Genomic DNA, 94,892 nt, shown 5'->3' with positions numbered 1-94,892 from the left:
ACAGTCTTTCTCCTAAACTCTTCATTGTACCGCTGCCGCTGTTCACCCATGTGAACACCTCCTTAGATATCTTCATTATCTTAATCTCTTAACGAGGTGTCCACTTTATATTCTAGGTCTATTCCCCCCTATATTACGTTGATTCACGTAAAAACAGCTACTTTTAGTGGATTTATAAGGAGGTTTTCCATATAAACTCACTTTTCGAGCAAAATCGGTCTATTTATAGGGAGATTTTCCCTATAACAGGCATACAATCATAGTTACTTTTGAAGTGCAGCTCTTTCTCACAATACACTCATCCCTAACCACTCCCCTCAACTCATGCTAATCAATCCCAGTAAAATAGGACATCCCGAGCTAACTCATAACCTACATTTCTAACGCCATTTTCCCTTTTTACGGCTTTCAGCCAGCCTTTCTCGCATAATCTCATAAGCATCAATCGTACCGTTTTAGGATCTAACGCGAAATAATCTGCTATATCTTTAAGTCGAACTACACCCGCTTTTCCAACTATATATCGGATAATTTCTTTCTCCGTGAGAATTGCTCCACCACTCGGTGCACTTACAATTTGGTAGCGGCTTAACGCCAATCTTAGCAGTGTAATACATAACTCAGGGCGCTGTTCCACATCGTCATAGGCAAATGAGATTACTTGGTAACCCATTCCGTACAGAAACGTCTCACGGTTTAGCTCATTACAATATTTCAGCCGATCCATGTCCCTCACATGCGCTGCATACCCTTTGATCTCGAACAAGAGTTTTATTGGCCCCGGCAAAAAGGCATAATCCGCGAAATAAGAACGTCCTCGCCAATCCAGCACCTCATACTCCGGATGTAGATCATTGAAATCCCCGCGAAGCGGCCACCATACATTCTGCAAAAACATTTCTTCAGCGTGGCGATGCCCTCTCTCCAATCGTCCCCGTCTCTCACCAGTCCTGCTTGCTAGATGCCTCTCAATAAATACTTCGTGGGCTTGTTCATAATTCATTCGATGTTCCCCCTGATTAATTTATTCCACGTAAAAAAACGCCCCGTTGCCACCACCGGATATACCAGAGTGTAACAGGGCGTTCTTCGCCACATATTATTAATGAGTCATAAATTCATAAAAGATCAGGTTACTTCGATTGCACCGGAGGTGCAAGGTTAGCGTGTGCGCGGCCTGGAATTTCACCAGTTTCCTCGTACGCTACAACAATCGCATCGATTTCCTTCTTCAGTTCGTTCACTAATTCCGCTTCAGGCACCTTACGAATCATCTGGCCGTAACGGAACAACAAACCTTCCCCACGGGCACCAGCAATACCAATATCCGCTTCACGCGCCTCACCAGGACCATTAACGGCGCAGCCGAGCACGGATACTTTAATAGGCACCTTAAGCTTCGAAATGTATTCTTCCACCTCGTTAGCAATAGAGAAAAGATCTATATCAAGTCGTCCGCAAGTCGGACAAGAAATAAGTGTGGCCGCGTTAGAGATCAGACCAAAGGTCTTCAGCAGCTCGCGTGCCACCTTAACTTCTTCTACCGGATCAGCGCTAAGCGAGATACGCAGGGTGCTGCCGATGCCCATAGAGAGTAGTGCACCGATACCCGCGGAGCTTTTTACTGTACCGGCAAACAAGGTGCCGGATTCTGTAATCCCGAGGTGCAGCGGATAAGGAATAACTTCCGCAGCCTGACGGTAAGCTTCGATGGCCATTGGCACATCGGATGCTTTTAAGGATACGATAATGTCGTGGAAATCCAACTCTTCCAAAATCCCAATATGGTACAGTGCACTTTCTACCATAGCTTCCGGAGTCGGATATCCGTATTTCTCCAAGAGATGATTCTCTAAAGATCCGGCGTTTACACCAATCCGAATCGGAATTCCTTTTTCTTTACACGCTTTAACTACTGCTTCTACCTTCTCCCGACGGCCGATGTTACCCGGATTAATCCGTACTTTATCGATGCCGTTCTCAATAGCCATCAGCGCGAGCTTATAGTTAAAATGAATATCCGCTACGAGTGGGATATGAATCTGCTTCTTGATCTCCTTAATCGCGGCGGCCGCCTCTTCATTGTTGACAGTAACGCGTACCAGTTGGCAGCCTGCTTCCTCAAGCCGTAAAATTTCGGCTACAGTAGCCTCCACATCAGCTGTTTTGGTTGTACACATGCTTTGAATCGCAACCTCGTTGTTTCCCCCAATAATGAGCCCGCCAACATTGACAGGACGGGTTTGGTGTCTCAAGAACATGATTTTTCTCCCCCATAACGCCAAAGCTCCACCCCTTCGCAACCGCTAGTGAAGCGGGATAAGCGGAAGAAAGGTGGAGACAGTGACATGTATTGTTAAGGTAAGCGACTTACGCGCTTTCCTCTTTCTTTTTGTCTTTCTTAAGGTTCAATTCAGGCAAAGCCTTCTCTTGAACGACCTGCTCCGTGATCACACAATCCTTAATATCATCGCGTGAAGGAACTTCATACATCACATCAAGCATGATGCTCTCAATAATCGCGCGCAGTCCACGGGCTCCCGTATTGCGTTTGATCGCTTCCTTGGCAATCGCTTCTAGTGCCAACGGTTCGAACTTCAGCGCTACGTTATCCATTTCCAGCAGCTTGATGTATTGTTTCGTGAGTGCGTTCTTAGGCTCGGAAAGGATACGCACCAGCGTATTCTCATCAAGCGGCTCCAAAGTCGAGATGACTGGCAGACGGCCTACAAATTCAGGGATTAGTCCGAATTTTAGCAAGTCTTCAGGCAATACCATCGACAAATATTCACCAGCCTTGAGATCCTTTTGTCCTTCAACCGCTGCGTTGAAGCCAATGACTTTTTTACCGATACGGCGTTTAATCATTTGCTCCAGACCGTCAAAGGCACCGCCTACGATGAACAAGATGTTCGTCGTATCAATTTGAATAAACTCTTGATGAGGATGCTTACGTCCACCTTGTGGAGGTACCGAAGCAACCGTTCCTTCGAGAATCTTCAGAAGTGCCTGCTGCACACCTTCACCGGATACGTCACGAGTAATGGACGGGTTCTCGGATTTACGTGCCACTTTATCAATCTCATCAATATAGATAATGCCGCGTTCGGCTTTCTCCACATCATAATCTGCCGCTTGAATCAGCTTAAGCAGAATGTTCTCAACATCCTCGCCGACATAACCAGCTTCCGTTAAGGAAGTAGCATCTGCGATAGCAAATGGAACGTTGATAATCTTCGCCATCGTCTGTGCGAGCAACGTTTTACCCGAACCTGTTGGACCGAGCAAAAGAATATTACTCTTCGTAAGTTCAACATCTTCGATTTTGCTTTGGCTGTTCACACGCTTATAGTGATTGTAAACCGCAACAGACAGCGATTTCTTCGCTTGCTCTTGACCGATTACATATTGATCCAAAATATCGCGGATTTCCTTTGGTTTCGGAATATCCTTCAGATCAAGCTCTTCCTCATGACCGAGTTCTTCTTCCACGATTTCCGTGCAAAGCTCGATACATTCGTCACATATATAAACGCCCGGTCCTGCTACAAGCTTACGAACCTGCTCTTGTGATTTGCCGCAAAAAGAACATTTCAATTGCCCTTTTTCATCATTAAATTTAAACATCTAACCACCCCTTTAAGATTTCATCGGTGAAGAAAGAACCTGGTCAATAAGCCCATATTCCTTGGCTTCTTCCGCGCTCATGAAGTTATCGCGGTCTGTGTCCCGTTCGATTTTTTCAAGGGGCTGACCTGTGCGATCTACATAAATTTGATTCAACTTCTGTTTCGTCTTGAGGATCCAGTCGGTATGAATCCAAATGTCGGATGCTTGACCTTGAACACCACCAAGCGGTTGATGAATCATAACTTCGCTGTTAGTCAGCGCATATCTTTTGCCCGGAGCCCCAGCTGTTAAAAGGAGCGATCCCATGCTTGCCGCCATCCCTACACAAATGGTTGAAACATCCGGTTTGATATATTGCATCGTATCGTATATACCCATGCCGGCTGTTACTGAACCACCGGGTGAGTTGAGGTACAAGTGAATGTCCTTCTCGGGATCATCTGCTGCAAGGAACAGCAGTTGAGCAATAACCAGATTGGCGACATCATCGTCAATCGCACTGCTTAAAAAAATAATGCGATCCTTGAGCAATCTGGAATAGATATCGTATGAACGTTCCCCACGACTTGTTGATTCCACAACCATTGGTACCAGACTCATGCCACCAACCTCTTTTCTCTATACAGATTAGTCTTATCGTTTCAAAAATATTTTAACACGTTCACGGCCCGATGTCATTTTTTCACTACAGTAGGCCTGTCCACTGCTTGTGATAGTGACGTCATCACGCCAATTTCCTTAATACCATACGCTCATACGGATACCTATGTAATTACATATATCTGTGCCCGAGGATAAAAATAAGGCACGTAACGAAACTTACGTGCCTTATCATATCTGTATGGAGGACGATTGCTCGGCCGTTCTAAGTAGTGTCAAGCTAAAACGCCTTTGGCGTCATTTTAAGGACGGTAAGCGTTTATGCGAGAATTATAAGAATAAAGTATAACGTGAAACTTATACCTTCTTATAATTTTAAAAATCTTACTCAGCTTTAGTGTCTTCAGCAGCTGGTACTTCTTCTACTGCTTCAACTTCTACACTATTGCTAACAAGGAAATCAATGGTTTTGCGCAAAGAAAGTTCTTCGCTCAAGCTGCCCAGTGAACCGTTAGCTGTCAAGATGCTGCGAATTTCTTCTGGAGTACGTTTGTAAGCTTCAGCCATAGTAGTCAACTCTTCGTTAACTTCTTCTTCGGAAACTTCAATGTTCTCTTGTTTAGCGATAACTTCCAGTACCAGGTTATTGCGAACGCGTTTTTCAGCATCGCCTTTCATTTGGTTCTGCAAGTCTTCACGAGTTTGACCCGAGAAGCTAAGGAACATATCCATGTTCATACCTTGTTGACGAAGACGAGTGTCGAAGTCACGAACCATGTTCTCAACTTCGCTGTTGATCATTGCTTCAGGGATTTCAACTTCAGCGTTTGCTGCTGCTTTATCAACAACTGCGTTCTCGCGAAGGCCTTTCAGTTCATCCTGTTTACGGGATTCGAGCTGAGCTTTCAGATCTGCTTTGTACTCTTCCAAAGTTTCGAATTCACTTACATCTTTAGCGAACTCATCATCGAGTGCAGGAAGTTGTTTGCGTTTGATTTCGTGCAGTTTCACTTTGAATACTGCTTTCTTACCCGCAAGGTTCTCTGCATGGTACTCTTCAGGGAAAGTAACTTCAACATCTTTGAAATCTCCAGTGGACATTCCCACTACTTGCTCTTCAAATCCAGGAATGAAGGAGTTGCTACCAAGTTCAAGAGAGTGACGCTCAGCTTTTCCGCCTTCGAACGGTACGTCATCAACATATCCGTCAAAATCGATCACAGCGATGTCGCCGTTAGCTGCTGCTTCTTCTTCAACGACTACGAGTTCAGCATGACGCTCTTGCAGACGAGCAAGCTCAGCGCTCAGCTCTTCTTCAGTCACTTCAGCTTTTTGTACTGGAACTTCCAGACCTTTGTAATCGCCGAGCTTCACTTCAGGTTTAACCGTGATCTTCGCTTTGAAGATAAAGGATTGGCCTTTAGCAAATTGCTCAATATCAACTTCAGGACGGTCTACAGGGAAGATATCAGTTTGTTCAACTGCTTCACCGTAAGCTTCAGGAAGAAGAATGTCGATTGCATCTTGGTACAAGCTTTCTACACCAAAACGGGATTCAAAGATCGGGCGCGGCACTTTACCTTTACGGAAGCCTGGTACGTTAGCTTTTTTAACGACTTTGTTAAAAGCTTTATCAAGTGCTGCTGTTACGCGTTCTGCGTCTACTTCTACTTCAAGAACTCCAAGGTTCTTCTCTATTTTTTCCCATGTTGCTTTCATATTATACTTTTCCCTCCAAAATATAGGTTCACAAGTTTACTTCAAAAAATGATTACAATCCACGCACAGAATAACCATTATATTATATACAACATTACTTTATTTATCAAGTAGAGAAGTCTTTACAAAACCCTTGAGCGAACGATAAGCCCCCTCAAATTGAAAGCGCATGCCGTCTGTAATGCCGTACATTCCACGAGTCTCTTCCTCCTGCCGTGTACCGTTTAGGCTCTCAGATACAAACTGGTGTAACGCCCCCGCCCAAATATCTAGTAGCGCGTCTTCCCCATCCAGTATTTTCCGATAATCTTCCGATCCATAAATCGACATGACGAACTGGCCCCAGAGCTCCTGTGCAAAATAATACAGCGTAGGCTCGTGTACCTCCGCCTGCTCGGCTACCCGCTCGAGCACCTGACTCACCTGCGGTGGAAAATCCTCTGTCTGCAGCGGCACACTTTCAATCTCTACAATTGCTGTTTCGTGACCACGAATCAGATGGACTGTTCCCTGCATCCCACGCCGCCGAAGGGTCTGCAGGGTCCGAAATTGCAGCAGCGGGTGAACATTATCCCTCTGCAGCCATGCCGTCAGCGCCTCATCGACTCCGCCGCCTTCCAGATAAGAAAGCTGCTCTAACGCTAGGATTGTCGCCTCTGACAGCGGCTCATTCATTATCCGCTGCAGCAGCTTTTGAGGATACCCCGCATCCTCAGTCATTTTTGATTTGGCCAAAAGACGGGCCATATCTTCTTCCCTTAAATCTTCGTCTTCGGGGTGAACGGCTCCTTCCGCATCTCCATTCTGAGAGGCATAGGGGAAAGCCGTTTCGAGCCATCCCAGCAGAGACCGCCATTCCTCGTAATTTCGCTCTTCCTGTCCTTGACACTGCAACAAAAAACGCAGCAGCTCCATCGCTTCCCCGTATCGTTCACTCTCCAGCATCACCGTAAGCTGGATTTGATAATAGTCCAGTGTCTTGGGAAACAGGACGATATTCTCTTTTGTGGCAGGGGAATCTGAATCTTTAATGAGGGCACCTCCTTATAGCTAATTATGTGAATTGAATTCTAAAACGTCATAAATGTTATTAAGACCTTAAGCTTCATCCGAAACTTAATAATTGTAGATTATAGCATACCCCGTACTCTTTTTAAAAAACAGCTTGAAAAACTTCAACAGGCATGATATGATAATTCCTGCTTGCTTTTCAGCCAGCAATCATGTCCCGGTAGCTCAGCTGGATAGAGCATGCGCCTTCTAAGCGCACGGTCAGGGGTTCGAATCCCTTCCGGGACGTCAGAGTAACAGCCTTCCTTCGGGGAGGCTGTTTTTGCGTTCAGGGGATGCGAAGCACAGAGGTTCGTCGGAGTATATGCATCGAAAACATACGCTTCGCAATCAGCCCTTTAGGGCTGTATTCCGCCTAGGACTCGTTAACAGCCTTCCTTCAGGGAGGCTGTTAATGCGTTCAGAAAGAAAAAACGCTCGGCATGAGCGCTTAAAATAGGTGCTGGCAGCTTCGCTCTTCAGGTCAGACTTCTAATAAACACCGAACAGTTAGCTTCGTTAAACAGCCTATGTTAGGCGGCCGGGGTGGTGCGGATACGGTTGACGTTTCTCGGAGTTACTTGCGGTGCGTATAGGATGGGTACGTTCAGGGCATTAGGTTTGTAGAGTAACTTTGGCAGTTGTTCTGGTGCGGATACGGTTGACGTTTCTCGGAGTTACTTGCGGTGCGTATAGGATGGGTACGTTCAGGGCATTAGGTTTGTAGAGTAACTTTGGCAGTTGTTCTGGTGCGGATACTGTTGACGTTTCTCGGAGTTACTTGAAGTGCATGTAGGCTTGGGTACGTTCAGGTACTTTCTAGTGTGGAACTCTCCTAGGACCAGATCGAAAAGGATTATATCTATCCTAGCTAGACTGTAACTATAGGAAATCCTCCCTATAAAATTGCCTATAATCGCTAAAAACCAAGCTTTATAGGGAATTTCTCCCTTTAATATTACTCAAAATCTCTATTCATGATCAAATTTGGGATATTATAGGGAGGATTTCCCTATATAAGCATTAGAGACCATAGAGCGTCGAATTATAGGGAGATATTCCCTGTATACGAATACTCAACAAACAATCCATAAGTAGTCCTCAAGGAATTCACGAATCCGTGAACACTCCACGCGTAACCTTTGATAACTCACCGATTCCCGAGCACTCTACGTATAATCCTCCATCCACCAATTCAGTTCTTAACAAATCTACTATTTCTCATTTGTTCACCAAATTCACCAAGTTGAGCGTAATCAATTCATCTCAGAATATCAGCCTATCGAAAATACCTAACTAGGCCGGTTGAACAATTCGTCTCTCCATTAATAAAGACTCCAATAAATCTCCAAAAAGCTGTTCTCAGCGAACGGTAATATCCTCTGAGCGCAGCTTTTCTTAAATGGAGGGTTACACCATACAAACCTACCTACGAATAAAGGCCCACAGGTTTCCCCCGTAGACCCCCATTCATTACTTCCGGCGATTTCCCAGCCATAACGGAAATCGAAATATAAAATTGATAAACAAAACAACAAATACAAGTACGGCTGCAGACTTATCAGCAATTTGACGCGCATCTTCTACAATCGCCTCGGATTGTACATACCAAAGGTGTACGGCCAATGTTTCACCCGGCGAGAACAGATTGAAATCCCACATTTCGCCCGAGGTACTGAGACCAGCGGTAAGGATAATAACCGCAGACTCCCCGAAGGCGCGTCCAGCAACGAGACAAATCCCAGTAACTATGGCAGACATTGCAACGGGTAGGACTACCGTACGGATCACATGGAATTTAGTCATCCCAAGCGCATAACCAGCCTCGCGGATCTCCCCGGGAACGGCACGTACCGCTTCCTCTGTCACTCGCGCAAGCATAGGTAGATTCAGCAGCGCCAGGCTGACGCCTCCGCCAAGAATCGTCAGACCGATATCGAAATATTCCGCGAAAATTGCAAGTCCGAGCATACCGAACACAATCGAAGGTACCGATGAAAGAGATTCTACACAAATACGTAGTGCCCCTGTAAATTTATTATCTGGCGCATACTCAGCCATATAGATTCCCGCACCCAAACCAATTGGAACGGAAATAAACAGCGAGATGAACAAAATGTAAAATGAGTTGAACAGTACCGGACCAATCCCACCACCTGGATCAATCTCTTCCGGCTGTTTAATCAAGAAATCGGGCCGAAGTGCCGGTAAACCTTTACTAAGAATCGTGAAGAGCAGCCAGAAGATCAGCAGCATGACTAAAGCCCCAAGCGTATAAAACCCTATGGTTGCAAGTTTATTGTTTCTTTGAGCACGCGCTGTATGCTTTGTACTTGCGAATCCGTTCACGCTGCATCCCTCCTTTTTCTACCCAGCACGCGGATGATCAGAATTAATACAAATGATATTACTAGCAGGAGAAATGCCATCATATGTAGCGCATAGTTCCAAGTAGAGTCAAACTCTACATTGGAGATTTGCATAACGATATTACTAGTCAGCACCGATGATGGCGTGAATAACGTCTTCGCCAATTGCGGTGTATTCCCGATAACCATAACTACAGCCATCGTCTCACCCACAGCACGAGTCATACCTAGAATAACCGCAGAGATAATTCCCCGGCTAGCCGCAGGCAGGACTACACGCATGATGACCTGTAAACGGGTAGATCCAAGAGCATATGCAGCATCCCGATATTTGCGCGGCACAGAGACAATGGCATCATCACTGATTCGGCAAATCGTTGGCAGCACCATTAATGCGAGCACAAGTGCAGCAGCTAACAAGCCATCACCTAAGCTCTCACCACTAATTCTGCGCAAAAAAGGAAGTAATACCGTTAAGCCTATATATCCGTAAACAATTGAAGGAATACCTACCAATAAATCTAGCACTGGACGGATAAAAGTCTTCATCCATTTTGGAGCAATTTCTGCACAAAGCACTGCCATCCCTACCGAGATAGGAACTGCGATCAGCAGCGTTAATGCAGTTAGTGAAAGTGTATTTACAATGAAGGCAGCCGCTCCAAAAGAATCCTCTTCCGGCGTCCAGTTAAAGGAAAAGAAAAAGTCCGCAGGCGAGAGATGGCCGAACAGAAGCATAGCCGTTTTGCCGATAAATAGAATTACAAGTGCAAGCACGAAGCAAAGCGCAAGAATGCTGAATAAAAAATAAAACTTAAACAATTTGTTGCTAAACAAATGTCTACCATGACGTTTGGGATTAGCGCTAACCTGCGTTACGCTCTCTTTTCCCCTAGTTGCCAAGCCGTGGACTGGTGCCCCCATACTTTCCCTCCTGTAAGCGGCCACCCCCGTATCAAGATCGGAGCTGGCCGCTGTTACCGTTCAATATGAATATGATCTTTAGATGTTATTAGCCCTTCATTGCTGCGATCGGAATAAATTTAAGCTTTTTCAGGGAACCTTGTTGGAACTTCTTGCTTTGTACGTATTCGATGAATTCTTTTGTTGCGCCAGTAGGTTGGCCTTTAGTCATGTAGTAACCATAAGCCCAGATCTTATAAGATCCATTGATTACGTTGTCTGTAGTAGCAGCTACACCGTTGTGTTTAACAGCTTTTACGTCGCCACTTACATATACAAGGTCGATATAACCGATAGAGTTAGGAGTTGTTCCTACGGCTGTTTTCATGTCACCGGAAGAACCAGTTTCTTTGTAGTTCTTAGCTTTTTTAACGATATCTCCGCCATCCAAAGCTTTAGCTTGATAGTTAACGCGTGTACCGGAACCGAAAGAACGAGTGATAACCACGATATCGGCATCTGCACCGCCTACTTCTTTCCAGTTCGTGATTTTACCTGCGTAAATTCCTTTAAGCTGTTCTGTTGTAAGGTTATCTACGCCAACATTTTTGTTCACAATTGTAGCAAAAGGAATAACAGCTACTTTGTTTGCTACTTGACCGTCAAAAGCTTTGAAGCCTGGTACGTCGATGCTAGCATCCCAGTCGCAAGCGCCGATATCAGCGATGCCTTTTTTAACAGCTTGAGGTCCAGTTACTGAACCTTTACCTGATGCTGCGATTTTCACTTTAGGGTGCAGCTTTTGGAATTCTTTTGCCGCTTGAAGCGTCAATGGAAGAAGTGCGGTTGAACCGTTAACTGTGATTTTACCTTTAAGTGAATCGGCTGCTGCTGCAACCCCTGCGAAAGATGCGGTTACCGCAATTACAGCCGTTAGAGCCGTTACTGTTAACTTTTTGAAAATCTTCATTTGTATTATTTCTCCTCTCGGCTCTACGCCGTTAAAATATGATTAGGGATATTTATTATTTCGAAAGTTGCAATGCTTTACCGCCTTGAACCACCCATACACCGCCATCGCTTACGATAGCAAGCTTGCTTCCGTCTTTCGAAACTGCAACTTCAGATACGTCTTCAGCGGAGCGGAACAGCTCACTCTTTGCTCCATTATTATCAATGGAATAGACCACTGTGCTTCCGTCTGCCGCCGAACCTGCTACAACCAAACCATTGTTAACGCCAGTAGACCAATTTACTTCAACATCCAGTGCAATGTTACTGCTTGTTCCATCTGCTTTTACAACCTTCAATGTGTTAGCAGCGTTACCCTCAGCATCTGCACTAAGGTATACGACGCTACCATCCGCTGAAATTTCAGGGTACAGCTTGTTATCCGGTGTAGTTGTCAGTGCAGCTGGTTTAGCATCTTTTATAGCCAGGTCAAGCTTGTAAAGCTGCTCTCCAGCAGAGCTGAAGTCTACAGTAAGGGAATCTTCTGTGCTGTCCGCATCGTTTTTAGCAACACCCGTCAAGTTAACGATATAAACAGCGCTCTTTTGGTCAGCGGAAATGCGCAGTTCGGATTTATTTTCTACCTTATCCGCCAATACGGATTTAACTTCACCAGTGTCTACAGAGATTTTCGCGATTTTCTCTTGCTTGTCACCTTGGATGAAATAAATACTTTTACCATCGTTCGACCAAACCAGATCCGTTTTTACACTATTGTCAGTACCCAGTGTTTTAGTAGCTCCGCTAGACAGGTTAATCAGATTCAACAAACCAGTCTCATCATTGAAAGCTCCCCACTGCCCATCTGGCGATACTGCAAAATCCACTGCACTGTCATTTGATGAAAATACTTCATAGTTACCTGGCTCAGTGCTGAACTTGATAAGTTGAGCAGATTCAGCATCACTTTTGTTCGCAATCAGACTTCCAGCTGCTGTCCAGTGCAAAGTATCAAACAATCCTTCAGGACGAGCAAAGCTTAGAATCGTGCTAGCATCAGGATCCAGCTCTCCACCTAATGCATAAACTAACTTAGAAAGCTCTACATAGGTTTTACCGTTATAAAATACTGGAGCAACTGTGAATGTCTCGGAATTACCATCTACTTGATAGCTCTTTGATCCTGTTTTGAGCTTTACATTATGTAATCCTTTGCTGTCATTAAGTTCAAACCCGCCAGCTCCAAGTACTAACTTAGCTCCAATTTCACCAGCTACCTGATTCAGCGAGTACAGCTTGTAACCACTGCTATTAATGGTGTTAAACACAATCGGCGTACCGTTTACGTTCCAAGTAGTTGTACCTTCTTTAACTGCTGTTTTAGCAGCGGTTTGATTGGTAGCTACAGATTTTACATTACTGCCGATGCTAGCTGCAGATACACTCCCAACGCCTACTGTTGCAAGAAGTGCTGAAGCGAGCGTTGCGCTAATCCATTTACTGTTTTTCAATTAGATTCACCCTTTTCGTATAGGTAACTGCTAATGTCATTTTCGTCTACAATTGTCAACTCTGTTGCAGAGGAATGTTATGGAAATATTAACTATAATTATTTTTTTGAAAAAGTAGGTATATTAGCGTACTAGACTGCTAAATTCAGATAAACCAAATGGACTAGACACGAAAAAGCCTCATGGGGGATAGCTCTGCGGTGTGCAGTAGCTTTTACTCCATGAGGCTTTTTGTAAATGTGATCTACACTAACTATTCATTTAAATGCTTTTCCAACGTTCTCCGTACAGCTCCTGGTCCTTTCAGCATCTCATAGAAGTAACTTTCAATTTTGCTGCCCAGACCGATTTCATATAACGGTACACCAAAAATCTTCTCATTATCTAGAATTCTATGCACATTAGAGGTCGAATCTCCCAAAGTCACTCCTTGCAGATGTGCTTGAAGTGACTCTATTAACGGATCAGGACTCCGCTCAAATGAATTCCCTTCATCATCCACTCCGATCAAATAGCGGCACCAAGCAGCAATTGCTAGTGGAATCGCCGTCAACTCAGCTGGATGAAGATCTTCGCGTTGTACATAGGATTTGATCGTTTCCCCATAACGAATGCCAACCTTCTGCGACGTATCTGTCGCAATTCGCTGCGGGGTGTCCGGAATAAATGGATTCGCAAATCGCTCTTGCAGCACTTCATCCAAGAACTGCTGTGGACGTAGAATGATTGGATCTACAACTACAGGCAATCCTTCCTTGTACCCAATCCACTCGGCTAATGTACGTAGGGTCTGATCCTGCATCTCATCCGAAATCTGCTTATAGCCTAGTAGACAGCCAGTAACCGCTAATGCAGTATGCAAGGGGTTTAGACAGGTGGTAACCTTCATCGTTTCTACCCTGTTCACGGTCTCACGATCTGTGAATATAATGCCGGCTTCTTCTAATAAAGGTCGCCCATTCGTAAACTTATCCTCAATGACCAGATATTCACTAACTTCTGCGTTAACAAAAGGTGCGGTATGAGCGTTTCTCGAGGTAATAAGTATATCCATGCCGCCAATCCCTTGCTCCTGTAAAGCATTACGTACTTCCTCGGATGGACGTGGTGTGATTTTATCGATCATCGACAAGGGGAATGTTATTCGACTCTCGTCTTCGAGGTACGCAACAAAACCTTCCTCCACAACCCCTTTCGCAGCCCATGCCTTGGCGATTGTAATCACGCTATTTTTCAACATATCCCCATTGTGCGAACAGTTATCCATACTAACAAATGTCATCGGATACTGGCCTTTTAGATATCGACGGTACGCTAGAGAAGCGATCACACTCATGCTGTGGGAAGGCTGCTCTGGCCCTTGCTCCATATCATTCTTCACGATATCAAGGTACATTCCATTAGAATCCGTCAAGGTATAACCTTTCTCTGTAATGGTGAAGCTGGCCATCTGCAGGCTCGGATTTTCAAAAATTTCTACCAAACGGCAGTAATCCTGCGCTCGATTCTTGTTTGCCATAATGGCCTCGGTAATGCTGCTAATGACCTTTTTCGTAAGCTCGCCACTCGCATTCATTAATACGAGAAGTGTTAAATGATCATGCGGCTTATAAATCTTGTCAATCAATTCGTAGTCAGAGGAGGTAGCGGCTATAATACCTGTATCTGCTTTTCCAAGCTCCAACAGCTTCTGGTGAGCATTCGCAATAAATCCCCGGAAAATATTCCCCGCTCCAAAATGAATCCATTCCGGCCTAACGCGCGTATTCTCCGCCACCTGCTCATAATCAAACTGAGGAAGCTCCACGTCAGCGTCCTTCCACGCCTCTGCACATGATTGAATACTCTCTCTTGTCAGGAGCAGCATTCACTTCACCCCCGTTGTATTGTCGAGGCTATCCCATACACCAAGTAAATACATGATCCCCATTGCTCTATCATATAGCCCGTATCCTGGGCGGCAATTCTTCTCTTCTCCCCACAAGTGACGACCATGATCTGGACGCACATACCCTGTAAATCCGTTCTCATGATACGCTTTGACAACCTCTGCCACATCCACACTGCCATCCCGTCCACGATGAGAGACCTCAATAAAATCTCCGTTCTCAAAAACCTTAACATTTCGAATATGAGCAAAATGAATACGATTACAGAATTCCCGAATCATAGCTGGCAGATCGTTCTTCGGATTCGTACCAAGCGACCCAGTGCAGAAGGTTAATCCATTATATGGACTATCTACTGCGTCAAGTAAACGACGGATCGTATCGCGGCTACGGACAATGCGGGGCAAGCCAAAGATCGGCCAAGCAGGATCATCGGGATGAATAGCCATTTTGATGTCGACTTCTTCACAGACAGGAATAATGCGCTTCAGAAAATAGACCAAGTTCCCGAACAGCTTTTCTTCCGTTACATCTGCATAAGCGGCGAATAGCTCATCGAGCTTCGCAAGACGCTCCGGCTCCCAGCCTGGCATCGTAAATTTGCCTGCTCCCTCTAAAATGCGATTAACCATGTCGCGTGGGTTCTCATTGATCGCTGCATTTTCGTAAAAAAGAGCATTCGAGCCATCCGGTAATTCCTTGTACAGCTCGGTCCTAGTCCAGTCAAAGATCGGCATAAAATTGTAACAGATCACTTTAACACCGACCTTAGCTAACTTCCGTATGGTGTCTATGTAGATATCGATATATTTATCACGCGTCGGGAGTCCAATCTTGATATCATCATGGACGTTCACACTCTCTACTACGGCAGTGCTAAACCCTTTGCTCGTAATTTGATCCGTAGTCTTTAGAATTTGATCCATGTCCCACACTTCGCCTGCTACCTTATGGTGTAGTGACCAGACAATGCCCATTACCCCCGGAATTTGCCGGATATGATCAAGCGTAATATTGTCATTGCCTTCCCCATACCATCTCCATGTCATGTTCATCTAAATAAAACCTCCTATAATTTCATATGTCGTGATCTTGTATACAAGATAATATACTCAAATATTAGGATGAATTATAGCCATTGTCAATGACATTAATATATTTATTGGAAACTTGTATACAAGATGTTGTGAATATATAATTGAAATAAACTTTCTTCTATCCACATCCCGCTTCATGTATACTAATTACAAATTCAATGGCAATGGAGACGTAACCGCATGTCCACCAAAAAAGATATTTTGAACCTATTAAAGCACGAAATTCTTAACCTAACGCTAAAGCCTGGAACCATTCTGAGTGAGACGGTGTTGTCCGAACGGTTTCAGATATCCAGAACACCTTTGCGCGATGTACTAAAGCAGCTGTCAATCGAGTCCTATATTGATGTGTATCCGAAGAAAGGGAATCTTGTTTCATACGTTGATTTGGAATCCGTCGAGCAAATCATCTATTTAAGAAGTGTTCTGGAAAAAGATATAATCAAAGGTTTATCGGGTAGCCTTACGCTTAAAGGTATTATGGAGCTTAAGAAGAATTTAGAAGAGCAAAAAAACGCCATATATCAGGAACATGCACTTGAGCACTTTCTTATGTTAGATGACACGTTTCATAGAACATTGTTTATACTTGCAGGCCATGAATTTTTGTGGAAGCTAATTAAGTTCTCCAATGTACATTATGAAAGGTATCGTCGCTTGCATATGCTAAAGCAAGAAAAGCTGGAGAAAATTCTGAACGAACATCATATGATCCTGGATTGTATGACAAACCATGAAACAGACAAAGTAGATGAATTAGTCCAGCATCATTTGCGTGAAGATATTAATTCCCTATACTTGCTGGAGAATTTTGCAGATTATATTAGAGCGTAATAACACGTATTTTACATAGTCTATTTAAAAATAAAAAGACCGCCTCAAGCAGTCATTTTCATGGCTTTTGGGACGGTCTCTTTTCATTTATCGTTGTAGCTAAAATGACAAACCATCATTCAAACCGAAACCAACCGAAATCGAACTGACTTCCAGGCAAGAAGATAAACGTTGTAAATTCGATCAGTTGAATGTTAGATTCTTCACCCTCTTCGAAGCGAAGATGAATGGTGTTCTTATCGATCGGAGATCTCCCACAAATGACAAGCTTGGAAGTACCTTCCGTCGTAAAATCCATCTGCATCGATACCATCCAATACTATTCTCATATAAGTCTAACATGTTATAAATCAACCAATCATGAGGAAGATCGACGGGGTGGAAATCCAAGGACTCAGCATCCGTCACTTCTAAAGTGCTCTTGGCAAATTCCCAGCCCTCATTAAATAATCTTTTTTGATTCAAAGTGTATCTTCTTTTCTTCTCATAGGATTATGAAACAAAGGGAGAGATAATTAGAAGGAGTGGCCCTAATGGACACACTCCTCTTAATGCTAATATTTAGTATATTGTGCGTTGATGCTCGTCTGGGATACCGCTTTTTCGATAGAAATACGTATTGATGATATCTCTCCACTCGCGGGCATGCAGTGCCTGTTCATTCAGACGGTCTGCCACCTGTCGGTGTCTGCTGTCGTCCATTTTCCCCTTAAGGGATTGCCACTTCTCTTTCAACCCTGCTGCCCGATCCACGCCATCAAAATGCGTATCATAAATATGCTGGATGACCGTTTTACCAGATTTAAGAATATGCGTATACGGTACATGATGAAAGAACAGTAATAGCTCATCTGGACAAGTAGCTACCGATTCATACAAATCTACATTCGCTCCTTGATACTGAGCAACATATCCCGTACCTGTCTTTATTGTCCGGTCTACGCCAATACCTTGTAGGTCCGCAAAATGGTACGTTCCCCATTTCGAATATTCATATCCATCCACATTTGGACCATAATGATGATCCGGATTAACCATCCAGCCTACGCCAAGCGGCGAAGTGTAAGATTCATAGATATGCCAAGAGGTTAACAAGATCTCACGAATCGTATTTATTAACTGCTCATCCTCTGCACCGAATGTGAGCATAATCCATTCCTTCGCGATTTGCTCAGCAATTAATTCCGGATTACAAGCGAGACGACCGTAACCATACAGATTGGCCTGCGCTAATAAATGCCCTGTCCAGTTATGATCATTGCCAATATTCGAAACAGCAGCGAAGCCGCTATATTTATTACCGTACATGGATCCATCGACAACCCGTTTTACCGATGAACCTGAATCCGCTGCATACGTATCAAAATCAAGAACTTCTTTCCACTGTGGAACGAGGTAGCAAACATGACGCTGTTGGCCTGTATATTCCTGTGTAATCTGAAATTCAATCATCATATTCGTATGCTTCATGGCACCGAACAATGGAGATACGCCTTCCCGTACTTGGAAATCCATAGGACCATTCTTCACCTGTAAAATAACATTCTCCATGAACTGGCCATCCAGCGGTTTAAAGTGATCATATGCCGCTCGTGCACGATCGGTGGAGCGATCCCGCCAATCCTGTTTGCAATTGTAAACGAAGCAGCGCCAGATGACGATTCCCCCGAAAGGCAATAAAGCTTCAGCTAACATATTCGAACCCTCTGCATGATCACGATCATAAGTAAACGGCCCTGGACGATTCTCTGAATCAGCTTTTACGAGAAGACCACCGAAATCTGGAATCACTTTATAGATTTCTATTACCTTAGCCTTCCACCATTGGCGTACATCAGAATCTAATGGATCCGCTGTATTCAATCCACCAATTTCGATCGGGCTAGCATAGTTAATACTTAGAAATAGCTTCACACCATAGTTACGGAAGATATCGGCAATCTTCGCGATGTCAGGAAGATAGCGCTCCGTAATAAACATCGTTTCAAACCGATGTACATTGACATTATTTATAGCAATTGCATTGATTCCTATCGAAGCGAGCATTCTCGCGTAATCTTGCAACCGATCGAAGTCCTCAGTAATTTCGTTGTCCGTATAGAATATGGATTTACCCGCGTAACCACGCTCGATACTTCCATCAATGTTATCCCATTGATTCATCATACGGAGAAGATTTACAGGATTGTCCACCACATCCAACGTTTCGATAGATTGACCCGTTCCAAGCAAACGTAGGAATGCAAATACGCCGTACAGTAATCCCACGGGTGTGGAAGCACCAATTGCAATACAGTCCTTCTCCGTGTTTGTTCGAATGGCATATCCTTCTGATCCAATTGCTGTCCTTGTAGCCTCGCTAAAGGTATGCGTAATCAACGGATGATTACTATCAAACGTACCGATTGCAATACAAGCTTGTTTATCTTTATCCTGAGATTCAGCAATGGTAGCTTCTATATCGAGCATTCCTTGTATGCCACGTGTTAGTTCTCGCACAGCACTTTTGATCACTGGATGATCTTGTTTGACTGTCAAGATGTTAGAGCACCAAGGAGAATAGCACTCTATTACTGCACTCGATTGAATATAAGGATATTCGAGCCAAGCTTTATACTCTGCGTTATGTAATTCTGTCTTTTGTTCTGCCATAATTCATTGTCCTCCATTAGTGAGTAAGACTTTTTAATCTAGATGTTGCTAGCTGTGCAATGGTTCTCTTATACTTTTGTAAACGATAGGTTATCCGCATCCCTATTAATAGGAGGAACACGAATGTGACGTACCATGAGCAGCAGGACTTACAACCGTTCCATCTCTATTTTGTATATAAAAGAACAAGTACAAATACAGACGACTATCAAGGTACATTCCATGCTCATCAGGGTGTTGAAATTCTTATTGTTCATGAAGGTAAAGGGACGCTGATTATTGATCAAAATAGCTATGAAATAAAGCCAGGGATGATTTGTATTTTCCAGCCGTATCAACTGCATCATATTCAAATTGAAATCAACGAAGATGTTCCTTTTGTGCGTTCAATTGTGCATTATGAACCCAGCATATTTAAAGCTTATTTTGACAAGTGGCCCATCCTACAAAGCTTTTTTAATCATATTCACGGCGGCAATTCTGCCTCACCCCGATGGTATGAACAGCAGGATCTGCAATCCCTGATAGCTCTTTTGAAGGATCTAGATGAAGCGCTTGCAACTTTGCTCAAAAATGATTTCATGGAAGAGGTCTCATTGTTTCTCATCATGTTCCTACGTGCTTTAAAGCCGCTTTGGGATATACAGCAGAAGCCGACCTCCATGGAACAATTGCTCCGTAAACCACATCAGGCAGAACGTATTATGGAATGGCTGCAGTTGCATTACAAGGAACCTTTGCGGCTCGATCAAATGAGCAAGGATCTACATCTTTCGCCCCATCATTTATCCCACTTGTTCAAGGAATGTACAGGCAGCAGTATTTCCGATTATTTAACGGTCAAAAGAATGCAGGAAGCCGTTCATCTTCTGACTTCAAGCAAATACACGGTTTCGCACATCGCCGAGGAAGTGGGGATTACAAATTGCTCTCATTTTTGCAAATTATTCAAAACCCATTTCGGCACAACACCTAATCAATTTCGGAAGCAATGGCATATGCATCATTGAGTTGTAGCACCTCCCATCCACCGCATTCCTTGATAACATCATATCAAGTTGGTTCGGAAGCAAGTATTCGCATCTTGTGCAAAAATGCCGCTACTTTGCGATTTACACCTAATTGTAAGTTGATTTCAAGTAGTGGAAATCTAGCACTTTACATTTACTGGATTCCGGAGCACAATAATGAGTGAGCGCTCACTCATTATTGTTATAGAGAGCACTCTGTAACACCATTTTGTATCCCAGACTATTCAGAATCGAGGAGATGAATATGGGTTCGGAAGTTCCAGTCATTTCAGTGAGCCATGTTAGTAAAGCCTTTGGAAACAAACAGGTGCTCGAGGATATTTCGCTTCAAGTGGTGGGCGCGGAAACCTTCGGCATACTAGGGCCCTCTGGCTCTGGAAAAACAACGCTAGTAAAGCTGCTTACAGGTATCGATGAAGTGACCTCAGGTGAGGTAAAGGTGCTTGGTGTCACCATGCCTAAGTTATCCATGTTGCAGCAAATTGGATACATGGCTCAATCCGATGCCCTATATACGGAACTCAGCGCAAAAGAAAATCTGGAGTTCTTCGCTGCGCTATATGGACTAAAAGGTGCGGAGCGCGGCAAACGCATCAAAGCTGTTATGGAACTAGTAGATCTTCAGGAGCATCTGCGCAAAAGAGTAGATCAATACTCTGGCGGAATGAAACGCCGCCTATCCTTGGCAATTGCGCTGCTCCATGAGCCTCCGCTACTTCTTCTTGATGAACCAACAGTTGGTATCGATCCTGTGCTCCGACTATCCATCTGGAAAGAACTAAAAGCGCTGAACGGGAAAGGTACCACGATTGTACTCACTACGCATGTCATGGATGAAGCTGAGAAATGTGATCGACTCGGAATGATCCGTGATGGCAAGCTGCTTGCCGCCGACACACCTGCCGGACTGCTTGAAGCCACTGGCTCAGCTTCTATTGAAGAAGCCTTTCTATATTATGGAGGTGTTCGTTCATGAGAATCCGGGCGATCACCTTACGAATTTTGCGACAATTTATTCATGATAAAAGAACGATGGCATTAATGTTCATTGCACCGCTCCTCGTTCTAAGTTTAATGAGCTTGGTATTCAACGGGGATGCCTATGAGCCAAAAATCGGAGTATCCGGTGTGCCACTAAATATCTCAGCTGCGATAAAAGAAGAAAATACCACAATTAAAGAGTATGCCAGCGAAGAGCTAGGGAAAAGTGCTCTAGTAGAAGGAAAGATTGACGCTTTGATCACTTTGGACGGAAACGTTGGGAATTCAGGAGTCATCCCTCAAGTGTTGTTAGAAGGTAGCAACCCTACAGCCAACAAGGCGGTAATTATGACGCTTCAAAAGCTTTCTCAGAAGCTTCTTCCAAGTACAAAGGAACAGCTGCAATTACAGCCCCAGATCAGCTACTTATACGGTTCTGAGAATATGAAGACGATTGACCGCTTCGGTCCGATTATGATTGGCGTATTTGTTTTCTTTTTCGTATTCCTGATTGCCGGTGTTTCTTTCCTGCGAGAGCGGACTACAGGCACCCTTGAACGTTTACTTTCTACTCCTTTAAAAAGATGGGAGATTGTACTCGGGTATGTATGTGGCTTCGGCATTTTTACCGTATTCCAAGCGCTGTTGATCTCGTGGTTTTCCATTCAGATTCTTGGCATTATGATGACAGGAAGCTTTGGTTACGTAATGTTGATCACCTTACTCCTGTCGATGACTGCACTGACGCTGGGCACGCTATTATCTGCTTTTGCAGCCAACGAGCTACAGATGATTCAGTTCATCCCGCTTATTATCGTGCCACAAGTTTTCCTCAGCGGACTGTTCCCACTCGACACCCTACCGCTGTGGCTACAGCGCATCGGCTACGCAACCCCAATTTATTATGGATCAGAAGCGCTTATGAACATCATGATCCGTGGAAAAGGATGGAATTCCATCGCTCTGGATGTCTACGTGCTGATCGGATTCTCACTATTATTCATGGTGCTGAATGTATTGGCACTGCGCAAACACCGGAGAATGTAGCCTCACTAAGAACTTTCATCGGTTGAACGGAATGAACCAAGTTTGGAGGATAATTGTAATGAAGGAACACGATTCTGCGGAACAAAATATAGAAGAGCAGTGGATTGAAGAGCTGCTGGCCATAAGTGAAGACGATAAACTGACACCTAAGCAGATCTCCATTTTGCATGCGGCGATTGAGGTGTTCTCCGAAAAAGGATACGCTGCTGCTGCGACTAGTGAAATTGCTCAAAAGGCAGGCGTAGCAGAGGGAACGATTTTCCGATATTACAAAACCAAAAAAGATTTACTGCTGTCCATCATTGGCCCCACCATGAGTCGTATGCTCGCTCCTTTTGTACTGCGGAATTTCAACGGGGTACTCGATGTTCCCTATGACAGTTTCGAAGAATTCCTACGGACGTTTATCGTCAATCGTCTAGAGTTCGCCCGTAGGAATTTTAAAATTCTAAAGATTCTGATACAGGAAATTCCTTTCCAACCGGTGCTCAGAGAACAGTTCGCAGAAAATATTCTAGGCAAGGTGCTGGAGCGCGTCATCGAAATTGTTGAGCACTTCAAGGCAAAAGGTGAAGTCATTGAATTACCCACACCCGCTATTCTACGCTTCACTATTTCATCCGTTGTAGGATATGTGCTTAATCGCCTGCTGCTGCAGCCGGAGAAGGACTGGAACGACGAGGAAGAGATTAACCTAACGATCCGTTTAATAATGCACGGGATTAGTGGAGTAGCAGCCCCTATTTGATGCGCACGCCCGTTCTGTTATCATAAGGACTATATAATGTCGGACTTTTGGAAGAACATGTTACGAGGAAGGAATTATGTTATGGGCTTTAGTGTGAAAGAACGGGTAATTAAGTTGCTGTGCGGCAAGTCTATTTTTGAAAAAGGATTGGCTTATTACCAGTCTGGAAGCGTCGATATCATTGATATTGACGAACGTAATGAATCCATCCCAGATCTGCCCCGATCTCGTTATGAAGCGCTCGTTCAAGGGGGCATTGGCTACGAAGTCACTGTAGTCATCGATATCGACGGTGATGTCACGGCAGAGTGTACTTGTCCCGCTTACTCGCATGGAGGGCCTTTCTGCAAACATATCGCAGCTGTACTGATCTGCATTGATGCCCTTGAAACTGCTGGTGAACGGCCAGATTATACTGGAACTTCTCACCTATCTGCTATTGAAGATACTGGAGTCTTAACCCCACGTAATGTTACGGATTCTACGCGAGACATGGGAGGAAGGTCCAGAGACCAGCATCTTGTGAGCAACCTGCTAGGCATGTTCAGTAACCATAAGTCGCGTCCGAGCGGTACTGGAGCTTTTGTGGATAATAGAACTCTGCTAAATGTAGAATTCATCTGCAAGCCATTCAATTACAGCTATAGCACTACCATGCTGGGTATAGAAATAAAAGTCGGCTTAAAACATATATATATCGTTCATAAAATAAGAGGTTTTCTGGAACGTGTACACCGTGGAGAAACCTTCGAATTCTCGAAGCATTTCGTCTATGACCCTGCCATTCACAGCTTTCGGAAGGAAGATAACATCGTTCTTCAGAAGCTAATTGAAATTGTCTTAAATGAAAAAATGTATCGCGATAACATCACTAACTACTCTCCATATGGTGGGAACCTGGGGGGAGATCGCTTGCTGGCTATCCCTCCTTTTTTCTGGGAGACGCTTCAGCCCGCACTTTCAGAGGTTTCGTCGGTATATCTGCAACAAGAAGAGGTATTGTACGAAGGCATTCATATGTCTAATGAAGCTCCCCCCCTTAGCTTTGCGTTCGAGCAAGCCGAAGGTGAAGGATACCATCTGGATATTCAAGGACTGGAGCAAATCTCAGTTCTGGAAGACTACGGACTCGTGCTGTCTGAAGGTAAGCTGTTGAAGCTAACTGCTCAGGAATGCATACGCCTATCTGAGATGAAAAAAATGCTGGAATCCTCTCGTCGAGATGGCATCGATATTGCCCCCGAACAAATGGAGCCTTTTATGGACAAGGTTATTCCTGGCCTGAAAAAACTGGGAAACGTGCATATCGCCGACTCTATCGCTGATCGAATTGTGCAACACAAGCTTATAGCGAGGCTCTATCTGGACCGTGTGCGAGATCGACTGCTCGCCGGGCTAGAGTTTCAGTATGGTAACATTATCATCAATCCTTTGGATGAAAAAGCCCATGTTCGCGGTACGGACTTGATTCTTATACGCGACGGTGAAGGAGAGGCCCGAATTCTGGAGCTGATGGAGCATGAATCCTTCGCCAAAACCGAAGGCGGGTATATTATGACGGATGAGGACGGTGAGTACGATTTTTTATACCACACGATTCCGTTGCTTGAGCCACTACTAACGGTCTATGCGACCACCGCTGTTAAAGAAAGACTGTTCACGGGAACCACGCCACCTAAGGTAAGCATTAGTTGGAATGAGAAAACCGACTGGCTTGATTTTAAATTCGACATGGGTGGTATTCCCGAAACTGAGATTGTGATGGTCTTAAAATCACTTCAGGATAAACGTAAATACTACCGCTTGCCCGAAGGGGCACTGCTACCGCTGGAGAGCGAGGAGCTCCAAGAAATCATCACCTTTATGAACGAGATGGGCATTCGAGAAGGTGAGATTAAAGGTGTGCAATTCTCTTTACCAGTCGTTCGTGGGTTACACTTAACCTCTGCTGATTCTCAAAGTGACTCAGTCAAGCTGAGCAGATCCTTTAAAAGGTTACTTGCGAATATGCACAATCCTGAGAACCTTGATTTCCCTATACCAGAGAGTCTGGCTCCCGTGCTCCGGGATTATCAGCAGTATGGATTTCAGTGGCTGAAGACGCTTGCCCATTACCGTTTCGGGGGGATTTTAGCGGATGATATGGGTCTTGGCAAAACGCTGCAGAGTATCGCTTTTCTGCTCTCCGAGCTTCCGGATATTCGACAGAGTGGTCTGCCCGCTCTTATTGTCGCTCCTGCCTCTCTCACCTACAACTGGCATAATGAGCTTAAAAAGTTCACGCCTGAGATTAAGGCTGTTATTGCAGATGGAAACATAACGGAACGCGGTCGAATTTTAAAAAATGCAGCGAAGGCGGATGTAATCATCACCTCTTACCCACTGCTTCGCAGAGATGTTCAGTTGTATGCTAAGAAATCTTTTCATACCCTGATTCTCGATGAAGCGCAAACCATAAAGAACCATACTACTCAAACCGCCCAAGCTGTAATGGCTCTTCAGGCAAGGCATCGTTTTGCACTTACTGGAACTCCTGTTGAGAATGCGCTAGAAGATCTTTGGTCCATCTTCGGCACTGTGTTTCCTGGGCTGTTTCCAGGTAAGAAGGCTTTTCACGATTTGCCCAGGGAAACTATCGCTAAACGGGCACGTCCCTTCTTGCTGCGGCGCTTAAAGAGTGATGTATTAAAAGAATTGCCTGAGAAAATCGAATCACTCCAAGCCTGTGAGCTATTCCCTGAGCAGAAGAAGTTATATGTCGCTTATCTCGCCCGTTTGAAAAAGGAGGCGCTTAAGCATTTGACCCAGGATAGTTTCGGTAATAATAATCGGATTAAAATCCTTGCTGGTCTCACTCGTCTGCGCCAGCTATGTTGTCACCCGGCTCTATTTGTGGATGGGTATGAAGGAAGCTCTGCCAAGTTCGAGCAGCTGTTTGAAATCATAGAGGAATGCCGCAGTTCGGGCAAACGTATGCTAGTATTCTCCCAGTTCACAGAAATGCTCGGTTTGATTGGACGTGAACTCGGATATCAAGGTATTCCATATTTTTACCTAGACGGTCAAACGCCTGTGTCTCAGCGGGTAGATTTATGTAATCAATTTAATGAAGGAGAGCGGGATATTTTCCTGATCTCCTTAAAAGCTGGCGGAACCGGACTCAACTTAACAGGGGCAGATACTGTAATTCTATACGATCTATGGTGGAACCCTGCCGTCGAACAGCAAGCAGCGGATCGGGCTCACCGAATCGGACAGAAAAAAGTAGTTCAAGTCATTCGGCTCGTCACCCAAGGTACGGTGGAAGACAAAATGTATGAGCTGCAACAGAAGAAAAGGAACTTGATCGATGAGGTAATTCAGCCAGGTCAGGAAGGGTTGTCTACCCTTACCGAACAAGACATCCGAGAAATTCTGATGATTTAAATAAAGGGATATCCTCTAGCCATACGGCTTTTGGGATATCCCTATTTCTGTATTCATCATTATACGATGGTAACTCCTGCACTACCGTACCCGGCAATCGTTGTCGCAACGTCGACTCCATCTATGACTGATGCACTAAAGACTAATAATAAGCGTTCTCCAAGAGTCACAGGGATACTCAAACCTGTGGTTGTTCCCGAGCTAATCGTACCAAGAGCAAGTATTCCTTGTAGGGAAGGACTTAATGTTACTACAGCCCCAGGTACTGCTGTAAAGATATTATTAGGTGTAGAAGAACTAAATAAACTAGCTGTTATTGATAATGTAGAACCCAATAAACTAAGTGCAGTTGTAGTGCTGAAATAGGCCGCTAAAGAGGTAATCGTTCCGGTGCGTGGAACGGAGAATGCAAAGTTCAACAAGGTTCCAGCCGCACCTGTAAGATCTATCGTACCGCCAGTAACACTTATATTGGTTGCACTGCTTCCGAATCCTATGATACTCGAAGTATTCAATAAGCCTCCCAATACAGTTGTCATGGCTACAGGAAGGCCCGAAGCATAAGGAATGATTGCACCTGAACCAGCAGGCCCGGTCGCTCCGGTTACGCCTGCACTTCCCGTCGCTCCAGTTGCTCCGGTGGCTCCTGAATAACCTATATTTTCACCATACAATTCAGAGTAGACTAGCCGATGAGCAGTCACTAATTGGCCTGTGCTGCTTTTCCCCCAAACTGAGACTTGAATTGGATCGTCTAATACAATAGGTGTTGTGAATACAAATTCGAATGAATCAAAATTCGCATAATAATCTTTCGTTAATACTTCATTAGGTCCCACAGTATAAAGCTCACTAATATAGAGTGTTCTTGTACCGTTCATATAATATCCTTCGACTTGAATCAACGACACAGTGACATCACTCTGATTAACAAGTTTAATAGTAACAAGCTGAGTGGGTCTTTCACCGCTTACCAGATTGTTTTCTATAGGTCCAGTAGATAAATAACTCAAGTTCTCAACTCCTATTATTTTAAAATAGATTGCCTACAACAAGATTGTCATGCAAAAAAATTCTGAAGCCTATTATATTTTTAAAAGTAAAATTTACGGCTCTTAATAGTAATATTCTTATCCCGTATTAATGTGTGGACATCCAACAAAAGCTACTGCTACACATATTGAATATTTTAAAAGGATCTGGAAATATATTAATATTCATAGATGTAAATCTCAGGAGCAGTACTCCGTTCTGCCCACAACTTGTCCCGTTAACAAAAAAGAGGATAGCTCAGGAAGCCATCTTACGGCTACTGAGCATCCTCTTTTTTCACAATCAAACTCAGAGATAAATTTACGTCAATTCATGAACAGACCAAACTATACCCGAAGTATTGGCACCGCCCAGATTCAAAGGAACCGTCAAGCCATTAGAAACATAGAACAAGCCGATAACATCACCTGCTGTTAGTGCAAATTCTCCAGCCAGCGTTACAGTCCCATTTCCCAAAATTGCTCTCAAAGTTAGAACAAGCGCAACATTCACATCCAACACAGGAAATAATCCACTTACCAGATTTGTTGAAGTAGGAGAAGTTCTTTGAACTACAAAAGCTGGATTGATCCCACTGCCAAGACTAATTGAGATTGAGGCAGTTGTGGAATAGTTAATGGTCGCTTCAATAGAATATCTCCCCGTTGTCGGAACTGTGTAATTTCCCGTAACTGGGTTAAAGGAAGGATCAGTATAGAAAGGAGAAGCCACAGACCATCCCGTCAGTTGGGAAGAAGTAGAAACTGACAAAGATGACAGGAACGCAGAGAATCCCTCAGCTTGAATGTTCGGACCTGTTGCTCCTGTCGCTCCTGTTGCTCCGGTCACTCCGTCTGCTCCCGTTGCTCCTGTTGCTCCGGTCACTCCGTCTGCTCCCGTTGCTCCTGTCACTCCAGCTACTCCCGTCGCTCCTGTCACCCCGTCTGCTCCTGTTGCTCCCGTTACTCCTGTCGCACCAGTCACTCCAGCTGCTCCCGTCGCTCCTGTCACCCCGTCGGCTCCTGTTGCTCCCGTTACTCCTGTCGCACCAGTCACTCCAGCTGCTCCCGTCGCTCCTGTCACTCCGTCTGCTCCTGTTGCTCCTGTTGCTCCTGTCGCACCAGTCACTCCAGCTGCTCCCGTCGCTCCTGTCACTCCGTCTGCTCCTGTTGCTCCTGTCGCACCAGTCACTCCAGCTGCTCCCGTCGCTCCTGTCACTCCGGTTGCTCCCGTTGCACCAGTTACTCCAGCCGCTCCCGTCGCACCAGTCACTCCGTCCGCTCCCGTTGCTCCAGTCACTCCAGTAGCTCCCGTTACTCCTGTCGCTCCAGTCACTCCTTCGGCTCCTGTTGCTCCTGTCACTCCAGCTGCTCCCGTTGCTCCTTTCACTCCAGCTGCTCCCGTCGCTCCTGTCACTCCAGCTGCTCCCGTAGCTCCTGTCACTCCGTCGGTTCCCGTCGCACCTGTCACTCCAGCTGTTCCCGTTGCCCCTGTCACTCCAGCTGCTCCCGTTGCTCCTGTCACTCCAGTTGTTCCCGTCGCTCCTGTCACTCCGTCTGCTCCCGTTGCTCCTGTTGCTCCTGTCGCACCAGTCACTCCAGCTGCTCCCGTTGCTCCGGTCACTCCGTCTGCTCCCGTTGCTCCTGTTGCTCCTGTCGCACCAGTCACTCCAGCTGCTCCCGTCGCTCCTGTCACTCCGGTTGCTCCCGTTGCACCAGTTACTCCAGCCGCTCCCGTCGCACCAGTCACTCCAGCTGCTCCCGTCGCTCCCGTTGCTCCAGTCACTCCGTCCGCTCCTGTCACTCCGTCGGCCCCTGTTGCTCCTGTCGCTCCATCCGCACCCGTCGCACCAGTCACTCCAGCTGCTCCCGTCGCTCCGGTCACTCCGTCGGCCCCTGTTGCTCCGGTCACTCCATCCGCACCCGTTGCACCTGTTGCTCCAGTCACTCCGTCAGCTCCCGTTGCTCCGGTCACTCCAGTAGCTCCCGTTGCTCCAGTCACTCCGTCCGCTCCCGTTGCTCCGGTCACTCCAGTAGCTCCGTCGGCTCCCGTTGTACCAGTCACTCCGTCGGCCCCTGTTGCTCCTGTCACTCCGTCGGCCCCTGTTGCTCCTGTCGCACCAGTCACTCCAGCCGCTCCCGTCGCCCCGGTCACTCCGTCTGCTCCCGTCGCTCCTGTCACTCCAGCTGCTCCTGTTGCACCAGTAACTCCATCGGCTCCCGTTGCTCCAGTCGCACCATCGGCTCCTGTTGCCCCAGTCACCCCATCTGCTCCCGTTGCTCCAGTCGCACCATCGGCTCCTGTTGCCCCAGTCACCCCATCTGCTCCCGTTGCTCCTGTCACTCCTGTCACTCCAGCTGCTCCTGTTGCACCAGTAACTCCATCGGCTCCCGTTGCTCCAGTCGCACCAGTCACTCCGTCGGCTCCTGTTGCTCCTGTTGCTCCTGTCGCTCCATCCGCACCCGTTGCTCCAGTCACTCCGTCGGCCCCTGTTGCTCCTGTCGCCCCGGTCACTCCGTCAGCTCCCGTTGCTCCGGTCACTCCAGTAGCTCCCGTTACTCCTGTCGCTCCAGTCACTCCGTCGGGCCCTGTTGCTCCAGTCGCTCCATCCGCACCCGTCGCACCAGTCACTCCAGCTGCTCCCGTCGCTCCGGTCACTCCGTCGGCCCCTGTTGCTCCTGTTGCTCCTGTTGCTCCAGTCGCTCCATCCGCACCCGTTGCACCTGTCGCTCCGTCGGCTCCCGTTACTCCAGTCGCTCCGTCGGCTCCCGTTACTCCAGTCACTCCATCGGCTCCCGTTGCTCCAGTCACTCCGTCTGCTCCCGTTGCTCCAGTTACTCCGTCTGCTCCCGTTGCTCCTGTCACTCCAGTCGCTCCCGTTACTCCTGTCGCTCCATCCGCACCCGTTGCACCTGTCGCTCCAGTCGCTCCTGTCACTCCGTCGGCCCCTGTTACTCCTGTCGCACCAGTCACTCCAGCTGCTCCCGTCGCTCCGGTCACTCCGTCTGCTCCTGTTGCTCCTGTCGCACCAGTCACTCCAGCTGCTCCCGTCGCTCCAGTCACCCCGTCGGCTCCTGTTGCTCCCGTTACTCCTGTCGCACCAGTCACTCCAGCTGCTCCCGTCGCTCCAGTCACCCCGTCGGCTCCTGTTGTTCCTGTTACTCCTGTCGCACCAGTCACTCCAGCTGCCCCCGTCGCTCCTGTCACCCCGTCGGCTCCTGTTGCTCCCGTTACTCCTGTCGCACCAGTCACTCCAGCTGCTCCCGTCGCTCCGGTCACTCCGTCTGCTCCTGTTGCTCCTGTTGCTCCCGTTACTCCTGTCGCACCAGTCACTCCAGCTGCTCCTGTCACTCCGTCGGCTCCTGTTGCTCCTGTCGCACCAGTCACTCCAGCTGCTCCCGTTGCTCCGGTCACTCCAGTCGCTCCCGTTACTCCTGTCGCTCCTGTCACTCCGTCGGCCCCTGTTGCCCCGGTCACTCCGTCTGCTCCCGTCGCTCCGGTCACTCCTGTCGCTCCAGTCACTCCGTCGGCCCCTGTTGCCCCGGTCACTCCGTCGGCTCCCGTCGCTCCAGTCACTCCAGCTACTCCCGTCGCTCCGGTCACTCCTGTCGCTCCAGTCACTCCGTCGGCCCCTGTTGCCCCGGTCACTCCGTCGGCTCCCGTTGCTCCTGTTGCTCCTGTTGCTCCAGTCGCTCCATCCGCACCCGTTGCACCTGTCGCTCCTGTTGCTCCAGTCGTTCCATCCGCACCCGTTGCTCCAGTCACTCCGTCGGCCCCTGTTGCTCCTGTCGCCCCGTCGGCTCCTGTTGCTCCTGTTGCTCCAGTCGCTCCATCGGCTCCCGTTGCTCCTGTCACTCCGTTGGCTCCTGTTGCTCCTGTCGCACCAGTCACTCCAGCCGCTCCCGTCGCCCCGGTTACTCCGTCGGCTCCCGTTGCTCCTGTCACTCCGTCGGCTCCCGTTGCTCCTGTTGCTCCAGTAGCTCCATCCACACCCGTTGCACCTGTCGCTCCATCGGCTCCCGTTGCTCCTGTTGCACCTGTTGCTCCAGTCACTCCGTCCGCTCCCGTTGCTCCGGTCACTCCAGTAGCTCCCGTTACTCCTGTCGCTCCAGTAGCTCCGTCGGCTCCCGTTGCACCAGTCACTCCGTCGGCCCCTGTTGCTCCAGTCGCTCCAGTCGCTCCATCTGCTCCAGTCGCTCCATCCGCACCCGTTGCACCTGTCGCTCCAGTCGCTCCGTCGGCTCCCGTTACTCCAGTCGCTCCAGTCACTCCAGCTACTCCCGTTGCTCCGATCACTCCAGTAGCTCCCGTTGCTCCAGTCACTCCGTCAGCTCCCGTTGCTCCGGTCACTCCAGTAGCTCCCGTTACTCCTGTCGCTCCAGTCACTCCGTCGGCCCCTGTTGCTCCGGTCACTCCGTCTGCTCCCGTTGCTCCTGTTGCTCCTGTCGCTCCGGTCACTCCGTCTGCTCCCGTCGCTCCAGTCACCCCAGCTACTCCCGTCGCTCCGGTCACTCCTGTCGCTCCAGTCACTCCGTCGGCCCCTGTTGCCCCGGTCACTCCGTCGGCTCCCGTTGCTCCTGTTGCTCCAGTAGCTCCATCCGCACCCGTTGCTCCAGTCGCTCCATCCGCACCCGTTGCTCCAGTCACTCCGTCGGCCCCTGTTGCTCCTGTCGCCCCGGTCACTCCGTCGGCTCCCGTCGCCCCGGTCACTCCAGCTGCTCCTGTCGCACCAGTCACTCCGTCGGCTCCTGTTGCCCCTGTTGCTCCAGTCGCTCCATCCGCACCCGTCGCACCAGTCACTCCAGCTGCTCCTGTTGCTCCAGTCACTCCATCGGCTCCGGTTGCACCTGTCGCTCCAGTCGCTCCATCCGCTCCCGTTGCACCTGTTGCCCCAGTTACCCCTACCGTTGCTCCTAGTAATTCAGAATGGACTAGTCGATGAGCAGTCACGATTTGACCCACATTATTTTTTCCCCATACTGACACTTGGATAGGATCATCTACCAGGCTTAAAGTCGTAAATATAAATTCAAACGCATCAAAGTCCGCATAATAATCTTTTGTTATAGCTTGCTCAGGCATAACGTTAACAAGCTCACTAACATATAAAGTTCTTGTCCCATCCATATAATATCCTTGAACGAGAACCGTAGAAGAAATAACATCGCTTCGGTTATCGATTTTGATCGTAACATGTTGAGTAGGTCGTATACCTCCCACCATGGTATTATCTATCGGCCCGGTAGATAAATAGCTCAATTCTCAACACTCCTTTAGATTATTCCTACATATTTTTCCCACGCTACTATACGATGAGGTTCTACTATTTCCCCCGAAACCTGTTTTCCCCAGACTGAGATCCCTATCTCTGCTTCAACTTCTTCTAATGTTGTAAACTCAAATTCAAATGCATCTAAATCAGCAAAATAATTCATAGTTATAACTTGGTTAGGTGCGAGACTTACCATTTCATTCACATACATCGTTCTTGATCCATTTAGTAAGAAGCCTTGAATGACGAGATTATATGGATTAAGAGAATCACGATTAACTGCTTTTACCGTTACCATTTGCGTCTGTCTGATCCCCAGAATTGGACTATTATCTATAGGTCCAGTTGAAAATAAAGCCATCTTTATTCACTCCTCCCTTCTACCAGCAGCTTAAAAGATTAAAAACTATAACACTAGTAACATGGTTCATAATTAATAGCTCTATATAGTAATATTCTATATTTAAGGTTAATGTGTGGACATTTAAGCAAAGGAATTACTCGAAAAAAAGACAACCTTCTATTCTTTGAATTTGTAATCTACTAATCGGACAATCTAAAACTCAAGCATCTTCTAGACTTTACTAAGTACCACCCTATTGCTTTTTGTGAAATATTCGATATACTGATAAAAATAATTCAAGCATCGATGAGCGGGAGAGTAGTTAACGTGTTCTAGTCCTCAGCGAGCCGGGTAAGTGCAAGCCGGTACAGATCACCTAATGAAGCGCACCTGTGAGATGGACTTCTGAACCCAAGTAGGAAGCCCCGGCTAAAGACCGTTATCCTGTAAGGTGGCTAAACATCTGTTTAGCAACGAGAGTGGTACCGCGAGCGCTAAAGCCCTCGTCTCTTTTGAGACGAGGGCTTTTTTGTATTTTCAAAGGAGGGTATAAAATGTTAAGTCAAATCATCAAAAACAGCATTGAGCAAAGTGTAAAAAAAGTATTCCACACCCTAGAAATTCCCTACCCAAACGATATTGCTATTCTGATCGAACAGCCAGCTAATCTAGAGCATGGGGATTATTCCTGCAATATTGCTATGCAGCTAGCCAAAGTCCTGCGCAAATCTCCCCTCGTCATAGCAGAGTTAGTAAAAGCAGAAATCAAATTACAAGAGAAATACACAGGTCTTTTACAAAAAGTGGAGGTAGCCGCTCCCGGATTTATTAATCTGTACATGGATTGGAAGACATGGGCTAAACATTCCTTCAATCTGCCAGACAGCACGGGGGAAAAGGTCATTATCGAGCACACCTCAATCAATCCAAACAAAGCTGCTCATGTAGGTCACCTGAGAAATGCTTGCATCGGCGATGCGTTGGTCAGAATCATGAAAAGAACCGGACATAACGTAGAGGTCCATAACTACGTGGATGATCTGGGCAACCAGCTGGCAGATACAGTCGTTGGTTTATTGAATGTACCTTTGGAAGGGGATCATCAACGTTTCGGCGATTATTGTTGGGATCTATATGCCAAAGTGAACAAAGAATATGCACGGAATCCAGAGATGACTCACAAGCGCACGGATATGCTGCATGCCCTTGAACAGGGTGACGGTAATGAGGCGTGGCTGGGCAACCTAGTCGCTGAACGGATTGTGAGAGAACATGTAGCGGAAATGAAGCGTTTCGGTATTCACTATGACCTGCTGGTATGGGAGAGCAATATTTTAAAAGAGGGATTCTGGACAGCCGCATCTGAGCTATTGAAGCAAACGGCAGTTTTTGTACAGGAGACTGGAGGCAAACTTGCGGGCTGCTGGGTGCTAAAGCAAGGGACAGAGGTTAACAATGGAGTGGATTCCGAGGATCATCAGATGGATAAGGTGCTTGTGCGTTCGAATGGGATTTTGACGTACACAGCCAAAGACATTGCTTATCATCTCTGGAAATTCGGTCTACTAACCAAAGATTTCACCTACAGTGAATTCTCGTCTGGTTTATGGACCACAGGATTAACTGGAACCCATGAGCCTTATGGACATGCCGACCGTGTTATCAACGTGATCGATTATAGACAGGAATATCCGCAACAAATGGTTAAGCAGGCTTTAGGAGCACTAGGATATAACGATCAGGCTGAGAAGCTCCATCATGTAAGTTATGGCGTTGTTTCTCTTAGTCCGGCCTCTGCTACTGAGCTGGGGATAGATGTTTCAGAAGGAAAATCTTCTTATGCCATGTCCGGGCGCCAAGGAATCGGCGTTAAGGTGAGCGATTTAGTAAAGCTTATGGAACAGAACATAGAACATTCGCGCTCCGATAAAGAGGGTCTTTCCAGCCACATCATTGCAGCTGCTGCTATTCGTTATTATCTGCTGCGGTTTAACCTGGGAACGGAAATCGTGTTTGATTTCAAACAGGCTACCGAAATATCCGGTAATACCGGGGTTTATCTGATGTACACCTATGCCCGTGCTAGCAGTGTTTTGGGCAAGTCTACGATCCCATTCAGCACAGATGGCTCAGAACTTCAATTCCCCATCGAAATGGAAAAAGCAGAGCTCGCTTTGCTGAGACAGCTTAGCGTCTGGCAGGAGACATTATATTCTGCCAGCATAGAATTAACGCCGAATATACTCTGCACGTATGCGCATACGTTAGCCACGCTCTTCAATAACTTCTATTCTATATGTCCGATTTTAAAAGGTGAGGAGGCTAGCATCGCCTTTCGCCTCTGGCTCACATCGAGATTTAAGGATGTCTTAGGGGATGTACTTGAAGTGCTTGGGTTACCAACACCGAGCCGTATGTAGAAGGTGTAAAAAAAAGGGCAATCTCCACGCTTATCGCGGAGATTGCCCTTCAAATATTGTCTTACTTATAAATGTCTATCACATTTCCAGCTTCTACACAGAGACGATCAAAGTCCTCACGTTTGATACGGACACCGCCATTACGGTAGCGATTAAGCGTACCTTCGGCTTGCACTTCCGTACCGTTAACGGTAATCCGACTGTTATCAGAGCCCGTAAGGTGATAAATAAAGTCTACCTTATTGCCTGCATATTCAAAGCTAAAGTGCATTCCGTCCAGCGACTCCGGCAGAATTGGGTCGATGATTAAATCTCCGCCTTCCGTACGGATCCCCAGTGCATTCGAAATTAACTGGTTCATATAGATCCCAGGGCCGCTTGAATAAATTCTCCAGCCACCTTTGACCGCTACGTCACCATTACGCAGTTTATCGAAATTCTCCTGCGCCTCATAACGGGTGTTAAATTTACCATCCGAGCTACTGAAATAAGAGTTAGCTTGACGTAGTTCAGCGTTTGGAACCACGTCACGGATTCCGATCGGATTGATCGCCGCTAGGCCATTCCAGACCTGATCGGTTTTCCCTAGCTTAGCCATAGCTTCTACATAACGGATGTGTGCGTGTACATATTGAAGTCCAATTTCCCGACCAAAGTTAGAAGCTTGCTCCGCACGTTTGAAATGACTGCTAACGCCGCCAACGTATTGTGCTGGACGGTTCATCAGACGAACGCCATCTGGACAGAACAGTTTATCCTGGATTACCTCATAGTGCGCTTCGGCTTGTTCTGGTGTGAGCAGCTCACTGATCATACTGCGCGTCATTGGCAGCAGACGGTATTGGATCCCTGTTTCCGTATCGCTTGGATGTACCATAAGCTTCACTTGCTCTGGGTCCTCCATATACAAGAAGCCTGGGATTACCTCAGATTGAAGCATATGTGTGTTGAAATCCTCACGGATTCCCTCCACCATCGCTTTCAGCTCTTCCGAACCTGCTGGATCAACTTTATGAAGCACTTCTGAGAACTGATTCAATGTCTGATAGGTAAGTGCCACTGTCCAGCTACTAACCATGTACTGCTTCAGCTGTGGATTTGCCGGTTGGAGTGTATCATCCCAATCTCCATCACCGTAAGAAGACAAATGCGTGTCATGCAGGAAGTGATTCTTAATATAAGCAACTTCCTTCCGTGCATGATCCAGCAGCGTCGCTTTTTCCTCTGTAAAATCAAAGCTATGCTTACGAGTGTACGGCACAGTCGCTTCCAAAATACTGTAATCTTGCGTTACCGCCAAATAGTCTCCAAGCACTTTGAGTGGCCATACAATAATATCCCCGTGGCTCTCCTCTTGCTGAATCTTCGTATATTTATCAAACATGAACCACTGTGGCCAGTTACCGTCATCTTCATATTGATGAGCATACAGGGTCAGTAATATTTCACGAACCTGTTCGTATTTTTGCGTAGCCATGAAGTATTCCACTGGTCCCTGACACACGTCACGGGTTCCCCAAGCAGCACCGCCATATTGTTCCAGACCATGCGGAACGGAATAATGAACGAGCATATTATGTGTATACCACCAAGCTAGAGCATTTACCTTAAACAACTCACCTTCAGACCCATCACCTAACGTCAAACGGAAACCATTCATCACCCCGCTATAGAACTCGCGGTATACGGAAATCTCCTCTTCAGCTGTACGGCTGCTCGATTGAATCTCCTTGCCATCCAGAAGACCTTGAATGTTCAATGTCCACTCACTGCTTTCCGACAGTTCCAGAACAGCTAGCGGTGCATTAGTAGGCTCAGCATGAGAGACAAGTCTATCTTCATTTTGAAGAGTGAAATCCGCTCCCTGTACTTGGAATTTATACTGCAGATCAGGATATTCTCCTGCACTTAGTGTGCTTCTATCAGCCGAGAAGGTTACGATTCCCTCTTCTTGCTTGAATTGATATGGAAGCTCGTATTCGTTAACGTTCATAGTGATTTGATTAGTGACTAAATAACGATAAGCTTTTCCACTTTCCGTACGTACATTCAGGAATATCTCCGGAGAATCTGCCGTAGTGTAGTTCGTAATAATGAAGCATTCGCCATCTGTTCTGTAATACCAACGGGCATAGTTGAAACCTACCTCAAACAGTGAAGGCATGGTTAGCAAACGATATTTGCCATTCCACTGCACATAAATGCGTTGTCCCGAAGCTTTTGGAATGTTAAGCGCATTTCTAGGGTTGGACATAAGTTTGTTGAAGTTAGTATTTCCAATTACTACTTGGGAGTTAAAAATTCCGTACATGTAGGAAGTCGTAGTGATTACCTTATCGTTAAGTCGGGCATTATCCCCACTCATTAGAATATGACCATGAGGTCGCTCTACCTTAAGTTCCTTCTCTTTCAATACAACATGCTCATAATTTTCCGTGAAGAAAGACAGAAGCTGGTCTCCCTCTTTTTCCTCTTGATAGCGAACCGGGAACAAGGCTTCGATCTCTTCACCCGTTAGAGAATTTGCGGATAGCGGTGCTCCAAGCTCTTTCGTAAGGAAAGATCGCTCGAGCGTTGCTTCAGCTACTAAAGGCAACTCTTTTACCGTTTCCCAAGCCGCAGCAACATCCTTCGTGAATTCTAACGAGGTAATCGCTTCTGGATGATCTTGCTTGAACAATCCATAAAATACAAATTGGGCTTCCCCGCTCAGCTTCACCCGCTCCGATTGCAACGCAGTATAAGCGAATTCATATTGATAGATTTCATTACTTAATTGTTCACGACTCAGGCTTTCTGGTTGATTGGTCTCTTTATAAGACAATCCGAAGAATTGGAAACCATCTGTTGAGAAGCTTGCTGCCTTAGTGATTGCACCCTGTTGTAGATATGGAAATTTGCCACCTTGCGGTTGATTCTGTCTGGAGCATACGACATATCCCTTTGACTGATCCGCGAATACGGCATGATCAATATACTGTGACAGGTAGGCTTCATTACTGCGAACAGCACCGATATCGGCAATACCCACATCTTGTCCATACACGAGATCCACATCTGCATCTTGCCCTGTAAGCTTCACGTCCCAGAACCAAGCACCTTGAGCCGTCGGAGTAAAAATAACCTGATACTCGATATTTTCCGCAGTACCTTCCCAAACTAAGCGGTTCCCAGCCTTACTTACAGTGCTTGAAGAATGAATGCCCAGCAAAGGAACAGCTTGAATGCTTCCATTACTATGAATACGTAAATATAGATTGGATAAGGAGCCATCCACAATGTTAGGCAACAATTGATTGATCATTGTCCGTTCATGAAGAACTTGGAACAGGTCCCCGCTGTTTGTAAAAATGAATGATAAGTCCCCGGCGTTTAAATGGATGTTAGAATTCATAGTAGTAGTCATATTCTTGTATTTCCTCCATTTCGACAGCTAGTGCCGTTTATATTCTACATATTCTAATGCTAAGCGAAAATCTCGTTCTTTAACCTCTTGGCTATTTGGACCCACAAACAATTTGAATTGTCCAGGATCACTGCTAAAGTTTAAATCGCTATGATAGTAACGAAGCTGTTCTTCCGTAAGCGTAAAGCTCACTTCCTTGCTTTCTCCCGGGGAGAGGCTGATCTTGACGAAGTCTTTCAGTTCCTTCATCGGTCTTACGACTTCTCCTGAAATGTCTCGAATGTAGAGTTGCACTACCTCTTCTCCATGCACATTGCCTGTATTGGTCACCGTAACAGTTACCTTAATAGGCTGATCCTTCGTCATTATTACTCCAGAAAGGATCGGTTCACTGTAGCTAAATGTCGTATAACTAAGACCAAAGCCAAATGGCAGGAACGGCTCATTAGGAATGTCCAGATATTGTGAGACATAACGTTTGTCCGCACCCGGTGCATGTAGAGGACGTCCAGTGTTGAAATGATTGTAATAGACCGGAATTTGCCCAACAGATACAGGGAAAGACATCGTTAATCTTCCGGACGGATTCTCGTCACCATACAGTAGACTGGTAATCGCCGCGCCGCCCTCGCTTCCTGGGAACCAGGCTTCCAGAATAGCATCCGCGTTCTCGATCACACCACTAAGATCCAGTGGACGTCCGTTAAACAACACCACCACAATAGGCTTACCAAGTGTCTTCATGCGCGCTAAAAGCTCACGCTGTGCTTCCGGCAGGCGGATATCTGAACGACTTCCAGCTTCTCCGCTCATCTCCGAATGTTCTCCGAGTGCTAGCACAATCACATCAGCTTCCAGCGCTACCGCCTTCGCCTCCAGCCATTGCTCTTCTGTTAAGCTTTCAATCCCGGAGCCTTCTGCAACAGTAACCTTACCTGCAGCTGCACGAGCTTCGAGGGCTGGAGCAAGACGGCTAGCTTCTTCTGTTGAACCCAACCAGGACCATGGTCCAAGAATATCTCCGTTATTGGCAAACGGCCCGATTAGCGCAATCCGCTGCTCTGTCGCAAGCGGCAGAACCTGATCATTCTTCAGTAGAACGCAGGATTTAACCGCTAATTCTCTCGCTGCTGTCCGGTGAGCATCACAGAAAATTACCTCGCGCTCTTTCTCTATATCTGCCCCACGTAACGGATTCTCAAACAAGCCCAGTCTTTGCTTCAGTTTCAAAATACGAAGTACGGCTTCATCAATGATGCTTTCATCCACTTGTCCATCAGCTACAAGGGCTGGCAATTGGTGCACATAACACTCTGTCATCATCTCGATATCCACGCTAGCTTTGATAGCTTTAAGTGCTGCTTCAGCCTCATCCTCGGCGACACCATGTGGGATCAGTTCCTTCACCGCGCCCCAATCCGAGATCAATACGCCGTCAAAGCCCCATTCCTCACGCAACAGCTGACGAAGCAGCTTAACGTTTCCGCTTATCGGAATCCCATCAATCGTGTTGAACGAAGTCATAACCATTTCTGCACCTTCATCCAGTGCTGCACGATAGGCTGGCAGGTAATATTCCCGTAGCTGACGTTCTGATAAATCGACCGTATTATAATCCCGTCCGCCTTCGGATAGACCATAGGCTGCAAAGTGCTTAACGCAAGCCGCCACACGACTTACATCACCCGTCAACTCATTTCCCTGAAATCCGCGTACAAATGCACGGGCAAACCTACCATTCAAATAAGGATCTTCGCCGGTAGACTCCATCACTCTTCCCCAACGCGGGTCCCGAACAAGGTCCGCCATAGGTGCAAAAGTAACGTGTACACCAGATACTGCCGCTTCTTTAGCAGCAATCTCAGCGCTTAGCTCCGCTCGTTCCATATCCCAAGAGCAACCAATCGCCAGCGGCACCGGAAAAATTGTCTTAAAGCCATGCACGATGTCCGCCATCATCAGCAGTGGAATACCCAATCTATTTTTACGTAAATGAGCTTCTTGGACGGCAATGACTTGCTCTGCGCCCGAAAGTCCAAGTACCGAACCACTGTTCTCAATCATGTGATCCGTAATCCCCATGGATGCCATAGGGCCAGTGATTTGCCCTCCTTCTTCCGCTCCTTCATAGAAATTAGCAGCTAGCTGCTGCAATTGTGCTATTTTCTCTTCAAGCGTCATCTGGTTCAACAGGGACGTCAGTTGCTGGTCTTTCATCTCAAATCCTCCATAATATCTCTTTCTGCAATTGCTCATTGCTCTTAGTTGTACAAGAAATCAAAAGCTGTCTTCAGATGCTCCTCAAAGAATCTCCATTCATGTGTTCCCGGAGTCTCAACATATTGAAATGTATAGGGACTCGCTTGCATATGAGAAGCAAATTCGCGGTTCATCTCTACAAATGGATCTTCCGAACCACAGCAGGTCAGAATTGAAGGCAGCTTACGTTTATCGTCGACCAATTTAGCCGCTAAAGCATACAGGTCTTGATCCGGCTTAACTTGTAAGCGTTTTCCGAAAGTGCCTGCCATCTCCCTCGCCATATCCGAAGACATTTGCGGGTCTTTCAATCTTTTCTGAATATCTGTAACGCCTGATAAGGAAACTACTTTGCTGTAACGCTCAGGATAGGTAAGTGCACATTTTAGTGCTCCATATCCGCCCATCGATAGTCCGGCAACATACGTCTTCTGCGGATCATCATCCAATCTCATCATTCGGCCACAAAGCTCAGGTAGCTCTTGCGTAACATAGTGGAAGTAATCCAGTCCGTACTCCATATCTGTATAATAGCTTCTTCCTACCTGAGGCATTATGACTGTGCAGCCACATTTGTTAGCATACTGCTCAATGGTGGTCAGCCTGTACCATGTACTAGCATTGTCGCCAGCACCATGTAACAGATAGAGCGTTCCTCCGGTGGTGTTGCCCGAATCGACGGGGGAGATGATACTGATGGACGTTGTCATTCTTAAGGTAGGAGAACCAGTCTCAACGGTTAGAAGTGCCATATGTCATCTCCTTACGGAACCTTTTTTAAAATATAAGAAAGTATATGCTTACGCAATAAATTATCCTTATATTTCTCGCTCAAACGCTTACCGTCCTTATAAGGACGCCGAAGGCGTTTATGCTTGTTTATTAATCTTCTTGCAAGATCCCCGCTTAACCAAAACAGACTCGAATACCACATGTTTGTTCTCCGATTGTCCCGAAATCAGGTCAAACAGAATTTCAACACTGGCTTTTGCCATATCCACCCCAGGTTGGCTAATCGTATCCAGCGATGGGTGATAGTATTCTGCCATCTCTATACCGTCAAATCCGATGATCGAAATATCATTTGGAATTGATAGACCCAAAGACAATAGAGCTTTAGCAGCTCCGATAGCAATAGTATCTGATGCGGCAAATACAGCAGTGATGTCTTTTTTCTTATTGAGCAGTCTTTTCGTAGCCGTAAAGCCAGAACTTGGACTGTATTCACAATCCTCTACCAAGGAAGCATCATACTCAATTCCATGATCCTCAAGCGCCTTGATATAACCCATAAGACGACGGTTTCCGGTAGTATGCTGAACCAAAGGAAATCTGGCCAAAAAGCATATGTTCCGGTGCCCGAGTGAGATCAGATAGCTCACAGCTTTATAGGACTCTTGCATATCATCAATGATCACACTGGAGAATACGGCAGGATCAACATCCTTCGTAGTTGTGATGGTAGTCAAAACGAATGGGATCGGCAATTGTTTGAATTTCTCTTCGGAATGGTCATATGTACCACCCATAAAGATTACCCCGTACAAATTCTTCTCCTTCACAAGCTGAAGAGCAGCATTGATCTCATCCACTCCGTCTTCAACATGCTGGATCAAAAGTGGACAGCCGCGCAAATTCACTTGACGCTCTACTTCTTTGATCATGTCTGCAAAAAACGGGTTTGCAATTCCCTTAACCATAAGCGCTATCGTATTAGAACGCGTTTTCTTAAGATTGCTCGCATTTCCATTTGGAATATAATTATGTTCTCTTACAACAGCCATTACTTTAGCTCTGGTTGCATCACTTACGACACCGGAGTTATTAATTACCCTGGAGACCGTGGCGATACCAACGCCTGATAGCCTTGCAATATCCTTGATATTCATAATTCCCCCTGTTTCACCCCTATAATGAGCTCCCGTTCACCTGATAAAATCAACTTAGTGGAAACGCATGAAATGATGGGAAACGTTTCCCATGAGATCATTTTGACTGTTTTCGTATCTAAATCGCTTAATACGTTCATTATGGACAGATATTTTTTAGAAGTCAACCTATGATTTTTGACTAAAAATGATTCGCATCTCAAATTCATTTTAAATTTCAATTGATTTGGCGTAAAATAGTAGTTTTTTTGCTTTCATTGACTTTAAAATAAGAATAGAATACCATCAATTTAGCTATTTAATATCTAGTCAGAGGAAACGTTTCCACTTCATTTTCAATCATTTCGTCTACCAAACTTCTTAATCCCAGCTTGGAATCTAAGAGAGAGAGGGCTACATTTTATGTTAAACATGACTCGCTTCGAAGCCAAGATCCACGAACGTGGATTGAATGTGTTCAATGTTCGTGTGCTTCAAAATGGAACGCTAGTGGGGAAAGTGGATCTCGCAGAGGATATCCGGCGCTTGCAGCATTCAGTCAGCAAATCTTTTACATGCATGGCGGTGGGTCTAGCCATCGAAGAAGGAAAACTAACACTAAATACAACACTTAAAGATGTGTTTCCAAATTATGCATTTACTCATAAAGAGGTCCTTCCTTCCATGCAACCTGGGGAGTTGACCTTGTTAGATTTACTACGTATGAGTACAGGTCATGATTCCCCACCGTTTTGGGTTGAAGAAAGATTGGCCTTGAAGGATGTAAATTGGATACAACATTATCTATCGCTACCTTTAGACAGACCTCCTGGGGAACAGTTTACCTACAGCAGCGGGGATACCATTATGATCTCTGCAATGGTTCAGGCCCGTGTCGGACAAACCGTAAAGGATTACCTCGTTCCCCGTCTCTTTGCCCCACTAGGCATAGAAAACGTCGATTGGGAAACGGCCCCTCAAGGGATCACCCTCGGTTGTGCCGGACTTCAGATCAATACGGAAGAACTAAGCCGATTTGGACAGCTTCTTTTGCAAAAAGGAGTGTGGCAGGGACAGCAGCTTATTCCTGCAGCTTGGATTGATTTTGTTACACAAAAGCAGATCGAAAATAACGGAGCTGGGGATTGCGGCCAAGGGTACGGCTGTCAATTCTGGCTGTGCACGAACGATGCTTATCGTGCCGATGGCGCTCACGGTCAATTCTGCGTTGTTGCACCGGATGAACAAGTGGTAATCGCTATTAACAGTATGGAAGATAATATGCAAGCTATTCTAGACACTGTCTGGGAAGAGATCTGGCCGCTTCTTTAGCGGTGGGGCATAGGCAAGATAGCCTTCTCACGGGAAGGCTCAAGCTGCCGAGAAAGTAGTGGAGGCTACTTTCTCGGCAGCTTTTTTTCGTATAATTTGGCCAACCAGAATATTGGGTTGGGCTTTTTTTGAGAGTAATCAGGGGAAATCTCCCTGTATTTAGCCGACAATTGCTTGAAATGAATGAAAAGAGGGAAATCCTCCCTAAAAATCGGGGAATATCTATATTCGCCAACGAATTAGTAAAATTACAGGGAGAAATCCCCAAATTATTATTCTATTGAGCAGAAAACTCTGCATTATAGGGAGATATTCCCTACATATCTATTAGAGCTTCAGTTTTCTTTGGTGCTGGAAGCTCTGCACGCAAAAACAGCCTCCCGAAGGAAGGCTGTTACTTGTCCCGGGTGGGATGGGGATGCAGCCCTTTCGGGCTGACTGCGAAGCTGATCCTATCGATGCTTTTGCTCCGACGAACCACCTGGGCTTCTCTTCCCCTGCACGCAAAAACAGCCTCCCCGAAGGAAGGCTGTTACTTGACGTCCCGGAAGGGATTCGAACCCCTGACCGTGCGCTTAGAAGGCGCATGCTCTATCCAGCTGAGCTACCGGGACATATAAGAAATGATGCTGTGCATTGACGCAACGATCTCTATTATACCGCATTCAGCAAATTTATCAAGTACAGGATTTCAACTCATCATAGCAAAGCTATAGTTCGCTTACGCATTTAATTATTAATTAACGATTCAATACATAGGTTCCAAAGAGTTATTAGATTATGACAAAGACAAAGATATTAATGGAAATTTACCGATAGATAGGTAGCTTATATTATTTGTTACAAAATAAAGGAGGGTTCTATCATCAAGAAAAAACTACAACTTATTATTTTCACATTGATTGTCTTGGTATTTATCTTTACTAACACAACGATCGCTAAAGCTGAAGGTGCACCAAGGATACGTGATAGTGTTGTATTCGATCACAAATTATCCGATGACAAATCCGCACTTATTCCCATTGTGCGAGTAACTTCAGATGATTACTCCGATGGAACGTCTACGATTCAAGAGTACTCTTTTCCAGAAGCCATGATCAAAATTCCGGAAAATGCCAGTTACATTGAAGAGAAAGATACATCCAAACCGAACACCCTGGCAATAGGCTGTGGGTGGAAGCCATATAGTATGATGTTCCAATTGTCCACGGGTTACACAGCCTATCAAGTTGAATGTTATGGAATGTATAACACTCAAACAGGAAAAGAGACTGGACCTGAACATTCTCGTCTTCTTCAGTTTGATCTGAGCACAAAGAAATTAAAGGTGCTTCGACAAATTGATAGCATGTCTTATAATTCAAGAATTAATTTATATCGCAATTTCAAGGGGTATTCTGTAAGCACAGAAGAGCCAGAGCCTTCTAGGCCTGGAGATTATAGGTTAAAAAAGGTGTATGTCTATTCGTTTGAGACAAATAAACAGATTGCAGTTGTAAATGACAATCCTCGGGATGGAGATCCACTTATCGGGAATTATGACCGGGCATTAGAAGATAACACCATACTACTCGAAGAAAATAACACGATTAATGGAAAGCAATCTATGCCTAAGTACTTTCAACTTTATCCTGACGGCCATAAAACAGAGGTATTCCCTAATCCACACCTTGGATCTGAACGATGGGGAAAGAAAATCGGCGAAATCCGGTACGCTGAAAAATATGATTCAAAAAGGAAAGATTCGTTCGTAGGTTATACCTTAAACGGGAAATTCACGCCTCTAAGTCCGGGTAATACTAAGGTTTTGGCTGGGTCCACTTTTTCACCAAACAACACACATTTGATTATTTCGTATTCATTTAGAGATCCCAAAGCGGCGTATGAAGCAACTATTGTTGATGTGAAAACAGCTAAAGTGTTATATACACTTCCCGCACATGAAAGTGGAAAAAGATTACATGGTTACCATTGGGTAAACGATGATTTGGTCCGCATTAATTTCAATATTGATTCATTCTCCGGGTATTTGCATGTGCCGACCGGAATAATAACTAAGAAGGGGAAGGAAGACTATTGGGGTATTGGAAGAGTCTATTCAGGCAACTACTCGGATCTTTTAACACCCGAAGCACCTGCACAAATTATTGTTAATGGTAAGAACGTTGTCTATTCAGGTCAAGGTCCCTTCCGCTTGTATAAAGGAGACGGGGCGTTACTGGTTCCACTTAATGATTTTGCAATAGCTATTAATGCTGCGGTTAGTGTGACAAAAGATGGTTGGCAGATTCAATACGGTGATCAAACTATCATGATCGCTAAAAGCAAAAGTACCATGTTCCAAGGACGAGCCTATGTTCCTTTAAAGACCCTTACGGATCAATTAGGAATAAAAGCTACGGTTAAGGAAAAAGACTATGAATAGTAAGTTATAGGGATCTCAATAATAGAAAGAGTAGCAGCCCTGGACGAAAGGCTGCTGCTCTTTCTGTTGAACTTATGTGTCCAGTAAACTTGTTACAACGCTACTCCAGCCTCCGAAAACGCTCCCCCAGCTGCTTTTTCAAATCACCATAAGTCATTAATTCCCGCTGAAACTTAGAACGCTCATCATCAGGTGTCATAATCAAGCTACCTGTGAACGCGCTCGAAGTCACATCTTTAAAAGCATCATGCATATTGTTATCAAACCAATCGGTAGAAGTATCAGCGTCGTTGGTGAGGATACGGACGATCTCATAGCCTTCTTCGCGCTGATCTTCCACGATATAGACCAAAAGCGCAGGATCATTAATAGCACCTGGCAATACACCTACTTCTGCACAAGGCGCACCGTCATACTCCATCATTCTGCGAATTTTGGCATCTTTAATATAATACACCTGTCATCCTTCCCTCCTGGCAAATTCCTCTCTCCCCTAGTGTTAGGATAAGGACATACATTTTATGCCTTCCTTCGGCATATATCTGTATTACTTGGCAAAAAAGTAAGGACAACAATCGCACAAAAAGAGAGGATGAACCATCATGTGCGGAATAACCGGATTTATCCAGTGGCGCGGAGATCTCACACAGCACTCGCAGTTGCTGGTCAAAATGACTGAAACTTTAGCAAACCGCGGACCCGATGCAGCTGGAACTTGGATTTCAGGCCCCTGCGCTTTCGGTCACCGCAGACTTAGCGTTATCGATCCAGAGAACGGCGCACAGCCTATGATCACCCGCCATGAGGAACAGGTATACGCGATTGTGTACAACGGCGAATTATATAACGCACCCGAGCTCAAACAAGAACTTAAGCAGCGGGGTCATCCATTCCGTACCCAATGTGATACCGAGGTTCTGCTGCATGCCTATATCGAATGGGGACCGGATTGTGCAGAGAAGCTCAATGGGATCTTTGCCTTTGCAGTGTGGGACGGTCTTCGGGATCAGGTCTTTTTTGCACGTGACCGCTTAGGTGTGAAGCCTCTGTTCTATAGTAAAGTGGATGACGTCTTAGTTTTCGGTTCAGAGCCTAAAGCGCTGCTGCAGCACCCCAAGGTACAGCCGATAGTCGGGCCCGAAGGGCTGGCGGAAATCTTTATTATCGGTCCAGCCCGTACACCTGGACACGGTGTGTATAAAGAAATGCAGGAGCTTCGTCCGGGGCATGCCATGATCTATAGTCGTGAAGGTTTACGTAGTTACGCTTATTGGAAGCTGGAAAGCGCAAAACACACTGATAATGAAACAGAGACAGCCGCTAAGGTGCGTGAACTGCTACAGGATACGCTCGAACGTCAACTGGTCTCGGATGTTCCTGTCTGCTCGCTCTTGTCGGGAGGACTAGATTCCAGTGCGCTGACAGCACTTGCAGTGGATTACTACAACCGAAACGGCCAGGGACGAATGGATACGTATTCCGTCGATTATGTCGATAATGACAAGCACTTCAAGAGCCATACTTTTCAGCCCGGAGCAGATGGACCATGGATTAAACGAATGGTCGATGAATTAAATACGAACCATCACTATATCTCTTTTGATACGCCAGAGCTTGTAGAAGCACTTGATAATGCACTGTACACACGCGATTTACCTGGGATGACCGATGTGGACTCTTCTTTGTATTTATTTTGCCGTGAGATTAAAAAGAAAGCTACTGTAGCCATTTCCGGCGAAGCTGCTGATGAGATTTTTGGCGGGTATCCTTGGTTTCATCGGGAGGAAATGCTCTCCTCGGGTACTTTTCCTTGGTCAGTTGCTCCTAAAATGCGTGCAAGTCTATTATCCCCTGAAGTTAATCAATGGATTCGGCCACTGGAATATTTGGGTGACAGATACAGCGATGCAGTAGCAGAAGTCCCAAAATTGGATGGAGAGACAGGTAAACAAGCACAGATGCGTGTAATGTCCTATCTAAACATCACCCGCTTCATGCCTACTCTGCTCGATCGTAAGGACAGAATGAGTATGGGAGCCGGACTAGAGGTACGTGTTCCTTATTGTGATCATCGCCTCGTTCAATATGTCTTTAATATCCCTTGGGAAATCAAGAACTTAAACGGTCGTGAAAAAGGGATTTTACGCAAGGCACTTGAAGGCATTCTTCCCGACGACGTACTATATCGTAAAAAAAGTCCATACCCGAAAACCCATAATCCAGCCTATTTAAACGCAGTACGAACCCAAGTATTGAACATTCTAGATGACTCTACTTCGCCTATACTCCCTTTAATTGATGCTGCCAAAATCCGTGAGATCGCCGCTTCCCCAGAATCCTCTACCAATCTACCTTGGTTCGGTCAGCTTATGTCCGGTCCTCAGCTGTTTGCTTATCTCACTCAAGTAGATCTCTGGCTGCGTAAATATAACGTCTCCATCCAATAAGCGACAAGCCAAACAGCAAGTCCCCTTATCCGGAGGCTTGCTGTTTGGCTTTTAATCGCAACTTTTTAGAAATTAAAATTGTCCGGATCCGGACCGAAACGATGGTCTCTGTTCAAATCTTCGATGGCTTTAACATCCTCATCACTTAACGTGAAGTCAAAGAATCCCGCATTCTCCCTGATTCGATCCGCATGTACTGATTTCGGAATCGTAATGACGCCTTGCTGCAAATCCCAGCGAAGTACAATTTGAGCAGGGGTCTTATCATACTTTCCAGCCAGCTCTTTAAGGAGGGGGAGATCTAGATTCCCTTGCATTAGCGGACTCCAAGCTTCAAGCTGGATCCCTTGCTCATTCGCATACTTCAGCAACTCGCGCTGAGTCAATAGCGGATGGAATTCTACCTGGTTCACTACTGGAACCACGCCAGTGTCCTCGATGATTTCCTTCAGATGATGAATCTGAAAATTGCTCACGCCGATAGATTTGATAAGGCCCTCTTCTTGCAGATGAATCAGAGCTTTCCATGTCTCCCGGTACTTTCCTACCACCGGCCAGTGAATGAGATACAAATCAATGTAATCCAGACCCAGCTTACGCCGGCTAACCTCGAACGCTTTTAGTGTCGATTCGTAGCCTTGGTCTGGATTCCATACTTTAGTTGTAATAAACAGCTCATCACGGGCCACTCCACACTCACGAATAGCTTGTCCAACACCTTCTTCGTTATTGTAAGCAGCTGCCGTATCAATACTGCGATACCCAACTTCCACTGCAGTTTTGACCGCATGAATAACCTCTTCACCGTCCTTAGACTGCCACACACCGAGGCCCAGCCAGGGTATGCTCACTCCGTCATTTAAAGTGGGTCCACCTGAGAACGGTGCATTCAATTCACTCATCGCTTAGCCCTCCAAGTTTATTGTTATTTCATTAATTTTACTTAACCTAATTTCACGCTTCAGAAGCAAGCGCTGACACAGAAAGTATAGCAGAATGTCCCGGCATACCAAAATGGGTACTCCATATAATCCGGCTTCTCCCTCCTCTGTATATAGGCATAAAAAAACAGAGGTCTTGCGTATTATGCGCAAAACCTCTGTTTTAATAATCTCATCCCAAATCATTACCATCTGTTCTTATTTAGACATTCTCAAAAGCAAGGTAATCGCTTCGGCTCTCGTTACCGGATCATTCGGAGCAAATCGGTCATTTCCTTTGCCTTGGATCAGACCTGCCTCATATGCCGCTGCTGCATAATCTTTTCCCCAGGCAGGAATTTGATCAGCATCAGCAAAAGGCAAGGTTGCCTTCGTACCGCTTTTCAAATCGAGCGCACGTGCAACCATCGCTACAAATTCGATCCGGGTCACCTTACCGTCAGGACGGAAAGAATTATCCTCGTATCCCTTAATAAGTCCAGATTTGACTGCACTGGAGATGTAAGGTTTCGCCCATGACGGAATGCTTGATGCATCTTCAAACGGAAGAGATGTAGTGTCCGTATCCGAGAGTTTCAACGCACGGCCAAGCATAACCATCAGCTCACTACGTTTCACCACAGCATTCGGACGGAATGTTCCGTCCTCATAACCCTTGATAATTCCACGTTCTACTGCGGCTACAATAGAATCGAGTGCCCAGTGATTGGAGATGTCCGTAAACTTCGGCGGGTTAACCGAATTTCCGTTATTACCGTTGTTGTTATTGTTACCGTTATTACCGTTATTACCGTTGTTACCGTTGTTGTTATTGTTACCATTGTTACCGTTATTTCCGTTATTTCCGTTGTTTCCGTTATTACTCGTATCTTCATCTGCCTTGGCAACTGTTAAGACAAACGTCTTCTGAACCTGAACGCCGTCTTTTTCCAAAGTTGCTGTCAACTTCACTTGAGTAGAAACGGTTGGACGTTTCACCTTACCGGTATTCGAAATTATATTCGTCTCGCTTGAGGACCAAGTGATTAAGCTACCGCGCTTTCCTTCCGCTCTCAACACTACGTCTTGAGTTACCGATTCACTAGAGTCGCCGGCAGCAAATCCAATAGCAAGATCCTCCCTATCAAGCTCAACATCGGTAGGCTTAGGTAGATCTCTCAAAGTGATTGCTAATGTTTTTGTACTGAGCGGAACGGTAACGATACCTTTAGCGTTATCAACAACACCCTTAGAAGACTCCAGAATGTTATTAACCATACTAGGCAATTGAACACTGATTTGTGCGTTGCTAGTATCAGCCTTGGCTTGCTCCAGACGGGTCGTAAATGTAAACACAAGCTGGTTTGCTTTTCTAACTACATTGTATCCTACTCTTCCGCCTTGGAATGCAGGATAGTTCTGAACATCCGCTACTACATTGTTATTCTTATCAGCATCCGTAACCCACTCTTTAGGAATACCACGGCCCACAATAATTTCGTATTTTGTGTTCTGATCATAGATGCGCTCAGTGATCAACGAGTCTACCAATACTTTCGAGTTAACTGCTTGCCCCCACATGTGCTGGGCCGATCCGCCCCCGCCAGGCGTATTACGAACACCAAGTTCATCATTGACTGCCGTCCAAGGGCTGGATTCAGCAGCAGGGTATGCAACACCTTCCCACCAACTGAATGGCCCACTCATTGAATTTTCAATCATGAACTCGTATGCTTTAATTCCCATGTCTCTGTATTTCTCGCCGCGAAGCGCGGAGCTTCCGTAACCGGCATTATAGGCGCTGGAGTAGAAGCCGTGAGGATAACCGCCAAAGTTATATATAGAATCGGTTGTCCCTTCATTCACACGTCTCTCCATACCATAGGTATATGTGTCATCTAGCATCGTCAGGTTGATATTGTCCTCTGGCTGGTTCGCACCATACAAATATCCATCCCACAGCCATCTTCCGAACAGGAACATGGAAGCCCAGTTGGCATCACGGGAGTCCTTCATCCGGTTCTCGTCATTACTTTGCACAACAGATGCAGGAATATAGTTTAGTGCTTTGTCGGTAATTGTTTTTTGCAATTTGGCCGTGAAAGCAGCGAGCAGATCCTCGTATTGAGCGTTAGCCCACTCCGCTTCTGCTAGATAACTTGCCTCTCCTTTCACCTTATACAGCTCACGCGCAATATATTCATAAGACGCTAACCCTGTCAGTGCCGAATAATTGTCAATCGTCCAATAGCCCAATGAATCTATGGCTTTCGTTTCTTTCATAATTCGGCCATCTCCAGCACGGTCGCTTTCAATGCTTCTTGCTCCGAATTTTACCCGCTTATCGAAAACGGTACCCTCTGATCCGTCATCCGCTTTCATCTTTTCATCAAATAAGGATGTATCGCCGGTTTTGCTCAAATATACAGCATACGTCCACGGAAGCTTCCAGTTGGCATCCCAGAATAGGTTCGGGTCCACTTGACCGGTCTCGATGTTGATTCCTCCGGTAAGAGGTATACTCTTCAGGTACTCTTTTGCGTGTGCAAAGTCGCCGCTCTGAATCAATTGAACAACAATCCCGATGGTATCGTGAGAGTAAAGTCTGGCATAACCATTCTCACCCACGTGCAGATAATTGCCGTCTTTAATGATCATGTCGTAAATATAGCCCGCTTTAAAAGCATTGACCAGTTCTTTATTCGGCAGATCGATATCAACTATTGTAGACAGCCTGTTATTCCAGTAGGATTTCATCTCACTGTAGTTGCTATCAAACGTACCTAGTTTCGACACTTGCTCTCTCGTTAAGGATGTAAAGCTCGTTTTCCCCGCATCGAAATATTCATACTTATCCCCTTCAATGGCAAACTCTCTGATAACAGTTTCCCCAGGTTTGATCGTATAAACTTCGTTTGCGGCCTGATTCATCGGAACCAAATTGGCAGATACAACCGGCAGCAGGCGCGTCACATCCGAATGATTGATAACCGTCATTCTGGAATAGTTAATAACGTAGTCCTTACTTTCTACTGTCTTCTTGTTCCCAAACGATTCAATTTTATAGTCCATATTATCTTTGGTAAACTCATTTATGAAAACCGGCAGATAGCCTTCGGCATTATACCATTTGATACCCGACGTATTTGTCGCGCCGAACGTAACGATTTGTTTCGTTGCCACAAACCCATTCTGCATAGGACGGGTTCCGCCAATCTGATAGGATCCGTCAAGGAAAGCTAGAGTGGCGTTCTTGTCACCCTCAAAACCAAAACCAGCCGTCATTTTAGGGTTCAATTCATACTGATATTTTACTTCCAGTTGCAATCCGTCCAAGGCATTTAGCACTTTTGAATATACCTTAATCCGTTCTTGCTCGGATGCGCCGGGATTCAAGGATTTTGCCTCCTGGATCGCTTGTTGTAAACCTTCTGCCGACTGGCTGGTGTAGCCAATCAGGGCCGCTTGGCTGACGGTCTCCATCTGCTTGGCCATTACATCCAGATTCGTACTCAACACCAGGTTATTAAAGGCTGTTTGCACCTGATTTAATGCCGTATCAAGCTCTTCCTGTTTAACATCCACATCGTTCAAGCGCTCATGAGCGCTGCTCAAAGCTATCTCCAAGGAAGACCAGCTCTGGAGCGTGTAAAGCTGTCTGTTATATTGCTTAAGCTCTTCAATCAGAGCTTGCAGTGGGGCTCGATCCACGTTGCCTTCTTTCACAATTCTCATGATGCCCGTGCCCAGACTCGCTTCAGATTTAAAGACACCTGACGTCGATTTACCAAAGGACTCCTTTTGAGATTCAAAGTTTTTGGACATGATGACCCAGCGGTATTCTCCAGATCCCCGCTCTTGCTGAGTCAGAACGAGCGCATACCGCGTATCACCAAGGAGACTGTAGCTCAACTCCGCAGTAGTGAGTCCTCCGTCTACAATCCGGTTTTTGTCCACTGTCGTTTGGACCAGCGCATCTCCAGTCGGCAGCCCTTCACTGTTTACTGCATATAATTTGATAATCAAGTCGCTCACAGGCTCTTTATATCTTTTGACATTCACCTGCACATACTTCATATCAACAGCTTCCTTAACTGTAAAGGTTTGATATCGGTCCTGTTGATCGGTTTTAGCTCCGAAAGTATACTCCTTGAACGCTTTATCCGTAAAATCGATTACAATGTTTGATTCTCTCTTCACCAGTCCAACCTGCGCGGCTACCAATGCATTGATAGCGCTATCAACTTCCGGCTGGGTTGCCTCTGTTCTATCAAGAACAAGCTTGGCAGCAGCCAGCGTATTCACAAGGACTTGCCACGTCTCATTTGTATAAAGACCTTGCGTCATATTGCTAACTCTGTTGTATTCATTTTGCAGCGCCAATTTATCCGCAAGTGCCTTACTGCTTAAAGCCAATCCGGAAAATGACATATTTCCGTTCTTCGCTACAACCTTTGCCAAACGCCCTTCAATTTTCAGCTTCGCATTAGCAGGCACGTTGACTTGATATTTATAGTTCTTGGAAACAGAATCGCCGTAGACGCTTCGGGTTACAGAAAGTACATCGTCAGTATAGATGTTGAGATCTACATCCGCTTGCCACAACCCAACCCCAAATACGAGTGTGGAATCCTGCGGCTGTGCGGCTACTTCAATATCCCAGCCAACATTGTTATAGTTCCCTTTGTCTCGGCTGGACTTTGGATAAAATAGACCTGTCCCCGTGTCATTTAAACCATATTCAAATCCTGGCATACCATTGCTCCAGGTATAGGACATATAATCGGCATCACTGCCTCTGTTCAATTTGCCCTCGGTTGCGGTATCCCCATATACGCTGAAGGTAACCGAGTTTGGGCCTGCCTTCTGAATGCGTTGAAGTTGATTCAGGTTATCCGCTTTAAAATGCAGCCAGTCGATATCCCCTGTTTGTGTCAAATTCAGGGGGAATTCGCCATTGACCAAGCCTTCATTAATCTTGGGGGCGGATGCTGCCTGAATAGAGTACACAGGGCCGATAGAGGTGACGAACAAACACATGAGTACAATTTTTGAAACGATACTTTTGAGCGACCTTTTCATTTTCCCCTTTGACCTCCTTACATAATTGTGAAAAAAATGGCTGGACTTTGGTTATGGCAAAGTCCAACCGCTCGATAACTAGTTTTCTCCGTAATTGCTCTGGAGATCATTTAGCAACTTTTCAACTGTCAAACCGTCTTGCTTAAAGATGATTTCCTCTACGCCTTTAAGTAGATCGGCATGAAACGCCTTGGTTTGTTCAGGATAAGCAAAAGGCATGCCCACTTTTTCCATATTGTCGAATACCGCTTTCAATTCAGGATTCTTCTCCAAATATTTAGGAAGCAAAGAAGATACTGCCGGTGAATACCCAACCTCCTCAATCGCATTCAATTGTGCTTCCTCACGCAGCGCATACTTGATCACTTGCATAGCTTCTTCCTTATGCTTGCTGCCTTCCAGAATCGACAACCCGTGAGAGTAAGCGCTTTGTGCTTCTACTGTACCTTTAGGCATCGGCAGAGCTATCAATCCCATGTCAGGGTTAGCTTCTTTCAAATGACCTACATACCATGGACCAGCGGTGGACATCGCTCCTTTTTCTTGACTGAATACTTCGCCATCCCATGGAGCCCCTACTTCGATCGGAGCAATAGCAACCTTATTTTTGAGGAAAAGGTCCACGAAGAACTGCACGCCAGCTACGTTTTCTTTAGAATTGATCGTTTTTCCGAAGCCCCAGTCTCCGCCGAAAGCGTGAACATATTGAGTGATGTGAAATGGATCGATACTGCCGATAATACCTTTCACACCATCCTTAGTCATGGCTTTGGCCAGCTCAACGACCTCATCCATCGTTTCCGGATATTTAGTAATTCCTGATTTTTCAAACATCTCTTTATTGATCGCCATCATAGAAGTAGAAGAATCGTAAGGAATTCCATAAAGTTTATTATCATCTGTCCAGCCTTTGTACAGCGATCCAGTAATGCGGTCTTTATCAAACCCCACTTTGTCGATCATCTCATCTAGTGGAGAGAGTACGCCTTTTTTGATATACTCATAGTTTCCTTCATCCGACATAGCAATGATATCAGGCCCTACCCCGGCAGCAATCGCCGTTGGAACCGCTTTCCAAAACTCATCACTGGTTGGATACATTTGCATCTTAACTTTAATGTTCGGATATTCTTTATCAATGCCGTCCACCATAAATTCGAAGTTCTTTTGTTCGGACGCATTGGCCCAGTATGCCATCGTGACTTCGACGGTTTCTTGCTTCTCCGTCTTTGCCGCTCCAGCGTTGTCTGAAGCTCCGTTGCCAGAGTTACCGGTATTGGATTTGGTGCCACACGCTGCCGTAGACAGCATCAACATCAGAGAGCACAATAACAGGACTGACTTCTTTCTCATTTGTCACTACCCCTTTTATTTAAGAAGATTCACCGTAAGTGGTGTTATCTTCATCTTAGCTATACAGCATTCGAGAGCAAACAGAGGATCTTTACATATCTTTGTGATTTTTTACTTTCCCATGCTAGTCTTTCGGTATTCGTTCGGAGGGAGCCCATAGATCTTCTTAAAGCTGATATAGTAGTTATCAATACTGTTAAACCCTACCCTCTCCGCGATCTCATACGTCTTCAGTTTTCCTTCTTTAAGTAGCTCTAGAGACTTTTTCACACGATAGCTATTGATATATGGAATCAGCATGGAACCGGTCTGCTCCTTAAAAATACGACTTAGGTAACTGTTATTCAGACCGACATAACCGGCTAGCTCATTCAGTGTTAAATCGTGATTGTAGTTCTGGTGAATGTATTCAATGACCCGCTTGATCTTGTAGTTCGTAGATGTGGCAGCATCCGTATAGCTCTCCTGCAGATTCTCCAGTTCCCGGATCAGCAATAGATGAAGATGTTCCAAACGCTCAGCGGACATGATTTCCTGCATCCCAGTATAATCTTCCTCCCCGCTGTCTTCCTTCATAAGTGACTGAATCTGGCAGTGCAAATTCACACACATTTCTAAGGTAGCATGACGTCCCAAAGACCTCTTCTCCTTGATCATTGCAAACATCTCATGAACGATGGAGATAGCAGAAGATATGTTCTTTTCGTCCATTTCCCTGCGGATGCGCTGCTCAAACAAAGTGAACAACGCCTTATCATTCACTTCTTTTATGCTGCCTGGTTCATAGACAACAACGTTGCTGCGATCCTCATAAAACAGCATTTCTGCCGATTCCTGAGCTTCATGATAAGCTTTGGGAATATCGAGCAGACGGGTGTGCAGCCCGCTGATAAGAAAACTGACTTGTATGTTTAGAAACTGCTTCAATGTCTTTTCAATTTTACGGATGAGTCCCCAGCGTTCTTCTAGAATCTCATTCATACTTCTAATGCCGGAATACGTTTTTATAATAACTAGTTCTTTAGGACTCATCAGAAACAGCTCTAGCTCGCTGTACCGGTGCAGCACCTCTTGCAAGATATTCAGGATCGAGAATCCTAGTAAATGCTCCATTCCCTTATTGTAACGTTCCTTCACCTTGTCATACTGATCAATCAGAATGACGATACAGAGCACATTAGGCTGTTTCAGATTCAAATCGTACAGCCTTGTCTTTTGCTCAATCTCCCACTCATGACGAACAACACCGACCGCTAAATCCCGAAAAAAAAGCGTTTTCAACTCATTCCGGTTCTTCTCCATATTTTGCTGCAGGGAAACAAGATGATCTCCCACAGGCTGATGATTCACCAGTGTCCGGACACGCTCCAACGCTTCAAATACAGCGGACTGGGTCAGATTCGGCTTATGAATATAATCGCATGCACCTAGCCTAAGCGCCTCTTGGGCATAATCAAACTCATTATGACTGCTCAGAATAATAACTTTACAGGAATGACTGGTATGCCGGAGCTGACGGAGAACCTCAAGCCCATCCATCATAGGCATTCGGATATCTAAAAAAACCACATCCGGATGAAGCTCATCCATTTTCTCCAACGCCTCTTTGCCGTTTGCGGCTTCGCCTACTAGGTAATAGCCATGATGTTTCCAATCCACAAATGTCTTAAAGTTCATTCGGATAAAGGACTCGTCGTCCACAATCATGATTTTCATGCGTATCCCTCTTTCCTTGTTCCAGCGTGGTTCTGAGGATGCTCCATGGTAGGAATCAGGATAAGAACGGTAGTTCCTTCCCCTTTTACGCTATTTATAGTCACCCCATACTTTTCTCCAAAATGAAGCTTCAATCTTCTTGAGACATTACCCACACCAATGGAATTCATCGTTTGCGCGTCCGACATTTCCTGTTGCAAGAGCCTACTTAGCTGTTCTTCCGAGATTCCCATCCCGTTATCCGAGATCGTAAACTGAATATCGCCGCCTTTTCTCTGCACACGTATACTCAAGTTATATTGACGGGAATCTTCTGCAAAGCCGTGAAACACTGCATTCTCTACAAAAGGTTGCACCATAAATTTTAACGTTTTGCATTCCAGAACATTCGGTGCAACATCGATTTCAAAATCAAACACATTGAAATACCTGAGCTGCAGCAATTCCAGGTAGCTGTGAATAAAGGCCGCCTCTTCCTCAATAGAAACAAACTCCTGAGTATTACGTGTGGAAAAGGACAGAACTTTGATCATGTCATCTACCGTTTCCGTAATGTTGTTCGCCATTTGAGCCTGCGCCATCCATTTAATCACGGAGAGCGTATTATAAATGAAATGCGGATTAATTTGATTTTGCAGCGCATTAAGTTCCGCACTCCGCTTCTTCTTCTCTTCAATTTTGGTTTGCTCAATCAGTTCTTTGATTTCGGCAGTCATCCGGTTAAAGGAACGCGACAAATGTCCCACTTCATCCAGACTGTCCTGCTGAGCCGTAACATCAAAATCCCCCTTCTCTACTTTGCGCATTAGCCGATTGAGCCTTCGAATCGGATTGGTGATGCTCCCAGATATTAGATAAGCCGTTACGAAACCCAACACAATCAACAAAAGGAGCAGCAGTGTGGAAAAATTGCGTATCTGGTTAATTTCGGTGAGCAGCTTGTCACGAAGAACGATGCTGTAGAATTGCCATCCAGACACATTAGACTCATCGTGAACAACATAGTAATTTTCATTGTCCGGCTTCATTTTTGCCATGACCTGACTATATTTCATCCCTATCATGACCGGATCCGAACTGAACACAACCATCCCTTTATCATCCACGATGAACTGGTTTACGTCCTGTTTGTCACCCAGTCCGCTGAATAGCTTCTCAAGCTTATCCATCCGAAAATTAACGAGCAGCACGCCAAGCTTCTGATAGGTACCCACATCCACCAGTACACGGCCTACAGATAGCACAGAGCGGGGCTTGGCATACATCTGTTTTTCCTGGTGCATGCCGACCAGAATGGGTCTCTCCGCATTATTCACAATGGTTCGGTACCATGGTTCAGTCACCGGACTGTATTTATAATTGAATGTCGTATCATAACCCCTGCGATAGATTAATGAATTGTTTACAGGGTAGATCAGAATGGAATCAATATCGGGATTAAATGTCATCAACCCTTTAAAAACGTTATCGCTTATGTAACGGAAATCCATACTTTTTTCAAAAGTCTCATAGGTTACAGCAGAATAATCCTTCGACAAAATTTGCATAAGCCTTTCATCATAAAAAGGCTGCTCCGAGGATTTGAACATACTACTAACAAACGAGTCCGCAGTGGATACCATCTGCTGATTTGTCTCCTGAAACGATTTAACAATGCGGGATTCAAAAACGGACATGGCGTAAATGTAAAAGTAAATACTAATCACGACGAGAGGAACAATCATCAACAGCGTGTAGGTCAAAAACAGCTTTTCTCGTATGTTGCGATCCCGAAATCTACTCCATTTCCGCATGAAGAGATCCTCTTCTCTTGTAAGAATTTGTTGTATTATGACGAATTAATATTATGCCATATCCTCTTTTGCTTCAATAGCAAACTATGTAAGCTGAACGGATCATGCGAATTCGTTCAACTTACATAGTATTTAATATTTATTAAGATCAACGGCCAGCCATATGCTGCTTGATGTCGGACAGAGATAGCTTTGATGTTTCTGGTACAATATAGTCCGCTTTCGACAGAATCTCAGCATCACCAACCCCTACGGCAAACATCCCCGCACTTTTTATCGCCTGAACTCCAGCCTCTGCATCCTCTATTCCAACACAATAATGGGGGTCAACGCCTAGCTCCTCCGCTGCCTTCAGAAAAATATCCGGAGCCGGTTTCCCATGGGCTACATTTTCCGGATCAGCAATCACATGAATATATGACTCTACTTTCAACTGCCGTAGCAGTGTGCCGGCATTACGACTGGCCGAAGCCAACCCGATCGGTATTCCGGCATATTCGAGATCATGGAACAAATCCAAGATGCCTGGCAATATTTCAGATTTATCCACAGTCTGAATCAAGCGTTTATAGTTGTTGTTCTTCCGTTCAGCCCATTCTTGCTTTTGTTCCAAAGTGAAGGCTGCACCGCCGTCCGGCAGTGCACTGAGTATTTTTTCTAGGGAAGCCATACGGTCGATGCCCTTGAGCTGCTCATTAAACTCCAGGTCAAAGTGAATACCCAGCTCCTCCGCCAGCTGTTTCCACGCTTCATAGTGATATTTCGCCGTATCCGTAATAACACCGTCCAGATCAAAAATTACGGCTTGAATCTCCTGATGTTCTTTATTCACTCCGCTCCGCCTCCTTCAAGTCTGTAACAATACGATCCTTCAACACGTATTCTTGGCCATGGATGAGCAAAGTAAGCTCAGCCAATCCTGAGGTTAGCCGTTCCACCTCCAGCTTGCCACGGGTAACCGTCACCTGCAAACGCTCACCCTGCCACGCAAGCGGAAAAGATAAGCGCTGCCAGGCCTCTGGAAGTTTCGGGTTCAGGCGAAGGGAACCCTCCCAGGAACGAACGCCTCCAAAACCCATGATCGCTGCCTTCCAAATGCCGCCAATCGAAGCTGAATGAATTCCTTCATCGGAGCTATGCATGTTCGTACCCAAATCAACACGAGCAGCCTTGGCAAACATATCGTAAGCTAACTCCAGTTCATTGACGTCACTAGCCAGCATACTGTGAGTGGATAAACTAAGCGAAGAGTCATGCAGCGTTTTAGGCTCGTAATAATGCCAATTCGCCGCTTTAGTCTCTTTAGAGAACCAGTCCTCCAGTAAGTAGAACAGGACGAGAATATCTGCCTGCTTCGATACCTGTATTTCACTGAGCTGGGTCATGCTATAGTCGGCAAGAATAGAAGCCACTTGCTCCTGATTACGGTACCTCTCCAGATCAATAACTTGCCTTTTCAAATAAGTATCATCCTGCGGAATGATGAGCGAATGCACATCCGGCTGCGGAAGATAGATCAGCTTGGATTTATCCTCCCATTCCTTCAATCGCCCGGATAGATCCAACTGACTTTCTAAAGTCAAGTAAATATCATTTTGCACTTGCATAAGCTTGCGGGTGCATTCGATCGCTTTTGTCATATTCCAGTAGGCCATATAATTGGTGAATGCATTGTTGGAGACATGTTCCTTATATTCGTCCGGACCAATCACATCACAGATATGATACTTCTGTTCCTTATCGCTCCACTCCAGCCGGCTTGCCCAAAAAGTGGCTGTTTCGAATATAATCTCATATCCGCACCGGTCCATATATTCCTGATCACCGGTAGCCTGATAATAATGCCACACGCCATATGCCACATCAGCTGTAATATGCTGCTCGATTTTGCCTGTCCAAATATAGGTTGGCGTTCCGGTAACAACATCTACAGGGCCCCATTCAGGCGTCTCTTCCTCGCCAGTTGCTGCGGATTCCCAAGGGTACATCGCGCCGCGATAACCCTTGTCGCGCGCATTTTTTCTGGCACCGTTCAAGGTATGATAGCGATATTTCACCAGCTTGCGTGCTGTCTGCGGCTCCATGTACAAAAAGTAAGGCAAAATAAAGATTTCTGTGTCCCAGAATACGTGTCCCTTGTATCCCTCTCCTGTCAGTCCTTTGGCTCCTACAGAGAAACGACTGTCATGAGCAGGTGTCATCAGAAGCAGATGATACTGTGCAAAACGGATGGCCAACTGATCAAAGACGTCGTTGCTCTTGATCTCAATGTTGGCTTTGGCCCATATGCCTTTCCAGGCCTGCTCGTTTTCATTAACAAGTACATCAAAGCCTTTCTCTGCCTTCTTGCTGAGATATTCCCGGGCGGTATCCTGCAAAGCTTGATGCGCGGCCCCCCGGTCTCTCCACTCCTTATCATGACTCGTATGCACCGAAGCCACCTTATCCAGCGTAATGCACTTGCCGACTTCCGCTTTAAGCTTGTAAGTCAGTGAAACTCTTCTGCGATCCATGCTCGGAGCTGGCGCAGTAGTAAGTCGTACGCCCCCCTCATACATCTGATGGGCGCAGGTATGTACAAATTCAATATTTGATTCTGTTGTCGTTGCGGTAAGCTGGAGCAGCTCTTTATCAAATACCCTCCGCTCTCCTTCTATAAAATGCTGTGCTCCGGAATTTGTCATCTGTCCGTTGATACCGGAACAAATTGAAATTACCGCGGCTTTTGACAGCGGGGTTATTTGCACCCGCATCCCCATCAAATGGCGATCCTGCAACGATACGAACCGACGGAAGGTCATTTTGAACTGATCTCCGTGCTCATCCTCCCAGAGGATGTCACGCCGAAGCTCTCCTTGTCTTAAATCCAGCTCCCGGCGGTAGCTATGAATTTTTCCTTTTTCTAAATGAAATGGTTTACCGTTCAGACGGATTTCGAGCTGCACCATATCTGCGGCATTCGGAAGCTCTGTAACCTCCTGATTGGCAAAGCGGTTAAACGCTCCTGCAACGAACAAGTTTCGCTTTTCACCCGGATACGACTCCTCCGTAGCGGCTCTTAGACCAAGATATCCATTTCCCTGACAAAAAATGGTTTCAAACTTCCCTAAAAATCTAGCATCAAACTCTGTTTCTGCAATCACCCATCCGTCATCGAGCGCATTCAACCCTTTATATTCAATCACTTTACATCCCCCTGTCTGAACATATTCTGTATTAACCTTTCAGTCCTGTAGTGGCAATTCCTTGCACCATATGGCGCTGGAACATCAAGAAGACGATGATGATTGGCAGGGTCAAGAGTACAACACCGGTCATCGTGAGGTTTGGCCATTCAAAATAACGATTCTTAAGTGTGTTCAGACCAACAGTCATTACATACCAACGACTGTCATTCACCAAGGTTACCGGCCAAACGAAAGAGTTCCATGTACCGGTAAAACTGAATATAATCTGTGTGCCGATCGCACCTTTGGATAGCGGAAGCATAATCCGGTAGAAAATACCGATCTTGCTTAATCCGTCAACCTCCGCTGCCTCTTCAAGCTCCTTCGGCACGGTCAAGAAGAATTGACGCATCAGAAAGACAAGGAAACCCTGGAACAAAAATGGAATAATGAGACCTTGATAGCTGTTAAGCCATTTCAAATCAACGATCATGGAGAAAATCGGAATAATCATTACTTGATAAGGTACCATCATCATCCCGATCACTAGGAAAAACACTACGCCCCTACCCCGATAATTAATACGAGCCAAGGAATAAGCTGCCGTCGTATTGACAAACAAGTTACCAATCAAAATTCCGAACGTTACGATGATCGAGTTCTTATACCAAATCAATATATCCGAGGTTTGGAATATGTCCTTGTAGTTTTCAAATGTCCACTGACTTGGCAGCACAAGATGGCCGATGTCTGCTTTGGACAAAAGAGAAGTATAGATGGCATAACCAAACGGCACGATGAAGAAAATGGAAAATGAAAACAGCAGAAAATAGCGTAAAGTTTGTGTTCTCCGGCTATGCATCATCTATATCTCCTCCTTAAGAAAACGTTTTTGAAGCATGGATAGCGCAATAATAAGGGCGAAAATAATAAATGCAGCCGCACTGCCGTAACCGGAACGGTTAAAGCTGAATGCCTGGCTGTAGAAATAGGTTACGATCGTACTCGTTGCGCCGGCCGGACTTCCAAGTGAACCGTTTCTGGCCAAGGCATAAGGCTGGTCAAACAGTTGCATGACATTAATAATCCCGGACATTATGACAAGGAAGGTCACAGGTTTCAACATAGGAACTGTAAGCTTCCAGAACTGCTGCCATCCGTTCGCTCCGTCCACACGACCCGCTTCATAAATATCGTTGGGAATGGTTTGCAATCCACCCAAGTACACTACCATGTAGAATCCCACATACGTCCAAACGGTAAGAATCATCAAAAATGGTAGTGCATACTTAACATTGGCGTACCAAGAAACGTCCGGGAAACCAAACCAAGTCAGCAATTGAGTTGCAATCCCATCATTTTGCATGAACAAATACATAAATACAGTCGTCACCGCAATGGTTGAGGTGATATAAGGCATGTAATACAGTGTGCGGAACACACCTTTAAGGTGCATCACCTTGTTCAGGTTTACTGCAATCACCAAGGCGATGATCGCTTGTAACGGTACCGCTACTACTGTCAACAATAAGGAATGACTTAAAGCCGTCCAGAAGTCCTTATCCTGGACAATCTCAACATAGTTTCCGAATCCGATAAATTTGGCTGCATCCGGATTTAGGAAGCTGATGTCTTGGAAGCTGTAGATTAAAGATTGTACCAGTGGGTAATAAAACCAGATTCCCATCAAGATCAAGATGGGGGTGACGAACAAGTAGCCTACGAACGTTGATGAACTTCCCAATCCGGTCAGTCTTGACCCGAACCCGCGCTTGGGTCTGGACGATATGCGCTTAGTTTCTAAATTTGGCGTCATGGTGTTACTCCTTCCGCTTACGAACCCCTTGTTCGTATGTTTTTAGTAACTCCATCATATAAATTGCCCGATTCTACGGGAATAGAGGATATTTACAAGACTCCGAGGATTTTTACATTGTGCATTTGATGATACCAATGACCGAAAGCAAAAAAAGAGCGAGCCTCCGATGACCGGAGACTCGCTACTTTTTTGATTCTTTGACGTTTAGTCAGGAGTTACGCTTTATTTCTCAATTAATTTGAAATCATCAAAATGGAATTCTGGAGAAACGATACAGGATACCAGGACCGGTTCTGATCCTAACGGACGAGCCGCCTGCCATACGCCTGCTGGAACTACGACCTGCGGCTGTTGGCCTGCAGCAATATCGAGACCCAGAATAACTTCCTGCACATCCTCAGGCTTATCTCCATTACCTCCGAGACTAAGCACTATCGGACTACCAGAATGCCACAACCAAACTTCATCGGACAATACCGTATGCCAATCAGATTGTTCGCCTTCGTGAAGCAGAAAATAAATTGAAGATGCCGAATGACGAGATCCAGAATAGCTATCGCCAAGCACTTCCTGCGAAATTTCAAATTCCGAATTCCAAAGTCTTTTGTACCAACCGCCCTCTACGTGGGGCTGTAGTCCGAGCAGTTCAACTAGCGGTGAGATTTCTTTTGTCATGATAGCTTCTCTCCTTCAAAGTTTGCATGAGCAACAATAGCTTCGTATGCATAAGGGTGTTTTTGCTTTTTACTTTAACGGAAGAAGCGCGAATTGTAAAATCTATTTACTATCCTTGCTCGCTTTGAATACTTCAGCAATCGCCCCAAGACTTCCCAGCGTTTCAACAGCACTTGTTGGCAAGAACACTTTATTCGCAGGACCTTTGGCGATTTCAGCCAGCGCCTCGAAGGAGCGATAAGCGAGCACCTGCTCATCCAGACCCGCTGAGCGAATCAGCTCAATGCGTGATTTTTCTGCTTCAGCCACTGCTTGAATCGCTTTTGCTTCACCATGAGCTTCCAGTTCCTGTGCTTGCCGTGAACCCTCTGCTTGGCGGATACGTGCTTCCTTGTCGCCTTCCGCTTTCAGAATCTTGCTCTGCTTATCCCCTTCAGCACGCAGGATCATATCCTGCTTGGCAGCTTCAGCTTCCAAAACAATCGCCCGTTTGCTTCGCTCCGCTTTCATCTGCTTATCCATTGCTTCTTGAATATCGAGCGGCGGCTTGATATCGATGACTTCCACACGCTCAATTCTTACGCCCCACTTTTCTGTAGCCTCATCAAGCGCCAGACGTATATCAGTTGAGATTTTTTCACGCCCAGACAGTGTTTCATCCAATTCAAGCTTACCAATAATTTGCCGCATAGTTGCCGTTGAGATGTTTCTTACCCCATATACATAATCAGAAATGCCATACGTGGCTTCCTCTGGTCCCACTACCTGATAGAAAATAATCGTGTCGATCTGCACCTGCACGTTATCCTTCGTGATTACCGTTTGCGGAGGCACATTCGCTTGTTGAATCCTTAGATCATGGTAAGTACGCACCTGATCAATCACAGGTATCAGAATGTTCAGACCCGGTGTCAGTAGACGATTGAATTTACCCAGACGTTCAACTACGCCTACCCGTTGTTGCGGTACGATTTTGATAGTTAATGCCACAAACACTACAACAACTACTAGAATAATTGAAATAATTGCCCATTCCATTAGTTCATATCCCCCCATCGTTCTACCTCAATAATTGTCGTGCCTCGCTTCACTACTCTTACCACTTCGTCCTTGCCCAGAGACTGGTCAGAGCTAGCGCTCCACGTATCTCCACCTACCTTCACTTGCCCGTAGCGCCCTTGCTCAATCGGCTCAATGACGATGCCTTGCCTGCCGACGATTTCTGTGCCTGTATCCTTGAATCCACGTGAGCTGCGAAATTTAGAAACCAGTGGTTTCGAGAATATAGTTAGACCAAGTGCAACCAGTGATCCGAGGACCACTTGAAACAAAATAGCTTCAGGAACAATCAACGACACCAAACCTGCGGCCAACGCACCAATACTAAGCCATAGCAGATAAAAAGTAAGCGTCATCATCTCTACAACAAACAGGACACCGGCTGCGATCAACCAAAACACAACCATCGGTGAACCCACCACCTTCCGTATGATACTACTACAACGAACAGAAACAGCGATGCTGTTGCGTAATTCCGCAAAAATATTGCAGGCATGTATATCATTTATATTCATTGCATCTGAGGTTATGTGTTCAACATGAGTTTCCTGAAAAAGAGGACAGTCACCTTTTCTATCAAAGTTCCCCTAAATAAGTATCCATGTATTAGAAAAATCTCCCCCTATATTACTGAATTTTATCCCTAGCATAATCGCTCTCTATGCTTGAAAATAAGAAATGCCTTCATCCATAAATAAGAAATTAATCCTAATTATTCAACTCCAAACCAACTCTTCTACTCATCCTGCACCCCTTCAACAATGTTACATCTACAGGTTTATCAAAAAGAATCCTTAGAACAGCAGTTTAGAAAGCGCTTACTTTATTGTGCGAGCTTTATGTAGACCGCTATTTTTTTGCTGCTAAATCTATGAACTGGGTGTCAGTAGAATGAGAGCTTTGCAAGGGTGAAGGTACAAGTGAATTTCAAATTATGGGAGGTGAAGGTTGGGGTTTCTTGCCGAAAAGAATTTCGAACCACACATTGAACCTTGGAGGTATAAAATCAATGATATTCACGAAAAAAAGTTCACGTAAGACCTTTGCGATCGCGATGATCGCCGCGCTTGTTCTTACACTTTTTTCAGCCCTGGGTAGTAGTGCCAAAACGGCCAACGCCGCACAGGATTATAAACTGGTTGGTTATTACGCTTCTTGGGCCGCTTACGGACGGGCTTACAATGTATCAGATATCGATCCTACCAAAATGAATGTCATTAACTATGCCTTCGCAGATATTTGTTGGAATGGCATTCACGGCAACCCTGACCCTACCGGCCCTAATCCGGTAACATGGAGCTGTCAAAATGAGCAAGCACAGACCATTAACGTTCCGAACGGCACAATTGTTCTGGGTGACCCGTGGATTGACACCGGAAAGAGCTTCGGGGATGACAAATGGGATGACCCCATCAAAGGTAACCTGAAGCAGTTATGGAAGCTGAAAGAAAAGAATCCGAACCTGAAAACGTTGATCTCTGTTGGGGGCTGGACCTGGTCGAACCGTTTTTCGGATGTGGCTGCTACAGCCGTAACCCGTGAGGTTTTTGCCAACTCTGCGGTAGACTTCATTCGTAAATATAAAATGGACGGAGTCGATCTCGACTGGGAGTACCCAGTCAGCGGTGGGCTCGCAGGCAACAGTTATCGTCCCGAAGACAAGGAGAACTATGTACTTCTTCTGCAAAAAATCCGTGAGAAGCTAAATGCTGCCGGTCAGACCGACGGTAAAACCTACCTGCTGACCATTGCTTCCGGTGCAGGACCGACGTACGTCAATAACAATAATCTTGCAGGCATTGCTTCCATTGTTGACTGGATCAATATTATGACCTATGACTTCAACGGGAGCTGGAATAAGACCACAGGTCACAATGCTCCTTTGTATTATGATCCAGCCGCTTCTGCATCAGGCCTGACCGAACCGCAAAATTTCAACATCGACAAAGCGGTAACCAGCTATTTAGCTAATGGCGTACCCGCGAACAAGTTAGTGCTTGGTATGGGATTCTATGGCCGTGGTTGGGGAGGTGCTCCTGCCGCAGGAAATGGCCAATACCAATTGTCGGCCGGTAGTTCGTCCACAGGTACATGGGAGAAGGGCAGCTACGATTTCTACGACCTCGAAGCTAATTATATTAACAAAAACGGCTATACCCGTTATTGGAATGACATTTCTAAAGTGCCTTATCTCTATAATCCAACGAACCAAACTTATATCAGCTATGACGACGTAGAATCCTTTGGCCATAAGATCAGTTATCTCAAATCAAAGGGCCTGGCGGGTGCCATGTTCTGGGAGACAAGTGGTGACCGGAACAAAACACTGACCAACAAGCTGAACGCCGACCTTGGCGGAGGAGTGGTACAGCCGACACCGACACCGACACCGACACCAACAGCAACAGCAACAGCAACAGCAACTCCAACACCATCGCCGACGGCAACAGTAACTCCAACAGCAACTCCAACACCATCGCCGACGGCAACAGTAACTCCAACAGCAACTCCGACTCCTACAGTAACTCCAACGCCGACGGCTACTCCGGCTCCAACGGCAACAGTAGCACCGACCCCTGGGAGTTCTAGCTGGATTGCAGGAACCGCTTACAAAACGGGTGATATCGTTAGCTACAACGCCAAAACGTATACTTGCCTTCAGCCCCATACTTCACTTCAAGGCTGGGAACCGGCGACCACACCCGCACTCTGGAAGCTGAATTAAGACTCCCGATTTGCACGAAAGGATCACCGTTTCTATTTACTTCCGCAGTCATATTATCCCTTTTGGAGGAATGTTAAATGAATATAAGTACACGTAATAGGCGAAGTAAATCCGCACGCTACATTGCGGCCTTGATGAGTGCCATCATTCTGCTTCCGTTTTACACAAATGCAGGCGGATCGTCGCAAGTAGCCTTAGCAGCAGGGACAACGCCAGCTGCTCCCGCTCCGGCTGCAGAACATCCGCGTAAAATTGTTGCTTACTTCCCGGAGTGGGGAGATCAGGAGAATAAAGGATTTTATACTGTCGATAAAATACCGTGGGGCAAAATCACTCACATAAACTATGCGTTCGCCAAGGTAAACCCTCAAACGAATAAGATTGATCTGATGGACCGTACAGCAGCTATCGAAAAAGACTACCCTGACCAATTAACTAATTTGCCGTATAAAGGACATTTTAATCAACTCGTAAAGTATAAGCAGTTATACCCCGATGTCCGCACCCTGATTTCGGTTGGTGGCTGGTCGGGTTCTGGTGGTTTTTATAACATGGCTAATTCAGAAGCTGGCCGTGAGACCTTTGCCAACAGTGTCGTAGAATTTCTACGCACCTACCAATTCAACGGTGTGGACATTGATTGGGAGTACCCATCCGGTACTGGCCAATCCGGTAACCCGAATGACTTCGGTGTGGCTGAGCCCCTGCGCACGGTGAATTACAACAACTATGTGCTCCTCATGAAAAAGCTTCGTGAAAAGCTGGATCAGGCAGGCGCACAGGACAATCAGAAATATGACCTAACCATCGCCGCAACCGCCTCCTCCTGGATTCTGGGCGGAATGAAGCTAGGGGAAGCTAACCAGTATTTGGACTGGGCGAACCTTATGACCTATGATTTCCACGGCGCATGGAATGGATACGTAGGGCCGCATTCCGCCCTGTACCCGGATTCCCGTGATACTGAAACAGCTGCGCTGGGCACTCCGGTTCTAAATACCGACTGGGCCGTCCGATACTATTTGGGTACGCTTCCTCCGGAAAAAATCGTCATCGGAGTTCCTTATTACTCACGTGGCTGGAAGAATGTAAATGGAGGCATCAACAACACTGGCCTTTATGGTACAGCTCCTACAACCGGAGGTGGAGCCGACGGCGTATACGGAATCTGGAATGATCCTGCACCAGAGCAGCCGGGTGGCGCAAATCCAATTTGGCATGTGCTGAATCTGCTCAAAGACCCAACGAACAAACGTTATTTTGATCCTGTCACCAAAACCCCATACCTGTACAACGCTGACAAGAAGATTTTTCTTACGTATGAAGATAAGGAATCTCTAGGCTACAAACTGGATTATATCAAGCAAAAAGGCTTGGGAGGGATGATGTTCTGGGAACTGACAGGTGACTACTCTGAAAAGAGTGATGGCACCTATACGTACGGCAACTCGATGACCGATTTTGCCTATGACCAGCTTAAGTCAGCCTCTCTGCCAGGCGGAACCCCAAAACCACAACTACCTGCGCCCAAGAACTTCAGTCTTAGCTTCAGTGGCACTTACGATCATCCAAATTACACCTACTCCCTGAAAATAACGAATAACACAGGTGCGGATATCCCCGGTGGCTGGAAGCTGGAATTCGATCTACCGACAACAACAACCTTGACCTCTGCGTGGGGAGCCGGTACTGTAGAGCAAATCTCTACGGATTGGGACTTTAATCGCTATCGTATTACCGGGACGGCATCTCAATCGATTGCAAACGGAGCCACACTGGAAGTTCCGGGCATGATGAAGCTGAATTTCTCGGGCGGCCCGCAGCGAATTACGCTGAACGGAAGCTCGTCCCAGCAGGAATACGACAAACTGTATGGAGGCATCACTCCAACTCCAACGCCTACACCTACACCAACACCAACACCTACTCCAACAGCGACACCGACAGCGACACCGACAGCGACACCAACAGCGACACCAATACCAACACCTGTGCCTACCGTAACACCAACGTCGACTGCAACACCGACACCGACACCTACTGTAACTCCAACGCCAACCGTTGCACCAACGCCAACTGCAACAGCGACACCTACTTCAACGCCAACGCCAACCACTACGCCAAATCCAGGAATAGCTGCCTGGACAGCGGGAGTCGCATTCAAAGCGGGTGATAAGGTTAGCTACAATGGGTTAACGTATACATGTCTACAGCCCCACACTTCACTGCTGGGCTGGGAACCGACAGCGACACCCGCACTCTGGAAGCTGAACTAATTCAATAAAATTATAAGCCTAGCCTTACAAATCAAAAGAAGCTTGCAAATCAAGGTACATCCCTTGGATTTGCAAGCTTCTTTATTTCATCTCATAGCCATCGCATGGAGCGTTTGGATTAGGAATTCAAGCCATCTGCAGCTGCCAGCTTCTCCGTCAGCAACCTTAGCGCAGTGCCTCGGTGGCTAATCCGCTGCTTCTCTTCGAGCGTTAGCTCGGCCATTGTCTTTTCATATTCCGCCAAGTAAAACAACGGATCGTAGCCGAAGCCTCCACCACCCGCAGGTTCGGATGTGATCCATCCCTCCACTGCACCTTCAGCGGTTAACTCCCGTCCCGAGCTTGGATCGTATAAGGACAATGTACAGATAAACCGAGCTGTACTTAGCAAAGGCTGTCCGGTATCCTCGCCCTGTTTTAGCTTCTCAAGTTCGCTAAGCAGCTTTAGGTTGTTCTCTTCATCTCCTGCATTTTCCCCTGCATAACGTGCAGAGTACACACCCGGCCTGCCATCCAAGGCGTCTACGCAAAGACCCGAATCATCGGCGAGTACCGGGATTCCAAGGGCGTCACCTACGGCTTTGGATTTTTTAAAGGCGTTCTCGGCAAAAGTGGCTCCGTCTTCTACCACATCGGGCAGATCCGGATAGTCGTACATACTTTTCACTGTCAGCCCTAGCGGGGAAAAAGCATGCTCGAATTCGCGTACTTTCCCCTTATTCTTCGTCGCAACAATAAGAATGCCGCCGTCAGACTTCATGCTACACCTCTTGGCCCGGCTGGCCGGAAGGGATTTTGAGAGCGATCGCTCCAAGTGCTTCTTTCTGCGCAGCAATCAGTTCATAGATTCCCTTCTCACCTAGACCCAGCAAAAGATCCAGCTCTTGACGAGTGAACGGTCTTTCTTCGCCAGTCCCCTGAAGTTCAACAAAGGCACCGCCGCCAGTCATAACAACATTCATATCTACTTTCGCTTTGGAATCTTCTTCATAATTTAAATCCAGCAACGTTTTATCCCCTACAACACCGACACTGATTGCCCCCAAGAAATCTGTTATAGGAAACACTGACAACTTGTGCTGAAGTGCAATTTTGTTAATAGCAAAAGCCATAGCAACAAAAGCACCTGTAATCGAAGCAGTCCGCGTACCACCATCCGCCTGAATTACATCACAGTCCAGCGTAATACTACGCTCGCCTAACGCTTGTAAATTCACTACGGAACGAAGCGCTCGTCCGATCAGCCGTTGGATCTCCATGGTGCGTCCAGTAAGCTTACCGCGTGCAGCTTCACGCTGATTACGGGATTGGGTTGCCCGAGGAAGCATCGAATATTCAGCGGTTACCCAGCCTTTTCCTTGCCCTTTAAGAAACGGAGGCACTTTTTCCTCCACCGTAGCCGTACAAATGACTTTGGTATCTCCCATTTCAATGATTACGGAGCCCTCAGCATATTTATTCGTTTGGGTCGTTATTGTCAGCGGCCGCAATTGGTCGTCGTTTCGCCCGTTTGATCTCATCTTTTCTGCCTCCTACATCGTATAGCTAAAAGTTTAGCGCGAGTCCCGTTTCCCCGCATAAATAGCGAGTAGCACAATGCAAAGGACGTAACGTCTTTTTGAGCAACTTTTATTCTACCAAAGAGGAGGCACAAAAGCATCTTTTAAACCTTACAGGGTCATTCTATAACGGGATCTCATTCAAATATTCTGGTGCGGAAACAGGTTTACTGTAGTCCACATTATCTGTGTCCGTAATCGATTCCTTGCCGTTTAAGCGAATTTGGACCAGAGAATCATCCGAATTTTGTGCAACCGTCAGAACGACCGATTCCAGCATCTCAGCGGGTACACCTTTACCATCTTTGAACATATCATCCGTCAAGGACACGGTAACTACACCGTTCTGCCCAGCATCAACGGAATCAAGTATCGTTCCCTGCGTCATAACCATTTCCAGCCCATTTCCGGATTCAGGACCTGCAATCAATTCGTTCAAAGCAGCGGTCAGCTGTTCTTGTCCGGCGGGTACAAAACGGGTTACAGGAACATAATATTGGATACCGTCAGGAGATGTTGTGGAAAAATAAACAGTAACCGCACTGGAGTTCATCAGAAGTGGACCTTGCTTCGGTAAGTTAATGCCCATTGTGCGGGTTAATGGACGATCCAGCGGAGTTCCTTGAAGCGGCATCTCTGTGAGCTTTTTACCATCTACCCAGAGCTGTACGCTTTTAATGTCATCTTGACCGGTCAGCGTCCAAGTGATAGCTTCGAGGATTTTGCGTTCCTCTAAAGGATCATAGTTATTGAATTCTGAATTAAATTCGACAACAGCTGAATTCGACTTGTCTATCGTAATACTTTTGACTTCCGTTCCAGCTGGAAGAACACCTTGGAATCCTTCAGGCACGGATGAGGCATATTCTCCCTTGCTCACTAATGCCATTAACGAGTTTTTGAGTGCGCTGGAATCTTTACTCTTTGGCAAGCTTAGGGATACAGGAGCGAGTAATCCATTACCATCTTTCAAAAATACGGTTGTCCGGTCTCCGGAAGCACTACCCTGTGAAGTTTTGGTGCTGCCTTTAACCGCTGTCTGTGTATCATCCTCTATCACCGTACCGAATACACCTGAATCCAAAGTAGTATCCCCACTAGTCTGTAACATTTGCGCTTCAACCTCTGGTGGCGGAGCATCAATCGATGCCGATTCTGAACCAAACAAGCCACAGCCGGACAGCGCCAGTGGAACTGCGAGTAAGCAGACTGCGGAGATTCCGCGGATTTGTTGCATAGGTTTCATCATTTATTACCCCTTTCAAGGTTAGATATCATTTGTACTGCTATGTATACGAGACCTTTGTCCAAAAAATAACAACAGCTTATCCTAAATTGTTGGAAAAGCCTGTGAACTACTTCTTCAGCTCAAGTAGCGCCTGGATTTCAGTTCACTGGATCTCCCCTAGCTGGACAATTACGTCCGGTAAACGTACAATCTGAGATAACAACAGTCCTTAACATCATACTAACGTTTGCTGTAATGAAATGACTTACTAAACAACGAGGTGACTGAACATGGCTGATGAAAAAATCGAAAAAATACCCTACAGTCTGAACAGCAAGGCTGTCGCAGATGCGACCAAATTCTGGCTGAACAAGCGTGGAGTAACCCTGGAGGAAATCGCGGAGCTCGTTTTGTTTCTGCAACAGAAATACTATCCAAATTTAACGATGGATGAATGTATCCATAATGTAGAGATGGTGCTTAGCAAGCGAGAAGTACAAAACGCAGTACTAACAGGCATTCAATTAGATGTAATGGCAGAAGAGGGCAAGCTGCTCTCCCCACTTCAGGATATGATCGAAAATGATGAGGGATTGTACGGCGTAGATGAGATTCTTGCCTTCTCTATCGTGAATGTATACGGCAGTATCGGATTTACCAACTATGGCTATGTGGACAAGCTGAAGCCAGGTGTTCTTCAAAGGTTAAATGACAAAAGCACCGGACAGATCCACACCTACCTCGACGACATCGTCGGAGCCGTGGCGGCGGCAGCCAGTAGCCGAATCGCACACCGCAAGCAAGCGGAGCGCGAAATTGAGCTGGATTTGCCTCATACACCAGAGGATCGCGAAGAAGCCGCTAGGAAACTTGCGGAATATGATGAAACTCCGGAGTGAGGAGTTACAGGTACATCAAAGTAATGAGTTTGGGATGCATCATGTGAAATTCTGAGAAAAAGCGATTGTTTCACAAGCCCTGCGGGCTGCTGAGACAATCGCTTTTTGACCGGTTCGCTGAGTTCGCTGGGTTGATTGGGCTCGCTGGGTTCGTTGGGTTCGCTGGGCTATAGGGAAATCCTCCCTATAAAATAACGATTTTGGCATAAATCCAACGATTATACGGAATTCCTCCCCATAATCTCTATAAAAACCCCAATCTATAGCCAAATCAATAGAAATATAGGGAGGAATTCCCTATATTCAGCTCTAGAATAATTAAATACAAAATTATAGGGTGAAATTCCCTATAATTAATACCAACACTAGTTACTCGTCAAAAAGTGGTTCTATCCACGCTGTCAGACTCAGACGACGCTATACTCACTAATCACCCTAATTTGAACATTTTCGGACTCCAGAGACGCTATTCGCTCAAAAATGACCGAAAACACTACTTTGCACTAGTAATAACGCCTTTCTCGGACCGATACTAACCTCAAACGCTCCAAAATCCATGAATAGCATCATCTGAGTCCGAATACTTACGCTGGCGAATGAATAGGGAAGCGATGCAAATATAGAAGGATACGATAATAGATACTGGCATAGTAGGTAAGAGCTGAGAAACTACTAAACTCACTATTATCTCATTCTAACTAAGTCTCGCCTATGCTAAACCAGTAGCCTCAAGTAAATTTCATCCACTTTCAGCACCGCACACAGTAGCTCATATAACTTTCATCCATTATTCTTCACCGCTCTTAATAACTCATATAATTTTCATCCACCCTTTTCGCACAAATATCTACCCATTAACAAGAGTCCCTCTCTCCCAACACCACCTATTACTCACCGGATCATCTCTACTTAGTTACTCAAAAACAAAAAAAAGCAGTCCCCATAAACAGGACCGCTCATTAACGTTATACTCATCTATTACACTTCGATCTTGCAGGATACTCTAACTAATATGCTCTCCAACACTTTCAGCTGTGGCGAATAAAAAACCGCCGTTTTCCACCAGCATGACTATCCGCTCCCGGCGCACCAACTCTGCCAAATGTGCCAGGGTCTCACTCATCGCAAAGCGCATCTGGTGAACGGTGGTTACCCGGCTGCGAAACAGGATTTCGCACACCGCAAATCCGCTTAGCGGACCGCTGGTGAGCAGGGCTGCCGCTGTATCCAGCCGCTCCTCATGATGTGCGAGCAGGCTGTTTACCCGGTGCGCGAAGCCAGCGAAGGGCTCGCGGTGCCCCGGGAACGCCATGCTGACCGGGTAGCTGCCCAGTTCCCGCAGCCCCTGAAGGAACGTCTGCAGCGGCTGTGGATCGCTGCCTGGCAGCAGGCTGACATTAGGCGAGATCTGCGGGAGCACAGCGTCTCCGCAGATCATAAGCCCGCTGCCAGCATGATAAAGGCTCACATGCCCCGGTGCATGTCCGCCGGTAATAATGAGCTGCCATTCACGGCCGCCCATCTTGAAGGGCTCTGCCACATTGAAATAAGAAACGACAGGCTGCGGCTCCACTTGGGAATTAAAGCTTTCCAAGTGGGCTTTAATCCCGTTCGACCACTCATCTGTCATCCCATGCCGAGAGAAGTAAACCGGTAAAAAATCATTAATGTCTTTGCCATTGTCATTTCCTTTGTCATTTCCTGCATTTTCCTCAGCGTCACTCCCCGCATCTTCACCAGAACCATTGCCCCACATCAACAACGCTTCCGCATGGGCGCGCTCCGTCATCCACACCTTACAACCACTCTGCGACTGCAGCCAACCGGCTAATCCGTAATGATCGGGATGATGATGCGTGACGACGATATCCCGAACATCCTTCCACGATAAGTTTAGCTCCTGCAGAATCCCGAGCCAGCAATTCTCTGTATCCGGGCTGCGCGGACCCGGATCGATAATAGTCACTCTGCCATCTTCATCCGAAAGAATATAGCTGTTCACTTGACGAAGAGGCGAATCCATGGGCACCGAGACTTGGAGAATGTTCTTGTCCCATGAAGTAATTTCTGCCTTAGACATGGAGCGTTCACCACCTTTGAATCTTTTTCCGGAAACCATTTAGGGACGTGTTCCACTAAAGATCATCCGTGTGGACCTTTCTGCATCATAAACCTCATCTTCATAGCTGCCATGTACAGCTTCGAGCTGCAAGCCCGCTTCCTCGATCATCTTCCTGAACGCCTCCAGTGAATAAAGCTTCACACGCTCATGATATTGACGAGGCGTAGGGTCATTCTTAGTGGTTAGAATGATGTCCTTCTTCACATAACCATCCTCAATCCGGCGTGACTCATCTATCAAATTCTCTCCGTCCTCACGCGTAGAATGCGGCACCAGATGACGAATCACATACGCAGGATTCAAAAAATCAATAACGAACTTGCCACCTGGCTTCAGCAGACGATAAATTTCACGCAGAACCTTTACTTGCTCCTCATCTTTTTCAAAATAACCAAAAGAAGTGAACAGATTAACTACGGCATCGAATCCTCCATCTAATGGTAAATCACGCATGTCGGAACGGATCCAGGTTACCTTCTCCGCCCCGATTTGAGATCGAGCTTCACGCAGCAAGACCTCCGACAAATCCACTCCGGTAACCTCGTACCCTTCCTCCGCAAGTGCCAGAGAATGACGTCCCATCCCACAACATAAATCCAGCACTTTCGAACCTGGAGGAAGTCCCAGCCAGGCGATCATCTGATCTACTTCTTTACGTGCGCCACCGAAATCCCGGTGTTTATACACGATCAGATAATCTTCTCCGAAGCTTTTTTCATACCATTCAGTCATGTTGACTCTCCTCCTACAGGCGTCATCCTGCAACTCCTCTTATGTATGCTAATGTATCGCCATTGTACAGTCTTTTGCTGACAAACTCAAAGAAGAGTCATCATCGTGGCCTCTTGGGCTTTAATGATAACTCTTATTGAAATTACCTTTACACACGCTGCTGCAAATAGACCCTTGCTTCATAAGGACGAAGCTTAAAAGAACGAATATCATGATCTTTTGACTGCGGGTAATTACTGATTAATAACTCCAGCTGATCTGGATCGAACCCCGCTGGCCATTCGAATTCAGGCTCTGTATCAAAAAAATTCAAAATAACCAACAACCGCTGATCCTCTAAAGTTCGGGTATACGCATAAATCTCAGTATGCTCTGCAAGCAGTAGCTCATACGATCCGTACACAATCACCTTGTATTTTTTTCTTAACGCAATCAGCTGTTTATAGTAGTTATAAATGGAATCGGGATCTTTAACCGCATTGCCGGCATTAATCTCCATATGGTTGGAATTCACTTTAATCCAGGGCGTCCCCGTTGTAAAACCACCTGCATGTCCATCGTCCCACTGCATAGGGGTACGGGCATTGTCCCGGCTTTTATGATGAATTGCAGACATAATCTGCTCTTCTGGAACACCGTTCTTTCGCTTTTCTTCATAATAATTAAGTGTCTCCACATCCCGGTATTCATCAATGGAATCGAAACAGACATTCGTCATGCCGATTTCTTCTCCTTGATAAATATAAGGTGTGCCTTCCAGCATATGAATAAAGGTCGCCAGCATTTTGGCTGAAGGAATCCGGTAAAAGAGATCGTTCCCGAACCGAGATACCGAGCGCGGCTGGTCATGGTTACATAAATAGTTCGCATTCCAGCCTCTGTCATGTAGGACCGTCTGCCAGTTGCTCATGATCTTTTTCAGCTCTAGTAGACTCCAGGGAACCACATCCCATTTTCCGCTACCCGGTGAAGCGGCATCCAGAAACATATGCTCAAACTGAAAAGTCATATTCAGCTCCCGACGTCCATCACCTACATAATCCAGTGCCTGCTCTGGTCCGAGTCCCGAGGTCTCTCCTACCGTCATAATATCGTAGAAATATAACACATTATCGTATAGATTCTGTAGCAAGGTATGTACATCCTCCAGATTGGAGAACATACCATAGGCCCTAACCGTAGGTGTTCTGTTTGGGTTATCTGCATCTGGATACCCTTTCGTCTTCACGATATGTGCAATCGCATCAAAACGAAATCCATCCACGCCCTTCTTCAGCCACCACTCCACCATTTCATGCAACTTATCAATGACCACTGGATTCTCCCAGTTCAGATCGGGCTGGTATTTGGAGTAGAGATGCAGATAATATTCATCCGTCCGCGGATCAAGCTCCCAGACCGAGCCACTGAAATAAGACTCCCAGTTGTTCGGGGGACCGCCATTTTTACCTTTTCGCCATATATAATAATCCCGTTTAGGATTGTCCTTCGACGACCTGGATTCTACAAACCAAGGATGCTCATGAGACGTATGGTTCAGCACCAAATCCATCATCAGCTTCATTCCACGTGCGTGCATTTCCCTAAGCAAATGGTCAAAATCATCCATCGTGCCGAATTCCTTCATAATGTCACAGTAATCACTGATATCATACCCGTTATCATGGTTAGGTGATTTATAAATAGGACAGACCCAGATCACATCTACACCTAGGTCCTGTAAATAATCCAGTCTGGATATAATCCCTTGTAAGTCTCCGATTCCATCTCCGTTACTGTCCATGAAGCTGATCGGATAAATCTGATACACGACGCTTTCTTTCCACCATTTGGGGTTCATAACTCGGTTACCTCCTATTTAGCTATATGTAGAGTTTAACCACACAGAGCCTAGTAGATAACAAATCCCCCTACTTTCCTAATCCCTTTTAATATGTGAAGGTGTAAGTCCAGTCCATTTTTTAAAAGTAGCACTGAAGTGACGATCCTCGCCGTACCCTACCAATTTTGCATGACCTTATTCAAAATCGTAGACAATTCTTCAAGCGTCTCTACTTGTGGTGCCTGCTCCATCCAATTGACCAAATGCTGCTACCATTCGAAGCCAGCGACTTGTTTTTCCTGCGCGAGTCTCTTTAATCGAACTACAAAAGCAGTTGCCCGGATATTCACCTCTTGCTTGAGACATCCAGGGTTGCCGCGAAAACGATCCAGCCATTTCTCAAGTAGATCAATCACGAGCTCATTGCTCCCAACACCCACCGCCACAAGCATCTCATCCTCGAGCACATTTAATTCAGAATCATCTAAAATCCCGATTTCCTGTGGAGCGCCACCTATAACTCCCGTTCCTTCTGTATAGTAATAGACACCGCCTTTTCCGTTCAAAAATCGCGATTCCATCGCCTGAAGGGCTTCTTTATACGACAGATGCGCTTCAGAAATATCCGAACGACAGGAGCCAATAGCAATATATGGCGAACACCTTCCTCACCTCGGAGGATCTGAAGACCATTCCGTTCTCCATTATGAAATTCGCCGGAGAATACTCGTCCAACTACGGCGCTCAGTTCGCTGTTATGACGATCATTGCCATCCCAACCATCCTGATCTATCTGCTCTTCACAGAACAGATGACCAAGGGAATTACCGCTGGGTCTGTTAAGGGTAATACAAAAAGGATAGATAACTCTAGCTTTACTTCTCCAACATTTTATTGACATTAACTTTCAACTCGTATATGATTTCCTTAGGCAAAAACACAACGAATTTAAATCAAAAATTTAATATATCCCGTAAAGGGGAGTAGCTGTTAAATAAAGTCGTCAATACGAGAATATGAGGATATTCTCCGGCTTTATTGGCAATTCAACATTGTTAGCGAGACCTTTACCAATCAGGTTAGACCTTTATTCCAAAGGCTAATCTGTTTGGTAAAGGTCTTTTTTATATAAAAATGGTTAAAATGGTATAGTAAGTATCTTTTAGTAGATATTTGCATTAGAAAAGGGAGGACAACAGTAATGGATTGGGGATTAGTATTAGAATATGGCTGGGTATTACTCGTTCTTGTAGCACTTGAAGGACTACTAGCCGCAGATAACGCATTAGTATTAGCAATTATGGTTAAGCACCTTCCTGATGAGGAAAGAAAGAAAGCACTATTTTACGGATTAGCCGGAGCCTTCGTATTCCGCTTCGGATCACTATTTGTCATCTCTTACCTGGTTGATATCTGGCAAGTACAAGCCATCGGCGCGATCTATTTATTATTCATCGCGGGGAATCATATCTTCCGAAAACTATTGTTCAAGAAGCCAGTTACGGATGAAGCAGCTGAAAGTGGTACTGGTGCTGCAGTCAACAAAAAGAAATCCAGCTTCTGGTTTACTGTATTTAAAGTAGAAGTTGCTGACATCGCCTTCGCGGTCGATTCCATTCTTGCAGCAGTTGCCCTCGCGGTTGCTCTACCTGCAAGTGGTCTTCCAAAAATTGGTGGACTTGACGGCGGTCAATTCCTCGTCATCTTTGCCGGTGGATTTATCGGACTGGTCATTATGCGTTTCGCGGCTTCCTTCTTCGTTAAATTGCTCCACACCCGTCCAGGTCTTGAAATTGCAGCCTTCTTCATCGTAGGTTGGGTCGGAGTTAAGCTAGCAGTCATTACATTGGCACACCCTTCACTTGGTGTTCTTTCCGAAGATTTCGCACATAGCACTTGGTGGAAGCTCACCTTCTATGTTGTGCTCGTGCTCATCGCTGCAATTGGTTGGTTTATGAGTAGCAAGGTTGAGGAGAATGCTAAAGAAAATCCAATTAAAGAAGTAGATAAACAACTTCATTAATTGGATTTGAATCACAAAAACAAATATAACCCGAAAGACGCACCCTTTCTGTAAAGGTGTTTGTCTTTCGGGTTATTTTCTTTTATCCCCTATTCTTATTGACCAATGATCTGATCGGTCTTTCCTTGCAGTTCCACTAGCTTCATAATCACCGAAGCCGCCAGTGCTTTCGTTACTGTCTGCTGCGGATTAAACTTGCCGTTGTCATCCTTTAAGAGTCCCAATTTCACAACAAGAGCCACTGCACCCTTATTGTTTATAGATGAACTATCGCTAAATTGACTTACAGTTACATCTTTATCAAGATAGGCTGAGAGTTTGTTGTATTTCAAAAAATTAGCCAGCTGAACAGCAAGCTGTTCCCGGGTTAACTTACTATCTATTTGCAGACTCTCATCCTTGTTGATCCACTTACGATCTGCTGCATAAGTAACAGCATCATAATAAGAATTTTCAGGCTTCACGCCTGCCACAGTTTTTCGTTCATTATTATTATAATAATTGCTGAAATTCGGATTAGAAGCCTTGGCAAGATAGGTTAACCAATCGCCAACAGATATTTCTTGATCTGGGTTCACTTTGCCATCGGCATCCGGAGTAATCACATGGTATTTTACTAATTCTGATAAAGGTTGTTCCGCTGCGTGGCCTTTGATATCCGTCGCAGATATTTGAGCATCTTGCTGACCAAGGTAATCATAGACCGCAACCCATTTTCCAGTGGCTGCATCCAAAACCTGAGACAATCCATTAAATTCAGCAATGGTTGTATCATATATCAGTTTCACCTTTGGCGCTACATAGCTATTATAAGCATTGTATCCACCAACCTGAGTGTATCTTAGCTTAGTTTGATATTTAGGTTTATAGGTTTCGAGCGCTTCCTTCTTGGAAATTTTTTCATCAGGCGATAATGTGATTTCATCAATACCTTTTATCCGATTCCCCATGTAAGAAATCAGTCTGCCGTAAAGATCCAAGCTTACCGAAATGGTACTGTCACTCACAGGAATCCCTTGATGAACTCTAATAAACTGATATCTGTATCCTGATCCGTCTGAAGTCACGCTTGAGTTAGCTCCATATTCTACAAGCTTTAGCTTCTGACTCGCCTGAGGATATAGACTATTAATTATACTAAGTGCTTTGGTCTTAGCTTCAGTCTCACTAAGCTTCTTCCCTCCAGCAGGAGCCGGCTCTTCCTTCTTATCCTGAGTAACACCATAAGCTTGAGCTTGGTACTGCAATATTTCACCAGTCTTTGCATCGATCTCGGCAGAGGATTGTTCTGGGAAGCCAGCACCAATGAAACGTTCATTTCCATTACCACCCCAGTTTAACTGCCAGATCTTCCGATCCGTATCCTGATAGTCATTTCTCAAGCTTTGAGAGATCAATTTACGATCTGCTGGAATATAAGCAACCTTCTTTACAAGCTGCTCTGCTTCTTTTGCAGAGAGCTCTGTAGTTGAGCTTCTTGCTTGAAAGACATCCTTGGTCTTGGTTAAATCTGAATACACGACTGCAGTGGATACGGATTCTTTTCCTTCTAAATCTATTCTCTTGCCGGTCAATGCATCGATAGGATATAGAGATTGATCTATTGGACGCCAGCCTACAATCCAGTTGTTAGGTTTTCCGTTCTTATAAATAGGAGTGTAAAAAAGACCTACATCAAACTGTTCCGCAAATTGCTTCTGTGCTTGCTCCAGGGTAATCTTGGGCTGCGCAGACGGGTATTCAAGTCCTTGAGAAAACTTAGAGAATTGCGTTACATTTCCGTTGCCATCCACAATTATGTTAATGTTATCCGATCCAGAAGGAATACCATTCTTCATGACACTGAAGTAATAACCATATTGAACAGGACCGAATAAAGCATTCGAAAAGTAATTATAACCAGCATTCTCATTTAATTGCAGATCACTGCTCTTAACCGATGAGGCTGCTTTAGCCACAAAAGCCTTGGCGATCTCCAGTGCCTGAGGCTGCGATACTTTCGGTGGATAATAGGATTCGTTGTTCTCACGAGGGTATGAAATGTACGTATTGATGATATCTCCATTAATGGCATCTATCTCACTGCTAAAGCCATGTCCCATATTCCCCTCTTGAATCTGCCACTGAATATTCCAGATCATTTGATTTGTTGGAACGGGGGAGCTTTGGTTAGATCCCAGTTGAACATTGTTTACAGTTGCATCTTTTAAAGATGGGAATAGTTCTCTTAGCTTCGCAACCGCTTGCTCCTGCGTAAATTTTACTTTTGTCGGATCAGCCTCGGAGGTCGTAGTAGTAGTCGGGGCTTGTGCGCTAACCTGTGTTACAGAAGTGTTGCTACTAACAGATGTAGAATCGGCTGCGGCCAAGCTTGGAGGTAACAATAACGCGAGTGCCACTGAAGTGATCAATACCGTTTTAACTGTCTGATGAACAAAGTGAGTATTATTGCTTTTCAAAAGAATTCATCCTCCTCTAACACGTGATTCATAACATTATACAGATATCTCCTTATATTTTCCATATTTATTTAACGACAGGAAATTACAAGGTTTATGTAATGTATGCTATATAAGCTATAATGGTAGGCAGCTACAGCTTAATCATCTATGAAAGGGGGCCATTCACATCACTGATTGGAACCTTCAGCCGCTTATAGACGGTATTACTGGCCTAGAAATTCGTAGTTGTCTAATCGTTCAACATGGAAAACCCATAATGGAGCATTATCGCGAGCATGAAATCGCTAAGGAACTAGGTAAAATTAACTCATGCACCAAAAGCGTGCTCGCCGCCCTAGTCAGCATAGCCATAGATAAACAAATCATTCCACCACCTGATACACCAATTTCTCTATTTTTCCCTTTATTAAAGGAGGATCAGGATCCAAGAAAAAGAGAGATCACAATCAGTCACTTATTAACAATGACTGCAGGCTTTAACTGGACGGAGTTTGGGGGGCAGAATTCCTTTCCGACCATGACTAGAACCGCAGACTGGATAAAGTTTGTGCTCGCCCAGCCGCTATCTCATATGCCAGGTACTGTGATGAACTATAACTCCGGTTGCTCTCAGCTCTTATCCGCTATCCTGCGTGAATGTTCTGGACAAGACGTTGCAGCATTTGCTGAAGATCAGCTATTTCAGCCGCTTGGCATCGAAAGCTACCGCTGGGACAGTGATCCGCAAGGCATACATACCGGTGGTTTTGGCCTTTATATGAAGCCTGAGGATATGTTGAAATTCGGTCTCCTTTATTTGCAAGAGGGGCGCTGGAAGGATCAGCAGCTCATTCATTCGGGTACTGTTCAGAAGTCCACTCGCCCTTATGTTGCAGCCACGCTTCCACAGAAGGGCTTCTACGGATGGCACTGGTGGGTATCCTCATTCCATGCAGGTACAGAGCAGCAGCCAAATGAGATCCCTTATTATTTTGCGCTTGGCTTCATGGGCCAGCATATTATTGTGGTTCCTTCCTACGAGCTGGTCGCAGCCATCACTGCGGATAAATACAAGAAAGGCTCACCGGCTAATGTGTTCGGTCGATTTATCGTGCCAGCGCTTCTTGGGCAGTAACGATAGGGGGATACCACACACTCCCATTATGAAAGAAGGAAGCCGGTTGACTGACCCGGCTTCCTTCTTCTTATTCAGCTTCGACACAACGAAGCTCAAGTCGTTAATTTTGCATACACAACGAAAAATAACATCATTTCTCCAATGATCAGGTAATTAGGAACCAGGAACAATAAATCTACTGCGAAAAAAACGCCAAGTAAACCTAATAATAACGCTAAATGAAATATCCCTAATCTTTGCTGTAAACTTCTATATTTATGGAAGACCAGTGAGGTAGAGAAGAAGTAGAGCAGTACCGATCCAAAAATAAAACACACCATAAATGTATAATTCAGCTGATCTAAAAATAGCAGTTGGATCGAAGCTGCAATCATACTCAAGGATACATAAATAAATAAATGCCCATAAATTATGGTTTGCCCGGCAGTCTCTATGCTCTTGTCCACTTTCTTTTCAACATTATCAAAATATTGCCACCACATAGCTATAATTAATAGAAAAGTTAATAGTGCAAATAAAATAGATTGCCACGTCCATTGGCTGGACTGTAAGACCGCAAGTATACTGACCACTGATTCGCCAAGTAGAATGAGGGTAAACAAGGAGAAACGCTCTAATAAATGATGAGTATTTATAGGGCTTTTCACCAAGTATCTCCGACCGATTAAGGGGAGCAAGATGTCTATAGTAATTCCCGCATACAGTACTACATAACGAATCCAAGAGTCGAAGAAAAGTGATAAAGCAGAGATCACTAATCCAATCCAAAATCGACTTCCCAAATACCGGGCAGTGCTCTTTCTATCAGCCGCTTCATTCTTATTTACCGTAAGATATTGAATGGCTGTCATAGCTCTTAAACCAACATAACCTGTTAAGAATGGCATATAATATTGATCGAAGTTAACCGATAAGCTCGCCGTCATTATTAATACAAAAAATAATTGCAGAATCAGAAATATCCGATGTGAAAAGATGTCTTGTCCAAACCGATTTACAAATAGCGATTGCCCTACCCAAGCCCACCAGATCGGAACAAATATTAAGATGAACTTGGATAAGTATTCAAGCGGTATTGTACCCGCCTCTACATGCAATAGGACATGACCCGCTTTTGAAACTGCAGCTACAAAAAGCAGATCATAAAATAGTTCCAGCCAAGTAACTTTCTTCTCAGCAATGGATGCTGTACTGTGCTCAAATCCCGATGTGCGCTTATTCATCATTTTACTCCCTTGGTTTGGATGTGTTGGATCCCTGACACAGCTAATTCCGCCACTTCATAAACTTGTAATCAAGAAAATCAACAAGTAAGAAGAGGACAAACCCCACCAAACTGAACAGCATAATTCCCGCGTACATCTCCGGATAATCCAGTCTTAACCAAGCATCCATAATGAAAAAGCCCATACCATGCTCGGTACCATAAATCTCCGTGAAAAAGAGGACAGATATCGCTGTTCCAAGCGAAATACGAATCGTACTCAGAATGACCGACAGTGCACCCGGCAGTGTCACATGCCAGAATTTCTGCACCGTACTTGCCCCTATACTCGTTAAGACATCATAGGTATTCTCAGGAATAGCCTTCACACCATCCCTGACGGAGATGATAATCTGGAACAAGAGAATCAGCATGATCATTAAGATTTTAGACGTTTCACCAAGCCCGAAGAATAGCATCACAACGGGAAGTAGAGCGATTTTTGGGACAGGATAGGTTAAATAGACGACAGGGTCCAGCAGCTTATTCCAAGTCAGCGAACGTCCCATCAGAAGACCAATGAGCAGTCCAATGATTAACGCCAGCACTACACCTGCAAAAATTCTGAACAAGCTATACCCTACATTTAAAGCAATCTCCTGACCACCTAAGTGAAACATAGCGTTATATACAGCGAATGGACTCGGCAAAATCGAATGATTCATAAGCAAATAGGCAATATACCAAACCACATTCATACAAAAGAACACAAACAACAGTCTTATGATGTGATGAATCCGATTTTTTCTCACCATATCTCCTGCATTACCTTTCTGATTCGCTTAGTCTGCTCAAAGAAATCTACACTGTCCCGCTTATCTTCATGCTTCATCTGAAACACCAATTGATTGTCGATCATTTCTGGAGCTTCTTCTTTATTAGATGGCATAACAATAATTTTCTGCCCCAGCAGAATAGCTTCTTCCACATCATGGGTAACAAATAAGGTAGTCGCCGGGTGCGCTAACCAGTTATCCAAAAAGAGAATCTGCAGCGTTTCCCGCGTAATCGCATCAAGTGCGGAGAAAGGCTCGTCCAGCAGTAAAATAGTGGGCAAAATGGCGAATGCTCTGGCGATTGCCACTCTTTGCTGCTGTCCTCCACTGAGAGATAGAGGGTAACGTTCAGCTAAATCAGAGATTCCCATCGATGAAAGCCACTGATTAATCTGGTTCTCCCGTTCTTGCTTGGATGTGCTCGCAGTATGCGAGATCCTCATTGCAATTTGAATATTATCATGTACAGTCTTCCAAGGGAGAAGCCCGTAGTTTTGCGGTACCAGACCGATCAGAGTTTCTTTATCATGCACGGATTTTTCATTAAAAAGAATTTGCCCCATATAGCTTGGCAGCAAGCCCGCAATCGCCCGTAATAAAGTAGATTTTCCGCTGCCAGAGGGTCCGATGATCGTGTAAATCCCATGCTCCGGTAAAGATAGATCCATCTTTCCCAAGGCCAGTTGACCTGTCTTATACTCTACTTTAAGGTCCTTAATGACGAGTCCTTTATTTCTTGAATTGGACATCAGAAATCACATCTACAGCCGAGATATTTTTGCTAAGCAAACCTTTTTCCCGTGCCCATGCAAATGCGGCTTCTACTTCTTTCACATCCACTTGATTGGCAGGGACATAATCAGGCACCTTGATCTCATCTTTCAACGTTTCTGGATAACCAACTTCTTTGATCACAAGATCGATATATTCGGATTGATCATGAGATTTCATATACGCTACAGCCTCGTCATAAGCAGCATACATATTGCGAATCGCATCTGCCTTAGCATCAATAGCGGTTTGCGGGAAGGCCAATACAAATGGATTCACTCCCGCTGTATGCGTTGAGCTAAGCACGCGCAAGCCTGAAGCTTTACCCATAGTTACAAATGGTTCAGGCAAAATAGCTGCATCCGCCTTATTGTTCTTAAGCAATTCTAAACGGGTAGGGATTTGTGGAACCTCAGTTACCGTAATATCATCTTCTGTCAAACCCGCTTGTTTCAGCATCATTGCCACCGTATATTGTGTGGAAGTATTTTTGGACAAAATCACGGTTTTGCCTTTCAGATCCTTCACATCTTGGATGGCATCATTCCCAGTCAATAAATCGAATTCACCAAAAGTTGTGCTAGTGATTTTCACATCCAGCCCGGCTTCATTGTAGATAGAAATCGCAACCAAATCAGCACTGATCCCCTCTAACTTGCCTGCTTGAAAGGCGACATCACGGTCTTTTGCACTCTTGAACGTTTGGATATCTAGGTTCACTCCATGTTTCTTATCAAAACCTTGCTCATGAGCAATTACAAAAGGAATCGCATCAATCGAGGGCAATAAACCAAGCGATAAAGTAACAGCTTCTTTTGAGGTCTCTGCTGCGTTTCCCTCTGTTGATGCTGTATTCGTGTTATTCTTTGAACCACAACCAACTGCAAGTACAGCGATGACAACGACCATCATCGACAACATCAACATTCTTTTTAGTGCTTTTTTCTTCATAAAACTCTCCTACCTCCATTAATCTTTCTATAGTAGACATGCCCCTATTCTTTGCAATCGGCAAAAGAGCATGCAAAAAGCCCTTAAGCTGTTCCAGGACGCTTCAGGTAGTGTAATTTTACATCAGTCATCACAGCTTGTATATTCATAAATTTAAATAGTTATATTTATCACATGCTTAGATGCAAAAAATCCGAACCATCCTGCAAGGAATCCCCCCCTGCAAACTGCTCCGGATTTTCGCTAACTATACCTCATAGTTCACTACATAATTCTGCAGCTCTGTATTGTAAAAGCCGATACTATATTCAGTAACCTTACCCAGCTCATCATAAGAATAACGGGTTCGCTTCAACAAGGGACACTTCTTATCAAGGAGCAATATCTCCTCTACATCAGGCGGAGGAACGGCAACGGAAAATTCATCACGCAGTTTCTCTAAGGAAACGCTCCGCTCTTCAAGCAGTTCATACAAGGACTGGGCACTTAAGTCTAGTAGGTCCAAATCATCCATACCATTTACTAAATAATGTGTGTAATGAACGTATGGAATATCATTGAGGGTGTATATGCGTTCCAAGCGTATACAACGTTCGCCGAATAAACGATAGGCTTCACTTTCGGCTTCATTATATACTCGCTCCGCCTTCAGCCATTGCTTCCGAATTTGATGCCCTTCATCCACTAGAATTTCCGTGAATTTTTTCCACTTGGACAGCTTGGAGGATGAGGTATTACGGATCACCTTCGTTCCCTTGCCGCTCCCTTTCTCCAGAAATCCTTCTTGGACGAGCTCCTGAATGGCACCGCGCACAGTGATCTTGCTGACATTGAATTCCTGCTCCAGCTGAGGTTCGGAAGGAATATTCAATCCAATAGGATAGACTCCGTGAAGAATCCGATCCTTTATAATATTTGCAATTTGCATATATAAGGGCTTATCTTTTCGGGACAAACTCAAGAGGTTCACTACCTTTCTACATCGCCTACGGATAGAGTCATAGCTCGAAGTATATCCGCTTCAGAAGCCATGGGAGTGTCGCCCTCGACAGTATGGGCCAGCATACTAGCGGCAGCGGCAAACCGTACGGTCTGCTCAGGTGTAAATCCTGTTAGCTCGCCATGCACAATTCCGCTCGTATAGGCATCTCCAGCCCCTATTCTATCATAGACGAGAAATCTCAGCGTATCCGAAAAGAAGAAGCTCTGATTCTTATAAAGAAACCCACGCAGTGAATGTGAATTGTCACCATGAATACTGCGATGGGTGCCTGCGATCACCGAGATATCGAACTGCTTCGCAACTGCCGGAATAAGTTCGATCAGCTGCTCTTCACGTTCAGTTTGTACCGAGCTCATCCCCAAGATAAAGATCGCGTCCTTCTCATTCATCATTACGATATCGGCCAGCTGCAGCATCTCCTCGTAATGTGGCTTCGCTTGTGAATAGCCTTCTGGTCCCCACAAGGACGGACGATAGTTGCAATCAAAGATCACAGTCCCACCCTGCTGCTTGACAGCTCTAGCCAAAGATTTCATATGATGACGTACACTATCGTTCATAGCCAGCGTAATGCCGCAGAAATGGATCACATCCAGACTTCGCGCAATCTCTTCATAATTATAAGTTTCCTCAGGTGCCGTATTGAAGCTGCTCTCCAGACGATTACTATAAGTCACCTTGCTTGGACGTGCACCAAATCCATTCTCCAAGAAATACAAGCCTAGATATTCTCCTCCTCGTATAACGAGCCTAGAAGAAATCCCCAGCTTTCGCAAATACGCCGCAGCAGCCTCTCCCAAAGAAGTATTCGGCAAACGTGAAATCAAAGCACCTTCATGCCCGAAGCGTGCCAGTGCAGAGCTGACATTAACCCCGGTGCCAGAGAATGAATAATTCAATGTGTTTCCCTGTGATAGCAGCTGAACTCCCGGCACCTGCAGACGCATCATCACTTCTCCGAATGCCCCGATTCGTTTAGGCATATTTATCTGTCAGCCTCTTCATAATTCCAAGCAAATCACGCACATCCTGGGTCCGGGTCTGGCCCGATTCTTTATCGATAATGGATGAGTAGACATGTGGAATCACTTGTGGCACCCCTGCTTCAAGCGCAATTTCCAATATTTCCTCGAAATTGTCCATATCAATTCCACCGGTTGGTTCGAGTGCAAACCCTGCCTCAGCACAGGCCTTAGCGACAGAGCGGTACTCCTCTTTACGGCTTAATCCCTCCATCGGGAAATACTTCAGGGCATTACCACCCATATCCCGAACAAGCGCAATGGCTGATGCTATAGGTACAATCGCCGCTTCACTCTGCGCAGCGCTGAAGACTCCTGTAGAAATATTCACATAACCAGCGTGACCAGAAGGGGCGATCATGCTGTTGATCCAGCTGTCTTTCCCATCAAGATTAGCGCGTGTAGCTCCAACCACCGGGAATGCCTGGTTAATATGACTACCCGGATAATGCTTAGCAATCTCGGCCACAATTGCCGCTTGGCGATTATCTCCTGCACCTAAGCCAATGGATACAGCATCTTCAATCTCTTGACCATATTGCTTCATGGCTGTTACGGCTTCTTCAACCGTCTTATAATCCTTAGAGAGCACACCGACCAGCACATATCCTTCCGCCGCTTCATAAATCTCTTTAGCATTAGCGATATCTTTAGCGAGTACATTTAATGCGGTGCGGCCCTTATAAAAACGTTGTGAAATCGTCATCTTATTGTCCCCCTATTAATTTATGAATGCTGTCTACAATCACTTGCAGATCATCCCCCAGAAGCGGCCGTGGATCAATATCGAAATATCCCTGCTTCACTCCATAATCGCGGGTATAGATCGCAATCTGGCCTTGCTGCAACCCCTCTACCAATTCCTTCGCCGTAATACCAGCCTGCTGAGGATCAACCTGAACTCGGCCGCGATAGATGGTACGCCCCGCCTCATCCTGCACAATGGCTACACGAATTCCAGGAAGATGATTCAGGGCCATTAGTGCCTGCAAAGACGCTTGCTCGATGTCGCTTCTGTCTTCCTTCACCATGTATTCCTCTAAAGCTTGCAGTAGGCCAAAGGTTGTTTCTTTACCGACTTTCATACTGCGCCCTATTCCATACAATTGGACCTTAACCCATTCCACATAATTACGTTTGCCGGCAATGATACCGGAGGTAGGCCCTTCAATCGCCTTGGACCCACTATAAATCGCCAGGTCAGAGCATTTCACATATTTACAGAGGTCTTCTTCCGCTGCGGCATCAACGATTAGCGGCACCCCTTTACGCTTGGCGATCTCCCACGCTTCTTCAACGGACAACATATTTTTCTGCACCGCATGGTGGGACTTCACATACAGAATGGCAGCTGTATGCTCACCAATGGCGTCCTCTATATGCTCGGCCCGGCCTTCATTCGCATAACCGACCTCAATTAATTTCCCTCCGCCTAGATAGACCATCGTTTCCACTGGAGCTCCGTACTGTACATTATGCCCCTTCAGAATGATGATTTCATTGCGTGGAATGACTTCTTGGTGCAAACGTTCACTGCGGCGCAGATTACCTTGGGTCACTAGCGCCGCAACGGACAATGCAATACCGCTGGAGGCTGAGTTAACGATAAGCGCTGCTTCAGCGCCGAGAATTCGTGCCGTGTAATCTCCGGCTTTATCCACCAGATCCGCTATTTCCACATAACTCTGTCCGCCTTGCTTCATCGCCTCCATCACTGTGTCAGACGGAGCCGACACCCCCAAGATACTCATTCTGCCGCTTGCATTGATTACGCGTTTAAGCCCGTATTTCGCATTTAATGAATTCCCCACCTATAACCACTCCTTTTGCATGGATTACTTTATCCGTCACTCTTTCTTCTCCTTCAGAATCAACAAGCACTGCAGACTTATGCTGCAGGGTGAAGAGGGTCAAGTTTGCAGAATCTCCCACCTGAATTCGGCCTAGCTCCGGCCTACCCAGCCATTCCGCCGCATTAGAAGTAACCGCTGCCACAATCTCATCCAGAGCATAGCCCAAACTTAGAAACTTGGAAAGTACATTAGACATGCTGAAGACAGGTCCCTTCATTCGGTTCACTCGATAAATATCCGTGCTAATCGTATTCAGTCCAATACCGTTACGTTTAGCTGCCTCAGCTACCTTAAATGAGAAGCTTGCTGTTCCATGCCCTACATCCAGATGAACTCCCCGTTCAATAGCCTCAGTCAGTACCTGAAGCGGCTGACCATCCGCAGCAAACAAATTATTCTCTTTTCCGTTGAGATAATGGGTCACGATATCCTTACGCTGCAAAAGGGGCATAACCTCTCTGATATCTGGCGGTGCTGAACCGATATGTACCATTAACGGCAGCCCCGTCTCTATTGAGAGGCTACGTGCAATATGCAGTGGTTCAATCCCGCTGGCACCGACAACACTCTTGCTGATTCTGGCCTTTAATCCCACGATCATCTCCCCGTAAGTTCGGACAGCTTGCAGGATCTTCTCCTTATCAATCCATTCCAAGTTGGATAATTCGTCAATTCTTAGCAGTCCGATCCGCGAGATATTTAAGAAAGCCAGCACATTCGTCTTAGCCAGAGACGCGTCCCGAGCCAGGTCACCTATCCGATCCGCCCCGCAGCTGCCGGCATCGACTAGAGTGGTGACCCCTTGCCGGACACCGATCTCATCGATCTCGTCACCATACGGATCAAATTCGCGAAAGGCATGCACATGCATATCGATCCAGCCGCTGGATACGTACGCGCCTAAACCTTCCCACTCCTGCCTCCCACGCGCCTCACCTGCCGGGGTGATCTCAGCGATCTTGCCATTCTCGATTACAATGTCGATCTCTTCTCCGCTTACTCGTTTCACCTGACGGAGCACGTATCTTTCATCCATTGTTCTCACCTTTTTCTATATAACATTATAATGTTTAAAATAACACGAAAACCGCATTAAGTAAATATAACGTTATAATGTTTATATATAAAAACTAAATCACCTTGTCGGGTTAATAGGCATTACTTAGTTTGAATTTATAGCTTATGGAGCACTTGTTGTACTCTCCGCAGCAATTTTCAGTGGTTTGGCGAGTAAGAACTCTAGTGTTGGTAGAGGATTTTGCTTAGGTAGAACGTGTTATAGGGAAAACCTCCCTATAAATTAGGTCACAGCTGTTATCTGAACAGGTTATACGGAATTTTGGACCTCTGTCAAGAAAGTGGACACCCATTATGCTGCCTTTCTCTTATTAAATTGCGCAGCAAACCGAACCGGTGAAAGGTAGCCTAGTGCACCGTGGATTCGTTTTCTATTGTAAAAAA

67 protein-coding genes, 2 tRNA genes and 1 other annotated feature are annotated in these 94,892 nt (G+C 45.6%); of the genes, 17 read left to right on the top strand and 52 right to left on the bottom strand.

Annotation, left to right across the window (positions count from 1 at the left end):
* Positions 1–331: 331 nt before the first annotated feature.
* The 6 genes from L1028_RS19550 to L1028_RS19525 all read right to left on the bottom strand — a co-directional run bounded on the left by L1028_RS19550 (position 332) and on the right by L1028_RS19525 (position 6,894).
* Positions 332–1,003 carry a helix-turn-helix domain-containing protein gene (locus tag L1028_RS19550; RefSeq protein ID WP_234538176.1) on the bottom strand — a complete coding sequence of 224 codons (672 nt, stop codon included), beginning with the start codon at positions 1,001–1,003 and terminating at the stop codon, positions 332–334.
* A 130-nt stretch (positions 1,004–1,133) separates the two neighbouring features.
* Positions 1,134–2,261: a flavodoxin-dependent (E)-4-hydroxy-3-methylbut-2-enyl-diphosphate synthase gene (gene ispG / locus L1028_RS19545; protein ID WP_060621818.1), complete on the bottom strand. Its 1,128-nt coding sequence runs from the start codon at positions 2,259–2,261 to the stop codon at positions 1,134–1,136.
* Between the two features lie 109 nt (positions 2,262–2,370).
* The gene (clpX, locus tag L1028_RS19540; protein WP_094878939.1) at positions 2,371–3,627 is read right to left on the bottom strand and encodes an ATP-dependent protease ATP-binding subunit ClpX; all 1,257 of its coding nucleotides are present in this window, start codon (positions 3,625–3,627) and stop codon (positions 2,371–2,373) included.
* 12 nt (positions 3,628–3,639) lie between these two features.
* Positions 3,640–4,230, bottom strand: coding sequence for an ATP-dependent Clp endopeptidase proteolytic subunit ClpP (clpP, locus tag L1028_RS19535; protein WP_036685049.1), 591 nt, complete (start codon positions 4,228–4,230; stop codon positions 3,640–3,642).
* 384 nt (positions 4,231–4,614) lie between these two features.
* A complete protein-coding gene (gene tig / locus L1028_RS19530; RefSeq protein WP_234538173.1) occupies positions 4,615–5,949 on the bottom strand; it encodes a trigger factor in 1,335 nt (444 codons plus the stop codon).
* A gap of 99 nt (positions 5,950–6,048) precedes the next feature.
* A complete protein-coding gene (locus tag L1028_RS19525) occupies positions 6,049–6,894 on the bottom strand; it encodes a hypothetical protein (RefSeq protein ID WP_234538204.1) in 846 nt (281 codons plus the stop codon).
* A 280-nt stretch (positions 6,895–7,174) separates the two neighbouring features.
* Between L1028_RS19525 and L1028_RS19520 the strand changes: the two genes are divergently transcribed.
* Positions 7,175–7,248, top strand: a tRNA-Arg gene (locus L1028_RS19520).
* Positions 7,249–8,472: 1,224 nt separating this feature from the next.
* On the opposite strand, the gene pstA is transcribed toward L1028_RS19520, so the two are convergent.
* The 6 genes from pstA to uxuA all read right to left on the bottom strand — a co-directional run bounded on the left by pstA (position 8,473) and on the right by uxuA (position 15,677).
* The gene (gene pstA / locus L1028_RS19515; RefSeq protein ID WP_234538147.1) at positions 8,473–9,348 is read right to left on the bottom strand and encodes a phosphate ABC transporter permease PstA; all 876 of its coding nucleotides are present in this window, start codon (positions 9,346–9,348) and stop codon (positions 8,473–8,475) included.
* Complete coding sequence (gene pstC / locus L1028_RS19510) at positions 9,345–10,292, bottom strand: phosphate ABC transporter permease subunit PstC (protein ID WP_234538144.1); 948 nt, start codon at positions 10,290–10,292, stop codon at positions 9,345–9,347. The genes pstA and pstC overlap by 4 nt, the downstream gene beginning before the upstream one ends.
* A gap of 88 nt (positions 10,293–10,380) precedes the next feature.
* On the bottom strand, positions 10,381–11,241 hold the full coding sequence (locus tag L1028_RS19505) for a phosphate ABC transporter substrate-binding protein (protein ID WP_234538107.1): 861 nt from the start codon (positions 11,239–11,241) through the stop codon (positions 10,381–10,383).
* A 55-nt stretch (positions 11,242–11,296) separates the two neighbouring features.
* A complete protein-coding gene (locus L1028_RS19500; RefSeq protein ID WP_234538103.1) occupies positions 11,297–12,733 on the bottom strand; it encodes a stalk domain-containing protein in 1,437 nt (478 codons plus the stop codon).
* Between the two features lie 253 nt (positions 12,734–12,986).
* Complete coding sequence (locus L1028_RS19495; protein WP_234538100.1) at positions 12,987–14,600, bottom strand: mannitol dehydrogenase family protein; 1,614 nt, start codon at positions 14,598–14,600, stop codon at positions 12,987–12,989.
* Positions 14,601–15,677 (bottom strand): mannonate dehydratase, encoded by a 1,077-nt coding sequence (gene uxuA, locus L1028_RS19490; RefSeq protein WP_234538097.1) that lies wholly within the window; start codon positions 15,675–15,677, stop codon positions 14,601–14,603. It lies immediately after the preceding gene.
* 222 nt (positions 15,678–15,899) lie between these two features.
* Between uxuA and L1028_RS19485 the strand changes: the two genes are divergently transcribed.
* A complete protein-coding gene (locus tag L1028_RS19485) occupies positions 15,900–16,553 on the top strand; it encodes a GntR family transcriptional regulator (protein ID WP_234538076.1) in 654 nt (217 codons plus the stop codon).
* A gap of 115 nt (positions 16,554–16,668) precedes the next feature.
* On the opposite strand, the gene L1028_RS19480 is transcribed toward L1028_RS19485, so the two are convergent.
* Positions 16,669–16,857, bottom strand: a complete 189-nt coding sequence (locus L1028_RS19480) for a hypothetical protein (protein ID WP_234538073.1) — start codon at positions 16,855–16,857, stop codon at positions 16,669–16,671.
* A 257-nt stretch (positions 16,858–17,114) separates the two neighbouring features.
* A complete protein-coding gene (locus L1028_RS19475) occupies positions 17,115–19,205 on the bottom strand; it encodes an alpha-glucuronidase family glycosyl hydrolase (protein WP_234538070.1) in 2,091 nt (696 codons plus the stop codon).
* Positions 19,206–19,330: 125 nt separating this feature from the next.
* Here L1028_RS19475 and L1028_RS19470 point away from each other — a divergent pair, with 125 nt between their 5' ends.
* The 5 genes from L1028_RS19470 (at position 19,331) to L1028_RS19450 (ending at position 26,438) form a co-directional block, all read left to right on the top strand.
* The gene (locus L1028_RS19470; protein ID WP_234538067.1) at positions 19,331–20,215 is read left to right on the top strand and encodes a helix-turn-helix domain-containing protein; all 885 of its coding nucleotides are present in this window, start codon (positions 19,331–19,333) and stop codon (positions 20,213–20,215) included.
* A 265-nt stretch (positions 20,216–20,480) separates the two neighbouring features.
* A complete protein-coding gene (locus L1028_RS19465) occupies positions 20,481–21,212 on the top strand; it encodes an ABC transporter ATP-binding protein (RefSeq protein ID WP_234538064.1) in 732 nt (243 codons plus the stop codon).
* Entirely contained in the window at positions 21,209–22,264 is a 1,056-nt protein-coding gene (locus L1028_RS19460; protein WP_234538061.1) for an ABC transporter permease, read from the top strand. Before L1028_RS19465 ends, L1028_RS19460 begins: the two co-directional genes overlap by 4 nt.
* 58 nt (positions 22,265–22,322) lie before the next feature.
* On the top strand, positions 22,323–23,012 hold the full coding sequence (locus tag L1028_RS19455; RefSeq protein ID WP_234538058.1) for a TetR/AcrR family transcriptional regulator: 690 nt from the start codon (positions 22,323–22,325) through the stop codon (positions 23,010–23,012).
* An 81-nt stretch (positions 23,013–23,093) separates the two neighbouring features.
* A complete protein-coding gene (locus tag L1028_RS19450) occupies positions 23,094–26,438 on the top strand; it encodes a DEAD/DEAH box helicase (RefSeq protein ID WP_234538055.1) in 3,345 nt (1,114 codons plus the stop codon).
* A gap of 59 nt (positions 26,439–26,497) precedes the next feature.
* Here the strand turns inward: L1028_RS19450 and L1028_RS31340 are convergent, their stop codons facing one another.
* From L1028_RS31340 to L1028_RS19435, 3 genes are all read right to left on the bottom strand, one after another.
* Positions 26,498–27,451 carry an exosporium glycoprotein BclB-related protein gene (locus tag L1028_RS31340; RefSeq protein ID WP_279306885.1) on the bottom strand — a complete coding sequence of 318 codons (954 nt, stop codon included), beginning with the start codon at positions 27,449–27,451 and terminating at the stop codon, positions 26,498–26,500.
* 340 nt (positions 27,452–27,791) lie between these two features.
* Complete coding sequence (locus L1028_RS19440) at positions 27,792–32,729, bottom strand: beta strand repeat-containing protein (protein ID WP_234538022.1); 4,938 nt, start codon at positions 32,727–32,729, stop codon at positions 27,792–27,794.
* A gap of 14 nt (positions 32,730–32,743) precedes the next feature.
* On the bottom strand, positions 32,744–33,103 hold the full coding sequence (locus tag L1028_RS19435; RefSeq protein WP_234537972.1) for a hypothetical protein: 360 nt from the start codon (positions 33,101–33,103) through the stop codon (positions 32,744–32,746).
* 279 nt (positions 33,104–33,382) lie between these two features.
* Positions 33,383–33,599, top strand: a binding site (T-box leader).
* Positions 33,600–33,639: 40 nt separating this feature from the next.
* Here L1028_RS19435 and L1028_RS19430 point away from each other — a divergent pair.
* Complete coding sequence (locus L1028_RS19430; protein WP_234537969.1) at positions 33,640–35,505, top strand: arginine--tRNA ligase; 1,866 nt, start codon at positions 33,640–33,642, stop codon at positions 35,503–35,505.
* 61 nt (positions 35,506–35,566) lie between these two features.
* Here the strand turns inward: L1028_RS19430 and L1028_RS19425 are convergent, their stop codons facing one another.
* The 4 genes from L1028_RS19425 to L1028_RS19410 form a co-directional block, all read right to left on the bottom strand.
* Complete coding sequence (locus L1028_RS19425; protein WP_234537967.1) at positions 35,567–38,911, bottom strand: GH36-type glycosyl hydrolase domain-containing protein; 3,345 nt, start codon at positions 38,909–38,911, stop codon at positions 35,567–35,569.
* Positions 38,912–38,938: 27 nt separating this feature from the next.
* On the bottom strand, positions 38,939–41,128 hold the full coding sequence (locus L1028_RS19420; RefSeq protein WP_234537964.1) for a glycoside hydrolase family 3 N-terminal domain-containing protein: 2,190 nt from the start codon (positions 41,126–41,128) through the stop codon (positions 38,939–38,941).
* 44 nt (positions 41,129–41,172) lie between these two features.
* Positions 41,173–41,922 (bottom strand): alpha/beta hydrolase, encoded by a 750-nt coding sequence (locus L1028_RS19415; protein WP_234537961.1) that lies wholly within the window; start codon positions 41,920–41,922, stop codon positions 41,173–41,175.
* A 117-nt stretch (positions 41,923–42,039) separates the two neighbouring features.
* Entirely contained in the window at positions 42,040–43,059 is a 1,020-nt protein-coding gene (locus L1028_RS19410) for a LacI family DNA-binding transcriptional regulator (protein ID WP_042191311.1), read from the bottom strand.
* Positions 43,060–43,461: 402 nt separating this feature from the next.
* On the opposite strand from L1028_RS19410, the gene L1028_RS19405 reads away from it, so the two are divergent.
* A complete protein-coding gene (locus L1028_RS19405; protein ID WP_234537959.1) occupies positions 43,462–44,370 on the top strand; it encodes a serine hydrolase domain-containing protein in 909 nt (302 codons plus the stop codon).
* A 540-nt stretch (positions 44,371–44,910) separates the two neighbouring features.
* Here the strand turns inward: L1028_RS19405 and L1028_RS19400 are convergent.
* Positions 44,911–44,984: transfer RNA gene (locus tag L1028_RS19400), tRNA-Arg, on the bottom strand.
* Positions 44,985–45,268: 284 nt separating this feature from the next.
* Here L1028_RS19400 and L1028_RS19395 point away from each other — a divergent pair.
* Positions 45,269–46,795 (top strand): hypothetical protein, encoded by a 1,527-nt coding sequence (locus L1028_RS19395; protein ID WP_234537956.1) that lies wholly within the window; start codon positions 45,269–45,271, stop codon positions 46,793–46,795.
* A gap of 100 nt (positions 46,796–46,895) precedes the next feature.
* Here the strand turns inward: L1028_RS19395 and L1028_RS19390 are convergent, their stop codons facing one another.
* Entirely contained in the window at positions 46,896–47,252 is a 357-nt protein-coding gene (locus tag L1028_RS19390) for a hypothetical protein (protein WP_234537953.1), read from the bottom strand.
* A 145-nt stretch (positions 47,253–47,397) separates the two neighbouring features.
* Here L1028_RS19390 and asnB point away from each other — a divergent pair, with 145 nt between their 5' ends.
* Positions 47,398–49,242 carry an asparagine synthase (glutamine-hydrolyzing) gene (gene asnB, locus L1028_RS19385; protein WP_234537935.1) on the top strand — a complete coding sequence of 615 codons (1,845 nt, stop codon included), beginning with the start codon at positions 47,398–47,400 and terminating at the stop codon, positions 49,240–49,242.
* 65 nt (positions 49,243–49,307) lie between these two features.
* On the opposite strand, the gene L1028_RS19380 is transcribed toward asnB, so the two are convergent.
* From L1028_RS19380 to L1028_RS19325, 12 genes are all read right to left on the bottom strand, one after another.
* Complete coding sequence (locus L1028_RS19380) at positions 49,308–50,144, bottom strand: aldo/keto reductase (protein ID WP_234537931.1); 837 nt, start codon at positions 50,142–50,144, stop codon at positions 49,308–49,310.
* A gap of 237 nt (positions 50,145–50,381) precedes the next feature.
* A complete protein-coding gene (locus L1028_RS19375) occupies positions 50,382–55,244 on the bottom strand; it encodes an S-layer homology domain-containing protein (protein WP_234537928.1) in 4,863 nt (1,620 codons plus the stop codon).
* 78 nt (positions 55,245–55,322) lie between these two features.
* Positions 55,323–56,597: an extracellular solute-binding protein gene (locus tag L1028_RS19370; RefSeq protein WP_234537894.1), complete on the bottom strand. Its 1,275-nt coding sequence runs from the start codon at positions 56,595–56,597 to the stop codon at positions 55,323–55,325.
* A 111-nt stretch (positions 56,598–56,708) separates the two neighbouring features.
* On the bottom strand, positions 56,709–58,313 hold the full coding sequence (locus tag L1028_RS19365) for a response regulator (RefSeq protein WP_234537877.1): 1,605 nt from the start codon (positions 58,311–58,313) through the stop codon (positions 56,709–56,711).
* Complete coding sequence (locus tag L1028_RS19360; RefSeq protein ID WP_234537874.1) at positions 58,310–60,106, bottom strand: sensor histidine kinase; 1,797 nt, start codon at positions 60,104–60,106, stop codon at positions 58,310–58,312. The genes L1028_RS19365 and L1028_RS19360 overlap by 4 nt, the downstream gene beginning before the upstream one ends.
* A 148-nt stretch (positions 60,107–60,254) precedes the next feature.
* A complete protein-coding gene (gene pgmB, locus L1028_RS19355; protein WP_234537871.1) occupies positions 60,255–60,938 on the bottom strand; it encodes a beta-phosphoglucomutase in 684 nt (227 codons plus the stop codon).
* On the bottom strand, positions 60,931–63,291 hold the full coding sequence (locus L1028_RS19350; protein ID WP_234537867.1) for a glycoside hydrolase family 65 protein: 2,361 nt from the start codon (positions 63,289–63,291) through the stop codon (positions 60,931–60,933). The genes pgmB and L1028_RS19350 overlap by 8 nt, the downstream gene beginning before the upstream one ends.
* Before the next feature lie 31 nt (positions 63,292–63,322).
* Positions 63,323–64,138: a carbohydrate ABC transporter permease gene (locus L1028_RS19345; RefSeq protein WP_234537863.1), complete on the bottom strand. Its 816-nt coding sequence runs from the start codon at positions 64,136–64,138 to the stop codon at positions 63,323–63,325.
* Positions 64,139–65,089 (bottom strand): carbohydrate ABC transporter permease, encoded by a 951-nt coding sequence (locus L1028_RS19340; RefSeq protein ID WP_234537860.1) that lies wholly within the window; start codon positions 65,087–65,089, stop codon positions 64,139–64,141.
* 225 nt (positions 65,090–65,314) lie between these two features.
* On the bottom strand, positions 65,315–65,767 hold the full coding sequence (locus L1028_RS19335) for a cupin domain-containing protein (RefSeq protein ID WP_234537856.1): 453 nt from the start codon (positions 65,765–65,767) through the stop codon (positions 65,315–65,317).
* 102 nt (positions 65,768–65,869) lie between these two features.
* Positions 65,870–66,805: an SPFH domain-containing protein gene (locus L1028_RS19330; RefSeq protein ID WP_060621782.1), complete on the bottom strand. Its 936-nt coding sequence runs from the start codon at positions 66,803–66,805 to the stop codon at positions 65,870–65,872.
* Positions 66,805–67,341, bottom strand: a complete 537-nt coding sequence (locus L1028_RS19325; protein WP_234537853.1) for an NfeD family protein — start codon at positions 67,339–67,341, stop codon at positions 66,805–66,807. The genes L1028_RS19330 and L1028_RS19325 overlap by 1 nt, the downstream gene beginning before the upstream one ends.
* A gap of 494 nt (positions 67,342–67,835) precedes the next feature.
* Here L1028_RS19325 and L1028_RS19320 point away from each other — a divergent pair, with 494 nt between their 5' ends.
* Positions 67,836–69,551 (top strand): glycosyl hydrolase family 18 protein, encoded by a 1,716-nt coding sequence (locus L1028_RS19320; RefSeq protein WP_234537850.1) that lies wholly within the window; start codon positions 67,836–67,838, stop codon positions 69,549–69,551.
* A gap of 77 nt (positions 69,552–69,628) precedes the next feature.
* On the top strand, positions 69,629–71,827 hold the full coding sequence (locus tag L1028_RS19315) for a glycosyl hydrolase family 18 protein (RefSeq protein ID WP_234537847.1): 2,199 nt from the start codon (positions 69,629–69,631) through the stop codon (positions 71,825–71,827).
* A 118-nt stretch (positions 71,828–71,945) separates the two neighbouring features.
* Here L1028_RS19315 and L1028_RS19310 read toward each other — a convergent pair whose 3' ends face one another.
* The 3 genes from L1028_RS19310 to L1028_RS19300 form a co-directional block, all read right to left on the bottom strand.
* Positions 71,946–72,587: an XTP/dITP diphosphatase gene (locus L1028_RS19310; RefSeq protein ID WP_234537844.1), complete on the bottom strand. Its 642-nt coding sequence runs from the start codon at positions 72,585–72,587 to the stop codon at positions 71,946–71,948.
* A 1-nt stretch (position 72,588) separates the two neighbouring features.
* Positions 72,589–73,347, bottom strand: a complete 759-nt coding sequence (gene rph, locus L1028_RS19305; protein WP_234537841.1) for a ribonuclease PH — start codon at positions 73,345–73,347, stop codon at positions 72,589–72,591.
* A gap of 163 nt (positions 73,348–73,510) precedes the next feature.
* Complete coding sequence (locus L1028_RS19300; protein ID WP_234538201.1) at positions 73,511–74,632, bottom strand: GerMN domain-containing protein; 1,122 nt, start codon at positions 74,630–74,632, stop codon at positions 73,511–73,513.
* A 272-nt stretch (positions 74,633–74,904) separates the two neighbouring features.
* Here L1028_RS19300 and L1028_RS19295 point away from each other — a divergent pair, with 272 nt between their 5' ends.
* Complete coding sequence (locus L1028_RS19295) at positions 74,905–75,513, top strand: phosphatidylglycerophosphatase A family protein (RefSeq protein ID WP_234537826.1); 609 nt, start codon at positions 74,905–74,907, stop codon at positions 75,511–75,513.
* A gap of 1,003 nt (positions 75,514–76,516) precedes the next feature.
* Here L1028_RS19295 and L1028_RS19290 read toward each other — a convergent pair.
* From L1028_RS19290 to L1028_RS19275, 4 genes are all read right to left on the bottom strand, one after another.
* On the bottom strand, positions 76,517–77,593 hold the full coding sequence (locus tag L1028_RS19290) for an MBL fold metallo-hydrolase (RefSeq protein WP_234537822.1): 1,077 nt from the start codon (positions 77,591–77,593) through the stop codon (positions 76,517–76,519).
* A gap of 39 nt (positions 77,594–77,632) precedes the next feature.
* A complete protein-coding gene (locus L1028_RS19285; protein ID WP_234537788.1) occupies positions 77,633–78,367 on the bottom strand; it encodes a class I SAM-dependent methyltransferase in 735 nt (244 codons plus the stop codon).
* Positions 78,368–78,515: 148 nt separating this feature from the next.
* Positions 78,516–80,207, bottom strand: coding sequence for a glycoside hydrolase family 13 protein (locus tag L1028_RS19280; RefSeq protein WP_234537785.1), 1,692 nt, complete (start codon positions 80,205–80,207; stop codon positions 78,516–78,518).
* 251 nt (positions 80,208–80,458) lie between these two features.
* Positions 80,459–80,770 carry a hypothetical protein gene (locus L1028_RS19275; RefSeq protein WP_234537766.1) on the bottom strand — a complete coding sequence of 104 codons (312 nt, stop codon included), beginning with the start codon at positions 80,768–80,770 and terminating at the stop codon, positions 80,459–80,461.
* Between the two features lie 71 nt (positions 80,771–80,841).
* Between L1028_RS19275 and L1028_RS19270 the strand changes: the two genes are divergently transcribed.
* Both L1028_RS19270 and L1028_RS19265 read left to right on the top strand, forming a co-directional pair.
* Positions 80,842–81,087 (top strand): ABC transporter permease family protein, encoded by a 246-nt coding sequence (locus L1028_RS19270; RefSeq protein ID WP_234537763.1) that lies wholly within the window; start codon positions 80,842–80,844, stop codon positions 81,085–81,087.
* Positions 81,088–81,390: 303 nt separating this feature from the next.
* Positions 81,391–82,212, top strand: a complete 822-nt coding sequence (locus L1028_RS19265) for a TerC family protein (RefSeq protein WP_234537747.1) — start codon at positions 81,391–81,393, stop codon at positions 82,210–82,212.
* A gap of 95 nt (positions 82,213–82,307) precedes the next feature.
* Here L1028_RS19265 and L1028_RS19260 read toward each other — a convergent pair whose 3' ends face one another.
* On the bottom strand, positions 82,308–84,671 hold the full coding sequence (locus tag L1028_RS19260) for a YcdB/YcdC domain-containing protein (RefSeq protein WP_234537745.1): 2,364 nt from the start codon (positions 84,669–84,671) through the stop codon (positions 82,308–82,310).
* Between the two features lie 169 nt (positions 84,672–84,840).
* Between L1028_RS19260 and L1028_RS19255 the strand changes: the two genes are divergently transcribed.
* Positions 84,841–85,788, top strand: a complete 948-nt coding sequence (locus tag L1028_RS19255; protein ID WP_279306886.1) for a serine hydrolase domain-containing protein — start codon at positions 84,841–84,843, stop codon at positions 85,786–85,788.
* Between the two features lie 95 nt (positions 85,789–85,883).
* On the opposite strand, the gene L1028_RS19250 is transcribed toward L1028_RS19255, so the two are convergent.
* The 9 genes from L1028_RS19250 to L1028_RS19210 form a co-directional block, all read right to left on the bottom strand.
* Positions 85,884–86,972 carry a low temperature requirement protein A gene (locus tag L1028_RS19250; protein WP_234538179.1) on the bottom strand — a complete coding sequence of 363 codons (1,089 nt, stop codon included), beginning with the start codon at positions 86,970–86,972 and terminating at the stop codon, positions 85,884–85,886.
* Positions 86,973–87,057: 85 nt separating this feature from the next.
* Positions 87,058–87,810: an ABC transporter permease gene (locus L1028_RS19245; protein WP_234537739.1), complete on the bottom strand. Its 753-nt coding sequence runs from the start codon at positions 87,808–87,810 to the stop codon at positions 87,058–87,060.
* Positions 87,804–88,580, bottom strand: coding sequence for an ABC transporter ATP-binding protein (locus L1028_RS19240; RefSeq protein ID WP_234537737.1), 777 nt, complete (start codon positions 88,578–88,580; stop codon positions 87,804–87,806). Before L1028_RS19240 ends, L1028_RS19245 begins: the two co-directional genes overlap by 7 nt.
* Complete coding sequence (locus tag L1028_RS19235) at positions 88,561–89,553, bottom strand: ABC transporter substrate-binding protein (protein ID WP_234537734.1); 993 nt, start codon at positions 89,551–89,553, stop codon at positions 88,561–88,563. Before L1028_RS19235 ends, L1028_RS19240 begins: the two co-directional genes overlap by 20 nt.
* Before the next feature lie 247 nt (positions 89,554–89,800).
* Positions 89,801–90,481: a GntR family transcriptional regulator gene (locus tag L1028_RS19230; RefSeq protein WP_234537712.1), complete on the bottom strand. Its 681-nt coding sequence runs from the start codon at positions 90,479–90,481 to the stop codon at positions 89,801–89,803.
* A 41-nt stretch (positions 90,482–90,522) separates the two neighbouring features.
* Entirely contained in the window at positions 90,523–91,539 is a 1,017-nt protein-coding gene (locus tag L1028_RS19225; RefSeq protein WP_234537708.1) for a sugar kinase, read from the bottom strand.
* Positions 91,532–92,284, bottom strand: a complete 753-nt coding sequence (gene dagF, locus L1028_RS19220; RefSeq protein ID WP_234537706.1) for a 2-dehydro-3-deoxy-phosphogluconate aldolase — start codon at positions 92,282–92,284, stop codon at positions 91,532–91,534. The genes L1028_RS19225 and dagF overlap by 8 nt, the downstream gene beginning before the upstream one ends.
* Before the next feature lies 1 nt (position 92,285).
* Entirely contained in the window at positions 92,286–93,389 is a 1,104-nt protein-coding gene (locus tag L1028_RS19215; protein ID WP_234537703.1) for a DgaE family pyridoxal phosphate-dependent ammonia lyase, read from the bottom strand.
* Positions 93,355–94,467 carry an amidohydrolase/deacetylase family metallohydrolase gene (locus tag L1028_RS19210; protein ID WP_234537684.1) on the bottom strand — a complete coding sequence of 371 codons (1,113 nt, stop codon included), beginning with the start codon at positions 94,465–94,467 and terminating at the stop codon, positions 93,355–93,357. Before L1028_RS19210 ends, L1028_RS19215 begins: the two co-directional genes overlap by 35 nt.
* Positions 94,468–94,892 lie beyond the last annotated feature (425 nt).

This window comes from Paenibacillus pseudetheri, from assembly GCF_924513355.1.
Classification (GTDB): Bacteria; Bacillota; Bacilli; order Paenibacillales; family Paenibacillaceae; genus Paenibacillus_AQ; species Paenibacillus_AQ pseudetheri.
This window is presented reverse-complemented; position numbering and strand designations above follow the sequence as displayed.

Bases quoted from the DNA above. Each gene is read 5' to 3' on its own strand.
- L1028_RS19550 (WP_234538176.1), bottom strand. From the start codon at position 1,003: ATGAATTATGAACAAGCCCACGAAGTATTTATTGAGAGGCATCTAGCA.
- ispG (WP_060621818.1), bottom strand. From the start codon at position 2,261: ATGTTCTTGAGACACCAAACCCGTCCTGTCAATGTTGGCGGGCTCATT.
- clpX (WP_094878939.1), bottom strand. From the start codon at position 3,627: ATGTTTAAATTTAATGATGAAAAAGGGCAATTGAAATGTTCTTTTTGC.
- clpP (WP_036685049.1), bottom strand. From the start codon at position 4,230: ATGAGTCTGGTACCAATGGTTGTGGAATCAACAAGTCGTGGGGAACGT.
- tig (WP_234538173.1), bottom strand. From the start codon at position 5,949: ATGAAAGCAACATGGGAAAAAATAGAGAAGAACCTTGGAGTTCTTGAA.
- L1028_RS19525 (WP_234538204.1), bottom strand. From the start codon at position 6,894: ATGCTGGAGAGTGAACGATACGGGGAAGCGATGGAGCTGCTGCGTTTT.
- pstC (WP_234538144.1), bottom strand. From the start codon at position 10,292: ATGGGGGCACCAGTCCACGGCTTGGCAACTAGGGGAAAAGAGAGCGTA.
- L1028_RS19505 (WP_234538107.1), bottom strand. From the start codon at position 11,241: ATGAAGATTTTCAAAAAGTTAACAGTAACGGCTCTAACGGCTGTAATT.
- L1028_RS19495 (WP_234538100.1), bottom strand. From the start codon at position 14,600: ATGCTGCTCCTGACAAGAGAGAGTATTCAATCATGTGCAGAGGCGTGG.
- uxuA (WP_234538097.1), bottom strand. From the start codon at position 15,677: ATGAACATGACATGGAGATGGTATGGGGAAGGCAATGACAATATTACG.
- L1028_RS19485 (WP_234538076.1), top strand. From the start codon at position 15,900: ATGTCCACCAAAAAAGATATTTTGAACCTATTAAAGCACGAAATTCTT.
- L1028_RS19480 (WP_234538073.1), bottom strand. From the start codon at position 16,857: ATGCAGATGGATTTTACGACGGAAGGTACTTCCAAGCTTGTCATTTGT.
- L1028_RS19475 (WP_234538070.1), bottom strand. From the start codon at position 19,205: ATGGCAGAACAAAAGACAGAATTACATAACGCAGAGTATAAAGCTTGG.
- L1028_RS19465 (WP_234538064.1), top strand. From the start codon at position 20,481: ATGGGTTCGGAAGTTCCAGTCATTTCAGTGAGCCATGTTAGTAAAGCC.
- L1028_RS19460 (WP_234538061.1), top strand. From the start codon at position 21,209: ATGAGAATCCGGGCGATCACCTTACGAATTTTGCGACAATTTATTCAT.
- L1028_RS19455 (WP_234538058.1), top strand. From the start codon at position 22,323: ATGAAGGAACACGATTCTGCGGAACAAAATATAGAAGAGCAGTGGATT.
- L1028_RS19450 (WP_234538055.1), top strand. From the start codon at position 23,094: ATGGGCTTTAGTGTGAAAGAACGGGTAATTAAGTTGCTGTGCGGCAAG.
- L1028_RS19435 (WP_234537972.1), bottom strand. From the start codon at position 33,103: ATGGCTTTATTTTCAACTGGACCTATAGATAATAGTCCAATTCTGGGG.
- L1028_RS19430 (WP_234537969.1), top strand. From the start codon at position 33,640: ATGTTAAGTCAAATCATCAAAAACAGCATTGAGCAAAGTGTAAAAAAA.
- L1028_RS19425 (WP_234537967.1), bottom strand. From the start codon at position 38,911: ATGACTACTACTATGAATTCTAACATCCATTTAAACGCCGGGGACTTA.
- L1028_RS19420 (WP_234537964.1), bottom strand. From the start codon at position 41,128: ATGAAAGACCAGCAACTGACGTCCCTGTTGAACCAGATGACGCTTGAA.
- L1028_RS19415 (WP_234537961.1), bottom strand. From the start codon at position 41,922: ATGGCACTTCTAACCGTTGAGACTGGTTCTCCTACCTTAAGAATGACA.
- L1028_RS19410 (WP_042191311.1), bottom strand. From the start codon at position 43,059: ATGAATATCAAGGATATTGCAAGGCTATCAGGCGTTGGTATCGCCACG.
- L1028_RS19405 (WP_234537959.1), top strand. From the start codon at position 43,462: ATGTTAAACATGACTCGCTTCGAAGCCAAGATCCACGAACGTGGATTG.
- asnB (WP_234537935.1), top strand. From the start codon at position 47,398: ATGTGCGGAATAACCGGATTTATCCAGTGGCGCGGAGATCTCACACAG.
- L1028_RS19380 (WP_234537931.1), bottom strand. From the start codon at position 50,144: ATGAGTGAATTGAATGCACCGTTCTCAGGTGGACCCACTTTAAATGAC.
- L1028_RS19375 (WP_234537928.1), bottom strand. From the start codon at position 55,244: ATGAAAAGGTCGCTCAAAAGTATCGTTTCAAAAATTGTACTCATGTGT.
- L1028_RS19370 (WP_234537894.1), bottom strand. From the start codon at position 56,597: ATGAGAAAGAAGTCAGTCCTGTTATTGTGCTCTCTGATGTTGATGCTG.
- L1028_RS19365 (WP_234537877.1), bottom strand. From the start codon at position 58,313: ATGAAAATCATGATTGTGGACGACGAGTCCTTTATCCGAATGAACTTT.
- L1028_RS19360 (WP_234537874.1), bottom strand. From the start codon at position 60,106: ATGCGGAAATGGAGTAGATTTCGGGATCGCAACATACGAGAAAAGCTG.
- L1028_RS19345 (WP_234537863.1), bottom strand. From the start codon at position 64,138: ATGATGCATAGCCGGAGAACACAAACTTTACGCTATTTTCTGCTGTTT.
- L1028_RS19340 (WP_234537860.1), bottom strand. From the start codon at position 65,089: ATGACGCCAAATTTAGAAACTAAGCGCATATCGTCCAGACCCAAGCGC.
- L1028_RS19335 (WP_234537856.1), bottom strand. From the start codon at position 65,767: ATGACAAAAGAAATCTCACCGCTAGTTGAACTGCTCGGACTACAGCCC.
- L1028_RS19330 (WP_060621782.1), bottom strand. From the start codon at position 66,805: ATGGAATGGGCAATTATTTCAATTATTCTAGTAGTTGTTGTAGTGTTT.
- L1028_RS19325 (WP_234537853.1), bottom strand. From the start codon at position 67,341: ATGAATATAAATGATATACATGCCTGCAATATTTTTGCGGAATTACGC.
- L1028_RS19320 (WP_234537850.1), top strand. From the start codon at position 67,836: ATGATATTCACGAAAAAAAGTTCACGTAAGACCTTTGCGATCGCGATG.
- L1028_RS19315 (WP_234537847.1), top strand. From the start codon at position 69,629: ATGAATATAAGTACACGTAATAGGCGAAGTAAATCCGCACGCTACATT.
- L1028_RS19310 (WP_234537844.1), bottom strand. From the start codon at position 72,587: ATGAAGTCTGACGGCGGCATTCTTATTGTTGCGACGAAGAATAAGGGG.
- rph (WP_234537841.1), bottom strand. From the start codon at position 73,347: ATGAGATCAAACGGGCGAAACGACGACCAATTGCGGCCGCTGACAATA.
- L1028_RS19300 (WP_234538201.1), bottom strand. From the start codon at position 74,632: ATGAAACCTATGCAACAAATCCGCGGAATCTCCGCAGTCTGCTTACTC.
- L1028_RS19295 (WP_234537826.1), top strand. From the start codon at position 74,905: ATGGCTGATGAAAAAATCGAAAAAATACCCTACAGTCTGAACAGCAAG.
- L1028_RS19290 (WP_234537822.1), bottom strand. From the start codon at position 77,593: ATGTCTAAGGCAGAAATTACTTCATGGGACAAGAACATTCTCCAAGTC.
- L1028_RS19285 (WP_234537788.1), bottom strand. From the start codon at position 78,367: ATGACTGAATGGTATGAAAAAAGCTTCGGAGAAGATTATCTGATCGTG.
- L1028_RS19280 (WP_234537785.1), bottom strand. From the start codon at position 80,207: ATGAACCCCAAATGGTGGAAAGAAAGCGTCGTGTATCAGATTTATCCG.
- L1028_RS19275 (WP_234537766.1), bottom strand. From the start codon at position 80,770: ATGGAATCGCGATTTTTGAACGGAAAAGGCGGTGTCTATTACTATACA.
- L1028_RS19270 (WP_234537763.1), top strand. From the start codon at position 80,842: ATGGCGAACACCTTCCTCACCTCGGAGGATCTGAAGACCATTCCGTTC.
- L1028_RS19265 (WP_234537747.1), top strand. From the start codon at position 81,391: ATGGATTGGGGATTAGTATTAGAATATGGCTGGGTATTACTCGTTCTT.
- L1028_RS19245 (WP_234537739.1), bottom strand. From the start codon at position 87,810: ATGGTGAGAAAAAATCGGATTCATCACATCATAAGACTGTTGTTTGTG.
- L1028_RS19240 (WP_234537737.1), bottom strand. From the start codon at position 88,580: ATGTCCAATTCAAGAAATAAAGGACTCGTCATTAAGGACCTTAAAGTA.
- L1028_RS19235 (WP_234537734.1), bottom strand. From the start codon at position 89,553: ATGAAGAAAAAAGCACTAAAAAGAATGTTGATGTTGTCGATGATGGTC.
- L1028_RS19230 (WP_234537712.1), bottom strand. From the start codon at position 90,481: ATGCAAATTGCAAATATTATAAAGGATCGGATTCTTCACGGAGTCTAT.
- L1028_RS19225 (WP_234537708.1), bottom strand. From the start codon at position 91,539: ATGCCTAAACGAATCGGGGCATTCGGAGAAGTGATGATGCGTCTGCAG.
- dagF (WP_234537706.1), bottom strand. From the start codon at position 92,284: ATGACGATTTCACAACGTTTTTATAAGGGCCGCACCGCATTAAATGTA.
- L1028_RS19210 (WP_234537684.1), bottom strand. From the start codon at position 94,467: ATGGATGAAAGATACGTGCTCCGTCAGGTGAAACGAGTAAGCGGAGAA.